Origin of the sequence: Deinococcus arboris (assembly GCF_009755355.1) — a bacterium.
Taxonomy (GTDB): Bacteria; Deinococcota; Deinococci; order Deinococcales; family Deinococcaceae; genus Deinococcus; species Deinococcus betulae.
In genome coordinates this window covers 56,140-152,600 of sequence record NZ_WQLB01000008.1, presented here as the reverse complement: position 1 = coordinate 152,600, position 96,461 = coordinate 56,140, and the positions used below count along the sequence as shown (strand labels likewise).

Genomic DNA, 96,461 nt, shown 5'->3' with positions numbered 1-96,461 from the left:
GAAGTTCGAAGCCAGCGTGTACGTGCTGAGCAAGGACGAAGGCGGGCGTCACAGCGCGTTCTTCGGCGGGTACCGTCCCCAGTTCTACTTCCGCACGACGGACGTGACCGGTGTGGTGGAACTGCCCGAAGGCGTGGAAATGGTGATGCCGGGCGACAACATCACGTTCATCGTGGAACTGATCAAGCCCATCGCCATGGAAGAAGGTCTGCGCTTCGCCATCCGCGAAGGTGGCCGCACCGTCGGCGCCGGCGTCGTTGCCAAGGTTCTGGAGTAATAGACATGGTTGCCCCGAAAATCCGCATTAAACTGCGTGGCTTCGACCACAAGGCGCTGGACCAGTCCGCCAGCAAGATCGTGGACACCGTGCGCCGCACCGGCGCCGATGTGAGCGGCCCCGTGCCCCTTCCCACCCGCATCCGCCGCTTCTGCGTGCTGCGTAGCCCCTTTGTCAACAAAGACAGCCGCGAGCACTTCGAGATCCGCACCCACAACCGTCTGGTGGACATCATGAACCCCACCAAGAAGACGATTGACAGCCTCATGACCCTCGACCTGCCCACCGGTGTGGACATCGAGATCAAGACGGTGGGAGGCCGCGCATGAAGGGCATCCTCGGCACCAAGATCGGCATGACCCAGATCTGGAAGGGCGACCGCGCCATTCCCGTGACGGTGGTGCTGGCGGGTCCCTGCCCTGTGGTGCAGCGCAAGACCTCGGTTGTGGACGGCTACGAAGCTGTGCAGATCGGCTACGCCCCCAAGCGTGAAAAGAGCGTCACCAAGCCCCAGGCCGGCCACTTCAAGAAGTACGGCGTGTCGCCTGTGCGCTTCCTGCGTGAATTCCGCGGCTTTGCCCCCGAAGGCGACACCGTGAGCGTGGAGATTTTCGCTGAAGGCGAGAAGATCGACGCCACCGGCACCAGCAAGGGCAAGGGCTTCCAGGGCGTGATGAAGCGCTGGAACTTTAAGGGTGGTCCCGCGAGCCACGGGTCCAAGAAGTGGCACCGCCGCCCCGGTTCGATCGGCCAGCGCAAGACGCCCGGCCGCGTGTACAAGGGCAAGCGCATGGCTGGCCACATGGGCATGGAGCGCATCACCGTGCAGAACCTCGAAGTGGTCGAGATTCGCGCCGAAGAGAACATCATCCTGGTCAAGGGTGCAATTCCCGGCGCCAACGGTGGCCTCGTCGTGCTGCGTCAGGCTGCCAAGGGAGGCAAGTAAGACATGGCGCAGATCAACGTCATCGGCCAGAACGGGGGGCGCACCATCGACCTCGAACTGCCGGAAGTGAATAAGGGCGTGCTGCACGACGTGGTGACCTGGCAACTGGCCAGCCGCCGCCGCGGCACCGCCAGCACCAAGACCCGCGCGCAGGTCAGCGCCACGGGCAAGAAGATGTTCTCCCAGAAGGGCACGGGCAACGCCCGTCACGGCGACCGCAGCGTCCCCACCTTCGTGGGCGGCGGCGTGGCCTTCGGGCCCAAGCCCCGCAGCTACAGCTACACCCTGCCCCGCAAGGTGCGTCAGCTGGGCCTGGCGATGGCCCTGGCCGCGCGCCAGGAAGACGGCAAGCTGACCGCTGTGGACGGCTTTGGCCTCGACGGCAAGACCAAGGGCTTTGTGAGCTGGGCCAAGGACAACGGCATGGACGGCAGCGAGCGCGTGCTGATCGTGACCGACGATGCACAGGCCCGTCAGGCCGCGCGCAACGTCGCCTGGGCCACCGTGCTGCCCGTGGCTGGCCTGAACGCCTACGACATTCTGCGTCACGACCGCCTGGTCATTGACGCCGTGGTGCTGGAGCCCGCGCAGGAAGAAGGGGAAGAGGCATGAGCCACTACGACATCATTCAGGCGCCGGTGGTCAGCGAGAAGGCTTACGCCGGCATGGAACGCGGCGTCTACAGCTTCTGGGTCAGCCCCAAAGCCACCAAGACGGACATCAAGAGCGCCATTCAGAAGGCGTTCGGCGTTCAGGTCGTTGGCATCAGCACCATGAATGTGCCCGGCAAGCGCAAGCGCGTGGGCAAGTTCATCGGTCAGCGCGCCGACCGCAAGAAGGCCATCGTTCGCCTCGCCGAAGGCCAGACCATTGCCGCCCTTGAGGGCCAGGCCTAAGGAGAGCTGAAGACATGGCCGTCAAGAAATACCGTCCCTATACCCCCAGCCGTCGCCAGATGACGACTGCGGACTTCAGCGGACTGACCAAGAAGCGCCCCGAGAAGGCGCTGACCGAAGCCCTGCCCAAGAGCGGTGGCCGCAACAACCGTGGCCGCATCACCAGCCGCTTTATCGGCGGCGGGCACAAGCGCCTGTACCGCGTCATCGACTTCAAGCGCCGCGGCAAGGCGGGCGTGCCGGCCAAAGTGGCCGCCATCGAGTACGATCCCAACCGCAGCGCGCGCATTGCCCTGCTGCATTACGTGGACGGCGAGAAGCGCTACATCCTGGCCCCTGAAGGCCTGACTGTTGGCCAGATGGTCAACGCTGGCCCCGAGGCCGAGCCCAAGCTGGGCAACGCCCTGCCGCTGCGCTTCGTGCCGGTGGGCGCTGTCGTGCACAGCGTGGAACTGGTCCCCGGCAAGGGCGCCCAGATTGCCCGCAGCGCCGGCACCAGCATTCAGGTGCAGGGCAAGGAAAGCGACTACGTGATCCTGCGCCTGCCCAGCGGCGAACTGCGCCGCATCCACAGCGAGTGCTACGCGACCATCGGCACGGTGGGCAACGCCGAGCACAAGAACATCAACCTGGGTAAGGCCGGGCGCAGCCGCTGGCTGGGCCGCAAGCCACACCAGCGCGGCAGTGCCATGAACCCCGTGGATCACCCCCACGGCGGTGGTGAAGGCCGCACCGGCGCCGGCCGCGTGCCGGTCAGCCCCTGGGGCCAGCCTGCCAAGGGCCTGAAGACCCGCAAGAAGCGCAAGAACAGCGACCGCTTCATCATCACCCGCCGCGGCGGGAAGTAAGGAGGGTAGAGCATGCCCCGCAGCCTCAAGAAAGGCCCGTTCGTGGATGACCACCTCCTGAAAAAGGTGGACGCTCAGAACGACAAGAAAGACAAGCGCGTCATCAAGACGTGGAGCCGCCGCAGCACCATCGTGCCTGAAATGATTGGCCACACCATCGCTGTCCACAACGGCAAGCAGCATGTGCCAGTGTTCGTCAACGAGCAGATGATCGGCCACAAGCTTGGCGAGTTCAGCCCCACCCGCAGCTACCGCGGTCACGGCGCGGACAAGAACGCCAAGGGGAGCAAGAAGAAATGACCGCCCCCGCCTCTGAATTCCGCAACAAGAAGCAGCGCAAGCAGCAAGTCAAGCTGCGCCGCCCCGGCTATGCCGTGGCCAAGTACGTGCGCATCAGCCCCCGCAAGGTGCGCCTGGTCGTGGACGTGATCCGCGGCAAGAGCGTCCGTGACGCCGAAGACCTGCTGCGCTTTATCCCCCGCGCCGCCAGCGAGCCGGTGGCCAAGGTGCTGAACAGCGCCAAGCACAACGCGCTGCACAACGACGAGATGCTGGAAGACCGTCTGGTCATCACGGCGGCCTACGTGGACGCCGGCCCGACCCTCAAGCGCCTGATTCCCCGGGCGCGCGGCAGCGCCAACATCATCAAGAAGCGCACCAGCCACATCACCATCATCGTGGGCGAGAAGGGAGCCAAATAATGGGCAACAAGATCAACCCCAACGGCTTCCGCCTGGGCATCACGCGTGGCTGGAACAGCCGCTGGTACGCCGGCAAGAAGCAGTACGCCGGCCTGCTGAAAGAAGACGAGAAGATCCGCAAGCTCGTCGGCAAGAAGCTCAGCGCCGCTGGCATTGCCCGCGTGGAAATTGAGCGCGCTGGCCAGCAGGTCAACGTGATCATCAGCGCGGCCAAGCCGGGCATCGTGATCGGCAAGGGCGGCGAGAGCATCAAGGAGCTGCGCCAGGACATCGAGCGTCTGGTGTCGGCTGGCACCGTCGCGGTGAACGTGGGTGAAATCCCCAACCCCAACATCAGCGCGCCTCTGGTCGCCCTGCGCATCGCTGAGCAGATCGAGCGCCGCTTTGCCTTCCGCCGCGCCATGAAGCAGGCCGCGCAGCGCGTGATGGAATCGGGCGCCCGTGGCGTCAAGATCATCCTGTCGGGCCGCCTGGGCGGAGCCGAGCAGGCCCGCACCGAGATGGTGCGCGAAGGCCGCGTGCCCCTGCACACCCTGCGCGCCGACATCGACTACGGCACCGCCCGCGCCGAGACCACCTACGGCAGCCTGGGCATCAAGGTCATGGTCTTTACCGGTGAAGTCATCGGTGGCCGCACCGAGACCTTCGCGCGTCCCCAGCGCCGCAACGACGAGCGCCGCCGCGAAGACGGTGACCGTCCCAACCGCCGCCGCCCCGCCGCGCGGCGCCGCCCCGGAGGTGAGTGATGCTTCTTCCCAAGCGCACCAAGTTCCGTAAACAGCACCGCGGCCGGATGACCGGTGACGCCAAGGGCGGCGACTACGTCGCGTTCGGCGACTTCGGCCTGATCGCCCTGGAACCTGCCTGGATCAAGAGCAACCAGATTGAGGCCTGCCGCATCGTCATGAGCCGTCACTTCCGCCGTGGGGGCAAGATCTACATCCGCATCTTCCCCGACAAGCCCGTGACGAAAAAGCCCGCCGAAACCCGAATGGGTAAGGGGAAAGGGGCCGTGGAGTACTGGGTGAGCGTCGTCAAGCCCGGCCGCGTGATGTTCGAAGTGTCCGGCGTGACCGAGGAGCAGGCCAAGGAAGCCTTCCGCCTGGCCGGTCACAAGCTGCCCATCCAGACCAAGATGGTCAAGCGCGAGGTTTACGATGAAGCCCAGTGAGATGCGTAACCTGGGAGCTGACGATTTCGCGCGTGAAATCGAGTCCCGCAAGAAAGAACTGATGGAACTGCGTTTCCAGGCGGCCATGGGCACCCTGGCCCAGCCGCACCGCGTCCAGCAGCTTCGCCGTGAAGTCGCTCAGCTCAACACCATCCGCACCGAGCTGAGCCAGAAGCAGGGAGAGCAGGCATGAAAAAGACCTTTACCGGCGTCGTCGTCAGCGACAAAGCCGACAAGACGGTCAGCGTCAAGGTCGAGCGCAAGTTTGCTCACCCGCTGTACGGCAAGGTCGTGACCCGCAGCCACAAGTACGCGGCCCACGACGAGAACAACGAGTACAAGATTGGTGACCGCGTCGAGATTATCGCGGTGCGTCCCATCAGCAAGACCAAGACCTGGAAAGTCACCAAGCTGGTCGAGCGTCCCCGCGGCATTGAAACCACCGCCGTGGAGACTGAAGGTGGTGCCGCATGATCATGCCCCAGTCCCGCCTGGACGTGGCGGACAACAGCGGCGCACGTGAAATCATGTGCATCCGCGTGCTGAACAGCGGCATTGGCGGTAAGGGTCTGACCACCGGGGGCGGCGGCAACAAGCGCTACGCCCACGTGGGGGACATTATTGTCGCCAGCGTCAAGGACGCCGCGCCCCGCGGCACCGTCAAGGCGGGCGACGTGGTCAAGGCCGTGGTCGTGCGTACGTCACACGCCATCAAGCGTGCCGACGGCAGCACCATCCGCTTTGACAAGAACGCCGCCGTCATCATCAACAACCAGGGCGAGCCCCGCGGCACCCGCGTCTTCGGGCCAGTGGCCCGCGAGCTGCGTGACCGTCGCTTCATGAAGATCGTGTCCCTGGCCCCGGAGGTGCTGTAATGCCCCGTCCCAGCGCTGGTAGCCACCACAACGACAAGCTGCACGTCAAGAAGGGTGACACCGTCATCGTTCTGAGCGGTAAGCACAAAGGCCAGACCGGTAAGGTGCTGCTCGCCCTGCCGCGCGACCAGAAGGTCGTCGTGGAAGGCGTGAACCTCGTCACCAAGAACGTCAAGCCCAGCCCCGCCAGCCCCCAGGGCGGCCAGGAACAGCGCGAGCTGGCCCTGCACGCCAGCAAAGTCGCCATCGTCGACCCTGAAACCGGCAAGGCGACCCGCATCCGCAAGGCGATTGTGGACGGCAAGAAAGTCCGCGTGGCTGTGGCCAGCGGCAAGAACATCGACTGACTTTCAGGGGCACCCGCCTAATGGGTGCCCTGCGCGGCCTTTTTCCGCGCGAAGCGAGGCAACATGCAGACCCTCAAGACCAAATACAACGAGCAGGTGCGCCCCAGCTTGGTGCAGCAGTTCGGTTACACCTCGGTGATGGCGGCGCCACGCATCGAGAAAATCGTGATCAACGAGGGCCTCGGCTCCAGCAAGGAAGACAGCAAGGCCATCGACAAGGCGGCCAAGGAGCTGGGCCTGATCACCCTGCAAAAGCCCATCGTGACCAAGGCGAAGAAGAGCATCAGCAACTTCAAGCTGCGGCAGGGGATGCCGGTCGGCATCAAGGTCACGCTGCGCGGCGAGCGCATGTACGTGTTCCTGGAAAAGCTGATCAACATCGGCCTGCCCCGTATCCGTGACTTCAAGGGCGTCAACCCCAACGCCTTTGACGGCCGTGGCAACTACAACCTGGGCATCAAAGAGCAGCTGATTTTCCCCGAAATCACCTACGACATGGTGGACAAGGTGCGCGGCATGGACATCACGATTGTCACCACCGCCAAGACCGACGAGGAAGCCCGCGCGCTGCTCCAGGCGATGGGCCTCCCGTTCCGGAAATAAGGAAGCGTTATGGCGAACACCTCGAAAGTTGTCAAAGCAGCGCGCGGCCATAAATTTGCCGTGCAGAACTACAACCGTTGCAGCCGCTGTGGCCGCGCGCGCGGTTACTACCGCTTCTTCGGCATGTGCCGCATCTGCATCCGTGAGATGGCGCACAAGGGCGAACTGCCCGGCGTGAAGAAGAGCAGCTGGTAAGCCCCAGCAACACAAAGCCCCCTCCAATGCGAGGGGGCTTTTGAGTTTCTGACCTGGCCTTCTATTTCAATAGGTCTTTAAAATCATCGACGATATAGGGCCGGGCGCTGTAATTGCCACGCTCGTAGTAGGCGGTGATGAGGCCTGCCTTGTCGGTTCTGAAAATATCCCAACCGCAGACCCGCTCCGCTTCAGAGAAGTAGCGGCCTGAATAGTCCTGGGTGGTGATTGTTCGGCCGGTCTGACCACAGTATTCGATGAAGTATTCAGTGTAGCCCAGCGTGTGATCAATGCGCTCTGCGCGGAAACGTGAAGTGACGACTGCGATGTTTTGCCCCACCAACTGCACGAGGGGTTCGTTCTTCCAGGGGTTGCCGAATACGTTTCGGAGCGAGCCGGGAGCACACGCCGTAAGGGCGCTGGCTAAAGCAGCGAAGCAGAGTAGAGAAGTCATTTTTTTCATAGGCCTAATCCTCCAGGGTGCCAGTTCAGCTGAACCACCCTAGGCGCCCGTACGGCCAAAGGCTCCAATTGCTTTTTAAGGACCGCTGCATTACACTCTCCAATTGCCGTGTCTCGACTTCTGTCTTGGCCCGGCGCTGTGCCCCCCGGATACGAACTGGCCCCTTTGGCCTGTCATCGTCTGGTGGAGGAGAAGACCCAACAGGAGAAGGCGCTGCCCAGCAGCCCACATTCGACTTGGGGAGAAGCGTGCCCGTCCGCCAGCCTTGTCTGGGGCCGGGCCACCTGCCGGGAGCAGGCCTGCGTACAGGAACCAGCCCGGATCAACACAAGCCCTGGAGGCTCCATGTTGAGTGACCCTATCGCCGATATGCTCACGCGCATCCGCAACGCGACGCGCACCCACAAGGAGACCGTGGATGTCCCGGCCTCCAAGTTCAAGGAAGAGCTCGCCAAGCTGCTCGTGGCCGAAGGCTACGTGGCGTCCTACGAGCGCACCCTGCCCGAAGGCCAGAAGTTTGACGTGCTGCGCCTGACCCTGAAGTACGGCGCCAAGCGCGAGCAGGTCATCAAGCACATTGAGCGCATCAGCCGCCCAGGCCGCCGCGCCTACGTGAGTGCCGAGAACCTGCCCCGCATCCAGCGCGGCCTGGGCCTGGCCGTGGTGTCCACGAGCAAGGGGCTGCTGCCCGACCGCGAAGCCCGCAAGCAGGGCGTCGGCGGCGAAGTTATCTGCGTTCTCTGGTAATCCCAGCAGGCGCACCTCACCTGACCTCGCGCAAGCGAATTTAAGGCATAAGGAGGACAGCTATGTCCCGTATCGGAAGACAACCCATTGCTGTGCCCAGCGGCGTGACCCTGAGCGCCGAAGGCGGCCTCTTTAAGGTCAAAGGCCCCAAGGGCGAGCTGACCGTTCCCTACAACCAGGAACTGACCATCACGCGCGACGGCGACACCCTGCTCGTGGAGCGGCCCAGTGACCAGCAGCGTCACCGTGCCCTGCACGGCCTGACCCGCACCCTGGTGGCCAACGCCGTCAAGGGCGTCAGCGAGGGCTACACCATCAACCTGGAGCTCAAGGGCGTGGGTTTCCGCGCCAAGCTGAGCGGCAAGGCGCTGGAGATGACCATCGGCTACAGCCACCCCGTCATCATCGAGCCCCCGGCCGGCGTGAGCTTTACCGTGCCCGAGCCCACCAAGATTGACGTGAGCGGCATTGACAAGCAGCTCGTCGGTCAGGTGGCCGCCAACGTGCGTAAAGTCCGTAAGCCTGACGCCTACCACGGCAAGGGCGTGCGCTTCGCTGGCGAGAAGATCAGCCTCAAGGCCGGTAAGGCTGGTGCCACCGGCGGCAAAGGGAAGAAATAATGGCGACCCAGACGACCACGCGCCGCAAGCTGCGCGCCCGCCGCAAGGTGCGGCAGGCCGCCGGCGAGCGCCTGCGCCTCAGCGTGTACCGCTCCAGCAAGCACATTTACGCCCAGATTATCGACGACAGCAAGGGCATCACCCTCGCTGCGGCTTCCTCGGCCGCTGTCAAGACGGGCACCAAGACCGACACCGCCGCCGCCGTGGGCAAGGCCCTGGCCGAAGCAGCCGCCGCCAAAGGCGTCAAGACGGTGGTTTTTGACCGTGGTCAGTTCCGCTACCACGGACGCGTGAAGGCGCTGGCAGACGCGGCGCGGGAGGGTGGCCTTGACTTTTAATCGTCGTAATGACCGCAACGCGGAGCGCGAGAGCAGCGAATTCGAAGAGAAGATGCTGTTTGTCAACCGCACCTCCAAGACCTACCAGGGCGGGCGCCGCTTCCGCTTCGCCGCGCTCGTCATTCTGGGCGACCGCAACGGCCGCGTGGGCATGGGGATTGGCAAGGCCAAGGAAGTGCCCGTGGCCATTGAAAAAGCCAAGAGCATCGCCCGCAAGAACATGATCAGCGTGCCCGTGGAAAACGGCACCATTCCCCACGACATCGTGGGCGAAAACAGCACCAGCCGCGTGCTGCTCAAGCCTGCCGGCCCCGGTACCGGCGTGATTGCGGGCACCGTGCCCCGCAGCATCGCCGAACTGGCCGGCATCACCAACCTGCTGTCCAAGGAACTGGGCAGCCGCAACAAGGTGAACGTGGCCTACGCCGTGTTCGACGGCCTCAAGAACCTCCGCACCGCCAAGCAGGTTCGTGCCCTGCGCGGCGAGGTGCAGCCCACCGGAGGCGCCCAATGAAAGTTACCCTCAAGCGCAGCGTCATCGGTCGCCCTGGCTACCAGGTCAAGACCGTGCAGGCGCTGGGCCTCAAGAAGATCGGCGACAGCCGTGAGCTGCATGACACGCCCGCCGTGCGCGGCATGGTGAACACCGTCAAGCACCTGCTGGAGGTGCAAGAATGAAACTTCACGAACTGACGCCCCACGCGGGCAGCCGCAAGAACCGCAAGCGCGTGGGCCGTGGTCCCGGCGGCACCGACAAGACGGCCGGCCGTGGTCACAAGGGCCAGAAGTCGCGCAGCGGCGCGGGCAAGGGCAGCTTCTTTGAGGGTGGCCGCAGCCGCCTGATCGCCCGCCTGCCCAAGAAGGGCTTTAACAATGTGGGCATCACTTTTGAAGTGGTGAACCTGGCACAACTGGCCAACATTGAAGACGGCACCATTGACCGCAATGTGCTGGAACTCGCGGGCCTGGTGCGCCGCAAGAACCGCGCTGTTAAGCTGCTGGGCGGCGGCGAAATCAGCCGCGCCGTGACCATCCATGTGGACGCGGCCAGCGAAGGCGCCATCAAGGCCGTGGAAGCGGCTGGCGGCAAGGTCATCCTGCCCGAAGCGAACGAAGCCGAGAAGGCAGAGTAAATGCTGCGCGCCTTCCGCGACGCATTCCGGATTCCGGAGCTTCGGCGGAAGATTGTCTTCACCCTGCTGCTCCTCGCCGTGTACCGGCTGGGGAGCAGCATTCCCACACCAGGGGTGAACGGGGCCGCGCTGAGTAACGCAGACTCAGCCGGCCTTTTTGGCCTGATCAGCATGATTTCGGGCGGCAATCTTTCGCAGTTCTCGATCTTCGCGCTGGGCGTGCTGCCGTACATCACGGCCAGCATCGTCATTCAGCTGATGACGACCACCATCCCGGCCCTGGAGAAACTCTCCAAGGAAGGGGAAGAAGGCCGCAAGAAAATCAACCAGTACACCCGCTACGCGGCGGTGGGGCTGGGCGCGGTGCAGGCGCTGTTTTTCGCGCTGTACATCAATGCCAACCCCAGCTTTATCGCCGTGGGCTGGACGCCAGGGCTGTTTACCATCATCGTGATGGTGCTGACCCAGGTGGCGGGCGTGGCCTTTACCATGTGGCTGGGCGAGCGCATGACCGAAGTCGGCGTGGGCAACGGCATCAGCCTGATTATCACCGCCGGGATTATCGCCATGTATCCCGGCGAGATTGCCAACACAGCGGCGCTGGTGCGCGCTGACCCAGATGGCAACTGGCTGCTGCGCCTGCTCGCCTTTGGCGCCGTGGTACTGGTGACCATTGCGGGCATCGTGTACGTGTACCAGGCCGAGCGCCGGGTGCCCGTCACCTACGCCCGCGCCCGTGGCGGTGCGGCCGGGCAGGCGCGCGGCGCCGGTCAGGCCACCTGGTTGCCGATCAAGGTCAACCAGGCGGGCGTGATTCCGGTCATCTTTGCCAGCGCCATGCTGATTATCCCCAACCTGATTGCCAGCGCCACGGCGGAGCGCGCGCCTCAGGTCAATGCGTTTATCCAGACGTACCTGACCTTTGGGCAGCCTGGCTACATCGCGCTGGAAGCCCTGCTGATTTTCGGCTTCACGTACCTGTACAACAGCGTGCAGTTTGACCCCAAACGCATTGCCGAGCAGCTGCGCGAAGCAGGCGGGTTCATTCCGGGCGTTCGTCCGGGGACGCCCACCGCCGAGTTCCTGGGCACCATCAGCAGCCGCCTGAGCCTGTGGGGCGCCATCTTCCTGGTGGTGCTGACGGTGCTGCCGCAGCTGGTGCAGAGTGCCACGAACATCACGACCTTCCAGTTCAGTGGCACGGGCCTGCTGATCATTGTGGGTGTGGCGCTCGAAACCCTGAAGCAGCTTGAAGCCCAGCTGACCGTGCGCCGCTACGACGGCTTTATCTCGAAAGGCCGCATTCGTGGCCGCATGAACCGCGACAACTGAAGGTGCTGCGTGCGGGCCGTCCCTCCCGGTGGGGGACGGCTTTTTCTGGCCTCGTCACCCCTCTGGGAACAGGGGGCAGGCAGATAGGGAGTGGCCCAAACGTGCCCTTTAGACACTATGCTGGAACAGAATGGAGGACGCAGAAGTGACTCAATCCAAACACAACGTCGTTATCTTCCTGGGGCCGCCCGGCGCGGGCAAAGGCACGCAGGCGGAGCGGCTGGCGCAGGACAAGGGCCTGGTAAAAATCAGCACCGGGGACATTCTGCGCGACCATATGGCGCGCGGCACCGATCTGGGCCAGCAGGTCAAGCCTATTTACGACGCTGGGGGCCTGGTGCCCGACGAGATTCTGATTGCCCTGATTCGGGACAAACTCGCCGATATGGAGCCGGTGCGCGTGATTTTTGATGGTTTTCCGCGTACTACCCCCCAGGCGCAGGCCCTGGACATGCTGCTGGAAGAACTGGGCGCGCCGGTCAGTGCGGTGCCCCTGCTGGAGGTGCCCGATGAGGTGCTGGTCGGCCGCATCGTGGAGCGGGGCCGGCAGGCAGCGGCGCGCGGCGAGGCGGTGCGCAGCGACGACACCGAAGAGGTCGCCCGCAGGCGCCAGCAGGTTTACCGCGAGCAGACCCAGCCGCTGATTGACTATTACTCTGGGCGCGGGCACCTGTACCGGGTGGACGGCGTGGGCGGCCTGGATGAGGTGTACAGCCGCATCCAGACAGGCATGAAGTAAAACCAACCGGGCAGAGACTGGCCGCTGTGGGCAGATGCCCAGGCGGCCGGTTTCGTTGTTCCCTGACGGAGAAGCAGAGTCCTTAAAGTAAGAATCCGGTGGGAAAACCCTGCTAGCCTCTTGAGCAGACCTTATGTTTTCTCATTGTGGATGGCTCTTGCGCAGCGCTCTGCTCCTACGTCTGCTGCTCGGTCTGGCGCTGATGCTGAGCCTCTCGGGGCCGGTACAGGCCAAGCCGATGGTGCTTGTGTTTCACCAGGTAGGCGCTGGGGGCGGCGCGTCATTGGGCATTGCTCCAGAGGCGCTACAGCGGCGTGTCGAAACGCTGCGGCGCCTGGGCTACCGCTTTGTGACCTCCAGCGAGGCGGCCCGCGCGCCCGCAGCTGAACGGGTGGCGGTCATCCAGTTTGACGACGGCTTCGAGAGTGTGTACCGTCTGGCCTTTCCGGTGCTGCGCGAATTGGGGGTGCCCGGCACCACCTATGTCATCTGGTCGCGGCTGGGCCAGGCAGGGAGTTTGACTCCTGCTCAGGTCAAAGAGCTGCGCGCGGCCGGCTGGGAAGTCGGCACCCACTCCTAGTCTCACGCGGCGCTGGCTGACCTTAGCCCGCGTGGCCTGCGGCGCGAGCTGGGGCCCGCCAGTGGGGAAGGGCCGGCCCGTGACCCCGCCGCCGCTTCTCCTGAAGCTGGGGTGCGCTGCGTCGCCTATCCGCTTAACCGCCACGACGCGCGGGTGCGCCGTGAAGCCCAGCGGCAAGGGCTGACCTGCGGGGTGGCGGGTGGCCCGGCGCCCCTGACCCGCACCGACCCGATGGCGCTGCCGGCCCCAGCGATTACTCCCTGGGATGACACCCTGCTGCCCATGCGTGCCCGCTGGGGCGTGGACGCGCGCACGCCTTTGCTGGTGGCCTGGGTCCTGGGGCCGGCCCTGGACGGGCTGGGCCGCCCTCATCCGTCGGCGCTGCCCCCACGCACCTGGAATCTGGCCCACCACGAGCTGCTGGGCAACGGTCTGGTCAGTGCGGGCGTGCGGGCTGGCGGAGGCGGTCTGGAACGCGATACCCGCCTGGCCTGGCGGGAAGGCGCCTGGAGTGTCAATCTGGCTGCGCGCCGGGGGGTGGGGCCGGACGGGGGCAGCTACGCAGGCCTGGGCGCGGCCCTGAACCTGGGGGCGCTGAATCTGGCGCCGGTCACGCTGGCCGCTGGGCTGGATTCGGGTGGGCCGCTGCTGGGCGGGGCCGTGGCGCTGGGAGGCTACGGCGAGGTCTGGGGACGGGCCAGCCGCGCGCCGGACGGCTGGACCTGGGCCTGGGGGGCCACGCTGATTCCCGCCGACTACGTGCAGGTATCGGGCGCTCAGGACCGCGCGGGGGCGCAGCTGGGCCTGCGCGCGGCGCTGCCCTGGCAGAGCGGCGAGGGCCGGCCGCTGCGGCTGGGCGGCGGCTACCGCTGGGGCGAGGGCGCCGGTCCCTATGCCGAGCTGGAATACCGGGTGGGCAGTTACAGCGTGACAGCGGAGGTCAGCGGCGCCCGGCGCTTTGGGGTCAAATTCGTCGCGGTCTGGTAAGTGCAGACCTGCTACCGTCAGCAGAGGCGATGAATCAACCGGCCACAGCACAGACCGGGGAGACGGGGCGTGCGGCCCCGGCGCTCCCGCACGCGGCGGGCACCCTCTGGACCACCCTGGGCGGCATTCTGCTGGGTCATACGCTCTCCCTGTGGCAAGGGGCGCTGCTGCCGAATCTGGTGACGCCACTGGACTGGCTACTGGGGGGCGCAACCCTGACGAGCATGCTGGGGCTGGCGCTGCTGGGGGCGCTGGGCCAGGCGGGGCGCCGAACGCTGGTGTCGCTCCTGATCGTGGTCAACGCCGTCTTTCTGCTGGGGCGGCTGAGCGTGGCCCTCTTTGTGGTGGCGACGCCCGAACGGGTGGTACTGGACCTGGCCACGCTGATGGCCTGGACCCTGACGGTGCCCATGCTGGAGGCCAGCATGCGGACCAGTGCCGCTGCGCGCGCGGCCGGCGCTGGCATGCCACTGGCGCTGCTGGTGCTGGCGGTCACGTTTGCCCTGACCCCGCAGGGCGCGCGGGCCGGGCCGGTGGTGTGGTTTGGGCTGGCCCAGCTGTGCCTGGTGTGCGGCACGGTGTACCTATCGGCGCGCGTGACGCTCCGGTTGCGCCGGGCGCTGCGGTCCACACAGGCCAGCAATCAGGAACTGGCGCGCCTGGCCCTGACAGACCCGCTGACGGGCCTGGGCAACCGCGCAGCGCTGGACGCTGCCCTGGAGGCCAGGGTCGAGACAGGCGCGCCGTTCGTGACCCTGTTTCTGGACCTCGACGGATTCAAGGCCGTCAACGACGCGCATGGCCACGCCGCTGGCGACCAGCTACTCGGGCTGGTGGCCGAGCGCCTGCGGCCCCTGGCAGCGGGCGGCGACCTGACGCGCGTCAGTGGGGACGAGTTTGTCCTGCTGCTGCCCCTGTGGCCAGGCGCCGACTCGGTGGCCGAGGCCGCGCAGGCAGCCGCGCGCGTGGTGGCGGCGCTGGGCAGTCCCTTTGTCCTGCGCACGGAGCCGCTGCCCCTGAGTGTCAGTGTGGGGGTCAGCCGCTTTCCCGAGGACGGGGCCGATGGCCGGGCGCTGCTGCTGCGCGCTGACCAGGCCATGTACCGCGTCAAGCGCCGGGGCCGGGGGGGCCTGCATCTGGCGGGCGACACCGAGGAGCAGCCGGGTCTGTTGCCGGGCGCCGCAGCCGTGCTGGAGCGCCCGGTGCTGGAGCGCGACCTGCGGTTGGCCCTGGCGCGGGGCGAACTGCACCTGGCCTTTCAGCCTATCTGTGACCTGCGCAGTGGCCGTCCCCTGGCGGCCGAGGCGCTGGCCCGCTGGGTGCATCCAGCGTCCGGGTCAATTGGGCCGAACGTGTTTGTGCCGCTGGCCGAAGCCTGTGGGCTGTCAGGACCCCTGGGAGACTGGGTCCTGCGCACCGCCCTGGCCGAAGCGGCGCGCTGGCCCGCAGCGGGGCTTGTGGGCCTGACCCTGTGCGTCAATGTGTCGCCAGGCCAGCTGACGCAACCGGGGTGGCCCGAGGCCGTGGGCCGCGCCCTGGCCGAGGAGGGCCTGACGCCAGGCCAGCTTCAGCTGGACCTCACAGGTGACCTGGCTGATTCCGGCCCCGCCCTAAGCGCGCAGGTCATGGCGCTGCGCAGCCTGGGCGTCCGGGTTGGCCTTGACGATTTTGGGGCCGGCCTGGCCGCGCTGGCCCATCTGGGCGAGGTGGCCCTGAGTGACCTCAAGATTGACCGGGCCTACGTACGGGGGCTGGGGGCGCCGGGTGGACGGCCCCCGCTCGGGCAAACGGTGCTGCAAGCGGTCGTGGCACTGGCCGCCGAGCATGGCCTGACCCTGACCGCCGAGGGCGTCGAGACCCCAGCGCAGCGCGCCGCTCTTCTGGCGCTGGGCTGCCAGCGCGGCCAGGGGTTTCTGTTCTCGCCGCCGGTGGATGCCACGCAGCTGGCGGCGACCCTCAGGCGCTTGCAGCAAACGGCGGCCGGGCCACCCTGAACCCCAGGGAAGTGTATGGCGGGTCATTAACACAGAGGTGCCCTTTCAATCCAGTCGGCCCCTCTGAAGCGTGATCTCATGGAGAGCTGACTTCCCTTAGAGAAGCTGAAGGCGTGAAGACTCTGATTGGACTGAGCGCTCTTCTGGGCAGCGTGGCACTCGCGGCCGCCGCTTACACGCAGGTGGACATCACCATCAAGACCGAGATGTCAGATGGCCAGCTGGGCGCGTCGGCCACCGCGTCGCCTGTGCTGGGGGTGCGCAATCCCACCGTCAAAAATGGGGTGGCCTACGTCGGCATGACGCGTCAGATGGGGGAATACAGCGCAGTGCTGGGCACCAAACTGCCGGTGAACCTCCACCTGAATCTGACGCAGGGCAGCCTGAAAGGGCAACTGACCGGGGTGCCGCTGCGGGGCCTCACCCTGACTACCCAGCAAACGGACGTCGCCCTGACCTTGCCCGCCGGCACCTACAGCGGCACCCTGAAGACCCAGCAGGGCGAGGTTCAGCTGCGTGTTCCGGCCGGCACGGGCGTGCAGTTCACCCTGCAAAAATTCAGCATGGGCAGCCTCAGCATCAACAACAAGACCGTGGTGGACACGATGGAAGCTTCCGGCACCTACGCCACGCCCAACTTTGAGGCGGCCAAGAACAAGATTCGTCTGACGGTCACCAGCGATCAAACCGACCTCAGTGTCGTGAATCAGTAAAGCCACTGACGCTCAAAGGCGCCGGGTGAATCTGAAAGGCCGGCGTATCAACAAAAGTGCCCCAGGCTCTTGAAAGATAAGTCAGCAGTCGTCCGAACTTGGACGCTGGGCGCCTGGCCAGGCCCTTCGCTGCCCTCAGGTCTTGCCGATTCCTTGAGCTGCGTGATACCTTTACGTTTGGCTTGTATCAGGCCTGGAGGTTGCGTGGCGAGACGAAAGATGCCGGAACAGCGGGAAAAGCGTAAGAAAGAAGAGTCCGATACCGTGCGGGCTGAGGGCGTGGTGGAAGAGGCGCTGCCGAACACCACGTTCCGCGTGAAGCTGGATACGGGACACGACATTCTGGCTTACATTAGCGGCAAGATGAGGATTCACTACATCCGCATTCTGCCGGGCGACCGTGTGGTTCTGGAAATCAGTCCCTACGACACGACGCGTGGGCGCATCGTCTACCGCAAGTAAGCCCAGGGCCGAAGTACCCAACAGATTCCCTGCCCGCAGACGGCAGGCCGGGGGTCGAGCGCTGCCAGCAGTTCCTCATGATGGAGGAGCGGCGCGGCGGCGCGAGGAGGACGCAATGAAAGTTCGCAGCAGTGTCAAAAAGATGTGCGACAACTGCAAAGTGATCCGCCGCCATGGGCGCGTGCTGGTCATTTGCTCTAACGTCAAGCACAAGCAGAGGCAGGGTTAATCATGGCGCGTATTGCTGGCGTTGACCTGCCGCGCGAAAAGCGCATTGAAATTGGCCTGACCTACATCTACGGCATCGGCCTGACCCGCAGCAAGGAAATTCTCGCCCGGACCGGTATCAACCCCGACACCCGCGTGAAGGCCCTGACTGAAGCCGAGCAGAGCACCCTGCGCGAGGCCGTCGAGAAGACCTACAAGGTCGAAGGCGACCTGCGCAGCGAAGTCGGCCAGAACATCAAGCGCCTGATGGACATTGGCGCTTACCGTGGCCTGCGTCACCGCCGCGGCCTGCCCGTGCGCGGCCAGCGCACCAAGACGAACGCCCGCACCCGTAAGGGCCCGCGCAAGACCGTCGCCGGCAAGAAAAAGGCCACGAGGAAGTAAGCCATGGCGAAGAGCACCAAAGGCAAGACCCCGCGCCGCGCCCGGCGCAACATCAGCGCTGGCCGCGCGTACGTGCACGCCAGCTACAACAACACCATCGTGACCATCACGGATCTGGACGGCAACTCTGTCGCCTGGTCCAGTGGCGGCACGATTGGGTACAAGGGCAGCAAGAAGGGTACACCCTACGCCGCCCAGCTGGCCGCAGCCGACGCCGTGAAAAAGGCGCAGCAGACGTTCGGCATGAACATCGTGGACGTGATTGTGCGCGGCTCGGGTTCCGGCCGCGAGCAGGCCATCCGCGCCATTCAGGCCTCGGGCATTGAAGTGAAGTCCATCATGGACGACACCCCCGTGCCCCACAACGGCTGCCGCCCCAAGAAGAAGTTCCGCGCCTAAAGCGCCAAGCCGCTGCCCACCTGCCCCGCTTCCGCTGCCCCCTTACGGGCATAAGCCTCACCACAGGCGAGGAAGCGGGCTCCAGAGGGCCGTAGACCCGGTGGGCTGCCCCAGGGCTGACACCGTAAGGAGAGTTTGAACATGGGTCGTTTCCGTGGTTCCATTACCAAGCAGAGCCGCCGCGAAGGCATCAACCTCGCGGAGACTGAAAAAGTCCAGAAGTACCTGGACAAGCGTCCCTACGCGCCCGGCCAGCACGGCCAGCGCCGTGGCCGCACCCGTCCCAGCGACTACTCGGTGCGCCTGCGTGAAAAGCAGAAGCTCGCCCGCCTCTACGGCATTGGCGAAAAGCAGTTCCGCAACCTCTTTGAGGAAGCCAGCAACGTCCCCGGCGTGACCGGCACCGTGTTCCTGCAGCTGCTGGAACGCCGCCTGGACAACGTCGTGTTCCGCATGGGCTTTGCCAGCACCCGCCGTCAGGCCCGCCAATTCGTGGGCCACGGCCACATTTTTGTCAACGGCAAGAAAGTGGACATTGCCAGCTACCGCGTCAAGATTGGCGACGAGATCAGCGTCTCGGAAGTCAGCCGCAAAATCGGCTTTATTCAGGAAAACATGGAAGCGCAAAAGCGCCGCCGCGTGTCCCCCTGGGTAGAACTGGACGCCGAGAACTTCAAGGGCACCTTCTCCCGCCTGCCCGCGCGTGAAGACCTCGCCCTGCCCATCAACGAGAACTTCATCATCGAGTACTACTCGCGCTAAATCAGGAGGCCCCAGTGGATCAAAAGCGCCCTCAACTCAAGGCCCGCGTGGACGGCGACTACGGCGAATTCGTCCTGGAGCCGCTCACGCGCGGTTACGGCGTCACCATCGGGAACCCCATCCGGCGCATCCTGATGTCCTCGATCCCCGGTACGGCTGTTACCAGCGTGTACATCGAGGATGTCTTGCACGAGTTCTCCACCATTCCTGGCGTTAAGGAAGATGTCATTCAGATCATCCTGAACCTCAAGGAACTGGTTGTGAAGTTTCACGCCTCTGGTCCCAAAACCCTGACGCTGCGCGCGCAGGGTGAAGGGGCGGTGCGTGCCAGCGCCTTTGAAGTGCCCAGCGACGCTGAGATTGTCAACCCCGATCTCGTGATTGCCAACCTCGCCGAGGACGGCAAGCTGGTCATGGAAGTGCGCGTGGAAGAAGGCGAAGGCTACGTGCCTGCCGACAAGCACGCCACCAAGGACCGCATCAACTCCATTCCGGTGGACGCGGTGTTCTCGCCGGTGCGCCGCGTGGCCTACCACGTGGAAAACACCCGCGTGGGCCAGCAGACCGACCTGGACCGCCTGATTCTGCGCGTCTGGACCGACGGCAGCACCGGGCCCCAGGACGCGGTGGACAAAGCGGTCGAGATTCTGCGTGACGAACTGACCGTGTTCGGCAACGTCGAAACCCTGCCGCCAGTTGTGCCCGAGTACCAGCAGCCGGTCTACACCCCTGCGCCCAGTGCGCCCAGCGTGTATGACCTGCCGCCGGCGACCAGCAGCGTGAACCTGAATCCCGGTGATTACCCCGCCGAGCTGGACACGCCCCGCGTGACCCTCGAAGGGCTGGGCCTGACCACCCGCGTGCTGCACTCTCTGAAGGAAGAAGGCATCGACAGCGTGGACGCCCTGTGCGCGCTGAGTGACCGCGACCTGAAGAAAGTGCCGGGCATTGGTGAGCGCAGCCTGGACGAAATCAAACAGCAACTTGCCCAGTTCGGCCTCGCTCTGCGCGATTAAGCCGCTGCTGGATCTTTAAGGAGATTTCCTATGCGTCACGGTAAAGCCGGTCGCAAGCTCAACCGCAACAGCAGTGCCCGCACCGCCCTGGCCCGTGCCCAGGCGACGGCGTTGCTGCGCGAGGGCCGCATTCAGACGACCCTGACCAAGGCCAAAGAGCTGCGCCCCTACGTTGAGAAACTCATCACTACTGCCAAGGGCGGCGACCTGCACGCCCGCCGTCTGGTGGCCCGCGACATCCAAGACAACGCCGTGGTGCGCAAAGTCATGGATGAAGTGGCCCCTAAGTACGCTGACCGTCCCGGTGGCTACACCCGCATCCTGCGCGTGGGCACCCGCCGCGGCGACGGCGTGACGATGGCCCTGATCGAACTCGTCTAAAGCCTGTTAAGGCGTGTGGCTCTGCCCTCGTGGCGGGGCCATATTTTTTTGGTTTGAGGGATTGTTTTGAATCCTCTGCCGTTGCTCTTGTGTGTCCTGGCAGAAGGGTTCCGTTTAACGGGGAGAACTGCGCATCTCTCAAGTCCATGTGGGGTCGCAGTCTGTGACGGGCAGGCGCTCTGTTCGCCTCAGCGTGATGAAGGGTTGCCTCACTCGGCTTGAGGACCACTCTCAAAACTGACAGGCGCTCTGATGAGTCAGGATGACTTGCGCTCAGCTCGAAACTCTGGAGAGGACACCTGCGGCTCTGACCCACTGTCGGCCCAGTGGCACGGCAGCCCAGGAAAAGTGGCGCGAGGGTGGGCTGAACTTCGTATGATGAGGCCATGCACGTGCCCCGGCTGCCGCGTGGCCCCTTTGACCCGGCAGAGCTGTCTCTCAGAGAGCGCCGACTGTTTACCCGCCTGATTTTGCCGGGTGGCGCCTTGGCTTTGGCCGTGCCCCTCTGGCTGCATGCCCAGACCCCTTACCTGTGTATCTACGATCAGCAGCTGCTGCCAGTCATGATGGTCGCGCTGCTCCTACTGGGCCTGCTGAGCTGGACGCGGCTGCCCCTGTTTTGGATAGAAATTGCAATGGTGGCGGTACTGAACAGCTTTATCGTGTCGCGTCTGGGCTACATGCTGGCGGTGCCGACGCTGCATGACCGCGCCGCGCTGCTGTCCCCCACCTTGCCCTGGACCCTGGTAACGCTGCTGCTGAATGCCTGGGTGTTTCCGGGTTCATTGGCGGTGCGCCTGAACTTTGCGCTGCTGTGCAGCCTGGTGCTCTGCATGCTGGCGTGGTGGCCCGCCGAGGCCACCTCAGAGCAGCCGTATCTGATCAGCGCCCTGGTGCAACTGGTGCTGGCGGTGCTGGCGGTGCTGGCGGCGCAGGTGGTGGTGAACCGTCACACCTCGCTGGTCAGCCGCCTGACCCGGCAGGCCCTTCAGGAGGCCCACACTGACGCCCTGACTGGCCTGCCCAACCGCCGCGCACTGCTGCATGCCCTGGACGGGCTGACCCGTCCCATGACGATGGTGGGGCCTCGGCTGGCGGCGGCGCTGGTGGATGTGGACCATTTCAAGCGTGTCAACGACGAACACGGCCACCCACGAGGCGACGAGGTGCTGCGCGCCCTGGCCGTGCATCTGCGTGCCCAGCAGCCGGCCGGCGGCGTGGTGGGGCGCTACGGCGGCGAGGAGTTTCTGTGTCTGCTGATGGTGCCCGACGAGGCGGCGGCCCTGGAATTCTGCGAGCGCCTGCGCAGCCGCATGACCCGTGAGCCGCTGGCCGGCCTGCCCATTACGGTCAGCGTGGGCCTGGCGGTGGTGGGTGCGCCGGTGCACGTGCCGACGCTGCTGGACGCGGCCGACGAGGCGCTGTATCAGGCCAAGCATGCTGGGCGTAATCGCGTGCATCTGGCCGGGTCTGTGCAGAGCCGCGCGGCCGATCTGCCTTTTTTGACCAGCAGCTAAGGCAGATACAGGTGGCAGGTCAAGCGAATGTGGAGGGTGGTGGCTCCGAATACGGCGTGAGTCAACGGCTGCTCTGGCGTTTTCTTCACGCTCCAGATGGCACTTCAGCTTCAGGAGAAGGCAGGTCGAGCGGTCCTCAGCTGGGAGGGGCCTACTCCAGTTGCCAGAAGTCCAAAAGGGGCGCAGATAGTAAGCTCTGCGCCCCCTTTCTTCTCTTGGCCCTGCTACGGCCCTTCGGTGTAGATGCGGCTGGGAAAGTAGTAGCGGTGGAGGGCCAATTTGCCCAGGGCCACTGTGGGTACCGCCAGCAGCGCCCCGGCAAAGCCCAGCAGAGAGGCGCCGATTAGAATGGCTACCAGGACGGTGATGGGGTGCAGGTCGGTGGTCTTGCTGAGGATGTACGGGCTCAGGAAATTGCCCTCAATCTGGTTGGCAGCCACGAAGACCACAATCACAAAGACAATTTTGAGTAGGGCGCCGGGCATGGTCAGGGCCAGCAAGATGGCTGGGGTGGCCCCAATGACCGGTCCCAGGTACGGCACGATGTTAAACACGCCCGCCAGAAAGCCAATCGCTGCCGCGCTGGGAATGCCCACCAGCGTCAGACCCAGCCATACGAACACGCCGATAAACAGGGCAATCAGCAGCTGTCCGCGCACGTAGCCGCCTACTGCCGTGCCGGTCAGCTCGCTGAATTCCAGGACGCGCGGCTGCCAGGGGCGCGGGAAGATGCCCAGCAGCGCGGCGTTAACGCGGCTGTAGTCCAGCATCAGGTAGATGCTCATCAGCAGAATCAGCAGCAGCTGGCCCACCACGCCGCCGATGGACAGCAGGCTGTTCAGGACCGTGCCTGTCGAGTTCAGCGCCCGCTGCAAGATGGGCACGATGTTCTGGCCGATGTTTTGCACGTAAGCCTGCGCGGCGGTGATTAGCCGCTCACGGGCATCGTCCAGGCCCGGTACGCCCCGGTCAGTCAGCCAAGAGGTCAGGCGGTCCAGCGAGTCGCCTAGCGTCCCGATCTGTTCGGGCAGCCGCTGAATCAGCGTAATCAGCTGGGCCGAAATGGTCGCCAGCAGCACCCCGGCCAGGCTGAGCAGAGCCACGAAGATAAGAATCACGAAAAAGACGCCCAGACCCCGCTTGACCCGGCCTCTTTCCAGCCAGTTGAGGAGCGGATTGGCCAGGTAGGCGATTAAAAAGGCCACTGCGAAGTCCACCAGGATGCTGCGGACCTGACCTGCAAATCGGTAGAGCAGGTAGAGGGCCAGCCCGAACATCACCAGCCGGACCCAGGGGTTACGCCAGGCGTATTGAAAGGCGTTGAGAGGCGGCGAGGAGGTCAGGGGAGGGGGGCGCCGGGTCACAGTGTGTTCACTGTACGGCAGCTGAGGCCCTGAAGCCGGCTGCGTCTGAGGCCGCCGGCATTAGGGTGATCTTGATGAGTCAACTACTTCATCGGCCGCCCTATAGCAGTCTTCCATTGCGTTGATGGGAGGACAGCGTCACCATCTATTGCATGAGGAGCGCTGTGTGGGCGCACAGACTCGTTCCGCTCCTATAGCTTTCTCAGCCTACCTACCCTAGCGACTCTGAGGGTTGGCGCTGAGTTCTGATGACGCCTGCCAGTCCTCCCCTGGGGTCAACAGCCGGTGGCACCGCTGCCTCCTGCGGTCACCCCTTCGTTTACCCCAGAGCCGCGGAGGGGACCGCTCTACTCCACGGCTCTGATTCCCACTCTCAGAACCTGCGGGTCACAACCTGTCCGGTCTGTCCCATCGGGGCTGCTTTGGCGCCTGCCACACTTACCTGCACCGCCGCCGCATTTCCGGTGCGAATGGTCACGCCAGAAGCAAAGCCCTTGACCGTGCCGGCCGCCGGAATGCCCTCAAACACTACGCGCCCCTGCGCATCGGTCACGCGGGTCCATGACGCGCCGGAAAAGGTCACGGTCACGGCAGCGGTGGGGGTCGGTGTGGACGACTCGCCAGCCTCTGCAGTAGGGGGAGCCGCCTGAGCTGTGGCCTGAGGTTTCGGGACGCTCAGGTCAGTCAGCGTGCTGCGGCCAGTGCTGTCTGAGGCCAGGGTGGCCCGCAGGTTGCGGCTGCGGGTGAGCGTTACTGCCTCTTTGAGAGGGGCGCGGCCGGTGTACTCGACCCGGAGCTGCGCCCGCTCGCGCGCCTGCACCGGGAAGGAGCGCACCGGGGTTGGTCCCAGGTCCCGGTTGTCCAGGTAGACGCGCGCGCCGCTAGGCACACTGCTGACCGTCAGGCGCACCAGAACGGAGGTTTGAACGGCGGGTTGAGGGGGAGCCGTCACGGTCACCGTGGGGGCCGGCCGCAAGGCCAGATAGGCGGTCACCCCGCCAGCCAGTAGAGCCGCCCCGGCCAGCCCGATCAGCGCCCAGCGCCTCGCGGGGGACGGGCGGCGCTGGGCCAGCAGCGGGGGCCGCTCCGGCCGGTTGATCGCGGGGGCCTGCCGGTCAAAGTCGGCCAGCAGCGGGGCAGCATCCAGACCCAGCTCGCGGGCGTAGCGTTGCAGGTAGGAGCGCACAAACGGCCGCTCGGGCAGCAGGTGAAACTGGCCGTCTTCCAGAGCGCGCAGGTAATCGCCGCGAATCTTGGTGGCCAGCGCCAACTCCGGTACGGTGCGGCCCTGGGCCTCTCTGGCCTGTTTCAGTGCGCTGCCAAACCCCATGCGCCTACCCTACACGCTGCGCGCAGGGCGTGTCTGTGCCCGATTCTGCGTAAAGCACGAGCCCCCGCCCTGTGAAGGCGGGGGCTGAAGCGTAGGGGTGAACCTTAGCCGTCGTAGGGGCGGCCCAGCGCCTTGGGCGCGCGGCTGCGGCCTGTAAAGATGAGGGCCAGAATCGTAATCAGGTAGGGCAGGGCGCTGACCAGCGTAGGGGGGAGCAGGTCGGTGCCGCCCAGCGCGATAGACAGCGCCTGCAAGAAGCCGAACAGGAGGGTGGCGGCCAGCACGCCCAGCGGTTTCCACTGCCCGAAAATCAAGGCGGCCAGGGCGATGAAGCCCGCCCCCGCGCTGATGTTGCGCACATACGAATCCAGGTTGCCGATGCTGAGGAAGGCGCCGGCCGTGCCTGCCAGCATCCCCGAAAGAATGACGGCGCTATAGCGCATGCGGGCCACGTTGACGCCCATGCTGGCGGCGGCGCCTGGCTGCTCACCCGTGGCGCGCAGGCGCAGGCCGTAAGGCGTGCGGTAGACGACGTACCACGTCAACGCGACCGCCAGGAAGGCGAAGTACACAGGCGGCGAAAAACGCAGCTCACCAAAGCCCCAGAGCGGCAGGGCGCTGGCAACTTTGGGACTCTCGTTAGACACGCCGTACAGCGCGGTCAGCAGCACGGCGGGCACGCCCGTCGCCAGCAGGTTAATGGCCGTGCCGCTGATGACCTGGTCGGCGCGGTAGCGGATGCTCAGGACCGCGTGAATCCAGGCAATCAGGCCGCCGGTCAGGAGGCCAGCCACCCAGCCCAGCCACGGCGCGGCGGCGCCCACACTGCCTTCCAACAGTTGCGTGGTGACGGCCGCCGCCAGGGCACCAAAGATAATCAGACCTTCCAGAGCAATATTGACCACGCCGGCGCGTTCGCTGAACAGGCCGCCCAGCGCCGTCAGCAGCAGCGGCACCACGCTGCGGATAAAGGTGGCCAGAAAGGCCGTCGTCAGAAGCTGTGCGAACAGGCCGTCCATTACTTGCCCCCTTCACGGGTGTTGTCTTCGCTGGCCTGCCCTACGTTGGGCAGCGGGGTGCCGCGCTCCAGGTGGGCGGCCGAGGGAGAAAGGGCGGCGGCAGCGGGCGCCGCGCCCGTCTCGGCGGCGACCACCAGGGCCGGCGGGGGTGGGTCGGTCACCCGGCGACTCAGGAAGCCGCCCGCCGCAATAAACAGCACGATCAGGGCCTTGAGGACCGTCACGATGTCGCTGTTGACCTTTTCCAGTTTGGTGGTGACGTTCACGCCGCCGGTGTCGATGGTGCCGAACAGCACGCTGGCGGCGACCACGCCAGCCGGGGTGCTCTGGCCCATGAGGGCCACGGCAATGCCGTCAAAGCCCACGTTGACGGGCATGTTGCCGCGCAGGCGGTACTGGTCCAGGGCCCCGCCGTTGACGTAGTGGGTGCCCGCCAGGCCAGCAAACATGCCGGCAATCGTCATGGCCAGGATGGTGTTGCGGGCCACGCTGATGCCACCGTATTCAGCGGCTTTGGGCGACAGGCCCACCGCGCGCAGGGCGTAACCCGCCGAGGTGCGCCACATCAGGGTGCCGAACAGGGCCACACACACCAGCGCAATCAGGAAGGCGCCGTTAAGCTGACTGCCCACAATGTTCACCGGAATGCCGATGCGCCAGGTCACGGCTCCCAGCAGCAGCGCGGCGCCGGCCGCAATCAGGCTGCGGTTCTTGTTGCGCCGCAGGGCCAGGCGCGCGCCCACAAAGGCGGCCAGCGCGACCAGCAGGCCGATGCTCAGGGCCACCGTGCCGTTCTGGCCCACATTCAGCACCTCCAGCAGAGGGCGCAGTTGGGCCTGCGACTGAATCAGTTCGCTTTCAGGGTTGGAGCCCTCGGCCTTGAAGGGCAGCGAGTAGGTCTTGCCCAGGAACGGAAAGGAGTCGTTGCCGATCATGAAGATGAAAATCGCCGAGGCGATGTAATTCAGCATGATGGTGTTGATGACTTCGCTGGAGCCGAAGCGCGCCTTGAGCAGGCCTGGAATGGCCCCCCACAGCGCCCCGCCGACAGCGGCGGCCAGCACGCTCAGGGCCAGCAGGAAAAAGCCCAGCTCGGCCGGGCCATACACGCCCACCAGCATGGCGGCGATGGCGCCCATCGTCAGCTGCCCTGGCGCGCCGATGTTAAAGAGGCCGGTGCGGAAGGCAAAGGCCACCGAGAGGCCCGTGAAGATGAGCGGGGTGGCCAGCTTCAGGCTGTCCAGCAGAGGGTTGAGGGCCGTTACCGGCGCAAACAGCGAGGAGTACACGAAGTAGATCAAGTCGCTCTTGGCCAGCCAGCCGCCCCACAGGCTCAGGGGCGCGCCGCTGGTGTTGACCGCTGGCTGCACCCCCAGCACCACCAGGGCGCCCACCACGATGGCCAGGCCAATGGCGGTCAGGGGCACCAGCAGGCTGCGCAGGCGGTTAAAGGTTTCCCACCACCAGCGCTGGGCGCTCAGGCCGGCGCCCGCCGCAATCAGGCCGGCCAGGGCCGGCAGAAACAGCCCCAGGTTCATGCCGCCGCTGGCGTAGAAGTTGCGCAGCTGCCGCTTGGCCCCGGCGCGCAGGGTGGTGTCGTTCAGGACGCGCGCGGTTTCGTTGTCCAGGGCGCCGCCCAGCGTCACCACCGCCGCCACGACAGTCACCACGCTGAGCAGCGCGGTGATCCAGAACCAGCGGGCGCGGCGCCACGCGCCGAACAGGGTGGCGGCCAGCAGAACCAGTGTGGCCCAGGCCAGGGGAAGGACGGTGCCGGTGGGGGGCAAAGGGGCCTGCTGGTTTCCCGTCAGGTTCAGGACCGAGCCGCTCAGGTGAAGCAGGATGGCGTCGGCGTTAAAGCCCCGGCCCAGCGTGGCCAGTGGGGTCAGCAGCAGCCCCAGAATGGCGGCCGTGCAGGCGACCAGGGCAATGCGGGCCGCCACGCCGGACGGGTGAGAAGGAGAATCGTGCGTCACTTTCTTAGTGTACCGGGTGCTGGCATGCTTCCGGTCACGGCCAGCGGGGGCGTCTGGGGGAGAGAAGGGGCGCGGGCGTTTGCTATGCTGCGCGGTGCTATGGAACGAACTTTTGCCATGATTAAGCCCGACGGCGTGCGCCGTGGCCTGACCCCCGAGATTCTGAAGCGCCTTCAGCACAAGGGTTACCGCATCGTGGGCCTCAAGCAGATGACCATCGCCCGCGAAACCGCCGAGTCCCACTACGGCGAACACAAGGAGCGCCCCTTCTTCGGGGAACTCGTGGACTTCATCACGGGTGGCCCTGTGGTCGCCATCGCCCTGGAAGGCGAGAATGCCATTGCCGGCTGGCGCGCCATGATGGGCGCCACCAACCCCGCCAACGCCGCGCCCGGCACCATCCGCGCCGACTTTGCCACCACGACCGGCGAGAACGTGACCCACGGCAGCGACAGCAGTGACAGCGCCGCGCGCGAACTGGCCCTGTTCTTCAAAGACGGCGAACTGCTCGCCTAAGGCTCCCATTGTCTGCCGCCGCGCCGGGCCTGTGTGCCGGGCGCGGCGGTCTTGTGTCTGGCCGCCCCCCATCAGGGGCAGAGGTGTGGGCGGTTCTGGCGGCTGGCCAGATGCACTACTATGCAGGGCACAGACATTAAGGATTGGAAAGGGCGCGGAGCAGGACACCACTCGGAGCGTGATGGGCAGAGAAGAGCAACAGCCTCAGGCAGACGGTGCGCGGCCGGTGTGGCCTGGCGTGGGCGCGTGACGGCCGATTCACTGCCCCAGCGCCTGCACCGCAGCCGGCTTTTTGCGGTCACGACCGTCAGCCTGGCGTATATGGCCTACGCGCTGCTGACGGCGGTGATTGACCCGCCCGGCGCCTTTCCAGCGGCGTTCGACGTGCCCAAATACTGGGCCGCGCTGCTGGCGCTGGCCACCCTGGTGGGCGTGCTGCTGTTCCCAGCGTACCTGCGGCGCATCTACATGGTGACTTCGCTGGGTTACCTGCTGGTGGCGCTGGTCGAGATTCCGCGTGCCGTGGCCTGGGGCGAGATGCCCATGCACCTGACCCTGTGGCTGATGATGAATGTGCTGGTGTCGTATGTGGTGTTCGGCTCTCGCTACGGCACCTGGCTCAACGGCATGTCCATTGCGGTCATGCTGGTCAGTGTGGTGGTCAACGGCCCGATTGCGGCGCCCAACCTGGTGGACTGGGTGACCGCCAGCATCGTCATGGCGTCCACGGGCCTGATCGGCTTCGTGCTGGTCTCATTTATCGAGAACAACCTGGTGCGTCACCGGGAAGACAACGAGCGGCTGCGCGCTGCTCGGATGGACGCCGTCACTGAGGTGCTGGGCCGGGGCGCCATTGAGGAAGAGCTGGAACGCGCCGCCCAGCACGCCGCGCAGGCCCGCACGCCCCTGAGCATCATCATGACCGACATAGACCACTTCAAGCGGGTCAATGACGACCATGGACATGCCACAGGCGACGATGTGCTGCGCGCCACGGCCAAACGCCTGCGCCGCAGCGTCAGCGGGTCGGGCGGCCTGGTGGGCCGCTGGGGCGGCGAGGAATTTATTGTCCTGCTGCCGGGCGTGGCCAGAACTGACGCCCTGAAGGTCGCCGAGCGGCTGCGCAGTGAGGTCAGCGCCGAGGCGGTGGCCGGGCTGCACATCACCGCCAGCTTTGGTGTGGCGGCCATGCGCGGAGCGCACGACTCGATCGACGAGCTGTTCAGCCGCGCCGACAGCGCCCTGTATCACGCCAAACGCGCGGGCCGGAACGTGGTGCGCTGAGAGGCCAGAGGCCTTTATCTGCTTGGCCCACTTCTTTTAGCGCCGCTGAAAGGCCGGCAGCAGCGCGGGTTCGTTCTGGGTAACGTAGCCGCGGGTCAGGACGCGCATTCCCCCCTTGGCCGGAAGAATGAGGGCGTCGGCCAGGCGAGAGGTCGCGGCTGGGCGTAGCGCTGCACCGCTGGGGGTCTGGACACGCCCGGCGCCCTCACCAGCCAGCGCCTGCGCGGTAAACCGGGGCGCGCGAATCTCCAGCATCCAGCTCAGGGGGCGGGCGTCGCTGTCGTAAATCACCACCACCTGTTCGGCGTCCAGCGGGGGCCGCTCGGTCCAGGTGGTGCGCCGCTGACCCGCCGGAATCCGCTCGCGCTGGTCGGCCTGGGCGTCGTAAGCCCCGGTGGCGGTAAACAATGTGCGCGACACCAGGTCGCGGCCGCCGGCCGTGTCCGGGCGACAGGCGCTGAGGCTCAGCAGCGCGGCCAGGGCGCAGGTCAGGCGGGCAGAGGCGGGGTGCATGGGGTTCAAGGTACAGCGGCGCCCTGAGGGCATCTGTCATGGCTTACCCTGGGGCCATGACCCTGGGGCTTAGGCGCGGCTTGGTGCAATTACGGCCCTCCTCACCTGAATACCCAACGCTGTTTGCGGCCGAGCGGGAGCGGGTGGCGCAGGCCCTGGGCCCTCTGGCGCTGGAGATTGAGCATGTGGGCAGTACCAGCGTGCCGGGTCTGGTGGCCAAGCCGGTGCTGGACCTCGCGGTGGCCGTTTCTGGGGCAGGCCAGATGCCGCAGTGCCGAGGCCCTCTGACCCGACTGGGCTCCACCTTCCGGGGCGACCCAGCCGGCCAGGGGGAAGCCTTCTACGCCCTGGGGCCAGACGACGCGCGCACCCACTATCTGCACCTTCTGCCCATCACGCACCCGCACTGGCGGGCGTATCTGGTCTTCCGGGGCGCCCTGCGTGCCGACCCCGAGCTACGGGGCGCCTACGCCGACCTCAGATTGGCGCTGGCCAGGGCGCACCCAGAGGCGCGCACCGAGTACACCGCGCGCAAAGGGGCATTTATTGAAGGGGTGTTGCGGCAGGCGGAGACAACTGCGGCCCCCTAACGTGCCACCATGACCGCCATGCCGCCCCACCACCTGGCCCTGCTGCTGACCGGCGCGCTGCTGCTCACGCTGCTGGCTCTGGGGGTACAGCTGCAACGGGGTCGCCGCCTGGGCCGGGCGCGCTGGCTGCACCACGCGCTGTTTTTTGCGGTGTGCGTGGGCACGGCTCTGAGTGGGACGCTGGCGGTCCTCTCTGGGGCCTTTGGCTGGGCCCTGCTGCCGGCGCTGGCCCTGCTGCTGACCATGCCGCGTACCCGGCCAGGGCGCGCCGACCACTGGCAGCGGGCGCTGGCCTGTGCTGCCGCGTTTGCTGCGGGCGCCTGGGGGGCGTGGGGCTAGACGGGTCTTTTCTATGTTGCCCGTCCGAGCAAGTATTAGTTGGCTTCCTCGGGATCGGGATGCCGCTTGGCCCACGTTGCTGCGCATCCAGGGCAGTTTCGGGAAGGAGGGAGACCCGGTAAGTCCCCTAGGCGCGATGTCTGGCAGCGGTCAAAAAGCCGCCTCCCCAACGGCCTCAGCCATCGTTTGCGGCCTCATCCTGAAGGGCTGCCTTGGCCTTCAGTGGCCGAACCGGACCCAGGACTTCCTGACCGGCCACCCCGTAGGCCTCTGTCAGCGGCTGGCCGATGCTGTGGGCAAACCAGATGCGCATGGCTGCCTTGGCTTCGGCCAGGTCCCGCTCGCCTCTCTCTGCCTGATCAAGCAGAGGCATCAGCGGCTGGGTGGTCTGCAAAAAGCGGGCCAGCTGAATTTCCACGAAGGCGCTCATATTCATTTCCATCGCGGTGAACACGCGCCGGGCTTCCCGGTACAGGTCGGGGTCAATCGTCAGGTTCAGGCGGGCCTTGGTGGTTTTTCCCATCTGTACAGTATACAGATAGCATCTGTATGCTTGGCTGTGAGTGATGGGTTTTGGCTGGCCGGTAGAGCAGAGGGGTGGCTGCTAGCCTGACCCGCATGAACCTGATAGACGGCATGCTGGCCCGGCGCACCACCAACGGCCCTTTTCGGCCGGACCCGGTGAGCCGCGACCACCAGCACCTGCTGATGCGCGTGGCGCAGGCCGCACCCAGTCACTTCAACAGCCAGCCCTGGCGCTTTGTTCTGATTGAAGACCCCCAGACCATCGCCCAGGTGGCGGCATTGGCGGGCCAGAGCATGACCGAACTGATCGAGGCCGGGGTGTTCTTTGAGCGCTACCGCCGCTACTTCCGCTTTTCCGAGGCCGAGATGCAGACGCGGCGCGACGGCATTCATATTGACCACCTGCCCGGCCCCCTGCGGCCTTTTACCCGTCAGGTGTTCAGCGACGCGGGCCTGAAGCTGATGCGGCAGCTGGGCGTGCCCAAAAAGCTGGGCGAGGACAACCGCAAATTGGTGGCCGGGAGCCCGCTGCTGCTGGCCGCCCTGCTGGACCGCAGCGAGTACCGCCCCGGCGAACTGAGTGGGTTTTACTCGGTGTTTGGCCTGGGGGCCGCGATAGAAAATGTCTGGAACGCGGTGGGCGAACTGGGCATGGGGATTCAGTTTGTCAGCACCCCCATGGAGATTCCGCGCCACTGGCAGGCGCTGGGCGACCTGCTGCGCGTGCCGGACGACCTGGAGTTGATGGCGGTCTACCGCCTGGGCTACCTGCCCCAGGAGCAGGCGCGCCCCACCATTGACTGGAGCAGCCGCCACCGCAAGCGCCTGGACCAGTTCGTGTACCGGGACACCTGTGCCCAGCCAGAGCAGGAAACTGCGGCTCCTTAAAACAGACCCCCGCGACGTTCAGAGGGGTCACGCCGAGGCAAATGACTGGTCTCCAGGCTCAGGTCGCAGGCGACGTGGCCTTGATGGTTGTGCGCTCCGGTCATCCGTGCAGTGAAGGACCGCTCTCAAAGCCCATCCGCAGGGGCCGGCGCCAAGCTCTGCCTTGTCCAAAGCTCAATGAAGGTCGGCGACCCGGCCTTTTAGTGAGGTGTCATCTGGCGCTCTGAACTGGTGGTCATCATCGGAGATGTCAACGTAAGCCAGCGGCCGCCCGGTCCGCCAGATGGAATCCCCCACGGGGACCTGGACTGCTGCGTTTCTTCCACACCGGAGGAGAGCTATGACCCGTTTCCGTGATGACCGTTTTGATGACCGCCGTGACGACCGTCAGCCGATGTACCGGACAGATGGAGGCCGGGACCAACAAGACTCTGGCGACAACTTCCGCTCGGAGCGTTCCCGCCAGGACACCTACGCCGACCAGTCGGGGCGCGCCTACGAGGGCCGCCTGAGCAGCGGGGCGCAGGGTTACCGCGACCAGGGCACACAGGGGTACATAGACCGTGGTCAGGATGACCGCTACGGCAGCCAGGGCCAGTACGGCGCGCAGAGCGGTTACGGCGGCCAGGGCCAAGGCGCACAGGGCTACGGCCAGCAGGGGCAGTACGGTATGGCCCGCTCGGGCGACCTGTACGGCCAGCAGAGTGGCGGCCAGTTTGGGCAGTACGGCTCTCAGGGCAACTGGCGCGGCGCCAGTGACATGGGGCAGAGCGGCGGGGGCCACCTCCAGTATGGGCGTGACCCGTCTCGCCAGGACCTCTACCGTCAGGATCAGGGCTTCATGGGTGGCCGTGACAGTTATCAATCCGGCATGGCCTACGGCGGCCGTGATGGGGGCTTAGGGCAGCAGGGCCGGGGCGGCTGGAGTAACGATCAGGGCCAGATGGGCAGCGACCGCCTGGGCAATGACCGGAGCAGTGGTCAGCTGTGGGGGCAGGGCGCCGATTATGGCGGCGCAGGCATGAGTGGTGGGTCTGGAGGCCAGCAGAGCTACCGTGGCCGTGGCCCCAAAGGCTACACCCGCAGCGATGACCGCATCAGGGAAGCCGTGAATGACGCCCTTGAAGACCATCACGGGCTGGACGCCAGTGAGATTGAAGTGCAGGTCAAAGACGGTGAGGTGACCCTCACGGGCACGGTGTCTGACCGCATGCAAAAGCGGATTGCCGAGGACTGTCTGGATGGCCTGCGCGGCGTGAAGGATATTCACAACCAGCTGCGCGTGCAGGCGCCAACGGGTCAGGGCCACCAGCGTGATCAGACCCAGAGTGCTCAGACGCAAGGCACGAATGCGACTTCGGGCACCACCGCCATCAGCGCCCAGACCAAGCCGGGCACCGACACCACGTCTGGAACGCACCGCAGCTGAAACGGAACTAGAGTTGGGCTGAGTCAATAAGGTTATGCGCAGAACCCGGAGAGCTTTTGCCTCCGGGTTCTCGCTCTGGATTGAATTGAGGCTGCTTGAAAGGCCGCCTTCATGCCCTTGCGGTGCCGCCAGCAACTCCCACATAACGGAGTAGGGCCATCTGGCACCTGAAGGCTTTACTGCCGCTCAGGCGCGCTTTCCGTCTGTGCAGCGCTGTGGCCGCGGTACTGCTCGCGCAGTTCCCGTTTCAGGAATTTACCAGTGGCCCCAATGGGCAGGCTCTCGGCCATCACGGTGGCGTCGGGAAGCCACCAGCGGGCAAACTTCGGGGCGATAAAGTCCACCAGTTCGGCGTGCGTCACGCTCTGGCCTTCTCTGGGGACCACCACGGCCAGGGGGCGCTCATCCCATTTGGGGTGGTCCATAGCGATGACGGCGCACTGCGCCACGGCGGGGTGGGCCATGATGGCGTTTTCCAGGTCCACCGAGCTAATCCACTCGCCGCCCGACTTGATCAGGTCCTTGGCGCGGTCCTGAATGTGCATGTAGCCGCGGTCATCCAGGGTGGCAATGTCGCCCGTGTCAAACCACAGCTGTCCGTCTATCTCGAAGAAATTGCTCTGTCCCTCGCCCTTGAAGTAGGCGTTGGCCACCCAGGGGCCACGAATAATCAGGCGGCCCATCGTCTGGCCGTCGTGGGGCAGCGGCTGACCGGCCTCGTCAATCAGGCCCAGTTCGATCAGGGGCACGGGGCGGCCCTGCTTGGCGCGTAGGGCAAAGCCCTCGTCGCTGGTGGGGTCTACCCCCACGGGCACGCCGCTGGCCGTGCCCAGCGGGTGTGTTTCGGTCATGCCCCAGGCCTGAAGCATATCCAGCTTGTGCCGCTGGAAAGCGCGAATCATGCTCTCGGGCGCGGCGCTGCCGCCTACGACCAGGCGCTCCAGCCCCGACAGCTGGTACGGCTCGCCGGCGGCGGCGGCGCGGTCCAGTTCGGCCAGCAGACCCATCCAGATGGTCGGCACGCCCGCCGTGATGGTCACGGCCTCGTCCTGCAGCAGCGTGGCCACCGTGCGGCCGTCGCTAAAGACCCCGGCGTAGACCTGCTTGGCGCCGTACAGCGCGCAGGTGTAGGGCAGGCCCCAGGCGTTCACATGGAACATCGGCACAATCGGCAGGACGCTGTCGCGCTCGCCGACGTTCAGGGCGTCTTTGGGCGCGCTGACAATCGAGTGCAGCACCGTCGAGCGGTGGGTGTAGATCACGCCTTTGGGGTTCCCGGTGGTGCCACTGGTGTAACACATGGCCGCCGCGTCGTGTTCGTTCAGGTCGGGGTAGCGCGTCAGCGGCTCGCTGCCCATCACAAAGGTGTCGTAGTCGTGAACGCCGGGCAAGGGAATGGGCTGCGGCGTCGGCCCCAGAATCAGGATGTGTTCCAGGCGGGGACAGGCGGCCTTGATGGTCGGAATCATGGCCGCAAAGACGTTCTCAATGAGCAGCACCCGGTCCTCGGCGTGGTTCAGAATCCAGCCAATCTGCTCGGGGTGCAGGCGGATATTGACGGTGTGCAGCACCAGTCCGGCGCTGGGCACGCCCAGGTAGGCTTCCAGGTGCCGAAACGAGTTCACGGCCAGCGTGGCCACCCGGTCGCCCTTCTGGAGCCCCAGACCCAGCAGGCCGCCCGCCAGGCGCCGCGCGCGGTCGGCGACCTGGCCGTAGGTGGTGCGGTGCTTGTGGGCAATGGGGTTACCAGCTTCGTCGCGGCCCGCCACCAGCAGGCTCACGACCTCGCGCGGGGCGTACTGGGTGCGAATGCGCTCCAGAATGGTGGGAACGGTCAGCTGCGTGTCCATCATGGTGCCGTGCATGGGTCTCCTTTGGGGGCGGGCGGCGGCGCCAGCCGGGGTGGCTGGGCCGGTGGACCGCTCGACTGTGAATGCGGGAAGTATAGGCAATAGAGGCCCTGCGCTGGGGCCAAAGAGGCCAGGGGCTGCGCAGAGCGGCGGGCGGCTGTGACGGGAAGGGCTGCCCGGCGACAGGCGAGCCAGCATAGGTCAAATCCGTCCTGGCAGTGACCCAGGCGCCGGAACTCAGGCCAACGGAGAGGCGTAAAGTGGATTCCCTGGCCACCTGCTGGGGCGCGGTCGCTTCAATAGGTCGTGGCGGCCATGCTGGCATCAGCCTGGAAGCGAGAGCCGCCAGCGCTTCAGGCTCCTCCTGCCCTAGACTCCGGGCATGACCTCCCGAAGTCTGGCCGCGCTGGCCCTGGTGCTGGTCCCTGCCTTAAGCGGCTGCGCGGACCTGGCGTATCTGACCCAGGCGGCGGGCGGGCAGCTGGACCTGCTGCGCCGCGCCCGCCCGCTGGAGACAGCGCTGGCCGACCCCAGCCTCAGTGCGGCCACCCGGCGCAAGTTGCAACTGGCGGCCGACGCGCGCGCCTTTGCCGTGCGCCCTGAAGACCAGGGTGGGCTGGGCCTCCCTGACCACGGCAGTTTCCGCAAGTACGTGGATGTGGGGCGGCCTGCTGTCGTCTGGAATGTCTTTTCGGCCTCGGAGTTCAGCGTGGCGCTCGACACCGCCTGCTTTCCGGTGGCGGGCTGCGTGGCTTACCGGGGGTACTTCCGCGAGGCCGATGCGCAGGCCGACGCCAGCAGGCGGCGCGCGGCCGGCCGCGACGTGAGTGTGGGAGGTGTCAGCGCCTATTCCACCCTGGGTTACCTGAAAGACCCGCTGCTCTCCACCATGCTGGTTTACCCCGACCACACCCTGATTCGCACGGTGATCCATGAACTGTCGCATCCCAGTGTGTACGTGCCGGGCGACACAGTGTTTAACGAGTCGTATGCCACGGCCGTCGAAGAAGAAGGCATGCGGCGCTGGCTGGCGGCCCACGGCACCCCCGAACTGCGGGAGGCCGACCGCCTGGCCGGGCAGCGGCAGGAGGGCTTCGAGACCCTGCTGCTGGCTGCCCGCGCCGACCTGGAGCAGCTGTATGCTGCGAGTGACCTGACCGACGAGCAGCGGCGTGCCCGCAAAGCCGAGGTGCTGCGCGGCCTGAATGAACGGTACGCGGCCCTGAAAACCGAGTGGGGCGGCTACGCCGGTTACGACGCCTACTTTGCGCGGGGAGTCAACAACGCTTCTCTGGGGGCTGTGGCCGCCTACGCGACTCTGGTGCCGGATTTTCAGGCGCTGCTGGCTAGGGTCGGGGGACATCTTCCGGCCTTCGTGGAAGCGGCGCGGGCCTGCGGGAAGCGCCCTCAGCCCGAGCGGGCGCCCTGCCTGCGCGGCGAGACAACGGCCCCGTGATTGAACAGAGGTCATGCCTGCTCAGGCGTGGTTCAGACGACAGCCAAGGCTAAAGCTGAAGAGGCTGATAGACACTGCATTCTTTCTCGCTGGTGGCAGGCTGCACGGTGATAACGGCAGGCTTCTCGCGTTGTATAGGTGCTCCTATTGATCACGACAGAAGTTGGAGCTGGTCCTGCAGAGCTGGAATCCTCACCAGACGAGTTGACCTCTGTCTTGGAAGGCTCGTAGGCCACCCAGCGGACGCCGGTCGAAAGGATGTCTCCCTACACTCGCCCCGTGACCCTCAAACCTGAATACACGCCCTCGGAGGCTGCCGCCATCCTGCAGACAACCTGTGGGTTGACCGTGACTGACGTCCAGCCACTTGCTGGCGGTCACTTCTCACAAGCCTTCGGGTTCAAGGCAGACGGCCAACGCCTGGTGGCCCGCTTCGGCACTCAGGACGCCGCCTACCGGAAAGATGCGTACGCTGGGGCAACGTTCGCCAGGGTTCTCCCCGTTCCCCGCGTGCTTCAGATCAGCGCATTCCAGGGCGGGACCGTCGCCGTCAGCGAGCGGGCCCCAGGGCGGGTGATGTCCGAATATTCGAATGACTTTCTCGCGCAGCTCCAGCCAGCCCGGCTGGAACTGCTGGCCACTCTCGCACAGGTTGACGTGTCCACCACGACCGGCTACGGCTGGTTTGACCACCAGGGCCAGGGCGGATTTTCCTCCTGGCACGCCTTTCTCGCCGCCATCATGGACCCCTGCGAGGACGGCTTCTACGCCGACTGGCACAGCCTGTTCGGTGGACCACTGCTCGACCGCATCTTCTTTGAGCAGGTGTACGCCCAGGTCATGCGCATGGCCCGCGATCTGCCCGAGGTGCGCGGTCTCGTTCACAACGACCTCAGCCGGGAGAACGTTCTCACGGACGGCACGCGCATCACGGGCGTGATTGACTGGGCCAATGCCCTCTACGGCGATCCGGTCTACGAGGCGGCCAAAGCCAACTGGCGATCCGGCGGCGAATGGGCCGGGGCCCTCCAGCTCCGGTTCAGCGCTTGGCCCGACTACAAGTGGCGCTTACTGACGTATACCTTGCATGTTGGGCTGGATGACCTGCGCTTCTACGCTCGGATCGGCGAGGTTGGTGGCGCAGCACGAACGGCAGACTACCTGCGCCACTTCTCGGCCCTCGCGACCCAATTGGAGGAAGAGCGGGCCTCCTGGTCCCGGGACACCGTCTCGACGGGAGGCGAGCGCGCCGATGCGGACCACGACGCACCGCTGGGAGAACCAGTGTTCATACGTACCGCCCTTGCTGTACGGTGCGCCGAGGTGGCTCTGGCGGCCCCTGTGTCCGGACACGCCGTGTTGGTCAACCGGAGCGACCGCACGGTGGTCCGAGTGGAGTCTGCCCGAGGCCCTTTCGTGGTCAAACTGGACACGGTCGGTGACGGCCTCACCCGGGAGGCGGAGGCGCGCGAGTACTTGCGGACCTATGGCGTCCTCATAAATCCCCCTACGGCCGGGCCGTCCGGTGAACCGGCTTGGGTGATGCTGCCCTGGGTGGAGGGTGAGGCGCTGAGCTCGTCCACGCCCGTGCAGGCCCAGCGGAAGGTCGGCGCCCTGCTGGCCCGGATCCATGCCCTGCCTGGAGGCCGCCCCCCACCGCAAAACCAGACCTGGGCCGAGTGGATGCTGGGGTGGGTGCGACACGCGCTGGCGTACTGGCAGGCCTCGGGTGCGGCGCCCGAGAACGTGGGGGGCCGCTTGAGTCGCTGGTGGCAGGGGATCGAGCCTCTGCTGCGCGCTCGCGGTCACCACCTGATCCTGTTCGACGGCAAACCGGAGCACCTGATCGTCACGCCGGCGGGAGAGGTGGCGCTGATCGATGTCGAAGACCTGCGTGCGGGAGACGGGCTGATGGACCTCGCGGTCATTGCCCTTCACGAACCGGAGGTGCTCCAGGGTGTCCTGGAGGGCTACGCGTCCCTCTCTACGGATGAGAAGGCCGTATTGGCGTTCTACCAGGTACTTCGGGCGCTCGCCGCCGCCGAGTGGGATGAATCGAGGCTTACGGGCGAACGTCGCGATCACTTTCTACAGCTGGCGTCACGGTACCTGCCCACCTGAGGGAGAAGCACCGAGGGCAGCGACAGCTCATATGTAGGGTCATGCCGTGGTCACCAGGGCCCATTGTGGTTAAGGAAGCAGGTGCGATTGGTTACTGCGGCCTGTGGTTTGCACTGGTCAAGCCATTCTGTTTCGTACATCAGGCCGGACTTATGTCGTTATCAATAAATCGTAGTGCCACCGGGTCTGACCCAGTGCAGCCTCTTAGAGCAGGCCCAAACCCTACAGGCCTAGAGCTGGCTTCTTCCAAGGTCTCTCTGACGCTGCACTGCTTTTCCGCCAAAGATAAATAATTTCTAAGATCGCTTGATGGACCCCGTTCAACGGCACGGCTTTAGATTGTGAGGGCGTCACAAAGAAGAGCTCCAGGTGTGGTCAGAAGGAACTCTGCCCGCTGCACTTGCCATTGTTCAGACCAGTAGAACAGGTCTATCAGCCTGGGTCGTCATCTTGAAAGGAGTCACTATGGTTCGTCTCAATGTGGGCTGCGGCCGCACCATTTTACCCGGCTGGCTGAATCTGGATATTCAACACCTCCCTGGCGTGGACGTGGTTGCTGACCTTGAGGCCTGCCGCACCACGCCCCTGCCCCTCGAAGACGAGTCCGTGGATGAATTTCTGCTCTCGCACGTCATCGAACACATCCGCGATTCGCTGGCCATGATGCAGGAACTGTACCGGGTGGCCACGCCAGAGGCGCGGATGGTCATTCGCGTTCCCCACGGGGCCAGCGATGACGCCTTCGAAGACCCGACCCACGTGCGCCAGTTCTTCCAGCAGAGCTTTGGGTATTTTTCTCAGCCGTATTACTGGCGGGCGGATTACGGCTACCGTGGAGACTGGGAAGTCGAGCAAATCCAGCTGTTTGTCAGGCAAGCAGACTGGCCAGATACCACGCGGGTGTCGCCCACCGACATGCTCCACAGAATCAACCGGGAACGGAATCTGGTGACCGAGATGGTGGTCACCCTGTACCCTGTCAAGCCCATGCGGGAACCGCTGCGCGACTTACAGCAGGTGCCCACCATCATCATCCAGCACGCAGAATGATGCCTGACTGGGGTCTGCATGTGATTGACCCTCTGCTCTGGCCAGTGCGTGTGCCCTCTGCCAGGCGACTTGCCCTTTTAGCCTGAGCTGCTCAGCACTAGAAGCATAGAGGCTTGCACCTTTAAGAGGATTCAGCCAGGAAGGGCCATAGTTCTTGGAGGCAGAAGGCGTTCATAAAGCACCATGAATGTCTTCACTGCCGCTGCTTGCTGGTGCCATAGGCGTTAGTAGTTCCACTGATTGACACGGCAGACCAACCTCTTTGGAGGCCGGTTCCAATGCCCGCAGCCATCACATCGCTCCCTTTGAGTGGAGTGTTTGCCGGTAGGGACAGGGCCTCTGTCTTTCTCCACAGCTCGACACATCTGCTGTGGTGTGCCTCTGAAGAACTTGGCCATTTGCGGTACAGCTCCAAATCGGCAAATCCCTTCATTCACCCCATGAGGTCCGTGAGAACCTTCTTGACCGTCACTTGGCTTTGTGCCGATGTTCTGGAGTCGCCCGCACACCATCTGGTAGCGTTTCCAGCATCCAGAGCGGTGCAAGTGGCCCCGTTGAACTTGGCCCACCGCTTTACCCTGCCCTCACCTCACGCCGCCCCCTGACAAGGAGTCTGTCTTTTCATGACCACCCTGATTGCGCCGCCCACCCCTGTGCCCATGCGCCCTGGCCGCCCCTACCCGCTGGGCGCCACCTGGGACGGCAAGGGCACCAACTTTGCCCTGTATTCCGAGAACGCTTCTGGCGTGGAACTCTGCCTGTTTGATGCGGAGGGCACGGAAACCCGCGTGCCTCTGCGGGAGCAGACTGCTTTTGTATGGCACGCCTACCTGCCCGCCGTGGGCCCAGGCCAGCACTACGGGTACCGCGTTCACGGCGAGTACGCCCCAGAGCGCGGCCTGCGCTTTAACCCCAACGTGGTGCTGCTGGACCCTTACGCCCGCGCGCTGGACGGCACTGAGCAGTTTGACCGGGGCGTCTTTGGGTATGTCATGGGCGGCGACGACAGTGTGCAAGAAGAGCAGGAGCAGCGCGGCGCGCCCCTGGGCATCGTGACAAATGACAGAGCCTTTGACTGGCAGGGCGACGAGCGGCCTGGCGTCCCCTTTCACCAGTCGGTGATTTACGAGGCGCATGTCAAGGGCCTGACCATGACCCATCCCGGCGTTCCCGAGGAACTGCGCGGCACCTACGCAGGCGTGGCCACCGAGCCGGTGCTGACCTACCTGAAAGACCTGGGCATCACGGCCATCGAGTTCATGCCGGTGCATCAGCATGTAGACGACCCTTTCTTACTGGACAAGGGCCTGACGAACTACTGGGGCTACTCCACACTGTCCTTTTTCGCGCCGGACGTGCGCTACTCCGCCGAGGCCCGCAAAGGCAATCCGGCTGGCGCCGTGGACGAATTCAAGGCCATGGTGCGGGCGCTGCATGCCGCCGGTATCGAGGTCATTTTAGACGTGGTCTACAACCACACCGCTGAGGGCAATCACCTGGGGCCCACCATGTCCTTTAAGGGCATTGACAACCCCACTTATTACCGCCTGGTGGCCGAAGACCCCCGCTTTTATTTTGACTACACCGGCACGGGCAACAGTCTGAACGTGCGGCACCCCCAGACGCTGCAGCTCATCATGGATTCGCTGCGCTACTGGGTCACCGACATGCACGTGGACGGCTTCCGCTTTGACCTGGCCTCCACGCTGGCGCGCGGCCTGCACGAGGTAGACCAGCTCTCGGGGTTCTTCACGATCATTCACCAGGACCCGGTCATCGGTCAGGTCAAGCTGATTGCCGAACCCTGGGACGTGGGTGAGGGCGGCTATCAGGTGGGCAACTTCCCGGTGAACTGGGCCGAGTGGAACGGCATTTACCGCGACGACATGCGCGCCTTCTGGAAAGGGGAGGGCGGCCTGGCCAGCGAAATCGGTTACCGCCTGACCGGCTCGTCGGATCTCTACCAGAGTGACGGGCGCAAGCCCTCCGCCAGCATCAACTTTGTCACCGCCCACGACGGCTTTACCCTGCGTGACACCGTGACCTACGAGGGCAAGCACAACGAGGCCAACGGCGAGGGCAACAACGACGGTCACAACCACAACATCACCTGGAACTGCGGCGTTGAGGGCGAAACCGACGACGAGGCCATCAACAAGCTGCGCCAGCAACAGATGCGCAATTTCCTGGCCACGCTGCTGCTGGGTCAGGGCACGCCTATGCTGCTGGGCGGCGACGAATTTGGGCGCACCCAGGGCGGCAACAACAACGCGTACTGTCAGGACAACGACATCAGCTGGTACGACTGGACCGCCATTGACGAAGACCTGCTGGCGTTCACCAAAAAGGCGATTGCGCTGCGCAAGGCGCACCCGGCCTTGCACCGCCGCAAGTTCTTTGCTGGGCGCAACATTCGTGGCGAGGACATCCGCGACATCGTGTGGCTGCGCTTTGACGGCCAGGAGATGACCGATGAGGACTGGGGCAACCCTCAGACCCAGAGCATGGGCATCTTTCTGGACGGCGGCGGCCTGGACGACACCGACGAGAAGGGGCGGCCCCTGGTGGACGACCACCTGCTGCTGCTGCTCAGCGCCTCGCACGTTGATCTGGACTTCCGCCTGCCAGAGCTGGCCGGCTGCGAGCAGTGGGAACTGCTGCTGGACACCACCGACGACCACGCAGGCGGCACCGAAGCGGCCGGCACGGCGACCACCCTCGCGGCCCGCAGCGTCAAGCTGTACCGCTGTCAGAAGGTCGAAGAGTAGGGGAGAGTGGGTCGTGGGAAGTGGAGATCACCTGATGGGGTGAGGTGGGCCGTACGCGGAGCCCCTCTGGAAAGGTTCTGTTCAAAGCGCCTAACCCCCTTCTGACACTCGAAAAGAGCGGCGCCTGAGGTCCTGTCCCCTCGGCGCCGCATTATGCTGCCGGGCATGGACATCGCAGAGCGGTATATCCGGCTGGCCCACGCCATTGACGCGCATTCGGACGGCTTTATTGACGGGTATGCGGGGCCCGCCGAGTGGGCCGTGCGGGAAGCGCGGGAACCGCACGCCCTGCAAGACGCCGCCGCCGCCCTGCTGGATGAGGTGGCGGGCGTGGCCGACGAGGCTCGCCGCGCCTGGCTGACCGTTCAGGGGCGCGCCATGCACACCATGACGCGTCTGCTGGCTGGCGAGGCGCTGCCCTACGCCGATGAAGTGCGTGGTCTGTACGACATCGAGCCGCGCCGCGCTGACGAGGGCGAGTTACGCGCTGCCCTGGCCGAACTGGACGCGGCGCTGCCGGGCAGCGGCACCCTGCTGGAACGTGACGAGGCGCTGCGGGCCCGCGTGGCCGTCCCCAGAGACGACATTCTGCGTGTGGCCGACCCCATTCTGAACGAGCTGCGCACCCGCGTTCAGGCGCAGTTTGGGTTGCCTGCTGGCGAGAATTTCCAGATCGGCCTGGTGCAGGACAAACCCTGGAGCGGCTACAACTGGCCACTGGGTAACCTGCAAAGCCGCATCGACATCAACACCGACCTGCCGGTGCTGCTGCCGGCCCTGCCTGACCTGATGGCCCATGAGGGCTATCCCGGCCACCACACCGAACACGCCACCAAAGAGCAGCGGCTGGTGAGGGAGCGCGGCTGGCACGAGCACGCCATTCAGCTCATCAATGCGCCCGAATGCGTGGTGTCGGAAGGCATTGCGGTGAACGCCCTGCGCGCAGTCATGCCGCGTGAGGAGGTCGAGGCGTGGCTGACCGGCGACCTGGCGGCGGTGGCTGGCCTGGACCCAGACGACGTGCGCGCCTTTCTGGCCGCCAGCCGTGCCCGCGAGGGTCTGCGTGGGGTGAGCGGTGAGGCCGCCATGCGCCTGCACGCCGACGGGCAAAGCGAAGCCGAAGTGCTGGCGTTCTTGCAGGCCCACGTGCCGGCGAGCGAGGCCCGCGCCCGCCAGAGCCTGCGCTTTATCTCGCAGCCCAACTTCCGGGCTTACATTTTCACCTACAGCGTGGGCGGCGACCTGGTGCGCGGAGCCCTGAAGCGGGGCGGCGCCGAGGAGTACGCCCGCCTGCTGAGAGAACCCGTGACACCGGGGCAGCTGCGCGCGGCCGGGACCGCCGAGGGCTAAACTGCCCGCAGATGCCGCTGGACACCGGGTCACAGCTTGCTGGGCGCTACGACCTCCTGACCCTGCTGGGTGAGGGGGGCAGCGCCCGCGTGTTCCGCGCCAGCGACACCCTGCTTTCGCGCGACGTGGCCGTCAAGGTGCAGCACGCGCATGTGCCGCCCTCTGACCGCGAGCGCTTTTTGCGTGAGGTCCGCACCCTGGCCCGCCTGACCCACCCCGGCGTGGTGCCGGTGCTGGACCTGGGTATAGAGCCCGAGGGGGGCCGGCCTTTTTTCACCATGCCGCTGATGACGGGCGGTCCCGTGACCGCACTGGGGCCTCTGGAAGACGCCCCGGCGCCGCTGGCCCGCTTCCTGACAGCGGCCGCCTTCGCCTCGCGGGCGCTGCACTTTGTCCACGAGCAGGGCATCACCCACCGCGACCTGACGCCGGGCAACATCCTGCTGGACGACGCGGGGCTGCCGCGCATCATGGATTTCGGGCTGGTGGCCCTGTCAGAGCAGACTCGGCACCTCACGCGCAGCGGCGTGACCCTGGGCACCCCGGCGTACATGGCCCCGGAACAGGCGCGCGGCATCGGGGTGGGGCCGCAAAGTGACCTGTACGCGCTGGGCGCCGTGCTGTACCGCGTCGCCTGCGGCAGTCCGCCCTTCATGGGTGACAGCGACCAGAGCGTGCTGTACCAGCATGTCTACGAGGCCCCCACCGACCCGCGTGACCTGAACCCGGCGGTGCCGGACGCGGTGGCGCGCGTGTTGCTGGCGCTGCTGGCCAAACGTGCGGAAGACCGCCCCGAAAGCGGCGAGGCCCTGGCCCACCTGTGGGCGCTGGCCCGGCGCGACGTGTGGACGGCCCACGCGCGCGGTCAGTACCGGGGCGGCCGGGCCCGCAGCGGCGAACACCCGGACGGCCCGGCCCAGGTCTCGCGCCTGCGCGAAGCCTGGAGTGTACCCCTGCCCGGCGAGGTGACCTGGCCCGCCGCCGTGATGGGCGAGGGCGACCTGGTCGCCGTGGGAACGCGCGGCGGCCAGCTGGTGTTGACCCACGCTTCTGGGCGGCCATTTGCCACCTACGCGGCGCGCGACGAGGTCACGGCCCCGCCCACCTTCCAGGGCGGGCATGTGCTGTTTGGGGCCTGGGACGGCACCTTACGGCGGGTCAACCTGCACACGGGCGCCCAGGTGTGGCAGCACCAGGCCCGCGCCGAATTTACGGGCGCCCCGACCCTGTGGGGGGGGCAGGTGCTGGCCAGCAGCCGCGACGGTCACCTGTACGCCCTGGGGGCCCACAGCGGCGAACTGCGCTGGGCCTACCGCGCCGGCGGTCCAGTGGCCGCCAGTCCGGTGCTGTGGGCCGGCGCGGCCCTCATTTGCGATGAAAACGGCTGGCTGCACGCCCTGGACGCCCGCAGCGGCCACGCGCTCTGGAAGGTCGAGGTCGGCACGGTTCACGGCACCCCGGCCCTCTACCCCACCGCCCCCGGCGAGGCCACGCTGGTCGTGGCGACCTGGGAAGGTGAGGTCCACGCCCTGGCCCTCAGCGCTGCGTCGGGCCGCGTGGCGCTGCAGCCCGAGCCGACCCTCTGGTCCTACGACCTGGAAGACGAGGTCTGGGCTTCCCCGGCGCTCTCGGGTGGGGTGGCGGTGCTGGCCGGCTGGGGCGGCGAGGTGCGCGCGCTGCGCCTGGCGGATGGGGAAGACCTGTGGTCGCACCGGCTGGCGGGCCGCGTGACCGCCAGCCCGGTCATCAGCGCGGGCCTGGTCTTCCTGGCCTCCGAGGAAGGGCAGCTGTGCGCGCTGGACCTCCGCAGCGGCGCCGCGCGCTGGCAGCACCGCGAGGCGACGGGCGTGCAGGCCACCCCGCTGGCCGCCGACGGCACGCTGTACGTGGCCTTTATGAATGGGACTCTCCGGGCCTACCGAGCTGGGCCGGAAAGCACAGAAAGGGTCTGAAGGAAGGCGCAGCGGGACACGCGGTCTCCTATGGTCAAGGAAGAGGGCCGTCACCCCCACCGTTGCCACAAATGATTTGAGCAGACTTGGCCAGCAGCGCACCGAAGTCAATGGCAGAAAAAGAGGATTTGCTCCTAGAGGCAGCCTCCCGGCCCTCCCGCTGTGGGTCTGGCCTCCCTGCCGTCGGTGCGATCTGGGGTGCCTGTCCCAACCCGCCTTTGCCCCCTCACTGACATTTCGTTTAACCCACGCGCCTACACTGGGGGCGTCCGGCTCCGTGCCCTGCGGTGCCCCACCCAAGGAGGAAGTCTCATGCCAAATATTGGCCCCGCTGAACTGATTGTGATTTTGCTGGTCGCCCTGGTGGTCTTCGGGCCGCGCAAACTGCCCGAACTGGGCAAGAGCCTGGGCGCGGGCCTGCGCGAATTTCGCCGCAGCACCCAGAACCTGAAAGAGGACTTTGAAGGCAGCGTGCGCGACACGCCCCCTGCCCCGGTGCAGACCATTGCGCCGGCCCCAGCCGCCAGTCAGGCCGCGCAACCTGCCGCTCAGGCTGCCGTGCCTGCCGACGCGGTGGCGGTGCCCACCAGCAGCGACCCCCGCTAAGGGCTCTCCCGCTTCGCCGCTCCTGCCTACCGCACTTGCGGCGGCAGGGGCGGCGATCAGCTGTTAGCCTGCCAGCTGTGAAGTGTCTGACGATCTTGGGGCGCCCCTGATGCTGGCCCGCGCCCGCAGCGTGGCCCTGATTGGCGTGGACGCCGTGCCTGTCGAGGTTGAGGTCGATGTGTCGCCGGGCCTGCCAGCTTTTGCCATCGTGGGGTTGCCGGACCAGGCCGTCAGTGAGGCCAGAGAGCGGGTGCGGGCGGCCATTCGCAATGCTGGACTGCCTTTTCCGGCGGCCCGCATCACCGTTAATCTGGCGCCCGCTGATCTGAGGAAAGAGGGGCCGCTGTACGATCTGCCCATCGCCCTAGGGCTGCTGGCGGCTCAGGAGCTGTTACCGGCGGCCGCGCTGGACCGCACCCTGATGGCCGGCGAACTCGCCCTGGACGGCAGCCTGCGCCCCATCGCCGGAGCGGTCAATCTCGCCTTACTGGCAAGCGACCTGAACCTGAGTGCCCTGCTGCCAGCAGGCAATGCCCAGGAAGCCGCGCTCATTGAGGGCGTACCGATTTTTGGCGCCGGTCACCTCATGGACGCGGTGCGGCACCTCAGCGGCGAGGCCGTCCTGACGCCAGCCGATCCCCCAGCCCCGGACGCCCCCGAGACAGCCCACCTGGACCTAGCGGACCTCAAAGGCCAGGCGGGCGCCCGCCGCGCGCTGGAGATTGCGCTGGCTGGGGGCCATAACCTCCTGCTGGTAGGCTCGCCAGGCAGCGGCAAGACCATGCTGGCGCGGCGGGCGCCGGGACTCCTGCCGCCCATGACGCGCGCCGAGGCGCTGGAAGTCACGCGCATTCATTCGGCAGCGGGCCTGCTGACGGCGCGGGGCCGCCTGAATCTGGCTGCGCCGTACCGCTCGCCCCACCACACCGTTTCGGACGCGGGCCTGATTGGCGGAGGCAGCGTGCCGCGCCCCGGTGAGGTCAGCCTGGCCCACCGCGGCCTCCTCTTTCTCGACGAATTCCCAGAATTCTCGCGCAAGGCGCTGGAAAGTCTCCGCCAGCCCCTTGAGGACGGCACGGTCTCTATCAGCCGGGCGCGGGCCAGCGTGCAGTATCCGGCGCGGTTTCAGCTGATCGGGGCCATGAACCCGTGCCCCTGCGGCTTTCAGTCTGACCCCGAAAAGCCGTGTGTCTGTACGCCCGCCCAGCGGACCCGCTACGCCGCGCGCCTGAGTGGGCCGCTGCTGGACCGCCTGGACCTGCTGGTGAGGGTGCCTCGGCTGACGGTGGATGAACTGACCCGCGCCCCGGAGCCCGAGCCTTCGGCGCCAGTGCGGGCGCGCATTCTGGCGGCCCGGGACCGGATGCAGGGCCGTCAGGGCGGGCGCAACGCCGACTTGACCGGGCAGGCACTGCGCCAGGCGGCGCCACTGGCACCCGGTCCTCAGGCGTTTGCCCAGGCCGCCGCGCGGCAACTGGGCCTGACCGGACGCGGCTTTGACCGGGTGCTGCGTGTGGCGCGCACCGTGGCCGATCTGGCCGGCAGTGACGACATCCGGGAGGCCCACCTGGCCGAAGCCGTGACCTACCGCCCCCGCGACCTGGTGGCTGGATAGGGGTCTGCTGACGGGCAACGTTGACAGCTCAGAGCGGCGGCCGATTCCTCCCTGAAGCCAGAAACATCTCTCAAGGCTGCCTACGCCCCTGTCTCTTACTGGCCCTCAGTTCGTTGCCTTTGAGGGTCGTCACCATCGGCTGCTCTGGGTTCCGCAGTGAGCTGGTGCATCTGGGCATTCGCCTGAGCAGTCAGTGCGTAGGCCACCCGACAGATTCGCAGCGCCCAGCGCCCCTCTAGGCTGCTGCTCATGCCGAGCAAGCGACGAACAGCACAGCGCCAGACCAATCTCGTGAGGTCGTGGCGAGAAGCCTGGGCGAAAGTTGGGCGGGGGCTGGGGAATGTTGGCGTCGCTCTGAATGGCTTATACGGTCAGGGCACACCGCCGCCACCGCTTACGCCACCTGTCCACCGCTGGAGTGCGCCGCCCCTGCCTGAAAACGAGCTGAGCAGCGCTTTCCGCCGCGTTCAGCAGGGAGATCGGCGCAGAGCGGAACAGGCTGCGGCTCCGGAAGAATGAGATCTATCGTCTGACCACTATCAGACCACGCCTCAATCAGGCCACTAGAGCGAGGGGTTATCGGTCATTTACTGGCAGCAAGTCAGATGGGCCACCCTCAAGCCCAGAGCGTCTCAGGGAAGTGGCCGACACGGTGATCGGGGCTGGGCAGCACCATGAGACAGCTATAGATATAGAACACGGAGGCGTCAGAGGCTCTCTCGCCTGACGCCTCCGTGTCCTGGACATAAAAAGGACCGGGCAGTTCAAGGCCCAGTCCTGCGTTTACCTGTGCCTACACTTCTTCGCTGCTGTCGCGGTTGGTGACAGTGCGGCCGTCGTCGGCGCCGCCACTCTGGTCAATCAGAACGTCGGGGCGAATCACGGCGGGCACCCCCGAGGTCGTGCCGTTGACCACGGCCGGCACCACCGCTGCCTCGGCCCGGCGCACCGCTTCGCCCTCGCGGGGATCGTTGGTCAGGTTGCCGCTTTCCTGCTCGATTTCCTCCACGCTTTTGCCAAGGGGCGCAGCGCCGTACCGGGCGTCGTCTGTCATGAGGGCAGTGTGCGTCCCCCTGGGGCGCAGCGGGGTGAGAGGGCCGGCGAATTCTCTTCATGCCGCCCATGAGACGCGCCTCCAGCCGCTGTTCATGCGGGTGCCCAGCGTGGGCACGCGGGGGCCGGGGGCAGGTATGCTGTGCGGGTTAAACGGCGTGTGGCGGCCCGCTTCCGGCATCCAGCTGAGAAAGAGGCCGCGCCGCGCCGGGGAGGACTTCATGACCCAGCGTGTCCCGAGTGAGCGCGCCCTGCAAGCCGTGCAGGCCGCCGGAATGACCGAGCCGCCCCTGTCGGCCCTAGAACGCGACGACGCGCTGTTTGCCCTGACGGCCGCCACGCTGCTGTATCAGGACGGCGCCGGCACCCGCCGCGTGACCCTACGCGACCTGACCCGCATTCACAGCGACCAGGAAGGCCTGCTGCGGGTCGAAACCCCGGCTGGGACTGCCCTGACGGCCAGTCTGCTTGGCTTTGATCCGGCGGGCGTGCAGGCGTTTTTCGGGCAGGTGCGCGACGCCACCGCCCGCGCCAAGGAGCAGCCGACCACGCCGCTGCCCCAGGCGGGCGGCGCCAAAACCTTTGCGCCCAAATCGGTGACATCGGCGGCTCAGGTGGCGCCCACGCCTGCGCCGGTCCGGCCCGCTCCCCCTGAGCCGGCGCCCACCCTATCTAAAGCGCCTCAGCTTGAACCTGCCGCGTCTCCCAAGACAGCGCCGGTGCCAGCGGTGGCCTCCGCAGACCCTGCACCGGCCGAGCGCCCAGCCACGCCGGTCGTGATTTCCTCGTCGGGGTTCAGTCCCAGCCGCACCGAGCCGCGTCCGGCCACTACCGCCGCTCCAATCACCGAGCCGGTCCCGTCGCCGGGGCTGCTCCTGCGCGGGTCAGCGGGGGCGGCGGCCGCCCTGTTCCGGCAGGCCGAGGTGGTGGCCGGCCTGACCGGGCGCTTGCGCGTGCTGGGCGCCGTGCTGTTTCTGGGCGCGGTCGCGCTGGCGTTTTTTCAATTTCAGGCGGGCGAGCGGCTGGGCGGGTTGTGGACCTTGCTGGCCGGCGGCGTGGGCACCATCGCCCTGATGGCCCTGGCGGACCTGGCGCGGCTGCTGGCCCTGCTGGCGCGCGCCTCGAGTGAAGGGGCCGGCGTGATGGACGTTGAGTGACCCGCTGACCGCCGCCGCCCGCGAGTTGGTCACGCAGGCGGTGGCCATTCCCTCGCTGTCCGGGCAGGAAAGCGAGCTGGCCGAGTACCTGCGCGACTGGATGACGGCGCGCGGCTTTACCGCCCACATTGATGAGGCCGGCAACGCCGTGGGTGAACGGGGGCAGGGGCCGCTGACCGTGGCGCTTTTAGGCCACATGGACACGGTGCCGGGCGACATTCCGGTGCGGGTCGAAGGGAACGTGCTGCACGGGCGCGGCAGTGTGGATGCCAAGGGGTCGCTGTGCGCCTTTCTGGCGGCGGTGGCGGCCCTGCCCGCCGAGGCCCTGGCGGCGGCGCGTTTCGTGGTGGTGGGCGCCACCGAGGAAGAGGCCCCGAGCAGCCGGGGCGCCCATCACATCGCTCGCCGCCTGACGCCAGACGTGGTCCTTATTGGTGAACCCAGCGGCTGGGAAGGGCTGACCCTGGGTTACAAGGGGCGGCTGGTGGTCCGGGCGTTGGCGGAATGCGGCAACTTCCATACGGCGGGCGAGGGCCACAGCGCCGGGGATGACCTGGCCGAAGCGTGGTTCCGGGTGCGGGGCTGGGCGGCGCAGGCCGGCGAGCCGGGCAGCATTTACGGCAGCGTGCAGGCCACGGTGCAGGCGCTGCACTCTGACAGCGATGGGCTGACCCAGCGCGCCGAGGGCACCTTCGGTCTGCGGTTGCCGCCTGCTGTGCCGCCGGCCCAGGCCGAGGCGGATCTGCGCACGCTGCTGGCCGACCTCAGCAGGGTGTCGCTGACATTTGTGGGCCACGAGAGCGCCGTGCGTTACCCCAAGGACAATGCCCTGACCCGTGCCCTGCGGGTGGCGATCCGGGCGCAGGGCGGTTCACCCGTCTTCAAGGTCAAGACCGGCACCAGCGACATGAACGTGGTGGCCCCGCACTGGCCAGTGCCCACCCTGGCGTATGGCCCCGGCGACAGCGCCCTGGACCATACGCCCGACGAACAGCTGGACCTGACTGAATATGACCGCGCTGTGGCGGTACTGACCAGCGCCCTGACCCGGCTGGCCTTGGGGGCGGCGCCGCTGCCCAGCTGACCCTCGAAGTGGGGAGAAAACTTCGGTGGGCGCTTTCCTGCGTTCGCCTCAGGCCGGACCAGAGCTGCAAAAGAGAATGATGCTGGCTCTGATGCAGCTGAGAGGGGCGCCTGTTCTCTGGCCTCAGGCAGAGTTCGTCTCGCCCGTTCACACTGAGAAAACGCCGTTTTGAGGAATTTGCTCTGCTGCTGTTCGCTCTCCGACGAAGCTCTGCCAGGTTACGGCGCCGCTTTCTGGGTCTGTTCGGATTGAACTGGTAAGCCAAACACCGGGGTGCATAACTCTCACCTGCCTGCTCAACAACACGCCGCCGCTGAAGTCCAATTCTTCAGCGGCGGCGTGGGCCGGTGGGGAAGACCCCTGGCTCAGATAAACAGGGGTGCGTCGGGGTCGTCGGGCAGGGGGCGGTCTTTGCGGGCCAGCAGCGCGGCGGTCGTACCAATCCCGATGATCGCGCCCAGGGCAATCACGAAGAGCGCCCAGGTGATGCGGGCGTGCGAATCAGGGCGGCGGTCTGAAACCATAACGGCAGAATATCAGCCTCCCTTGTCACGCGGCCTTTGCACCCTGTTCAGACTGCCGGGCGTCCCTGAGGGGCGTCTGTGCCGGTCAGACGGCGTGGCAGGCGTCCCCACAGCGCCAGCAAGGCAAGCAGCCCCAGCCCGGTCAGTACCAGGAGACCCCAGCGCGGCCCCAGGAGGCCTTCCCGGCTAATCAGGGTGCTGGCGATCAGGGCGCCGGGCGGGCCCATGCCCACCAGCACAAAGGAATACAGGCTCATAACGCGCCCGCGCAGGGCGTCGGGGATGGTCAGCTGCACGGTGCTGTTGGCGCTGACCAGCAGGCTCAGCATGCCAAAGCCGCAGGCGGCCAGCACTGGAAAGGCCAGCACCGGTCCCGGTGTCAGGGCCAGCAGCGCGGCGCTGACCAGCAAGATGGCGGCCCCCACCCGCAGGTTGCGCAGGGGATTGGGCCGGCTGGCCTGCCACAGCGCCCCGGCCATCGCGCCGATCCCGAAGGCGGCGGACAGCGCCCCGAAGGTGGCTTCCCGCGCGTTAAACACCACACGGGCGTAATAGGGAATGATGACATTGAAGTTGATGATGGTCAGGCTCAGTGCCCCCACCAGCAGCATCACGTCGCGCACGGCGGGGGTGCCCCGCACGTAGCGCAGCCCCTCTTTGATGTCGTCGGTCATGCGGCCACGCACGCCCTGTTCGCGCTCTGGAAAGGGCAGGGTTGCGATGACATACAGCACCACGAAAAACGAAGCCACATTCAGGTAAAAGGGCAGCGCCAGCCGGGCCACATTGTCGGTGTTGCCCCCAGCCAGCAGACTGACGCCCAGCGCCGCCACCACCCCAAACAGCGCCTGGCCCAGGGTGCGGCTCACGTTAAACGACAGGCTGTTCAGCGCCACCGCGTTGGGCACGTCGCTGCGCGGCACAAAGTCCACGACCATGCTCTGGCGGGCCGGCATGTCAAAGGCGTTGGCCACGCCGCCCACAAAGGCAATCAGCATGACCAGCGGTAAGGACACGGCGCCCAGGTGCGTGGTGACCGCCAGCGCCGTGGCCGTCAGCAGCAGGGTGATCTGTGTGGCCAGCAGCACCTGCCGCCGGGGCACCCGGTCAATTACGGCCCCAGCAAACAGCGACAGCAGCAGGCTGGGGGTAAACTGCGCCACCGTCACCCAGCCCAGCGCCGCGCTGGACCCGCCCGACAGTTCCAGCACCAGATACTGCTGCGCGGTGGCCTGCATCCACGACCCTACCAGCGACAGCAGCTGCGAAAACCAGTAGCGCCGGTAGTTCGGGTGCTGCAAGGCACTGAAGGTCCGGGAGCGCCAGGCCTGAAAGCCAGCCGTCACGCGCCCAGGTCCAGCAGGGGCCAGGCGCGTGCCACCGGGGCCACCTTGACGCCTGGCCCTGCCGCCTCCCCTCGCAGGACCACACGCGGCCCCTCGGCCGACCTCTGTTTCAGACGTTCACTGCCTGCCCGGCGCCTTTTTCTCACGCGCCCACCATACGCCTGCGGCTGGCGGTAACCGTGTGCGGGGTTCCACCCGCTGGCCTGGTGTCCGGGAGGCTTGCACCGGTCAGGGGCGCGTGTTACGGTGCTCTGGTTACGTTCCTGTGGTTGTCTTGATGCGCCTCTCATGGGCGCCCTGTGCTTCTGTGCCCTGACCTGATGAGCCTGCCTTCCTGTCCCTTGCCTGCCCTGCGCGCCGCCCTGCTGGCGGGCCTGCTGCTGGGTGCTGGGGCCCAGGCCCAGGGCACTGGCAGCGCCGACCTGCGCGGTCAGGCCAGCGTCACGGTGCAGGCAGGAGACACGGCGTATGGCCTGGCGCGCCGTGCGGGCCTGACCCTGGACGCCCTACTAACCCTGAACAACCTGAGCAGTTCCGCCCTGAAGGTGGGACAGGTGCTGCGCCTGCGGTCCCCCGAGGCGCCTGCGCTGACCCCGCCGCCCCTGCTGTCAGCGCAGGCGCTGCCCACCCAGATCAGCGCCGCGCCGGCCCTGGCCAGTCAGGCCCATCTGGTGCAACCCGGCGACACCCTGTATGCCCTGGCCCGCCGCTATGGGGTCACCGTGGACAGCCTGCTGGCGGCAAACGCCCTACCCATCGGCGCCACGCTGAAGGCTGGGCAGGTGCTGAAATTACCGCTGGCGTCAGCCGGTCCTGGGCCCGCTCCGGCGGCGGGCCCAGGCGCCTCTGGCATCGGCGGCTCGCCGTTCCTGCCGGGCGCCCCTATCCCTGCCGCGCCGACGGTGCAGCCCGGCGCACCCATGCCGCGCGCTGGCCTGCCCGGCGAGCCGGGACATGACGTGGTGGCGGCCCCGGCGCTGGTGGACCCGTCAACTCTGTCATCTCCTTTCCCTCTCCCCGAGTGGCGCCGCGCCGCGCTGGCCCTGCTGGACACCCCCTATGCGTACGGCGGCACGACCCGCACCGGCACCGATTGCAGCGGCTTTGTGCTGCAGGTCTTTACGCCTCTGGGTTTTGCCCTGCCGCGCACCAGCGCCGAGCAGGCGCGCGTGGGGACTGCCGTGGCCTCCAGCGACCTGCAACCCGGCGACCTGGTGTTTTTCGACACCGAAGGTGGCGGCCGCGTGTCGCATGTGGGCATCTACCTGGGAGATGATCAGTTTGTCAGCGCCAACAGCTATCAGGGCCGCGTCACGGTGGACAGCTTGCTGACTGACCGGTACTGGGCCCCGCGTTTTCTGCAAGGTCGCCGGATTCTGGACGCCCCACTGGCGGCGGCCCGTCCCTGACCAGACGAAGCTAGCCCTACCAATGGAGAAGGCGGCCCGCTCTGGCCTGGCCGCCCTGTCAATCCTTGTGTTTTGCCGTTCACCGAATGGGCTTAGACGAACTTGGGTCAATCTGCCTGGGTCTACTGGGTGTAAAGAAGCCTTTTGCTAGCTTTTCTTAAGGCTCGTCACTCAGGTCTTCGGTTTCCAGAATGGCCCGGTATTCCTCGATGTTCTCGCCCTCACCCAGTTCGCGGGCAATTTTCTCGATGGCCAGGCGCACCACTTCACTTTTGCTAATCAGTCGTTCGGGGCTGGACAGTTCGTAAGCGGTGCGGGTCAGCAGAGCGTCCTGCTCGTCGCTAATCACCACCTGCAACCGTTTGCGTTCCTTCTTGGGCATGACTCTCCTGAAGAGTGGGACGCGGACACCTGCTCACCGGCAGAAAGTGGAGTGCTGGGGCGGGCTTCGCAGCGGCAGCGTATCACGCACGGTGAGGCGCCTCAACATGAGCCTCATGGTCAGCGCTGGCGTATGGCCCGCCTCATCCGCCGGGCAGGCCCAGCCTGTATGGTCGCTCTGGACACACGTTGAGGTAGATGTGTAACATGCACCAGTACTGCGCATGCCTCTCGGCGCTGGTCCGCGACTTCTCCCACCCAAGGATGACCCCACCCATGCAATTGACCCCACTGCACCTTCAGGGAGGCCGCGAACTGCGCGGCGAAATCGCCGTTCAGGGCAGCAAGAATGCCGCGCTGCCTATTATTGTTGCCAGCCTCCTGAGCCGCGAAAAGGTCACGCTGCACGGCGTGCCGCGCCTGAGCGATGTTCACACCATTCTGGAACTGCTGGCGCACCTGGGCACCCAGCACGTCTGGGCCGGCGACAACACCCTGGAACTGCACACCCCCGAGATTCTGAACACCGACGCGCCCTACGCCCTGGTGAGCAAGATGCGCGCCAGTTTTATCGTGCTGGGCGCCATTCTGGCGCGTGCTGGACAGGCCACGGTGTCCATGCCAGGTGGCTGCGCCTGGGGCCCACGTCCAGTGGACCAGCACGTCAAGGCGCTGCGGGCGCTGGGCGCCGAGATCACCGAAGATGCAGGCAACTTTGATGCCCGGCGCAGCGGCAGCCTCAGCGGCCACTTCATTTTCGAGCTGCTGACGGTGGGCGGCACCCACAACGCCATCCTGGCGAGTGTGCTGGGCGACGGCGTGGTCACGCTGGAAAACGCCTCAATTGACACCGATGTCGTGGAACTGGTGGGCTTCCTGAACAGCATGGGCGCCGATATTCAGGGCGCAGGCACCAATATCCTGACCATCCGGGGCGTGCCCAGCCTGCGCGGCGGCGAATACACCGTGATTCCCGACCGCATTGAGGCCGGCACGTTCATGATGCTGGCAGCGGCCACCCGCAGCCGCCTGACCGTGACCAACGTGCGCCCAGAGCACCTGCGCGCCGTCACCGGCAAGTTGCAGGAAATGGGCGTGGAGATTCTGGAAAGCGGCACCAGCCTGGTGGTGGACGCGCGTGGCCGCGACCTGAAGCCGGTCAATATCACCACCCAGAGCTACCCCGGCTTTCCCACCGACCTTCAGCCGCAGATGAGCGCCCTGCTGGCGACCGTCGCCGGCACCAGCGTGGTGCAGGACCCGGTGTATCCCGACCGCCTGACGCATGTGGCCGAACTGCACCGGATGGGGGCGAACATCACCGTCAGCGGCTACACCCAGGTGATTCAGGGTGGACCGCTGCGCGCCGCGCCGGTCAAGGCCGCCGACCTGCGTGCTGGTGCCGCCCTGTTCATCGCCGGCCTGACCTGCGAGGGCGAGACCGTCATTGACGGCGTGCAGTACCTTAACCGGGGGTACGAGCGCCTGGCGGACCGTCTGCGAGGCGTTGGAGCCAACGTGGCCCAGAACGACCTCGCGCTGGCGATGGACTAAAGCCCAACGAGCAAGGGCGCCCCTGGCTGATTTGCCGGGGGCGCCTTCGTTTGGTGCTGATACGGACCCCGACCCTTCTCAAGCAGAATGCCGGGTGGAATCCGAGCGGACTTGGAAAGCCGCGTAGCAGGGCCAACAGGAGAGGGTACGGATTGCCGCGAGATGGATGCTCAGACAGTGCCTTTCTTTGCTGCGCTTCAACTCAGCGGAAGGCGGACTACGCGCTGATGCCCTTGCTGCCGTGCAGGGTCCGTTCCACGGCGTCCGTGACCTCGCGCTCAAAGCGGCGCAGATGTTCGCGCAGGCGGTCCAGTTCGGGGGCGCCCAGGTCGGGCAGCCACAGCACGCTCCGGCCCAGCACAGCAAAGGTCAGCGGCGCGCCTTCATCCAGGTCGTCTTCATCCACGGGGTCCAGGTTCAGGGCGCCGTAATCCAGGCCCTGGTTGAGCAGATTCATGCCCATCAGGATATCCGGGAGGCTGTCTTCCTCGACGTACAGGTCGAGGTCAAGGTGCAGGCGCACCACCACGCCGCCCTGCGGGTCGGCCTCGGCAAACAGGGCCACGCGCGTCTCACCGTCCTGCACCAGAGCGCCGTCCTCGACCGCTTCGACGGTCAGACCACTCTGTTGCAGCGCCGTCATGATGCGCCGCAGTTCCGTTGAAGCTGTCATGCGCCGGAGTATAGAGCGCCCCTGCGCTGGCCTATGGTCAGGTGCGCACGGTCAGCCGGAGCGGTCAGAAGCATCTGGGGCACGCGCCAGTTGTGCGTCAGGCGGTGTTGTGGCCCACGCCGCTGTTCAGCCCTACAGCAATCGAATGAAGGCGACCAGGGCTGAAGGTGATGCCGTGCTCAGCGCAGCAACGCGGCTCAGGGACAACACCAATGAGCCGAAGAGACTCCTCAAGCGGCAAATGGGCCAGCCAAGGTCATGCTTCTGCACTGGCCCAGAAGGGCGTATGTTCCTTTAAGCGTGGTAGACCCAGGCGCCCTGGTCTTCCTGCCAGGTGCGGTAGAGCTGCCCCAGCAGCCGCAGATGTTCGAGGTGCGCCAGGGTTTCAGCCAGGGCAAAGCGGCGCCCACTGATGTTCAGGTCACGTGGAAACATGGCCAGCGACAGGTCATACGCGGTGCGCGGCGCACTGGCGGCCTGGGCCGCCATGAAGTCCAGGCGCTCGTGGTGATGGGCGCGCAGTTCGCGGGCGCGGGCCTGCACGCCGGTCATCAGCGGGCCGTGGTGACCCACCACCGCGCGGGCCGGGTTCAGGGCTTCCAGTTTGCCTAGCGTTTGCAGGTAGTCGCCCAGGGGGTCAGGGCGGGTGTAGGCGTACAGGCCCACATTCGGGCTGATACGCGGCAGGATGGCGTCTCCGGCAATCAGGACGCTGTCCTGTTCGCTCCAGAGCCCCAAGTGCCCGTCAGCGTGGCCGGGCAGCCACAGCACCTCCCAGGGGCGGCCAGAGAGCGTGACCTCCTGGCCCTCGCGCAGCGGCTGCACGCGCCCGGCGGGTTGCACCCGCTCACGTGTGCGGCGGCTGTCGGCTTCTAGGGTGGCCAGAGTTTCAGGCGGCAGGCCGTGGTCGCGCAGGTGTTTGATGTGCCCCGGCAGCCACTCTTCCCACAGGTGCCAGTAGCGCTCTCCGCGCCCAATCTCGACATCCAGCATAAAGACAGCCGCGCCGCTGCGTTCCTCGACCACCCCGGCCAGACCGTAGTGATCCGGGTGGTGGTGCGTGATGACGACGCGGTCTATATCCGGCCAGTGGAGCCCCAGGGCGGCCAGTCCGGCCTCAATGGCGGCCTGCGCCTCGGGGGTATCCAGGGCGGTGTCAATCATGGTGACGGGGCCGCCTCGCGGGGCGTCCAGCAGCACTGTCACAAAGCCCATGGGGTAGGGAATGGGCACCTGGAGGGCGTACAGGTCGCCCAGCACTGGCGTGAGGAGGGAAGGGGCGCTCATGCCCGGCAGGCTAGCACCGCGCCTGGGGCACCTGAGGAGATCGCCGCTCAGCCCTGGGTGAACGGAGCTGAGCGGGCCGCGCCGTCCTTAGCGCACGGTGCAGGTGTAGGTCCCCGCCGTCAGCGCGCACTCGACCAGACTGACCTGCGCGTCGCTGACCCGCACCAGCAGGGCCTGGGCACTCAGGGCGCGGTCGCGCGGCGTCACGTTGACCGCCAGCACGCCAGGGCGCACGCTCAGGTCCAGGGGTTGCCCTGGCAGTGCGGCGCCCACCACTTGCCGCTCCACACTCACCTCGGCGGCAACGGCGCTCTGCACGCGCAGGGTTCCGGCCAGCGGGCGCAGGGTCAGGTCAACCTGGGTGGTGCGGTCGCCAGTTATAATGACGCGCTGCGTGACTGGACGGTAACCCTCGCGCGCCGCACTGACCTCCAGGGAACCGGGCGGCAGGTCGTTCAGGTCCAGCGGCGCGGTGCCGGCCAGGCGGCCCCCCACCCGGAGCTGAGTGCCGGGCACATTGGTGGTCACGCGCAGGCTGCCCAGGCGTTCGGCCCGGTAAACGGTGGTGGCGACGGTGTAGGCGCTGCGGGGCGCCGCGCTGGTGGCCTGCTCGACCGCCCGCGCCACCTCGTTCACGCTGCGCGCGCCCCTGGCGCCCTGCAAGTCCAGCGGCACCAGACTGGCCACCGTGAACACCTGGGTAAACCCCTGGGCGGGGGGCAACGGCAGGCGGGTGGCCTGGCCCGGCACAGTTCTAACCGTCTCACTGAGCGCCGCGCCGCCGCTGGGCGGCACCACAATCGCCGTCACCTGGGCGGCGCGGTCGGTCTGAACGGTCAGGCCGCCGGGCCCCGGCACCCGGTAGAGGTTGGGTTCGCCCGTGATGGGGCGCAGAGGCGGGGTGTCCAGCGCGGCGCTCAGGCGCAGCCCGGCGTCGGGGTTGGCGCGCAGGGGGGCGGGCACACAACTGCTCAGCAGACCGCCAAGGGCGAGAAAGACCGCAAGCCGTTTCATGGTTTCAGGGTACGGCGGCCCTGACCCGGCGCGGAAGAGACCGTCTGACGGGACCTTGAACTTCTGGCCGGCACAGCACACCCGCCCGGTACACTGGGCACCGGGCGGGCAGGGTTGAAGAAGTTCTTTACTGCAAGCGCTGCATGATGGCCTGGAGGCTGGCGCTGTCGGCCCAGCTCATGCCCTTGTCCACGTACATGCGGGCCATGGTGGTGTCGCCGCGCTGCAGGGCCAGGTACGCCAGTTTGGCTGCGCTGAGGGAAGCCCACTGCTTTTCCTGGTCCGTCAGGTCGCCCAGACGGGTCCAGGCGTTATAGGCGTTGATCCACCACTGGGTCTTGGTGTACAGCTGGGCCAGATAGGCGCTGTAGTCACGGTTGCCCGCTTCCATGCTGGCGGCGTAGTACGCCGAATCCACAGAGGCCTTCCAGAGCGTACGGTCATAGAAGGGCACGGGGTACGCCACGTCGGCCTGCACCGCATATTCCTGAGCCTTGGCGAAGTTATCACTGGCGCTCATGGTCATCGGGCCCGACATTTCCATGGTGTCGGTGGTCGTCGTGGTGGTCTCCATGGTCGTGTCCGTGGTGGTTTCGGTGGTGGTCTCCGTGGTGGCCGGTGCCGTGTCAGTCGTCGTGGTGTCCTGAGCGGCGGCCAGGCCTGCCAGGGCGAACGCGGTCAGCATGAGAATCTTCTTCATAACAGTTCGCATCTTAGGCCGTACCCTGGGCAGCGTCCATACGCCGCCTCGCGCCAATCCCTGACCGTAAAGGGTCCGTAAAGGAGTACACGTTTAGATGAGGAACAGCCACGTTTTGCCCCTGCTCTCCCTGATGACACTGGCGGTTTTCTCGGGCGCCGCTGCCCAGGGAACCCCCACGTTCGCCGCACCAAAAATTGATGTTTTCAAAGAGCTGCGCGTGATTTCTGGCGTGTCAGTGGGCGCCAGCGGCGACCTGACCTTCGTGGGGTCAGACGCCCGCGTGCACCGCACCGACGCCAAGGGCAGCGAGAAGTGGTCCTTTTTGATGGGGGACCTGGGGCGCGCTTACCCGGTCGTGACGCCGCAGGGCACCACCATCGCCGCTTCTTACGATGATACGGTCTACGCCATTGACGCGGCTGGCAAGCTGCTGTGGAAACTGAAGCTGGACGGCGACATCTTTGCCACGCCCGCCCTGCGGGCCGACGGCAGCGTCGTGGTGGCCACCGCCGGGGGCACCGTTCACGCCATTGACAGCGTGGGCAAGGCGCTCTGGAGTTATAAGGTGGGGGCGCCTGTGTTCAGCAGCCCCGCCGTGGGCGCGGACGGCACCATCTACTTTGGCGCCCAGAACAACCGCATGCATGCCCTGACGCCGGACGGCCGCCTGAAATGGACCTACCTGGCCGGCTCGCTGGTGTTCAGCAGCCCGGCCATCGGCCTGGACGGCAGCGTGTACTTCGGCTCCAGTGACCGCCGCATCTACGCCCTGACCCCCGGTGGCCAGTTGAAATGGCGCGTGCAGACGGGCCTCTTTGTCAACGCCAGTCCCATCATCACCAGTGGCGGTGTGGTCGTCGTGGGCAGTTACGACGGTTCGCTGTACGCCCTGAATCCCGGCGGCGAAACCGAGTGGACCTACAAGGCGGGGGCGGCCATCGCGGCCTCGGCGGTGGAGCTGAGTGACGGCACAGTGGTCGTGCCGGACCTGAGCGGCACCGTGCATGCTGTGGGCAAGGCGGGCCAGGCGCTGTGGCAGATCAAGACCGGCAAGAAGATCGACACCGGCCTGAGCGTCAGCGATCAGGGCAGTCTGTATTTCACGACAGACGGCGGCGGCCTGAACATCATTCAGAAACAGCGCCCGCTGGCTGTGGGCCCGTGGACGACTTTTCACGCCAGCCCCTCGGCCTGGGGCCGCGTGCCCACGCCCATTGACTTGCAGGCCCAGACCCAGGCCCGGCGCGCGGCGGCCACAGCGGTGCTGGCAGCGCTGCCGCCCGGCACGCCCACGGCGCCGGCCCAGCCCGCGCAGCCGCCGGCGCCCACCCAGGGCACCAAACCGCCTCAGCCGGCTCAGCCTGGGCAACCCACTGTGCAGCCTGGACCGGCGACCCCCACCCAACCGGCGCAGCCCACCCAGCCTGCCGCGCCCGTGCTGACCCCAGCCCAGCAGGCCCAGGCCGCCGCACGTAAGGCCCGCAGTGAGGCCGGCCAGGTGTGGCTGCCCCTGACCGAAGCGGCCGCCGCGCTGCGCCTGCCCGTGTTGAACGTCACGGCCCGCACCGCCACGCTGCGGGTGGGGACGGCGCGGGTGCCGGTCACCGTGCGGCGCTTTGCCCGCGAGGTGTATGTGCCGCTGGCCGCCCTGAGTGAACTTCCCGGTGTTCAGGTGCGGCTGGGCCGGGCGCCCGCCGCTGTTGTCCTAAGTGTAGGCGGGCAGCAGATCAGCTTCCCCGTCAATCTGTCTCAGCTCGTTCCGCTGACTGGTCAGGTGGAATACAGCCGCGTGCTGCGGTAGGTTCGCAGGTCAAAGACAGTCCCGCCGGCTCTAAACCGGCGGGACTGTCTGTTGGTGGAGTCGAGGGGGATCGAACCCCTGACCTCGTCATTGCGAACGACGCGCTCTCCCAGCTGAGCTACGACCCCAAGAGGCGACCAGGACTGTAGCATGCGCCCGGAAGCCAGCGCAAGCAAATCTGGACACCGCTCTGGCCGCTGCCGAGTGCCAGGGCGTACACTCGCGCCATGAGTGCGCCCGCCACGCCCGCCCCTGCCGCGACCGGCAGCACAGAGGACCGCTTCGCCTACAAATTTGGCCAGGAAGGCATCACCTTCGATGACGTGCTGCTGCAGCCCCGGCACTCTCAGGTGCTGCCGCACGAGGTCAGCTTAGAGGCGCAGTTGACGCGCCGGGTGCGGCTGAATATTCCCTTCGTGTCGGCGGCCATGGACACTGTCACCGAAACCAGTATGGCGGTGGCCCTGGCGCGCGAAGGCGGCATAGGTGTGCTGCACAAGAACATGCCCATTGACGCGCAGGCCGAGATGGTGCGCAAGGTCAAACGCAGTGAGAGCGGCATGATCGTTGATCCCATCACGCTGCCGCCCCATGCCACGGTGGGTGAGGCAGACCGCCTGATGGGCGAGTACCGCATCAGCGGGGTGCCGGTCACAGACCCGGCGGGCCGGCTGCTGGGCATCATCACCAACCGCGACATGCGCTTTATTGACGACCTCAGCACGCCCATTCGCGACGTGATGACCAGCGAAAACCTGGTCACGGTGCCGGTGGGCACCACCCTGGAAGAAGCCCAGGAGATTTTCAAGCGCCACCGCATCGAAAAACTGCTGGTGGTGGACGGCGAGCAGCTGCGCGGCCTGATTACCATCAAAGACCTGACCAAGCGCGTCAAGTATCCCCGCGCCGCCAAGGATGCGCTGGGCCGCCTGCGCGTGGCCGCCGCCATCGGCGTGGGCGCCGACCTGATGGACCGGGCGGGCGCACTGGTGCAGGCGGGGGCCGACGTGCTGGTGCTGGACAGCGCCCACGGCCACAGCCAGGGCATTCTGACCGCCCTGGAGCGCGTGAAGAACACCTTTGATGTGGACGTCATTGCCGGGAACGTGGCCACCCGCGCCGGAGCGCGCGACCTGATCCTAGCCGGCGCCGACGCGGTCAAGGTGGGCATCGGGCCTGGGTCCATCTGCACCACCCGCGTCGTGACGGGCGTGGGCGTACCCCAGATCACGGCCATCTTCGAGGCGGCCTCGGCGGCGCTGGAAGCCGGCATTCCCGTGATTGCCGACGGCGGCATCAAGCAGACCGGCGACGTGCCCAAGGCCATTGCGGCCGGCGCCAGCGTGGTGATGATGGGCAGCATGCTGGCCGGCACCGACGAGTCCCCCGGCGAGACGATTCTGCGGGACGGCCGCCGCTACAAGAGCTACCGGGGCATGGGCAGCCTGGGCGCGATGGACCAGGGCAGCGCCGACCGTTATTTCCAGAGCGGCAGCCGCAAGTTTGTGCCCGAGGGTATTGAGGGCATCGTGGCCTACAAGGGCACGGCCGGCGAGGTGATTTATCAGTTCGTGGGCGGCCTGCGCAGTTCCATGGGCTACTGCGGCGCACCCGACCTCCAGACCCTGCGGGACACGGCGCAGTTCGTGCGGATTACGGGGGCCAGCCTGGTGGAAAGCCACCCCCACAGCGTCACCATTACCAAAGAGGCGCCCAACTACGGGGGGCGTTAACCCCCCGGTAGACGCATAAAGAGGCGGCCCTTCCATGGTGCAGCGGGCGCTGTGTGGGGTTGAGGCCGCCTTCAGTGATTCCCTAGATGCTCGGCGGGTCAGTTCGCATTATGCTGTAGAGCATGACCGTCTTGTGTGGCGCCAGCCGGCTGCCGCGCCGGAGCCGCCGGCCGATTCAACTGGGCCGGGCCGGTGTCTGATGCTGCCCTGGCGGGGTCAGCGGGATCCCTTGACCGGGCTGTGGCAGCGCGCCGCCCTAGAAACCCTGCCCCAGCCGGGCCCCGGCGCCCTGGCCCTGGTGGCGGTCAATAGCCTGCAGCACATCAACGAGGAGCGGAGCTGGAAGGCCGGCAACCGGCTGATTCGCGCCGCCGCCCTGCACCTGCGCCGGGCGCTGCCGTCCACTGCCCTGCTGGCGCGCTGGAACGGAGACACGCTGCTGGCCGTCGTGCCGGGGCTGTCTCTGGTGGGCCTGGACCTGCGCCTGTGCGAGCTGCCCCGGCGCGTGCCCACGCCGCTGCCGGACCAGCCCGCCGTGGTGTACGGCCTGAGTGAATGGCGGGGCGGGGCCGACCTCAGCCGCGCGGTGACGGTGGCCGACCACGACCTGTACCTGGCCAAAGGAGCAGGTGAGGTCTCAACCCAGGCGCTGGGTGAGGAGCGGGGGCTGTTTGATTTCTCGGTGGAGCTGGCCCACCTCACCGACCCCGAGGACATCATCCGGCGTGGTTTGCGCCTGACCCGGCAGCTGCTTCAGTTTGAGGGCGCCATCTACACGATTCTGGAAGGCGAGAGCTTCCGGTCGGTCTATCAGGAGACGGACCCGGCGCTCGCGTTCACCACCTTTGAGGTGGGCCGGCTGTATCCGCTGACGGGTCTGGGTCTTCAGGCGGTGCGTGAACGGCGCACGGTGGTCAGCGTGGACCTGCACAACGATCCCCGCACGGCTGGGCGTGCCCGGACCAGCCAGATGCGCAGCCTGATGGTGACCCCGGTGGAATGTGGCGGCCGGGTGGTGGGGATGCTGGGCCTGTTTCAGATCAGCACCTGGCGGGCCATGCCGCCGCGCGTGCAGCGGGTGCTGGAGCTGGCGGCGCTGCGGCTGGGGCATGCGCTGGAACTGAAAGGGGCCGTCTCGGCGGTGCGCCGCACCCTGGAAGGGGGGCTGCTGGGGCTGGGGGTGGCCCTGGAAGCCCGCGACCTGGAAACCCACGGCCACACGCGGCGGGTGGTCGAGGCCAGCGTGCGGCTGGGGCAGGCGCTGGGCCTGGAGGGCGAGACGCTGGATCAGCTGCGTCAGGGGGCCTACCTGCATGACATCGGCAAGCTGTCCATTCCGGACCGCATCCTGCTCAAGCCGGGCCGCCTGACGCCAGAGGAGTGGCGGGCCATGCAGAGCCACGCCCTGACCGGGGCCTCCATTGCCGCCCACATTCCCTCCCTGTCGGCCGGCGCCCTGCGGGTCATCTGTTCCCACCACGAGCGCTGGGACGGTCAGGGCTATCCCGAGGGGCTGGCCGGCGAGCAGATTCCGCTGCTGGCCCGTATTTTTGCCATCTGCGATGTCTACGACGCCCTGACCAGCGAGCGCCCCTACAAGCACGCCTGGACCACCCAGGCCGCCTGCGCTGAAATTGCTGCCCAGGCGGGCCGCCAGTTTGACCCCCAGGTGACGGAAGTTTTTCTGCGTCTGAGTGCTTCCTTGTCTACCTTCTGGGACCTGCACGCGGAAGCCGCTGACCTCGCGCGTCCGGGTCAAACTGACTGACGTTAGGCCGGTGTGGAAGAGAGGGGGGGCGCCGTTCTGCTGGCAGTTCCTGTGGGCCCTGGTGCCTGCGGCGCAGCTTCATCAGGCCACTGGTGCGCGCTCTGACCTTTCCCTGGTTTGCACCGTGTTCCCGGAACAGACCCCCGTCAGCGGCGGGGCGTAGCCTGTGGGGGTGAACCGCCTGCTCCGTGCCCCCCGTGAACCTGTCAACGCCCTGACCCACTGGGGCGGCGCGCTGGCCGCGCTGCTGGTGCTGGGGCCGCTGCTGGCCTGGGCGCATTCGCGTGGGCTGGCGCTGTGGCCGTTCGTGGTCTTTAGCGTCAGCATGGTGGCGCTGTACGCGGCCAGTGCCAGTTACCATTCCTTCCGGCCAGGCGAACGCGGGCTGGTGTGGCTGCGCAAACTGGACCATGCGGGCATCTTTCTGCTGATTGCTGGGAGCTACACCCCTGTCGCCTACTACGGCCTGGACGGGGTGTGGCAGGGCGCGGTGCTGTGGCTGATCTGGGGCATTGCCCTGAGTGGCGTCGTGCTGAAGCTGGTCACCATGCGGCTGCCGCGCTGGGTCAGTACGGCGCTGTATCTGGGGATGGGATGGCTGGCGGTGCTGTTCCTGCCGCAACTGGCGCGCGGCCTCAGTGCCGGCGCGCTGGCCTGGCTGGCGGTGGGCGGGGTAATGTATTCCGTGGGCGCCGTTATTTACGGCACCAAGCGCTGGAACCCGCGCCCCGGCGTGTTCGGCTTTCATGAAATCTGGCACCTGTTTGTTCTGGCTGGCACCGCCGCCCACGTCGCCATGATGTTTCAGCTGGGGTAGGCAGCAACAAAAGAGAGGAGGCCAGGGGCAACCCCTCTGGCCTCCTCTGCTGTTCAGTTCAGCTAAATGCCAATCAGGCCCACGACCCAGCCCTGCACCGTGCGGATAATGCCGCCAATCTGCCCGCTAAACAGAAAGATAAAGACCATGACCAGCACGAAGCTGAACGGCTGGGCTTCAAACTGCGCCAGGCTGCGGCCCAGCGACGGCACCAGCGCGCCCAGAATGCGGCTGCCGTCCAGCAGCGGAATAGGAATCAGGTTGAAGACGGCCAGCACGATATTGATGCTCAGGACGGTCATCAGAATCAGAAGGGTGAGCGAGGTCAGGGGCAGCAGTTTGAGGAGCACGGCGCACACCACCGCAATCAGGACGTTGCTCAGGGGGCCGGCCGCCGACACCCACAGCGTGCCCCAGCGCCCCAGGTTGTTGGGGTTGATGGGCACTGGCCGGGCGAAGCCAAAGCCCACGAACAGCAGCAGCAGCGTGCCAAAGGGGTCCAGGTGCTTGATGGGATTCAGGGTCACGCGCCCGTAGCGCCGGGGCGTGGGGTCGCCCAGCCGGTCGGCGGCCCAGGCGTGGGCAAATTCGTGAAAGGCCAGAGACAGCACCAGCGCCAGCGCCACCACCACAAACGCCAGCGGATTTTCGCTCAGCAAAGACAGAAGACCCATAGGCCCTCAGTGTAGGGGGTTGGTCTGGGCCTGCTGCGCCACAAAGGCCCGGAGGGCGGCGCGTTCATCCTCGGCGCTGCGCAGCTGCCCGGCGCGGCGCCCGGCGGCCAGGTGTGCCAGCGCCTCGCCCACCGCCCGGCCTGGCGGCACGCCCAGCGCCAGCACATCCTTGCCGGTCAGGCCCTCGTAGGCGTCCGGGCGCAGCAGCGCGCGCAGCCGGCGTTCGGGGGTGCCCGCCGGGTAAAAGGTGTCGCCCAGCGCGCGGGCCAGCAGCAGGCCAGGTCGGTCGCCCAGGCCCAGCCGGGTTGCCAGCGCCGCCGGGTCGGGGGCGGCGTGGAGGAGGGCCGCCGCGTAGACCTGCGGAGAGACTATGGCCCCCTCATCCTGCTGGGCGTCCAGCGCCAGCAGCAGGGCTGGGTCGGGCAGCAGGGCGCCTGCGCCCCACTCCTGCAGCAGGGCCGCCGCCCGACCCGGCCGGGGCTCATGCAGCAGCAGGTTCAGTTCAGCCCACAGGCGCGGGGTCTGCCCGGCCACCGCCAGGGCAGCGGGCACCTGCAAGAGCAGCTCGGGGTGGGCGCTCAGCCTCAGGCGGGCGCCCAGCCGCGCCCCACGCACCAGGCGGCTGGCGTCTTCATGGAAGGAGTGGGCGTGCAGGGGCCGCAGCACCTCGGCGTCCAGATCTGCCAGGCCCCCGGTCACGTCCAGCAGGGTGGGCGCTGCGTCCGCCCGCACCCGCAGGGCCAGGGCATTCACGCTGAAGTCGCGCCGCCGCAGGTCGTCCTCCAGAGAGCCGGGCTGCGGCACCGGATTGCCGCCCGGCACCGGGTAGGTCTCGCGCCGCGCGCGCACGAGGTCGGCGGCGCGGCCACCCGGCAGGGTCAGGGTGGCGTTGTCAAAGGCCGGATGGTGAACGAAGGGCAGGCCCGAGGCCTGGGCCAGCGCCGCCACCTCGCCGTCCGGCACAACCACATCCAGGTCCAGCGGCGAGCGGCCCAGCAGGGCGTCGCGCACCGCCCCGCCGACCAGGGCCACGCCCGCTGAGCTCGCCTGAGCGGCCAGCGTGGACAGCCAGGCGCGGTCCTCGGGTTTCAGCTGTGCCCAGACTCTTTGGGCCGCCCCGGTCACGGCTCCTGCGTCTGAAACGACGAGGCGTCCAGGGTCAGCCCGACCTCGCGCTTCTCCTCGCCGCGCACCACCGTCAGGGTCACGGTGTCGCCCTGCGCCTTGTCAATCAGGGCTGCCTGCAGGTCCTCGATGGCGTCCACCGTCTGACCGTCTACCGCTGTGATGACGTCGCCGCCCAGTACCACGGCGCCGCCTGGAAAGCGCTGCGGCTGGGTGCCCGCCCGCAGGCCTGCGCGGGCAGCGGGGCTATCCGGTTCGACCTCGCCCACCACCAGGCCGCGCTCGGGGAGCTTCAGCTGCCGCTTGCCCGACGAGGACAGGACGCTCAGGCCTACGGGCAGTTCGCCCTGGCGACTTTGCACCAGCAGGCCCGCCCTGACCCCGATGACCGGCGCGTACACCGTGCCGCCGCTGGCGGCTTGCAGGCGCGGCAGCAGGCTCCTGGCGGTGTTGATGGGAATGGCGAAGCCCACGCCAGCGCTCTGGCCCACCCCTGTACTTTGTCCGCTGGGCGAATAGATCTGGGTGTTGATGCCAATGACGCGCCCGCCGCTGTCCAGCAGTGGCCCGCCGCTGTTGCCAGGGTTGATGGCGGCGTCGGTCTGAATGGCCTTTTGCGTGATGCCCTGGCCGCCGCTGGCTGAAAAGCCGATGGGAATCTGGCGCTCGGTGCTGCTCACGATGCCCTCGGTCACGCTGAAATCCAGCCCGAAGGGTGCGCCCATGGCAATGGCCTTCTGGCCGGGGCGCAGCGCGGCGCTGTCCCCCAGCGGAATAGGGCGGACAAGACTCCTGGCCAGCTTCGGCGCCCGAATCAGGGCCAGGTCGTACTGCGGGGCCAGCCCAATCACCTCGGCTTCCACGCTGGTGTCCTGGTCCATGACCCGCACGGTGATGCGGTCGGCGGCGCCCTGCCCCGATCCATCGGCCACGACGTGGTAGTTGGTCAGGATGTCACCGGCCTGATTGACAAAGAAGCCGCTGCCCAGGCCCTGCCGCACCTCGTCCTGTTCGCCGCCCATCATCATCATGAAGGGGTCCTGCGCCACCACGTCCTCGGTGCTGATAAATACCAGGCCCGGCTCGAAACGGGCCACCACGTCGATGGTGTTCTGCTCGTTCTGTAACTTTGCGGCCGCTTCCTGGGCCGGGGTGGGGGCGCTCTGGGGCTGCGGGGCCGTCTGCGCGCCTCCGAGCGGCACCTGGTCGCGCAAGAAGGTCGCGCCCAGGCCCAGCCCAATCAGTACCAGCATGATGCCAACGCCTCTGCCCTTCATGGGGGCCATTATCCGTCAGATGGCGCAGGCGACCTGAAGCCCCGGTGTGGTCTGCTTTAGGGATGGCTGATCTGAAAGAAGCGGCCCGCACCCTGCGCGCCGCGCTGGGGGATTTTCTGGAGCGCGGCCGGACCGAGGGGGTCTTTCATCTGGCCCAGGGTGGTCCCGGCGCGGTCCCTGCCCTGGCGGACCTGGACATGCCCGAGCTGCATCTGGACCTGCTGCCGGAGGTACCCACAGCGGCCCAGGTCCAGGTGCTGACCACACTGGGCTTTGGGCGGGCGGGTCCGGACGTCTGGACCCATCCGGGGGGCTGGCGCCTGGTGGTGTGTGGCCACAGCACCAGCTGGCGCGCCGAGCAGGCGGCACTGCTGGCCCTGCTGCGGGCCGACCCGTCGGCCGCCCAGACGTACCGCGAAGTCTTTGGGCGTGCGGGTCGCGTGGCCGCTGACCAGGCGCTCGCTCCTGAGGCCCTGACCCTGTATGCCCGCACCACAGGGCAGCGCGCGGTGCAGCAGGTGGCGGCGCTGCTGGCGCCTCTGAACACACCGTGGATGTTCGCGGCAGGCGTGGCGCTGGACCTGCATCTGGGCGAGGTGACCCGGCCCCATGACGACGTGGATGTGGTGGTGGGCACCGGGGCGCAGCGCGAACTCCTGCCGCTGCTAGAAGGCTGGCGGCTGGATGTGCCGGTGGACGGCATGTACCAGCCGCAGACCGGTCCCCTGCAGCTGCCCCAGCATCAGTTTCATGCCCGGCACCCCCGCCTGAGCGGCGTGTTGATGCTGGACGTGCTGCTAACGGACCTGAGTGACGGCCTGTGGCACTACCGCCGCGACCCCCGCATCACGCTGCCGCTGGGCCAGGCCCGCCGCCTGACTCCAGCTGGCCTGCCGTACCTGGCCCCTGAGGCCGCGCTGCTGTTCAAGGCGGGGGCGCCGGGCCGTGAAGTGCGGGCGAAAGACCAGGCGGATTTTGAGCGTGTGTGGCCTACCCTGAGTGCAGAAGGGCGGTCGTGGTTGCGTGCAACCTTGGAGGAGACGCAGCCAGGGCACCAGTGGCTGAGGGGGTTGTCATAAAAAAACCGCCCCCAGGGGAGGGGGCGGTTGAGAGCATCAGGGCTCAGTTCAGGGTCTGGTTCGTGTTCACAGCGCCCTTGGTATTGGTCGCTGGCGCGTTCCAGGTGAAATCGCTGTACTTGTTGCCAGTTCCGGAAAGCTGAAGAGAGTTACCCGGTGCCGTGGAGTTGGGCTGGCCGACGGGAATGGCCGTGCTGGTAACGCCCGCAGCGCAGCCGCCAACGCCAACAAACGAGCCGTCGTAGCTCAGAAACTGCACGAGCTGAGTGCCGTTGCAAATAGCCAGGCCGTCGGGATCGCCATTCTGGATAATGTTGCCAGGGCTGGGGTAGTTGAAAACATAAGCGGTGTAGCCGCCAGCCAGCGCTGTGGTGGTTACGATGGCATTGTTCGTGAAGGCATCCGTGCGGTACGATGCGCCCCCATTGCCGTTATAGAGAACCAACGAGAGATTGCTCACATTGTAGCCAGTTGGTACAACCACTTCGACGTATTCGTCTCCCAGGTCATTGGTTGCTGAAGAGTCGTAGCTCAGTTCGTTAATCCAAGGTGCGCCCACCACCACAGGTGTGCCGACGGACACCGTAAATGTCGCCGTCGTGTCGCTTACGCCTGTGCCCGTGCCCCGCACCGTCACCGTGTAGGTGCCGGCCGTCGCGCCTGTAGCATTAACGCTCAGGGTGCCGCTGTTGCCTGCGTCAGGCTGGGTGGTCACAGTCACCACAGGGGCCGTCCCGGTGCCCGTCACGCTGTCCACACCCAGGGTGACGCTGCCCGTAAAGTTGGTGCGGCTGACATTGACGGTGTTCGTGGTGCTGGCCCCGGCGTTCACGCTGACCGTGCTGCTAACAGGGGTGAGGCTGATGCTGGCCGTCTGCCCAGGTGGGTTAATGGGCGTCTGTGCGTTCAGGTTCAGGCCCACCAGGATGGGGTCGTGGTCACTGCTCCGGAAGGGGTCGGGGCTGTAGAAGCTGTTGACCTGCCCAGGCGTCTTGAATTCCTTGTTGTAGTCCAGAACGATGGGCTCGTCGGCGTTGATGTGCCACTTGGTCTTGCCAACCACCTGCGACGTCATGCTGGCTGAAGCAGTGGCCTGGTCCAGGCTGCCCCACTGGCCGTCAAACTGATACGAGTAGACGTTGTTCTCAAAGAGGTTGGCGTACCCGCCGCTGGCCAGGATGGTGAGTGGTTCTTCCTGCGCGTAGGCGTTGTAGTCGCCCAGCAGGATGCGGTCGTCTTCAGTTACGCCCGTGGGATTGGTGCCCAGCCAGCTAACAATGGCGGTGGCTGCGTTGCGGCGGGCAATATAGCCGTTGCCCTGGCCATCGCCAGTGTCGGCGTCGCTGGTGGCGGCGCAGGCGCTGCCCTTACTCTTCAGGTGCATCATGACGGCGGTAAAGCGCCCGCCGTTGGCCTTACTCTGGAAAGTTTGGGCCCAGGTAGGACGGTTGCAGGTATCGGCGTAAGTGGCACTGAACGTGTTGTCCAGAATAGCCAGTGTGCCCACAGCCTCCACGGCCGCCGCCTTATAAATCATGGCGACGCTGATGGCGTCGGTGCCGATATTGCGGCCGGGGTTGATGTAAGCGTAGGTGCCTGCGCCTGCTTCAGCATTGAGAGCATTGACCAGCAAGGCCACCGAGCTGTTGGCGCCCTTATCAAAGTCGTTCTGCGCTTCCAGAATGCCCAGCACATCGGTATTCAGCCCCAGAATCGCCTTGACAATCTTGGTCTGTTGACGCGTAAATTCGTCGCAGTCGTTGGCCCCGCGCGAGATGCTGCCGGTGCCGTTGGGGGTGCAACCGCTGTTGCTGGTCAGCAGGGTCGTGAAGTAGTTCAGCACGTTCATGCTGCCCACGCGCAGGCCGACCTGGCCGTTCGTTGGCGCAGTGGTCAGCACGTTGTCCGGCGCGTTTTGACGGGGGTTGGTGTCCGTGATCTGCACGCCCGCCTGCGTCGCGTGAATGCGGTAGGTGTCGAGGCTGCCGCCTGAGCCAGCGTTCGCGCCGTCGTTGCTGAATGTCAAGACGCCAGTGGCCGTGACGGTGTCGCCGCCGCGCAGGGTGTTGGCTGCACTCAGGGGCTGCCCGCCACGCGCGAAGATTTCAGGATCAGGGTTCTGGGCACGGGTGCCGTCGTCAATGCGGATGTAGCGGTCCTTAGCGGCGACCTGATAGGCCGCGTTGGCCGCTGCGTTGGGCGCATTCAGCTGCGTGAAATTGGTAATTCGGGCGTCAGCGATATCAAAGCTGCCAAAACGGCCCAGAGGGAAGTTGTTGGTGACCTTTCCCGAAACCGTGACGCGCATCCCTTCGTATTGCTCACGCTGGGCAAAGGGCAGAGGCAGCGTGAGCGCTTGGGTGTCGGGCAGGGGCGCGCCAGTGCCCAAACGGGTGACGGTCAGGGTGCCGCCAATCTGAGTGGCTGTAGAGAATTCGCTGGCGGTGCCAGTCACCCGCACCCGCTCACCTACGGCCAGATCGGCGGGGCAGGTGGTCGCGCAGTAGACGAACACGCCGTCACTGGTGGTGTTGATCCCGTCGCTATCCACCACTTCTTCCTGAATGAAGAAGCCTTGCAAGGACCCCGTGCCGCTCGCTGTGTTGACCGACGTGACCACGCCTTCCACCGTCACAGCCTGCCCTGACAGCGGCGTGGCCACGTTCCCACTGGGCGTGCTGCCCTGCACCTCGTAGATGCCGCGCAGGCCTGCCACGGTGCCGGGGTTATCGGCCACCGCAAAGACGAGGTTGAAGCTGAAGGGGTCAGCGTCGCTGATCTGGGTGCCCTGCAGCGGCACGCGCGCAGCAAAGGTAACCAGCTGGGAGGCCCCGGCCGCCAGGCTGGCGCTCTGCCAGCCCCGGTGGCTGATGTTGGGGGCGGTGGTGCCGGTAGGCAGGTTCAGGGTCACGCCAGCGCTGTCCAGGTTGGTCAGGAACGGCGTGGCACTGGGGTCGGGCGCAATGGTGCCGCCCGAGTTGGTGTGCGCGACTTCCACGGCCATGCCGGCGGCGCTTACGGGCGCGCCGGTGCGGGTCTTGACCATGCGGAACGCGCTGCTGCCGTCGGTGGCGTAGCTGCCGTCCGTATCCACCGGAATAAAAGTGGGCAGGGTAATGGCGCTGCCGGTGTTGTTGGTCACGCTAAAGGTGGCGGTCATGTGAACGACCTTGTTCACCTCGTCCACCAGATTCACCATGTTGGTGCGGGTAAAACTGAGCTGCTCGAAAGGAATCTCGGCGGCCTGGGTGTCCAGGGCGGAGCCGGCGCGGTGCACGCTGGCCTGGCCCTGGCCGCTGAGGCCATTGACGCGCAGTTCGTACAGGCCAAAGCTCCTGGCGGGATTGGGCTTGGCGGGTGTGGTCGTGATGGGCGCGGGGGCGGTGGGCGGCGTCACGGCAGTCGGCGCGCTACAGGCGCTCAGGGCCAGCAGGCCAGCCAGCAGCAGGGCGTTAGCGGTTTTCATACTCGCCTCCGGGCAGCGGCAAACCAGGCATGCCGTTAAAGGGAACAGACCCCACCAGGGTCACAGCTTCCCAGGCGCCCAGGGCGGTGACCTGCGGCGGAGTGTAAGCGGGGGCAGAGGCGACAGGCGAAACTTCAGGGGCACGTTGCTGCACGAAACTCCTTGACCTACAGGGGTGAAATCTGTCTGGTGACATTGATATGAAAATGAGACGAGCGCAAATATAGGCGAAAGATGTCAGCTTTTGTTAAGCAGGCAGAACTGGCGCAGGGAACAGCAGTTGTGCGCTCAGGTGCTGCCCTGCCGGTCAGGTACACGCGCCTCATGTGGCGTCTTCAGTCGCCTCAGGCCTTACCCTGAACGTCATGTGGCAGGTGACCGATGGCGTACTGGTAACGGATTTAGAGGATGAACTGGTGCTGATGCACGCGGGACAGGGCGAGATGTTCAGCCTGAACGCGTCGGGCCGCCTGCTGTGGCAGGCCCTGCCCGCTACCGAGGCCGAGTTGGCCGAGCTGCTGACGCGCACCTTTGCGCTGGATGCTGGCCAGGCCCACGCCGACGTGCAGGCGGTGCTGGTTGCCTTGCAGGCGCGCGACCTGATCCGGCAGGGCTGAAGTGCAGCCGTCTTCGGCTCCGCCTCTGCGGATATGGGCCTCGCTGGGCGCGCAGGTTCACTGCTCGCCCACTGTCCCCGAGGGCTGGGTCAGTGCGCTGCGTTACGACTGGGCCAGTGGGCCGCAGTCGCTGGCCAGCGCCACGCGGCGGATTCAGATAGAGGTGGGGCCGCTGCCGCCCGTACCAGCAGGAGCCCGCGTGCAGCCCGTCGTGTTGCCCGACTGGACAGTGCAGGCCCAGGTGGCCGGCGCTGAGGTCTGGCTGGAGGACCGTCTTCATGTGCGCGTGGGCACAGATACCCAGATCACTGTGACCGAAGACGGGGCGGGGCAGGACCTGTGGGCCGTGGCCCTGACCGAAGCGCACCGCGCGGCTGGCTGGCTGCCGCTGCACGCCGCGGTGGTGGCCGGGCCCGCCGGGGCAGTGGCCATCAGTGGCCCCAGTGGGGCTGGCAAAAGCACCGCCTGTCTGCGCCTGCTGGCTGCCGGGCGCCCCGTGATGGCCGAGGACCGGGCGTGGTGGGGGCCAGCGGGCGAGGTTACTGGGCTGGACCGGGTGCTGCGTGCCTTTGACGACAGCCTGGTCCAGTTTGCCCCGCATCTGCTGGGCGGGCCGCTAACGCGTGACATCAAAGGCAAGCGCGTGCTGCCCTTGCCGACGACTGGAGAAGGCGGGCCGCTGCTTGCCCTGTTGCTGCTGGGCCATACCGGCGACCTGGGTCCCGCTGCGCGGGCGCGCCTGGCCTGGGAGGCGACAGGCGTGCCGCTGACCTCGGCCGCACAGCAGGCGGCGGCAGCGGCGGTCCAGCGGCTCTTGCGCTTGCCCCTGCGTGCTGTCACGCGGGAAGAGGTGCTGGACGTGGTGGCCGAACTGGTGGACGAGCGTGAGGGTGGTTAGGGCCGTCGCCGGGAGAAGTCTGCTGCCGACCTTCATGCCCTACTGCCGACGTTGAGAGAGTGGGCGCAGAACGGGCTCTAGATCGGCGGAAGAACGCCTCTGACTCATCTCTTGGGCAAAGCGTCCTCTTTAACGTTCAGAGGTGCGCTCTGGAGAGGCCGGGGTCTCGAACAGCACCTGAAAATGCTGGCGGTTAAACGGTTCACCGTAAAGTTCCAGGGTGCCCCGGTCGTCCTCAATCCAGGCGTGGCCCGTCACGCCTGCGCCGCTGCGGGCCACGCCACTGACAAACACTGCCGGGTGCCCCAGGCGCCGCAGCGCCTGATAGGTAGCGTAAGCGCGGGGCACGCAGACCCCGTCCCGCCGCTGCCGGGGGTGCAGCCAGTGGGTCAGCAGCCGAGCCGCGCTGACTGGGCCGTCCAACTGAGGCCCATGCAGCCGCGTCTGCACCGTAACGGGTGGGGTCCACCCGGCCAGGTGGGTGCGGGGGTCGCCGCCGCGCCGCACGGCGGCAGCAGCCCGCAGCACATCCGGCAGAGCGGCGGCCAGGTGAGGTGCCAGAGTCCAGGCCCGGCGAACCTTGCGCCACGGGTGGGGCCGGGACTGCACGCCGTCATGCGCGGCGGCGGGCACCACTTCGGCGCGGGTCTGGGCAGGCCGCAGCTCCAAGGTGCGGCGGGCCGGGTCGCACAGGCGGCGAAAGGCGGCCCAGGTGTGCGCCGCGCCCAACTGGGCCGCGTGCGCTGTCAGCGTCTCTTCGCTGGGACCATGCGGCAGCAGGCACGCCAGGTCCAGGTAATCCGCCGGTTTGAGTCCGCCGAGGTCGCCGCCCCAGCAGCGGCCCAGGGCCAGCGTCAGGACTAGTTCGTCGGCTGGCGACGGGCGCAGCACCGGCACGCCTTCCCAGTCCACCGCCCGTGCCCGCTGCCACAGTCCCGTGGTCAGCTGAACGCTGCGGCTGACCGGCACATACGCGGTGGACAGCACGAAGCGGTGAATGTCCAGCCGCACCTGGCCGTCTGGGCTGTACAGGTGTGCGCTTTCGTGGGTCCAGTTCTCTGGCCAGGCGTGCTGACCGTCGCTGCGCCAGCCGCGCGCCAGGGCCAGGTGAACAGCGCGCGTCACCGTCGCCTCGTCGGAGGGCAGCAGCACATCTACATCGCCGTAAAAGCGCTCGCCGGGCGTGGCATACTCAAACTCGCTCAGAGCAAAGCCCTTGAACAGCAGAGCCGGAATGCCGGCTGCCGCCCACACCGCCACCAGGCCGCGCACCGCCGCACGAATCCGGGCGTGGCGAACACCCAGGGCCAGCGCGTCGGGCCGCAGCGCCCCACGCCAAGGGTGTTCCTGCGGCAGCCGCGCGCGCAGGGCGCCGCCCAGGCCCGCTGCTCGCACCGGGAAGAGCCACGCGGCCTGCAGGTCGTCAGGGTCAGAGGTCAGGGCGCGCTGCACTGCCAGGGGATCGGGGGCCATCTGGCGCATAGCCTAGAGCAGAAGCCAGGTACTAACTAAAAGGTCTAGCAGAGAGGCAGAGGAGCCAGAGTTCCGGGAAGTGGCCTTCCGAAGCGCCACAGGCGCAGAACATCCAAGGAATGACCAGATGTTTCAGAAATGGATGGAATCTGAATAAGACTGCCTGCCAGAGCCGCCCTCAGGCGCGGGCATGAACGCCGCCCTGATCGAGCGCCTCGATTTCCTCCGGGGTCAGCTGATAATGCTCGCCGCACCAGTGGCACACGATTTCCTGGCCGCCCGCCTCGATCATCTCCTGGCGCTCGGCGGCGCTGAAGAATTTCAGGCTGTCGGCGGCCTTCTGGCGTGAGCAGCGGCACTCAAAACGGGCCGGCTGGGCTTCGGGGGCCAACTGCACGTCCAGTCCATCGGTGACGCGCTGGATGGTGTCCAGCAGACCTCCCCGGCGCAGGCTATCGGTGATCTGGCCCAGGGCGCGGATGTTCGCTTCCAGGCGGGCCAGCGTTTCGTCGGTCACGCCGGGCATAGCCTGCACGAGTAGCCCGCCGGCAAACGCCACCTGCTCGCCCTGCTCGTAGACCCCCAGCAGCACCGCGTTGGGAATCTGTTCGGACACGCCCAGATAGGTGCTGACATCCTCAGCAATCTCGCCGCTGACCAGCTGCGCGCTGCCGGTGTACGGTTCGCCGTTGTCCAGCAGGCGGGTCACGGCCAGTTCGCCGTCCATGCCCACAATGCCGCGCACGTCCAGCTTGCCGTCGCTTTCCCGCAGCGGCAGGTCGGCCCCTGGCTGGCGCACGTAGCCGCGCACGCGCCCGTCCACGCTGCCCTCGGCCACAATCCAGCCCACCGGGCCGCCGCCCTCCACACGCACCGTCACGCGGCTGTCGGTCTTTTTGCCCAGCACCACGGCCAGCAGGGCGCTGGCGGTCAGGGTGCGGCCCAGGGCGGCGGTGGCGGTTTTGCTCAGGCCGTGGCGCAGCCGGGCGTCTTCGACGATGCGCGCCGAGTCCATGCCGACCAGGCGCAGGGTGCCGCCGGCCGCCGTGCCGCGCAGCAGGTAAGAGGGGGGCAGAGGTGCAGTCATCCCGCCACCTTACCCGGCGGCTGAGGGGGGGGCTGTGGGTCGCCCCCCATTTTCGGGCAGGTGCTTACGGCCAGGAGGCCCTGCTCAACACTGCCCAGCCGCCTTTCAAGTTGCAGGTGTCAAGCCCCCATTCCCCCGTGAACCCTCTTCAGTGTTCAGGACAAAAGTTCTCACTTGAGCGCCCTAGCATAAACAGTCATGCTCTGCTGCCTCATTTCTGCAGAGCAGCACCCAGATGCACTTGCCTTAAACACGCCGCCGGCCCAAACGGCCACGCGGTGAAGGAGTTTTCATGAAGTACACCCGTCCCCTGGGCGCCGCAGCGCTCGCCACCCTGGCCCTGACCCTGGCCGCCTGCAACAACCGCAGCGGCAACGCTGGAAACGGCACGGCCGATACGCTGGTCGTGCAGGAATCGGCCGACATCCCCACCCTGGACCCCGGCACCACCTATGACACCGCCAGCGGCCAGATTGTCGAGAACCTGTACGAAACGCTGCTGACCTACGACGGCAGCAGCATCAGCGAACTGGCGCCCCAGCTCGCCACCGAATGGAAAGAGGAGAACGGCGGGCGCGAATACCGCTTTACGCTGCGTGAAGGCGTGAAGTTCCACAGCGGCAACGACATGACCTGCGCCGACGCGGAATACAGCTTCCGCCGCAACCTCGTGACCAACACCGCCGACAGCGGCAACTGGTTTATCTCTGAGTCGCTGCTGGGCACCGGCGCCAACGCCAACGACGACAAGAGCATCACCTGGCAGCGCATCACGGACGCCGTGCGCTGCGACGACCAGACCCTGGTCTTCACGCTGCCCAAGACCGACCCCGCCTTCCTGGCCAAGCTGGCCTACGTGGGCCAGAGCATCGTGGACAGCAAACATGCCATTGAGGTTGGCGAGTGGGACGGCACCGAGGCCACCTGGAAAGACGCGGTCGGCAAGGACCTGGCCGGCAGTCCCCTCTCGCAGAAGCCCAGCGGCACGGGCGCCTACAAACTGGTCGAGCGCTCGGCCACCGCCGTGACCGCCACCGCCTTTGAAGACTACTGGGGCGAGGCGCCGAAGCTGAAAAACGTGCTGATTCAGAAGGTGCCCGAATCGGCCCCGCGTATTCAGGCCTTCCTGGCTGGAGACGCTGACCTAATTGAAACGGGCGGGCGCGCGATCATCGAAGAGCAGCTGCGTGATCAGGACGGCGTGGTCGTCGTGGATGACCTGGCGGACACCACTGCTGCGGGCATCAGCCTGAACCAGAACATCAAGAAGGGCGGGTCGCTGGGCAGCGGCAAGCTGGACGGCCAGGGCATCCCCGCCAACTTCTTCAGTGACGCCGACGTGCGCCGGGGTTTTGTGGCCGCGTTCGACGTGCCCAAATACATCGAGCAGGTGCAGACCGGTAAGGGCGAGGCCCGCAACTTCCTGCTGCCCGAAACCTTCCCTGGCTACGACGGCTCGGTGGAAACGGCCAGCTTTGACCCCGAAATCGCCCGCGCGGCCTTCCAGCGCGCCTGGGGCGGCCAGGTGTGGGAAAACGGCTTTATCCTCAATGCGTCCTACCGCGCCGGCAGCGCCGCCAACCAGACGGCGATGGAACTGCTGAAAACCAACATTGAAGCCCTGAACCCCAAGTTCAAGGTCAATCTCACGGCCAAAGAGTGGAGCGAGATGATCAAGTCGGGCACCGCCGGCACCGAGGCCATGATGCCCACCGCCTGGGCGCCTGACTACGCCGACCCTGACAACTTCGTGCATACCTTCTATGCCTCAGAGGGCTACTACAACCCCCGCATCGGGGCGGGCGACGCCCAGATTGACGGCTGGATCAACGAGGCCCGCGCCACCACCGACACGGACCGCCGCAACGACCTGTACTCGCAGATTGCGGCCCGTGCCCAGGAGCAGGCGCTGTACATCATCATGCCCAGCAACCCCACGGTCTTCGTGCACCGGGACAACCTGCAAGGAGCGGGCGAGGCCACCTTCAACCCATTGAGCGCCTTCATCACCGGCACCCTCTGGAAGAACCTCAGCAAGAGCTGAGGGCTGGACCTCACCGCGCCGCGCGTCAACCTCCTGGGTGGGGGTTGGCGCGTTTGTGTTGGCGCCGGGCTATGCTGCGGCCATGCTGGACGAACACACCCTGGAGGCTTCTGCCCGCCCCATCACGCTGCTGCTGGTGGATGATCACCCGGTTGTGCGCAAGGGCACGCGCGAGCTGCTGGAAAGCGAAAGCGACCTGCGGGTGGTGGGCGAGGCCGGCAGCGGCGAGGAAGCCATCGCCAAGGCGCGCGACCTGACCCCCGACGTGATTCTGATGGACGTGTCCATGCCTGGCATGAACGGGATTGACGCCACCAAGGCCATCAAGGCCATTCAGCCGGGCGTGGGCGTGCTGGTGCTGACCAGCTATGACGACGACGCTTACGTCTTTGCCCTGCTTGAAGCGGGGGCCGCAGGCTACCTGCTGAAAAACGCCAGCGAGGACGACCTGCTGGGCGCCGTGCGCGCCGTGGCGGCCGGCGAAAGCGCTCTACACCCCAGCGTGGCCCGCAAGGTGCTGGAACGCTTTTCGACCCACACCACCCCCACGCCCCCCGAGGACGACCTCTCGCCGCGCGAGCTGGAAGTGCTGCGCGTGGCGGCCACCGGGCGCACCAACAAGGAGATTGCCCGCGACCTGGACATCAGCCCCCGGACCGTGCAGGTCCACCTGGCCAATATTTTTTCTAAGCTGGGTGTGGGCAGCCGCACAGAAGCTGTGCTGTACGGCATCAAGCGCGGCTGGATTGATCCCAAGAATCTGTAAGGGACAGTGGGAAAAGAGAGGAAGCAGTTGGCGGGGCGCTGTTGAGAAGTCTCTTGAGTGGGTGATGGGACAGAGGGTGTCGGAATACACATGACGGACTGGCGGGGCAACGCAGCAGAGGCGGGGGAGGGCGCAGCAACTGGCCCGACTGCTCGCCTGGCAACTGCCCCCGCCCTGCCCCCTTTTCCGCCGACGCTGTCGGCCGCTGCCAGCACCGCCCAGTTTGGCGAGGGGCTGGCTACCTACGCCTGCCGGGTCACCCATGCCCACGGGGTGCGGGTCTGGGTAGTGACGGGCGGCGCCCTGACCCCGGTGGCCGAGGAAGGGCGTGGCCTGGGTCTCAGTGACGGCGAACTGGCCCAGGCCGCCCTGACGGTGGGCGCCCTGCAGGAAGAAGGCATGCTGTGCGCCCTCCCGTTTGGCTGCGGGGTGCTGGAATTTGTGGGGGCGGCGCCAGAGGGGGTGCAGGCGCTGCTGGGGGCCTCGCCTCTGCTGGCCCTGGCGGTGGAGGGGGTGCAGGCGCGGGAAGCCCGGCGCGGTCACGGCCGCATCGCCGAGACTGTGGAGGGCCTGGTGCGCCGCCTGGGCGGCAGTCTGAACCTGGCCGAGGTGCTGACCGTGACCGCCCAGAGTGCCGCGCTGGCGCTGGGCTTCCGCCGCGCTTTCGTGGCGCTGTTCAGCGAACTGCGCGACAGCGGCGCGCGAACTGGCGAGGTCTTTACCTACGGCTTTGCCGAGCCGTTTAGCGGCGGGATCGGCGTGGGGCCAGTGACTTTTGAGGCGCTGGTGGGCCGGGGCGAGGCCATCCGTTTTGAACGCAGCCGCGACGCGCATACGCCACTGGCGCGTGGCCTGGCCGAACTGAACCCAGGGGCAGCTGTGATTGCGCCCCTGTCGGCGAGGGGGCAGGCGCTGGGACTGCTGTATGTGGACACCAGCGCCCCAGGGGCCAGCGCCAGCGAGGACGACGCCCGGCTGGTGCTGGCGCTGGCTGAACAGGCGTCCCTGGCCATTGACAACGCCCGCCTGTACGGCATTGAAACCCGCAAGCGGGAAGCTGCCGAGGCGCTGCGGGAGGCCGGGGCCGCGCTGGCGGGCAGCCTCCACCTGACCGAGACCCTGGAGCGGGTGCTGGAACGCGCCGTGACCCTGTTCCGGGCCGACGCCGCCGCCGTCTACGAGCGCCAGCCGGACGGCCGCACCGTGAACATCCGCAGCGCGCTGGGGCTGCCCAGCGAGTACATGTTGCGGGTGCGCGCCAAGGTCGGCGTGGGCGTCACGGGCCGCGCGATTGCTGAGTGTGCGCCGGTGGCCGCCCGCGACCTGAACACCGAACACCTGGGGGGCAGCAGCCGCTATACCCGACAACTGCTGGCCAGCGGCCGATACCCCTACCGGGGCGTGCTGAGCCTGCCCCTGACCACCCGCGCAGGCGTGTTCGGCGCCCTGACCCTGTACTGGGAAGCGGCCTTACCGCTGGACGGCGACGACCTCGCGCTGGCCGCCGTGTTTGCCTCACAGGCGGGCCTGGCCATTGAAAACGCCCGCCTGTACGAGGAAGAACTGCGCCGCGAGAACGAGGCGGCGGCCCTGCTGAGCGTGGCGCGGGTGCTGGGCGAGAACCAGAGTGACGCCGCGCTGGGCGACACGGCCCGCCTGGCCACCCACGCCCTGAACGCCACGCGCGGGCTGATTGCCCTGACCGATGAGGGGGGCGAGTTCACGCGCTGCGCGACCTACAACCTGCATGTGCCTACGCCCGCCGATCTGGTGGCGCTGGCCGCGCAGCTGGGCCGGGGGCCACGCGCCCTGACCCGCCGCCATACCCTGCCGGTGGCGGGCAGCGCGCTGGTGGTGCCGCTGCTGGGGCCGCTGCCGCCGGGGAGCGCGGGTTCCGCCGGGCCGCCCCTTCTGGGGTTTCTGTATCTGGATGACCCCGGCACCGACCCGCCTGGTGAACACCTGCTGCTGCTGGCGCGCAGCATTGCCGAACAGATTGCCCAAACCCTGACCAGAGAGCGGCTGCTCTCCGCCCTGGCGCGTGAGGAAGCCCGTTACCGCCAGCTGGCCGAGGGCGCCCACGACCTGATCGTCTCGACGGATGACCGGGGCGTGATGACCTATGCCAACCCGGCGGCGCGCGCGCTGTTAGAGCCGCTGACCGGGCCGCTGGACGGCGCCAGTTTCCTGACCCTGCCCACCCCCGACACCCGCCCCGCCCTGGAGGGGGCCTGGCGCGCGGCCCGCACCCAGCCGGGGGGCAGCCGCGCCGACATTCAGGTGGGGCCGTACCGCCTGGAGGTGCGCCTGAGTTCGGTGGACGGCGGGCGCGGGGTGCTGACTGTCAGCCGCGACCTCTCGGAGCTGCAGACGCTGGCCGACGAGATTGCCTGGCGCGGGCAGGCCCTCGAAGCCGCCGCCAGCCGCACCGTCGAGATGCGCGCCTTCCTGACCCTGTTTACCCAGGCGCAGGAAGAAGAGCGGCGCCGCATTAGCCGCGAACTGCACGACGACACGGCGCAGGTGCTGACCGCCACCACCCGCCGCGTGGCCCGGCTGGCCCGCGACCTGAGCGGCGAGCAGCGCGCCCGCGCCGATGACATTCAGCAGGACCTCAACGCCGCCATTGACGGGGTGCGCCGCTTTGCCCGCAACCTGCGGCCCAGCGTGCTGGACGACCTGGGGCTGCTGCCTGCGCTGGAATGGCTGGCTTCGGCGGCCGCCACGCCGACCCGCCTGGAAGTCAGCGGCCCCGAGCGCCGCCTGACCCCCGCCACCGAACTGACGCTGTTCCGGCTGGCGCAGGAGGCCCTGAACAACGTGGACAAGCACGCCCGCGCCCACACCGCCGCCATCCGGGTGCTGTTTGAGGGCGCGCTGGTGCGTCTGGCCATCACCGACGACGGCCAGGGATTCACGGCGGGCCAGGCCCAGGCCCGCGCCGAGGCCGGGCATCTGGGCCTGATCGGCCTGCGTGAGCGCGTGACCCTCACGGGCGGGACCCTGGACGTGGACAGCAGGCCGGGCGAGGGCACGACGCTTACCTTTACCCTGCCGGGGTAAGGGGGCTGTGGGTCGTGGGTTGTAGGGAAAAGAAGAGGGCTTGACGGAGCGCTGTAGTCAGGCTAGGCCGGTTCACAGCCCACAGCCCACAGCCCACAGCCCACAGCCCACAGCCCACAGCCCACAGCCCACAGCCCACAGCCCACAGCCCACAGCCCACAGCCCACAGCCCACAGCCCACAGCCCACAGCCCACAGCCCTTCTACCCGTGCAGCTTCAGGAACGCCTCTCTGGAGAGCCAGGCCATCTTGGGCTCACCCTCGCTGGGGGCGCGGCGGGTGCCGTAGGCTGCGCGCAGCAGCCGGAAGCCCAGGCCGTACCAGCGGGCACGCAGGGGCGGCAGGTCCAGCAGCTCAAAGCCCGCCTGCGCCAGCGGGCCGTGAAACAGCGTCACCGCAAAGACCGCCTGCGCGTCCGCCAGCTCGGGGCGGGTCTGTAGGGCGTGGGCCACATCCTTCAGGCTGCGGCGGTAGGCGCGGTAGGCCACCAGGGCGCTGCGGGCCGCCAGTCCCACGATGCGCGGCGAGTGCAGGTGCAGTTCGGCGGTGGGGGTTTGGGGCGGCAGGGGCAGCGGCGGTGGGGCGTGGTTCAGGGCCGCCACTCGCATCACGGCGTCGGCGCGCAGGGCCAGGTCAATGACCGCGTGCTGGCGTGCAAAACGGTCCTCGACCAGCCGGGTGTAGACCCGCTGAAGCAGGTCGCGCGGTTGCCCAGGGCGCAGGTCCGGCACGTCGCGCACCGGGACAGGCTGGTAGCCCAGGGCCTTCAGGTGAGTGAGGGCCGCCGCCAACTCTGCTGGGGCCACCTGAAGCAGGGCTCCGGGGGCAGCCCGCAGGGCAGAGACGGGGAGGGCGTGCAGGTGCTGTCGGCTCAGCGCGCTCAGGCCGCGCAGCCGCTCGGGTGTGGCCCACAGCGTGACCGGGCGGCCAGCTGTCACCTCCAGCCCACTCAGGCCCGCCGGATCGCCCAGGCCGCCAATCTCGTGCTGGTCTGCGGCGGCCTGTACCGCGTCAGGCGCCCGGAGGGCCAGGGCCGGCGAGAGCAGCAGGGTGGCGTGGACCCCCGCCTGGGCCAGGGTGGTCAGGGCCAGTGTCAGGTCGGCGCCCGAGGCCACCGGCACCGCCAGCCCCACGCGGGGGTCGCCGGGGTGCCCGCCGTGCTGCGCGCCGCCCAGGCCCGCGTGCAGCGCCGCGCGCAGGAGAAGAGAACGCGGAGGGGCAGCAGACATAGCCGCGACTGTAGAGCATGGCCAGGGCTGGGGTGGCAGATCGCTGGCTCTCTGAGTGGCGCGGTGAATGCAGAGCGGGCAGGCACCGTAACGGAGGTGCAGCGATGTTCCGTCGAAGCAGAGCCGTCCCGTATCCGGCGTTGTGGCGCAGCTCTCACCAGCGCCACAGGTGACCCTCTGCCTTCGGTGGGGGCAGACACCTTAAGTCTGATGTACCTCTCATCCCGAACGTCGTATGCTCCTGGGCAGTGATGCTTCAGGAACCCTTAAACTTTCTCGGAAGCAGTGCCCTGGGCCAGCGCGCATGAAACCGCTGCGGATTGGTCTGTTCACCGATACCTTTCTGCCTGACCAGAACGGCATCGTGACCAGCGTGGGCCTCCTGAGCGACGAACTGCGCGCCCAGGGGCACCACGTGGAGGTGGTGGCCCCGGACTTTCCGGAGCATGTGGACACCCGCCCGGACGTGGTGCGCGTGGACAGCGTGCGCTACATGTTCCTGCCCACCTACCGCCTGGCGTGGCCCACCCGTAAGGACTTCACGCACAAGTACGACGTGGTGCACACCCACACCCCGCTGACGCTGGGCATGGCCGGCGCGCGGCTGGCCCGCAAGTGGAACGTGCCGCATGTGGCGACCTACCACACGCACATTGAGGCCTACACGCATTACGTGCCCGGCGTGACCGCCTTGCAGCGCCATACAGGCGTGGTCACCAAGGCCATGAGCCTGCTGTACGGGCGCGCCGACGCCGTGATTACCCCCACCGCCGGCATGCTGGACGTGCTGCGCGCCATGCGGGTGCGCCGCCCGGTGGTCATTCCCACCAGCATTGACCCGCGCGTGCTGCGCGCCGCGCCGCCCATTCAGAACCCCTGGCCCGAGGGCAAGCGGCGCCTGCTCAGCGTGGGCCGCCTGGCGCGCGAAAAGCGCTTTGACCATGTGCTGGACACCCTGCCGGGCCTGCCTGACGCCCACCTGGTCGTGCTGGGCGAGGGCCCGGAGCGTGACCACCTGGAAGCGCACGCGGCGCGCCTGGGGGTGGCCGACCGGGTGACCTTCCTGGGCGTGCGCCCCTGGACCGAGGTGGGCGCCTACTACCGCCTGGCCGAACTGTTCGTGTTTGCCAGCGACACCGAAACCCAGGGCCTCGTCTTGCAGGAAGCCCAGCTGATGGGTGTGCCCGTGGTGGCGGTGGGGGCGCGCGGCACGCTCAGCGGCGTGGCCCATGAGCGCAGCGGCTATCTGGTGCGCCCGGCGGACGTGAACGCCCTGACCCACCACAGCCGGCAGATTCTGGCTGACCCTGGGCTGTGGGCGCGGCTCTCGGCCGGCGCGCGCGCGTTTGGGGCCTCCACCACCCCGGCGGGTGTGGCCTCACAGGTGCTGGATGTCTACAGCCAGGTGCTGGGCATGCCGCGCGAGGTTGCCTTCCCGGAAGGCACTACCGGTCATCCCCGAAGTAGCCTCGTGTATGACCGGTAATGTTTTTCAGGTGCTGCCACAGAAACGGCCCCAGGCCCCGGTCCAGGCGCCGGGCACTCGTTTCGACCAGCGCGCCGCGCACGTAGGCCACGCGGCCCAGCCGCGCCAGCGCTTGCCCCAGAATCACGTCCTCGTAGGCCTCAACGGCTGGATACCCGCCCGCCAGCAGCGCGGCCTCACGCGAGAAGGCCATGTTGGCGGCGGCCAGGTTGGGGCGGCCCACCACGCGCGCCAGATGCAGAAAGCCGCTGTAACTGACGCCCGACAGCCGCGCCCAGTGCGGCGGCACCCCCGAAAAGCGCATGGGGCCGTACAGGGCCACCCGGCCCGGCGCAGCCTCATGCAGGCAGTCCAGCCACCCCGGCACCGGCAGAGAGTCGGCGTCAGTGGTGGCCACCCAGTCGGTCTGGGCGGCGTCCAGCCCCATCTGCCGGGCCAGCGCCACCCCACGCGGCTCGCAGCGCAGCACCTGGGCGCCCCAGGCCTGGGCAATCAGGACGGTGTCGTCGCGGCTGCCGTTGTCCACCACAATCACGGCCTCAGGGGCGCGCGTTTGCCGTTCCAGGGCCCGCAGGGTGTGGGGCAGATACCTCGCCTCGTTGCGGGCTGGAATCACGACAGTAAACGCGGGCACGGGCACAGGCTAGCAGGACTTCAGGTTTCTTCTGCCGCAGGAGGCCGCCCGTGACCCGCCGGCCCCTGCGGGACCGCCTGCCCCTGCGCGCCGACATGCTGCCGCCCGTGGGCGCGGCGGCCCTGGCCCTGGCGTGCGCCGAATTTGTGCGAAGCGGGTTTTACGGCGCCTACCTGACGCAGGTCGTGGACACCCAGTTTGGCCTGCCTGTGACTGCGGCGGCGGGAGCCTGGACCGCGCATTTCGTGGCCGACACCCTGATGCGTGGCCCAGCCGGCGCGCTGGTGCTGCGCCTGGGGCTGCGCCCCGCCATGGTGGGCGGCGCCCTCCTGAGCGCCGGGGCCCTGGCGCTGCTGCTGCTGCCCATCAGCGTGTGGGTGCTGATTGCGGCGGCGGTACTGCACGGCCTGGGCTTTGCCGCGCTGTGGCCCGGCACCCTGAGCCTGGTGACCGAAGCCGCCCGCGAGGGCTACCAGGGCCGCGCCCTGACCCTGGTGACCACCAGCGTGATGGGGCTGTCGGGCCTGGGCTTTTTCGTGTTTGGGGCGCTGGCTGCGCGCGGCGACAGCTTTGCCCTGGGGCTGGCGCAGGGGCTGCTGCTGCTGTCGCTGGTGCTGACCCTGGCGGTGCCCCGCCGCCTGGCCCTGGCCACGCCCGCCGGGGCCGAGGCGGCCAGCGCTGCCCGCCCCCGCTCGTTTGTGGCGGGCCTTCTGCCGCTGCTGCCGGCCGCCTTCATGCAGACCCTGACCCTGACCCTGCTGGGGCCGTGGCTGTTCCGTATCGCGCCGCAGATGGGCCTGTCTTACTGGGGGCTGGTGGGCCTGCTGGTCGTGGGCGGCGGCGTGGCCTACGGCCTGATGCCGCTGACCGGCCGCTTTGCCGACCGGGGCCGCGCCCGCACCGGGGTCATGCTGGGCTACGCCCTGGTGAGTGCCGGCTTCGTGGGCTTTGCCCTGACCCCGGCGCCCTGGCTGCTGTACGGCCTGGCGCTGGTGGCGGGCCTGGGCTACGCCTTCCTGACGCCAGGCTGGGCCGCGCTGGTCTCGCAGGTGCTGCCGCCCGCGCAGCGCCCCGCCGCCTGGGGCATCTTGATGACGGCCGAGAACGCCGGCCTGACCCTGGGCCCACTGGTGGGCGCCCTGGCATTGAAACAGGCGGGCGTGCCTGGTCCCTTTATGGTTGGGGCAGTGCTGGCGGCCCTGACGGCGAGCGGTTACGTGGTGTTTCGCCGGGCCTTTCATGCCGCGTCCACTTAGGCGGCTGGTTGGCCTGCTGGCCGCATGGGGCGCCGCGGCCCTGCTGGCCGAAGTCGTGGGCCGCGCCGCTGGTCTGGGCGCCCTAGGGGGCGGCGACTCTGCCCGGCGGCGCGTCGCCTTGACCTTTGACGACGGCCCCAGCGAGAGGACGCCGCAGCTGCTGGCGGTGCTGGCCCGGCATGGGGTGCGCGCCACCTTTTTCGTGACGGCGCCGGCCTGTGCGGCCTTTCCTCAGTACCTGGCAGTCCTGGAGGCCGCCGGACACCGCCTGGAAGCCCACGGCCGCTGGCACCGCCACGCGCTGCTGCTGCCCCCCTGGCAGGAGTGGGCGCAGGTGCGCTGGCACCCCCGGCCCCGGCAACCCGGCCCGCTGCTCTACCGCCCCCCCTACGGCGGCCACAGCCCCCTGACCCGCCTGCTGGCCTGGCTGGCGGGGCGCCGGGTAGCCCTGTGGGACACCGAAGGCCGCGACTGGACCGGAGCAGAGGCCTCCACCCTGGCCCGGCAGACCCTGGCCCGCGCCGGGGGCGGCAGCGTGGTTCTGCTGCACGACGGCCCTGCCGTGACCCCGGCGCTGCTGGACGAGTTGCTGGCTGGCCTGCGTGAGCGCGGGCTGGAGGTGGTGCCCCTACACGAACTGCCCCCCCACCGCATTGGCTGGCGCGAGGGGCTCCGACGGCTGCAGGGAAGTTACGGGAAATAACTACGGCTTCCGTTTGGTGGAGGAGTGGTGGGGCTTCGGCGGCCGACTGCCTCAGTCTCCAAGGGAGCTTAAACAGCAGTGAAACAAGACCAGCGGCGACAGGTGTATGGTCATGGGAGGACACCAATGTTTCTCGGAATGAGGGCAAGACCGCTGGGAACGCCCATAACCAGAAAATTGCCAGGCGTCACGCTGCATTCGGCGAGTCGCTGTCATGAAAAAGGCCGCCTCTTCAATCTGGAGGCGGCCATTGAGTTCAGCGCTCAGTTCGGCTTGGTGACCCGCGTTCGGCCCGCCAGGGCGCGGCCCAACGTGACCTCATCGGCGTATTCCAGCGCGCCGCCCACCGGCAGGCCGTAGGCGATGCGACTGACCACCGCGCCCAGTGGCTCCAGTAGGCGCTGCAGATACAGCGCGGTGGCGTCGCCCTCCACGGTCGTGCCGGTTGCCAGAATGATCTCCAGGCCCTCCTGTACGCGCGGCAGCAGCGGCTTGATGTGCAGGCGGTCAGGGCCGACGCCGTTCATGGGGCTCAGGACGCCGTGCAGCACGTGATACAGCCCTCGGTATTCGCCGCTCCGCTCAATGGCAATCACGTCGCCAGGTTCTTCCACGACGCAGATCACGGCCTGGTCGCGGCTGGGGTCGCTGCACACGTCGCACTTCTCGGCGTCGGTGATGTTAAAGCAGATAGGGCAGGTGTGCAGGTCGCGCTTGGCGTCCAGCAGGGCGCGCGACAGGCGGTCAATGTCCTCGCGCGGCTGCTCGAACAGGTAAAAGGCCAGCCGCTGGGCGCTTTTGGGGCCGATGCCCGGCAGGCGCGACAGCTCGCGGATCAGGGCCACCAGAGAGGGCGGGTATTTCACCGGCGACCCCTCATGAGCGCAGAAGGCCTCACCCAGGCACGCGGCCGGGTGACAGGTGCGGGGCCGCGCATCAGAAGCCGGGGATGCCCAGGCCGCGTGTGGCGTCTTGTTGCAGGGCGTCGGCCTTGGCGCTGGCGTCCTGCAGGGCGACGAGCAGCAGGTCTTCCAGCGCTTCCACGTCGTCTGCGTCCACTGCTTCAGGCTTGATCTTCAGGGCCGTGACCTTGCCGTGGCCGTTCATGGTGACCGTGACCAGACCGCTGGCGGTGCCTTCGACGCTCTTGGCGGCCAGGTCCTCCTGAATCTTGGCGGCGGCCACCTGCGCCTGCTGCATCTGCTTCATCAGTTTCTTCATGTCCATAGCCCCCGCAGTCTACCGGGCCAGGGCCGGGGAGAAGGTGCCGAACAAGGGCACAACCAGAACTACTCTTTGCCTCACGGCGCAGGAAACTGCGTCACGTATCGCTGTGCCCGATGCCAAACGTCGCCAGGAAAATCTTCGGGCGCACAGTGATTGTTGAGTGCGCAGAACTCGGCGAGTGAGAGGCCAAGTTCAAACACGTCGGCTTGCCAGCCAGGCTGAGTAGCGGTCAACGCTGCGTAATGTTGCTGCACGAGATTGTCGGCAAGAACGTAACCCTGCGCGTCGAAAGCTCTTTCACCATTTGATACATAGAGATGACTGCCGCGAAATCCAGGGGCTGGTCGGATAAACCAGGGCTGAAAACCCGCCTGAGGATAGGTCGCTAGAAAAACGAACGCCAGGATGTGACACGCACCTGAGGAGAAAAACCGGATATCTGGTCTCGCCCAACTGAGCTGGATGTCCTGCACCTCTTCTGCCGTTCTCATGAAGGTGGTGATGGGCTGCCGCATCTCTACAAAATAATCTCCTTACTGATCCAGTCTGCGGCTGGGCGGTCGGCCTGACGGCCCCAGCGCCAGAGCAGCCAGCCCAGGCCCTGGGCCAGCGCGGCGAGGCCAAACCACAGCCCCAGGGGCAGGCGGTCCAGCAGGGGCGACACCAGCAGCAGACTCAGGGGCATGCCCAGGCGGGACACCATGCCCAGCACGCCAAACACGCGCCCCAGATACGCCTGCGGCACCTGGCCCTGAAGCAGCGTCTGAAAGGCGATGTTGCTCAGCCCAAAGCCAAAGCCCAGCGCGGCGGCGCCCGGCAGCAGCACCCCGGTCACGGGCCACAGCCACAGGGCGGCGTAGGTCACGGCCGTCAGCAGCAGGCCGGCGCTGATCAGGCGGCTGGGGGCGGCGCGCTCACTCAGCTGAACCACCAGGAGGCCAGCGGCCAGCAGCCCCGCGCTTTCCAGGGCCAGAAACAGGCTGTAGCCGGTGGCCGACGCCCCCAGGGTGCCAAACAGTTTGGGCAGGATGGCCGTCACGGGGGCCAGGCTGGCATTGAGCAGCAGCGCGATGACCGGCGCCAGCACCAGCAGCCGGGACTGCCCCATAACCCGCAGCCCAGCGCCCAGGTCGGCCCAGAGGCTGGGGCGGGGACCGGCTGGCGTGGGCCGGCCAGGCAGCGTCACCCAGGCCAGCAGCGCGGCCATCACCAGAAAACTGGCACCGTCAGCCAGAATGGCCACAGGCGGCGACCACGCCGTGACCAGCCAGCCCCCAGTCAGCGTGCCCAGCAGCCAGGCGCCCCGGCCCACACTGCCCAGCAGGCCATTGGCGCGGGCCAGTTGCGCCGGAGCCACCAGGGCCGGCACCGCCGCGCTGCTGGCCGGTTCGGCCAACAGGCCCGCCAGGCCGGTGAGCAGCGCCGCCGTGTTTACCAGCCACAGCGGCACCTCGCCCAGCACCAGCGCCGCGCCGCCCATCCCCAGTTGCAGTGCGCCGCGCAGCAGGTTGGCAGCCAGAAGAGACACTTTCAGCGGCCACCGGTCTACCAGCGTGCCGGCCAGTGGCATCAGGAGGTTGGGCAGCAGGGTACAGGCCAGGGTCACGGCCATCAGGCCCGCCGAGCCAGTCTGGTGCAGCACCAAAAAGCCCAGCGCGATGCCCGCCAGGGCGCTGCCAAACTGTGACTGCGCCGTGCCCAGTAGCCAGAGACCAAAACTGCGCGTCCAGAGAGAAGGTGACATGGCCTCAGTGTCTGGACAGCACTACCGGAAAAAATACCCCGATCTTCAGGTAGAAAGCGGCTACAGTCGGCGGGTGCCCCCTCACCATGTCGCCACAGCCGCGCAGGCCGCCCTGCTGATCCGCCCGGACCTGCGGCCTCTGCTGCAACTGCTGATGCAAGGGGCCCGCAGCGCGGCCGAGGTGGCCCGTGAACTGGGGGTGCCCCTGGCCCGCGCCTCGTACCTGCTGGGCCAGTTGCAGCGGGCCGGGGTGGCGGGCATTGAGCGGGTAGACGCCCGCGCGGGGCGGCCCATCAAGCGGTACCGCGTGGCCCCGCGCTGGTTCATTCCTTACGGCGTGACGGCGGCCGCCACCCTGGACGACCTGTGGCTGGGGCAACTCGCGCCGCGCATGGCTCAGCTGGCCACCTTGGCCGCCCGGCAGACCCAGAGCTACGCTCCCGTGTGGGGCCTGTGGCTGTCTCAGGGCGACACCGACAGCAACCTGGAACTGGGCGACGAGACTGGCCCGGCTCACGCCCTCTTTGCTGGCGATGAGCCGCTGATGCTGACCATCGCCACCCTCAGGCTGGGCGCCGAGCAGGCGCGGCGCCTCAAGCGGCGGATGCTGGCCTTGCTGAAGGAAGCGGCCGAGTGGGAAACGCCCGGCGCCGCGCCCCATACCCTGAGTCTCCTGCTGGTGCGCGGCGCCGTGGACTGATACGGACTCCGATTAAATCGTTTGCAAAAACGATGAAATCCGAGCGGACTTGCAAAGCTGCGCAGCAGAGCGAGAAGGAGAAAAACGGGTTCCGGACGTGGAGTTGGCAAATCGGCGTTTTCCCGATTTGTCAACGAAACAAACGGAATCCGTATGAGAGAGCAATGCCGCGGCGGCAGACCACCTTGGTCTCTGAGCGGGCATTTGCAGCGGCGGGAGTGCGGCTCCGGACGGGCCTCAGCGTGCCCTGGCATCAGAGCAATAAGCCTGATTCAGCCGTTGTTGCCCATGGTTCTACTGGCATGGATTTACAGAGTAGCCGTACAGGTTGAGACAGCTCCGCTTTGTAGGTGTGACAGACGCTGTCGGCACCGGAGGCAACCGCGATCTAGCGGAGCTATCTGGGCTTCATTACAGCGCAGGCGTCCGTGTGCCCTTGGCGCGGCGGTAGAGCTGCGCAGGCCTGCCCACACCGCTGCGCCGCTCGCCGCTGGGGGTCAGGGTGCCCTGTGACAGCAGCCGCTTGCGGAAATTTCGCTTGTCCAGCTTGCGGTTCAAGATGGCCTCGTATACGCCCTGAAGTTCCGGCAGTGTAAAGGTATCGGGCAGAAATTCCAGCGCCAGATTGGCGTATTCCAGTCGCAACTGCAGGCGGCCCAGCGCCCGGTCCAGAATTGCCCGGTGGTCAAAGGCCAGGGGCGGTGGCTGGTGGGCACTCTGCCACGCCGCGCCCAGGGTGTGGCCGCCGCCGCTGACCTCCACGGTGCCGTGCGGCAGCACCGCCAGATGCGCCACGCTGACGATGCGCCCGCGCGGATCGCGGTTGACCTCACCGAAGGTAAAAAACTGTTCGAGGTGGCGGGGTTCCAGTTCCACGGTGGTCTCGGTTCTCAGTTCGCGCAGCGCGGCCTCGTGCAACTCCTCGCCGGGGTGGACAAAGCCGCCGGGCAGCGCCCAGTCGCGCGCGTGGGGCAAAGCACCCCGCTGCACCAGCAGCACCCGCAGTTCGCCGGCGTGCATGGCAAAGGCCGCCACGTCCACCGCCAGCCCCACCTGCGTGGCCTGGGGGGGCAGCGTCAGGTCGCTCACAGCCTGACCCCGGCGCAGGTCAGGAAGGGGCGGGGGGCGTGCATAGCCCGAATCCTAGATTTTGTGTCCTGGGAACGTCAAGTCAAAACGTCTGTGGCCGGGCCTGGGTGTCAACTGGGCTGGCCGGCTGCGGCCACCTGCGCCTCGGCTTGCGAGACCAGCACGTGTGCCCGCAGCAGCTCGGCCACGCTCCAGGCCTGAAAGGGGCAGCCGCCGGGCCGCAACTCGTCGCCGCTAAATACTTCCGAGACGTGGCCCAGCCCCGCTTCCCAGACATGCCCCATCAGGCCAGTGAGGGCCGCGCGCGCCCGGCGCACCTCGCCCTGCGAGAGCAGCAACTCCACAAACGCCGTCAGCGGCCACGGCCAGACCGTGCCCTGGTGATAGGCCGCGTCGCGCAGCACCTGCGGCCCGCCGTAATTGCCCCGGTAGCGCGCGTCCAGCGGCGAGAGGGTGTGCAGGCCCACGGGGGTCAGCAGCTCGGCCTCGGTGACCGCGACTGTGGCCGCCACCTGCGCCGGGGTGGTGGGGGTGTCGGGCAGGGCGAGTGCCAGCGGCACATTGGGGCGCAGGCTGCGGTCGGGTTGACCCTGGGCGTCCAGCGCGTCGGCGTAGGCGCCGCTCTGCCAAAAGGCCGGGAAGGTGGCCTGGGCGCGGGCCAGTGGGCCGGCGAACTGCGGGGCCTCACCCAGCGCCGCCGAGAGACGCCCTTCGGCCCCCAGCGCGGCCAGCCACAGCCCCTGAATTTCAATGGGCTTGCCGTGCCGGGGAGTGACCACCCAGTCCTCGATCTTCACGTCCATCCAGGTGAGCTGCACGCCAGCTTCTCCGGCCAGCAGCAGGCTGTCTCGCTCGTCCATGCGGACGCCGTGGTCGGTGCCGCGCACATGCCAGCCCAGCAGGTCGCGCAGGTGGGGCAATGCCTCTCTGGCAAAGGCCAAGTCACCCGTGGCACCCACATACCGCTCCAGGGCCACCGCCAGCCACAGGGCGCCGTCCACCGTGTTGTAGCCGGCCCCGGCGCCGTCGTCCCGGAAGTTGTTGGGAATCAGGCCCCGGCGCGCTGAGTGAAGAAAGGTGGCCAGTAACTCGCGTGCCTCGGCGTGGCGGCCGGTCAGCAGGGTCAGGCCAGTGAGGGCAATCATGGCGTCGCGGCCCCAGTCGGCAAACCAGGGATAGCCGGCAATGACGCTGCCGCCCTGGGGCTGGGCGCGGCGCACCAGGTAGGCGTCGGCAGCCACGGCCAGGGTGGCCACCAGGTCGTCGCGCACGCCCGTCACGAGCATGGCGCGTTCAGCCAGTTCGCGGCGCCGGGCGGCCTCCTGGGTGTAGGCGGCCCAGGGGTCGGTGACCTCGGCGGCGCTGGCGGCGGGGGACAGGCCCTGCACCACCAGCGCCGCGCGCCCGCCGCCGGCTGGAAAATTCAGCTCCCACAGGGCGGCGCCCAGGGTAAATTCATGGTCGGGCTCGCCGCGCGCCGCGTCGTGGCGGTAGTAGACCCGCTGCGGCGTGGGCTGGGGCGTCAGGGCATCAATGACGGCGCCCGGCGCACGAACGGTCACGCGGGTCAGGCGCTCACCCTGCACACTGACCACACGCCCGGTCTGGGTAAAGGTCAGGTCCGGTGCGCGGCGGTGAACGGCGTGCATGTCGCGGTCCACGAAGTAGCCGCCCAGGCTCAGGTTCACCGGGTCGCGGCTGATGATGTCGTACAGAAACACCACGGCCCCGGACCCGCGCGGCGAAAAGCTGCGGCGCCGCACCCGCACGCCCGCCACCACCTGCTCACGTTCGGGCAGCAGGTCAAAGAGGCTCGCGCCGCTCAGGGTTTCTAGCCCCTGGCCCTCAAAGACCCCTGGCGCCAGTTCCAGGGCGTGCAGGGCGACCTCGCGCACGCCGCTGCGCGTGGCCACGCGCAGCACTTCTCGCGGCGAGACAAAGTGCGTGTGCCGCTGCACCGGCGGCAGCGCGCTGACTACTAGCCCCGAGTAACAGCGGGTGGGCACCCCGGCCAGGCTGCTCAGGGCAAAGCCGCCCAGGCCGTCGGTCAGCAGCACTTCCAGGTCGGGGTTGCGGGCCGTCAGGGGGCCAAAAGTGGCGGCGGCAGGCCAGCTGGGCGCGGTCATGCCGGTCAGCATGGCAGAAGCCGGCGGCGGGTCAGCCTCGCCGTGGTAGACTGGGGGGTCTCGCGCCCTGCCTTTCTTTTCGTATGGGCGCAGCCGCCCGGTGAGCCAGCGTGCCCCGGAGCGCGGCGGAGGTGATGAACATAGCGAAAGAACACAAGGTCAACGAGCAGATTCGCGTGCGCCAGATTCGACTGATTGGC

The 96,461-nt window shown here is 67.1% G+C and carries 102 protein-coding genes and 1 tRNA gene (1 of these 103 running past the window's edge); 69 read left to right on the top strand and 34 right to left on the bottom strand.

Annotated elements, in window-relative coordinates:
- The 16 genes from GO986_RS08330 to GO986_RS08255 form a co-directional block, all read left to right on the top strand.
- A partial coding sequence (locus GO986_RS08330; protein ID WP_500778869.1) for an EF-Tu C-terminal domain-related protein occupies positions 1 to 277 on the top strand: 277 nt, incomplete at its 5' end.
- Positions 278 to 282: 5 nt separating this feature from the next.
- On the top strand, positions 283 to 606 hold the full coding sequence (gene rpsJ, locus GO986_RS08325) for a 30S ribosomal protein S10 (protein WP_014685998.1): 324 nt from the start codon (positions 283 to 285) through the stop codon (positions 604 to 606).
- Positions 603 to 1,223: a 50S ribosomal protein L3 gene (gene rplC / locus GO986_RS08320; RefSeq protein WP_157458808.1), complete on the top strand. Its 621-nt coding sequence runs from the start codon at positions 603 to 605 to the stop codon at positions 1,221 to 1,223. The genes rpsJ and rplC overlap by 4 nt, the downstream gene beginning before the upstream one ends.
- Before the next feature lie 3 nt (positions 1,224 to 1,226).
- Complete coding sequence (gene rplD / locus GO986_RS08315; protein WP_157458807.1) at positions 1,227 to 1,835, top strand: 50S ribosomal protein L4; 609 nt, start codon at positions 1,227 to 1,229, stop codon at positions 1,833 to 1,835.
- A complete protein-coding gene (locus GO986_RS08310) occupies positions 1,832 to 2,119 on the top strand; it encodes a 50S ribosomal protein L23 (RefSeq protein WP_157458806.1) in 288 nt (95 codons plus the stop codon). Before rplD ends, GO986_RS08310 begins: the two co-directional genes overlap by 4 nt.
- A 14-nt stretch (positions 2,120 to 2,133) precedes the next feature.
- The gene (gene rplB, locus GO986_RS08305; RefSeq protein WP_157458805.1) at positions 2,134 to 2,967 is read left to right on the top strand and encodes a 50S ribosomal protein L2; all 834 of its coding nucleotides are present in this window, start codon (positions 2,134 to 2,136) and stop codon (positions 2,965 to 2,967) included.
- Between the two features lie 12 nt (positions 2,968 to 2,979).
- The gene (gene rpsS / locus GO986_RS08300) at positions 2,980 to 3,267 is read left to right on the top strand and encodes a 30S ribosomal protein S19 (protein WP_157458804.1); all 288 of its coding nucleotides are present in this window, start codon (positions 2,980 to 2,982) and stop codon (positions 3,265 to 3,267) included.
- Entirely contained in the window at positions 3,264 to 3,668 is a 405-nt protein-coding gene (gene rplV, locus GO986_RS08295) for a 50S ribosomal protein L22 (RefSeq protein WP_157458803.1), read from the top strand. The genes rpsS and rplV overlap by 4 nt, the downstream gene beginning before the upstream one ends.
- Positions 3,668 to 4,414 carry a 30S ribosomal protein S3 gene (rpsC, locus tag GO986_RS08290; protein ID WP_157458802.1) on the top strand — a complete coding sequence of 249 codons (747 nt, stop codon included), beginning with the start codon at positions 3,668 to 3,670 and terminating at the stop codon, positions 4,412 to 4,414. The genes rplV and rpsC overlap by 1 nt, the downstream gene beginning before the upstream one ends.
- Complete coding sequence (rplP, locus tag GO986_RS08285) at positions 4,414 to 4,839, top strand: 50S ribosomal protein L16 (RefSeq protein ID WP_046843208.1); 426 nt, start codon at positions 4,414 to 4,416, stop codon at positions 4,837 to 4,839. Before rpsC ends, rplP begins: the two co-directional genes overlap by 1 nt.
- Positions 4,826 to 5,032, top strand: a complete 207-nt coding sequence (rpmC, locus tag GO986_RS08280; RefSeq protein WP_157458801.1) for a 50S ribosomal protein L29 — start codon at positions 4,826 to 4,828, stop codon at positions 5,030 to 5,032. Before rplP ends, rpmC begins: the two co-directional genes overlap by 14 nt.
- Entirely contained in the window at positions 5,029 to 5,313 is a 285-nt protein-coding gene (gene rpsQ, locus GO986_RS08275) for a 30S ribosomal protein S17 (protein ID WP_157458800.1), read from the top strand. Before rpmC ends, rpsQ begins: the two co-directional genes overlap by 4 nt.
- Positions 5,310 to 5,714, top strand: a complete 405-nt coding sequence (gene rplN, locus GO986_RS08270; protein WP_022800312.1) for a 50S ribosomal protein L14 — start codon at positions 5,310 to 5,312, stop codon at positions 5,712 to 5,714. The genes rpsQ and rplN overlap by 4 nt, the downstream gene beginning before the upstream one ends.
- The gene (gene rplX / locus GO986_RS08265; RefSeq protein WP_157458799.1) at positions 5,714 to 6,061 is read left to right on the top strand and encodes a 50S ribosomal protein L24; all 348 of its coding nucleotides are present in this window, start codon (positions 5,714 to 5,716) and stop codon (positions 6,059 to 6,061) included. The genes rplN and rplX overlap by 1 nt, the downstream gene beginning before the upstream one ends.
- A gap of 63 nt (positions 6,062 to 6,124) precedes the next feature.
- The gene (gene rplE / locus GO986_RS08260; RefSeq protein ID WP_157458798.1) at positions 6,125 to 6,664 is read left to right on the top strand and encodes a 50S ribosomal protein L5; all 540 of its coding nucleotides are present in this window, start codon (positions 6,125 to 6,127) and stop codon (positions 6,662 to 6,664) included.
- Positions 6,665 to 6,673: 9 nt separating this feature from the next.
- Positions 6,674 to 6,859 carry a type Z 30S ribosomal protein S14 gene (locus GO986_RS08255; protein ID WP_157458797.1) on the top strand — a complete coding sequence of 62 codons (186 nt, stop codon included), beginning with the start codon at positions 6,674 to 6,676 and terminating at the stop codon, positions 6,857 to 6,859.
- Between the two features lie 61 nt (positions 6,860 to 6,920).
- On the opposite strand, the gene GO986_RS08250 is transcribed toward GO986_RS08255, so the two are convergent.
- A complete protein-coding gene (locus tag GO986_RS08250) occupies positions 6,921 to 7,322 on the bottom strand; it encodes a hypothetical protein (protein ID WP_157458796.1) in 402 nt (133 codons plus the stop codon).
- 345 nt (positions 7,323 to 7,667) lie between these two features.
- Here GO986_RS08250 and rpsH point away from each other — a divergent pair, with 345 nt between their 5' ends.
- From rpsH to GO986_RS08150, 20 genes are all read left to right on the top strand, one after another.
- The gene (gene rpsH / locus GO986_RS08245; RefSeq protein WP_157458795.1) at positions 7,668 to 8,069 is read left to right on the top strand and encodes a 30S ribosomal protein S8; all 402 of its coding nucleotides are present in this window, start codon (positions 7,668 to 7,670) and stop codon (positions 8,067 to 8,069) included.
- Between the two features lie 62 nt (positions 8,070 to 8,131).
- Entirely contained in the window at positions 8,132 to 8,689 is a 558-nt protein-coding gene (gene rplF / locus GO986_RS08240) for a 50S ribosomal protein L6 (protein WP_157458794.1), read from the top strand.
- Positions 8,689 to 9,027: a 50S ribosomal protein L18 gene (gene rplR, locus GO986_RS08235; protein ID WP_157458793.1), complete on the top strand. Its 339-nt coding sequence runs from the start codon at positions 8,689 to 8,691 to the stop codon at positions 9,025 to 9,027. Before rplF ends, rplR begins: the two co-directional genes overlap by 1 nt.
- Positions 9,017 to 9,541: a 30S ribosomal protein S5 gene (gene rpsE / locus GO986_RS08230; RefSeq protein ID WP_157458792.1), complete on the top strand. Its 525-nt coding sequence runs from the start codon at positions 9,017 to 9,019 to the stop codon at positions 9,539 to 9,541. Before rplR ends, rpsE begins: the two co-directional genes overlap by 11 nt.
- Positions 9,538 to 9,705 carry a 50S ribosomal protein L30 gene (rpmD, locus tag GO986_RS08225; protein ID WP_157458791.1) on the top strand — a complete coding sequence of 56 codons (168 nt, stop codon included), beginning with the start codon at positions 9,538 to 9,540 and terminating at the stop codon, positions 9,703 to 9,705. The genes rpsE and rpmD overlap by 4 nt, the downstream gene beginning before the upstream one ends.
- Entirely contained in the window at positions 9,702 to 10,160 is a 459-nt protein-coding gene (rplO, locus tag GO986_RS08220) for a 50S ribosomal protein L15 (RefSeq protein WP_157458790.1), read from the top strand. The genes rpmD and rplO overlap by 4 nt, the downstream gene beginning before the upstream one ends.
- Positions 10,161 to 11,492 (top strand): preprotein translocase subunit SecY, encoded by a 1,332-nt coding sequence (gene secY / locus GO986_RS08215; protein WP_157458789.1) that lies wholly within the window; start codon positions 10,161 to 10,163, stop codon positions 11,490 to 11,492. It abuts the gene before it with no gap.
- Between the two features lie 145 nt (positions 11,493 to 11,637).
- Positions 11,638 to 12,231, top strand: coding sequence for an adenylate kinase (locus GO986_RS08210; RefSeq protein WP_369409248.1), 594 nt, complete (start codon positions 11,638 to 11,640; stop codon positions 12,229 to 12,231).
- A 157-nt stretch (positions 12,232 to 12,388) separates the two neighbouring features.
- Positions 12,389 to 12,811: a polysaccharide deacetylase family protein gene (locus GO986_RS08205; RefSeq protein WP_198170533.1), complete on the top strand. Its 423-nt coding sequence runs from the start codon at positions 12,389 to 12,391 to the stop codon at positions 12,809 to 12,811.
- A 111-nt stretch (positions 12,812 to 12,922) separates the two neighbouring features.
- Positions 12,923 to 13,798: a hypothetical protein gene (locus GO986_RS08200; protein WP_157458786.1), complete on the top strand. Its 876-nt coding sequence runs from the start codon at positions 12,923 to 12,925 to the stop codon at positions 13,796 to 13,798.
- Between the two features lie 29 nt (positions 13,799 to 13,827).
- A complete protein-coding gene (locus GO986_RS08195; protein ID WP_157458785.1) occupies positions 13,828 to 15,792 on the top strand; it encodes a putative bifunctional diguanylate cyclase/phosphodiesterase in 1,965 nt (654 codons plus the stop codon).
- Positions 15,793 to 15,905: 113 nt separating this feature from the next.
- The gene (locus GO986_RS08190) at positions 15,906 to 16,505 is read left to right on the top strand and encodes a hypothetical protein (protein ID WP_157458784.1); all 600 of its coding nucleotides are present in this window, start codon (positions 15,906 to 15,908) and stop codon (positions 16,503 to 16,505) included.
- 219 nt (positions 16,506 to 16,724) lie between these two features.
- Positions 16,725 to 16,967 carry a translation initiation factor IF-1 gene (infA, locus tag GO986_RS08185; protein WP_012693978.1) on the top strand — a complete coding sequence of 81 codons (243 nt, stop codon included), beginning with the start codon at positions 16,725 to 16,727 and terminating at the stop codon, positions 16,965 to 16,967.
- Positions 16,968 to 17,082: 115 nt separating this feature from the next.
- Positions 17,083 to 17,196, top strand: coding sequence for a 50S ribosomal protein L36 (gene rpmJ / locus GO986_RS08180; protein WP_012693977.1), 114 nt, complete (start codon positions 17,083 to 17,085; stop codon positions 17,194 to 17,196).
- 2 nt (positions 17,197 to 17,198) lie between these two features.
- Positions 17,199 to 17,579, top strand: a complete 381-nt coding sequence (gene rpsM, locus GO986_RS08175; protein WP_157458783.1) for a 30S ribosomal protein S13 — start codon at positions 17,199 to 17,201, stop codon at positions 17,577 to 17,579.
- 3 nt (positions 17,580 to 17,582) lie between these two features.
- On the top strand, positions 17,583 to 17,978 hold the full coding sequence (gene rpsK, locus GO986_RS08170; RefSeq protein ID WP_046843186.1) for a 30S ribosomal protein S11: 396 nt from the start codon (positions 17,583 to 17,585) through the stop codon (positions 17,976 to 17,978).
- 141 nt (positions 17,979 to 18,119) lie between these two features.
- A complete protein-coding gene (gene rpsD, locus GO986_RS08165) occupies positions 18,120 to 18,740 on the top strand; it encodes a 30S ribosomal protein S4 (protein WP_157458782.1) in 621 nt (206 codons plus the stop codon).
- A 14-nt stretch (positions 18,741 to 18,754) separates the two neighbouring features.
- Positions 18,755 to 19,756, top strand: a complete 1,002-nt coding sequence (locus tag GO986_RS08160) for a DNA-directed RNA polymerase subunit alpha (protein ID WP_369409247.1) — start codon at positions 18,755 to 18,757, stop codon at positions 19,754 to 19,756.
- A gap of 30 nt (positions 19,757 to 19,786) precedes the next feature.
- Positions 19,787 to 20,137, top strand: a complete 351-nt coding sequence (rplQ, locus tag GO986_RS08155; RefSeq protein WP_157458781.1) for a 50S ribosomal protein L17 — start codon at positions 19,787 to 19,789, stop codon at positions 20,135 to 20,137.
- 386 nt (positions 20,138 to 20,523) lie between these two features.
- Positions 20,524 to 21,654: a GGDEF domain-containing protein gene (locus GO986_RS08150; RefSeq protein ID WP_157458780.1), complete on the top strand. Its 1,131-nt coding sequence runs from the start codon at positions 20,524 to 20,526 to the stop codon at positions 21,652 to 21,654.
- A gap of 224 nt (positions 21,655 to 21,878) precedes the next feature.
- Here the strand turns inward: GO986_RS08150 and GO986_RS08145 are convergent, their stop codons facing one another.
- The 4 genes from GO986_RS08145 to GO986_RS08130 all read right to left on the bottom strand — a co-directional run bounded on the left by GO986_RS08145 (position 21,879) and on the right by GO986_RS08130 (position 27,343).
- Positions 21,879 to 23,018: an AI-2E family transporter gene (locus GO986_RS08145; protein ID WP_369409246.1), complete on the bottom strand. Its 1,140-nt coding sequence runs from the start codon at positions 23,016 to 23,018 to the stop codon at positions 21,879 to 21,881.
- A 373-nt stretch (positions 23,019 to 23,391) separates the two neighbouring features.
- Entirely contained in the window at positions 23,392 to 24,348 is a 957-nt protein-coding gene (locus tag GO986_RS08140; RefSeq protein ID WP_157458779.1) for a RodZ domain-containing protein, read from the bottom strand.
- Positions 24,349 to 24,452: 104 nt separating this feature from the next.
- The gene (locus GO986_RS08135) at positions 24,453 to 25,367 is read right to left on the bottom strand and encodes an ABC transporter permease (RefSeq protein WP_157458778.1); all 915 of its coding nucleotides are present in this window, start codon (positions 25,365 to 25,367) and stop codon (positions 24,453 to 24,455) included.
- Entirely contained in the window at positions 25,367 to 27,343 is a 1,977-nt protein-coding gene (locus GO986_RS08130) for an ABC transporter permease (protein ID WP_369409245.1), read from the bottom strand. Before GO986_RS08130 ends, GO986_RS08135 begins: the two co-directional genes overlap by 1 nt.
- Positions 27,344 to 27,442: 99 nt before the next feature.
- On the opposite strand from GO986_RS08130, the gene ndk reads away from it, so the two are divergent.
- Together ndk and GO986_RS23390 are read left to right on the top strand one after the other, a co-directional pair.
- Positions 27,443 to 27,859 carry a nucleoside-diphosphate kinase gene (gene ndk, locus GO986_RS08125; protein WP_157458777.1) on the top strand — a complete coding sequence of 139 codons (417 nt, stop codon included), beginning with the start codon at positions 27,443 to 27,445 and terminating at the stop codon, positions 27,857 to 27,859.
- A gap of 246 nt (positions 27,860 to 28,105) precedes the next feature.
- Complete coding sequence (locus tag GO986_RS23390) at positions 28,106 to 29,143, top strand: GGDEF domain-containing protein (RefSeq protein WP_198170531.1); 1,038 nt, start codon at positions 28,106 to 28,108, stop codon at positions 29,141 to 29,143.
- Positions 29,144 to 29,179: 36 nt separating this feature from the next.
- Here the strand turns inward: GO986_RS23390 and GO986_RS08115 are convergent, their stop codons facing one another.
- Positions 29,180 to 29,656 (bottom strand): hypothetical protein, encoded by a 477-nt coding sequence (locus GO986_RS08115; protein WP_157458775.1) that lies wholly within the window; start codon positions 29,654 to 29,656, stop codon positions 29,180 to 29,182.
- A 56-nt stretch (positions 29,657 to 29,712) separates the two neighbouring features.
- Between GO986_RS08115 and GO986_RS08110 the strand changes: the two genes are divergently transcribed.
- Positions 29,713 to 30,246: a GrpB family protein gene (locus tag GO986_RS08110; RefSeq protein ID WP_198170529.1), complete on the top strand. Its 534-nt coding sequence runs from the start codon at positions 29,713 to 29,715 to the stop codon at positions 30,244 to 30,246.
- A gap of 9 nt (positions 30,247 to 30,255) precedes the next feature.
- Positions 30,256 to 30,585, top strand: a complete 330-nt coding sequence (locus GO986_RS08105; RefSeq protein ID WP_439648705.1) for a hypothetical protein — start codon at positions 30,256 to 30,258, stop codon at positions 30,583 to 30,585.
- A 175-nt stretch (positions 30,586 to 30,760) separates the two neighbouring features.
- Here GO986_RS08105 and GO986_RS08100 read toward each other — a convergent pair whose 3' ends face one another.
- On the bottom strand, positions 30,761 to 31,108 hold the full coding sequence (locus GO986_RS08100; RefSeq protein WP_157458773.1) for a type II toxin-antitoxin system CcdA family antitoxin: 348 nt from the start codon (positions 31,106 to 31,108) through the stop codon (positions 30,761 to 30,763).
- 95 nt (positions 31,109 to 31,203) lie between these two features.
- On the opposite strand from GO986_RS08100, the gene GO986_RS08095 reads away from it, so the two are divergent.
- Positions 31,204 to 31,998 (top strand): nitroreductase family protein, encoded by a 795-nt coding sequence (locus GO986_RS08095; RefSeq protein WP_157458772.1) that lies wholly within the window; start codon positions 31,204 to 31,206, stop codon positions 31,996 to 31,998.
- Between the two features lie 340 nt (positions 31,999 to 32,338).
- Positions 32,339 to 33,427 carry a BON domain-containing protein gene (locus GO986_RS08090; protein WP_232337567.1) on the top strand — a complete coding sequence of 363 codons (1,089 nt, stop codon included), beginning with the start codon at positions 32,339 to 32,341 and terminating at the stop codon, positions 33,425 to 33,427.
- Between the two features lie 176 nt (positions 33,428 to 33,603).
- Here the strand turns inward: GO986_RS08090 and GO986_RS08085 are convergent, their stop codons facing one another.
- The gene (locus tag GO986_RS08085) at positions 33,604 to 35,292 is read right to left on the bottom strand and encodes a long-chain fatty acid--CoA ligase (protein WP_157458771.1); all 1,689 of its coding nucleotides are present in this window, start codon (positions 35,290 to 35,292) and stop codon (positions 33,604 to 33,606) included.
- A 367-nt stretch (positions 35,293 to 35,659) separates the two neighbouring features.
- Between GO986_RS08085 and GO986_RS08080 the strand changes: the two genes are divergently transcribed.
- From GO986_RS08080 to GO986_RS08045, 8 genes are all read left to right on the top strand, one after another.
- Positions 35,660 to 36,733: an aminopeptidase gene (locus GO986_RS08080; protein ID WP_157458770.1), complete on the top strand. Its 1,074-nt coding sequence runs from the start codon at positions 35,660 to 35,662 to the stop codon at positions 36,731 to 36,733.
- A 279-nt stretch (positions 36,734 to 37,012) separates the two neighbouring features.
- The gene (locus tag GO986_RS08075) at positions 37,013 to 38,854 is read left to right on the top strand and encodes a phosphotransferase (RefSeq protein WP_198170527.1); all 1,842 of its coding nucleotides are present in this window, start codon (positions 37,013 to 37,015) and stop codon (positions 38,852 to 38,854) included.
- Positions 38,855 to 39,319: 465 nt separating this feature from the next.
- Positions 39,320 to 39,904, top strand: a complete 585-nt coding sequence (locus GO986_RS08070; RefSeq protein WP_157458768.1) for a class I SAM-dependent methyltransferase — start codon at positions 39,320 to 39,322, stop codon at positions 39,902 to 39,904.
- A gap of 623 nt (positions 39,905 to 40,527) precedes the next feature.
- The gene (glgX, locus tag GO986_RS08065) at positions 40,528 to 42,672 is read left to right on the top strand and encodes a glycogen debranching protein GlgX (RefSeq protein WP_232337559.1); all 2,145 of its coding nucleotides are present in this window, start codon (positions 40,528 to 40,530) and stop codon (positions 42,670 to 42,672) included.
- Positions 42,673 to 42,837: 165 nt separating this feature from the next.
- The gene (locus tag GO986_RS08060) at positions 42,838 to 44,022 is read left to right on the top strand and encodes a DUF885 domain-containing protein (RefSeq protein WP_232337557.1); all 1,185 of its coding nucleotides are present in this window, start codon (positions 42,838 to 42,840) and stop codon (positions 44,020 to 44,022) included.
- Positions 44,023 to 44,033: 11 nt separating this feature from the next.
- A complete protein-coding gene (locus tag GO986_RS08055) occupies positions 44,034 to 45,974 on the top strand; it encodes a serine/threonine-protein kinase (protein WP_157458766.1) in 1,941 nt (646 codons plus the stop codon).
- A 312-nt stretch (positions 45,975 to 46,286) separates the two neighbouring features.
- Positions 46,287 to 46,580, top strand: a complete 294-nt coding sequence (locus tag GO986_RS08050; protein WP_157458765.1) for a Sec-independent protein translocase subunit TatA/TatB — start codon at positions 46,287 to 46,289, stop codon at positions 46,578 to 46,580.
- 82 nt (positions 46,581 to 46,662) lie between these two features.
- The gene (locus GO986_RS08045; protein WP_439648704.1) at positions 46,663 to 48,195 is read left to right on the top strand and encodes a YifB family Mg chelatase-like AAA ATPase; all 1,533 of its coding nucleotides are present in this window, start codon (positions 46,663 to 46,665) and stop codon (positions 48,193 to 48,195) included.
- 793 nt (positions 48,196 to 48,988) lie between these two features.
- On the opposite strand, the gene GO986_RS08040 is transcribed toward GO986_RS08045, so the two are convergent.
- Together GO986_RS08040 and GO986_RS08035 are read right to left on the bottom strand one after the other, a co-directional pair.
- Positions 48,989 to 49,249, bottom strand: a complete 261-nt coding sequence (locus tag GO986_RS08040) for a hypothetical protein (protein ID WP_157458764.1) — start codon at positions 49,247 to 49,249, stop codon at positions 48,989 to 48,991.
- Positions 49,250 to 49,306: 57 nt separating this feature from the next.
- On the bottom strand, positions 49,307 to 49,471 hold the full coding sequence (locus tag GO986_RS08035; protein WP_157458763.1) for a hypothetical protein: 165 nt from the start codon (positions 49,469 to 49,471) through the stop codon (positions 49,307 to 49,309).
- Here GO986_RS08035 and GO986_RS08030 point away from each other — a divergent pair.
- Both GO986_RS08030 and GO986_RS08025 read left to right on the top strand, forming a co-directional pair.
- The gene (locus tag GO986_RS08030) at positions 49,470 to 50,405 is read left to right on the top strand and encodes a hypothetical protein (protein WP_157458762.1); all 936 of its coding nucleotides are present in this window, start codon (positions 49,470 to 49,472) and stop codon (positions 50,403 to 50,405) included. The two genes, GO986_RS08035 and GO986_RS08030, sit on opposite strands and share 2 nt — an antisense overlap.
- The gene (locus tag GO986_RS08025; protein ID WP_157458761.1) at positions 50,398 to 51,489 is read left to right on the top strand and encodes a [LysW]-lysine hydrolase; all 1,092 of its coding nucleotides are present in this window, start codon (positions 50,398 to 50,400) and stop codon (positions 51,487 to 51,489) included. The genes GO986_RS08030 and GO986_RS08025 overlap by 8 nt, the downstream gene beginning before the upstream one ends.
- A gap of 365 nt (positions 51,490 to 51,854) precedes the next feature.
- Here the strand turns inward: GO986_RS08025 and GO986_RS22570 are convergent, their stop codons facing one another.
- From GO986_RS22570 to GO986_RS08015, 3 genes are read right to left on the bottom strand one after another with little or no spacing between them, the layout of a single operon-like run.
- A complete protein-coding gene (locus tag GO986_RS22570; protein WP_198170525.1) occupies positions 51,855 to 52,013 on the bottom strand; it encodes a hypothetical protein in 159 nt (52 codons plus the stop codon).
- A 47-nt stretch (positions 52,014 to 52,060) separates the two neighbouring features.
- Positions 52,061 to 53,359 (bottom strand): MFS transporter, encoded by a 1,299-nt coding sequence (locus GO986_RS08020; protein WP_369409243.1) that lies wholly within the window; start codon positions 53,357 to 53,359, stop codon positions 52,061 to 52,063.
- Positions 53,356 to 53,505, bottom strand: a complete 150-nt coding sequence (locus tag GO986_RS08015; protein WP_157458759.1) for a hypothetical protein — start codon at positions 53,503 to 53,505, stop codon at positions 53,356 to 53,358. The genes GO986_RS08020 and GO986_RS08015 overlap by 4 nt, the downstream gene beginning before the upstream one ends.
- A gap of 174 nt (positions 53,506 to 53,679) precedes the next feature.
- On the opposite strand from GO986_RS08015, the gene GO986_RS08010 reads away from it, so the two are divergent.
- Positions 53,680 to 54,768, top strand: coding sequence for a C40 family peptidase (locus GO986_RS08010; RefSeq protein ID WP_157458758.1), 1,089 nt, complete (start codon positions 53,680 to 53,682; stop codon positions 54,766 to 54,768).
- A gap of 157 nt (positions 54,769 to 54,925) precedes the next feature.
- Here GO986_RS08010 and GO986_RS08005 read toward each other — a convergent pair whose 3' ends face one another.
- Positions 54,926 to 55,150 carry a transcriptional regulator gene (locus tag GO986_RS08005; RefSeq protein WP_157458757.1) on the bottom strand — a complete coding sequence of 75 codons (225 nt, stop codon included), beginning with the start codon at positions 55,148 to 55,150 and terminating at the stop codon, positions 54,926 to 54,928.
- Positions 55,151 to 55,425: 275 nt separating this feature from the next.
- Between GO986_RS08005 and murA the strand changes: the two genes are divergently transcribed.
- Positions 55,426 to 56,703 (top strand): UDP-N-acetylglucosamine 1-carboxyvinyltransferase, encoded by a 1,278-nt coding sequence (gene murA, locus GO986_RS08000; RefSeq protein WP_157458756.1) that lies wholly within the window; start codon positions 55,426 to 55,428, stop codon positions 56,701 to 56,703.
- Between the two features lie 217 nt (positions 56,704 to 56,920).
- On the opposite strand, the gene GO986_RS07995 is transcribed toward murA, so the two are convergent.
- The 4 genes from GO986_RS07995 to GO986_RS07980 form a co-directional block, all read right to left on the bottom strand.
- The gene (locus GO986_RS07995) at positions 56,921 to 57,376 is read right to left on the bottom strand and encodes a hypothetical protein (protein ID WP_157458755.1); all 456 of its coding nucleotides are present in this window, start codon (positions 57,374 to 57,376) and stop codon (positions 56,921 to 56,923) included.
- 294 nt (positions 57,377 to 57,670) lie between these two features.
- On the bottom strand, positions 57,671 to 58,663 hold the full coding sequence (locus GO986_RS07990) for an MBL fold metallo-hydrolase (RefSeq protein ID WP_157458754.1): 993 nt from the start codon (positions 58,661 to 58,663) through the stop codon (positions 57,671 to 57,673).
- Positions 58,664 to 58,750: 87 nt separating this feature from the next.
- A complete protein-coding gene (locus tag GO986_RS07985) occupies positions 58,751 to 59,677 on the bottom strand; it encodes a PEGA domain-containing protein (RefSeq protein WP_157458753.1) in 927 nt (308 codons plus the stop codon).
- A gap of 127 nt (positions 59,678 to 59,804) precedes the next feature.
- Positions 59,805 to 60,377: a hypothetical protein gene (locus GO986_RS07980; RefSeq protein WP_224574544.1), complete on the bottom strand. Its 573-nt coding sequence runs from the start codon at positions 60,375 to 60,377 to the stop codon at positions 59,805 to 59,807.
- Positions 60,378 to 60,510: 133 nt separating this feature from the next.
- Here GO986_RS07980 and GO986_RS07975 point away from each other — a divergent pair, with 133 nt between their 5' ends.
- Complete coding sequence (locus tag GO986_RS07975) at positions 60,511 to 62,181, top strand: outer membrane protein assembly factor BamB family protein (protein ID WP_157458752.1); 1,671 nt, start codon at positions 60,511 to 60,513, stop codon at positions 62,179 to 62,181.
- Between the two features lie 52 nt (positions 62,182 to 62,233).
- On the opposite strand, the gene GO986_RS07970 is transcribed toward GO986_RS07975, so the two are convergent.
- A tRNA-Ala gene (locus tag GO986_RS07970) sits at positions 62,234 to 62,309 on the bottom strand.
- Between the two features lie 99 nt (positions 62,310 to 62,408).
- On the opposite strand from GO986_RS07970, the gene guaB reads away from it, so the two are divergent.
- The 3 genes from guaB (at position 62,409) to trhA (ending at position 66,499) form a co-directional block, all read left to right on the top strand.
- The gene (guaB, locus tag GO986_RS07965; protein WP_157458751.1) at positions 62,409 to 63,914 is read left to right on the top strand and encodes an IMP dehydrogenase; all 1,506 of its coding nucleotides are present in this window, start codon (positions 62,409 to 62,411) and stop codon (positions 63,912 to 63,914) included.
- Positions 63,915 to 64,143: 229 nt separating this feature from the next.
- Positions 64,144 to 65,682, top strand: coding sequence for an HD domain-containing phosphohydrolase (locus GO986_RS07960; protein WP_198170521.1), 1,539 nt, complete (start codon positions 64,144 to 64,146; stop codon positions 65,680 to 65,682).
- Between the two features lie 172 nt (positions 65,683 to 65,854).
- Entirely contained in the window at positions 65,855 to 66,499 is a 645-nt protein-coding gene (gene trhA / locus GO986_RS07955) for a PAQR family membrane homeostasis protein TrhA (RefSeq protein ID WP_369409242.1), read from the top strand.
- A gap of 62 nt (positions 66,500 to 66,561) precedes the next feature.
- On the opposite strand, the gene GO986_RS07950 is transcribed toward trhA, so the two are convergent.
- From GO986_RS07950 to GO986_RS07940, 3 genes are read right to left on the bottom strand one after another with little or no spacing between them, the layout of a single operon-like run.
- On the bottom strand, positions 66,562 to 67,173 hold the full coding sequence (locus tag GO986_RS07950; RefSeq protein ID WP_157458749.1) for a site-2 protease family protein: 612 nt from the start codon (positions 67,171 to 67,173) through the stop codon (positions 66,562 to 66,564).
- A gap of 6 nt (positions 67,174 to 67,179) precedes the next feature.
- Positions 67,180 to 68,298, bottom strand: a complete 1,119-nt coding sequence (locus GO986_RS07945; RefSeq protein ID WP_369409241.1) for a tRNA nucleotidyltransferase/poly(A) polymerase family protein — start codon at positions 68,296 to 68,298, stop codon at positions 67,180 to 67,182.
- Positions 68,295 to 69,551, bottom strand: coding sequence for a S1C family serine protease (locus GO986_RS07940; protein WP_232337555.1), 1,257 nt, complete (start codon positions 69,549 to 69,551; stop codon positions 68,295 to 68,297). The genes GO986_RS07945 and GO986_RS07940 overlap by 4 nt, the downstream gene beginning before the upstream one ends.
- Positions 69,552 to 69,637: 86 nt before the next feature.
- Here GO986_RS07940 and GO986_RS07935 point away from each other — a divergent pair, with 86 nt between their 5' ends.
- On the top strand, positions 69,638 to 70,654 hold the full coding sequence (locus GO986_RS07935; RefSeq protein WP_157458747.1) for a nucleotidyltransferase domain-containing protein: 1,017 nt from the start codon (positions 69,638 to 69,640) through the stop codon (positions 70,652 to 70,654).
- Between the two features lie 43 nt (positions 70,655 to 70,697).
- On the opposite strand, the gene GO986_RS07930 is transcribed toward GO986_RS07935, so the two are convergent.
- Complete coding sequence (locus GO986_RS07930; RefSeq protein WP_232337554.1) at positions 70,698 to 74,120, bottom strand: ExeM/NucH family extracellular endonuclease; 3,423 nt, start codon at positions 74,118 to 74,120, stop codon at positions 70,698 to 70,700.
- On the bottom strand, positions 74,107 to 74,274 hold the full coding sequence (locus GO986_RS07925; protein ID WP_157458746.1) for a hypothetical protein: 168 nt from the start codon (positions 74,272 to 74,274) through the stop codon (positions 74,107 to 74,109). Before GO986_RS07925 ends, GO986_RS07930 begins: the two co-directional genes overlap by 14 nt.
- A gap of 211 nt (positions 74,275 to 74,485) precedes the next feature.
- Between GO986_RS07925 and GO986_RS07920 the strand changes: the two genes are divergently transcribed.
- A complete protein-coding gene (locus GO986_RS07920; protein WP_157458745.1) occupies positions 74,486 to 74,737 on the top strand; it encodes a PqqD family protein in 252 nt (83 codons plus the stop codon).
- 1 nt (position 74,738) lies between these two features.
- Positions 74,739 to 75,635, top strand: coding sequence for a hypothetical protein (locus tag GO986_RS07915; RefSeq protein WP_157458744.1), 897 nt, complete (start codon positions 74,739 to 74,741; stop codon positions 75,633 to 75,635).
- A gap of 129 nt (positions 75,636 to 75,764) precedes the next feature.
- On the opposite strand, the gene GO986_RS07910 is transcribed toward GO986_RS07915, so the two are convergent.
- Both GO986_RS07910 and hslO read right to left on the bottom strand, forming a co-directional pair.
- A complete protein-coding gene (locus GO986_RS07910) occupies positions 75,765 to 77,117 on the bottom strand; it encodes a lasso peptide biosynthesis B2 protein (protein ID WP_232337553.1) in 1,353 nt (450 codons plus the stop codon).
- A gap of 169 nt (positions 77,118 to 77,286) precedes the next feature.
- Entirely contained in the window at positions 77,287 to 78,195 is a 909-nt protein-coding gene (gene hslO, locus GO986_RS07905; protein ID WP_157458743.1) for an Hsp33 family molecular chaperone HslO, read from the bottom strand.
- Between the two features lie 292 nt (positions 78,196 to 78,487).
- Between hslO and GO986_RS07900 the strand changes: the two genes are divergently transcribed.
- The 3 genes from GO986_RS07900 (at position 78,488) to GO986_RS07890 (ending at position 84,068) form a co-directional block, all read left to right on the top strand.
- Positions 78,488 to 80,239 (top strand): ABC transporter substrate-binding protein, encoded by a 1,752-nt coding sequence (locus GO986_RS07900; RefSeq protein ID WP_157458742.1) that lies wholly within the window; start codon positions 78,488 to 78,490, stop codon positions 80,237 to 80,239.
- An 82-nt stretch (positions 80,240 to 80,321) separates the two neighbouring features.
- Complete coding sequence (locus GO986_RS07895) at positions 80,322 to 81,005, top strand: response regulator (RefSeq protein ID WP_157458741.1); 684 nt, start codon at positions 80,322 to 80,324, stop codon at positions 81,003 to 81,005.
- A gap of 90 nt (positions 81,006 to 81,095) precedes the next feature.
- Positions 81,096 to 84,068 (top strand): GAF domain-containing sensor histidine kinase, encoded by a 2,973-nt coding sequence (locus GO986_RS07890; RefSeq protein WP_157458740.1) that lies wholly within the window; start codon positions 81,096 to 81,098, stop codon positions 84,066 to 84,068.
- 202 nt (positions 84,069 to 84,270) lie between these two features.
- Here GO986_RS07890 and GO986_RS07885 read toward each other — a convergent pair whose 3' ends face one another.
- Positions 84,271 to 85,296 (bottom strand): YkoP family protein, encoded by a 1,026-nt coding sequence (locus tag GO986_RS07885; RefSeq protein ID WP_157458739.1) that lies wholly within the window; start codon positions 85,294 to 85,296, stop codon positions 84,271 to 84,273.
- Between the two features lie 304 nt (positions 85,297 to 85,600).
- Between GO986_RS07885 and GO986_RS07880 the strand changes: the two genes are divergently transcribed.
- Positions 85,601 to 86,782 (top strand): glycosyltransferase family 4 protein, encoded by a 1,182-nt coding sequence (locus GO986_RS07880; protein WP_157458738.1) that lies wholly within the window; start codon positions 85,601 to 85,603, stop codon positions 86,780 to 86,782.
- Here the strand turns inward: GO986_RS07880 and GO986_RS07875 are convergent.
- A complete protein-coding gene (locus GO986_RS07875) occupies positions 86,742 to 87,416 on the bottom strand; it encodes a glycosyltransferase family 2 protein (RefSeq protein WP_369409240.1) in 675 nt (224 codons plus the stop codon). The two genes, GO986_RS07880 and GO986_RS07875, sit on opposite strands and share 41 nt — an antisense overlap.
- Before the next feature lie 50 nt (positions 87,417 to 87,466).
- Between GO986_RS07875 and GO986_RS07870 the strand changes: the two genes are divergently transcribed.
- Both GO986_RS07870 and GO986_RS07865 read left to right on the top strand, forming a co-directional pair.
- Positions 87,467 to 88,672, top strand: coding sequence for an MFS transporter (locus GO986_RS07870; protein ID WP_224574583.1), 1,206 nt, complete (start codon positions 87,467 to 87,469; stop codon positions 88,670 to 88,672).
- A complete protein-coding gene (locus tag GO986_RS07865; protein ID WP_157458737.1) occupies positions 88,656 to 89,375 on the top strand; it encodes a polysaccharide deacetylase family protein in 720 nt (239 codons plus the stop codon). Before GO986_RS07870 ends, GO986_RS07865 begins: the two co-directional genes overlap by 17 nt.
- A 263-nt stretch (positions 89,376 to 89,638) precedes the next feature.
- Here GO986_RS07865 and recR read toward each other — a convergent pair whose 3' ends face one another.
- From recR to GO986_RS07845, 4 genes are all read right to left on the bottom strand, one after another.
- Positions 89,639 to 90,241, bottom strand: a complete 603-nt coding sequence (recR, locus tag GO986_RS07860; protein ID WP_369409239.1) for a recombination mediator RecR — start codon at positions 90,239 to 90,241, stop codon at positions 89,639 to 89,641.
- Between the two features lie 70 nt (positions 90,242 to 90,311).
- Positions 90,312 to 90,602, bottom strand: coding sequence for a YbaB/EbfC family nucleoid-associated protein (locus tag GO986_RS07855; RefSeq protein WP_157458735.1), 291 nt, complete (start codon positions 90,600 to 90,602; stop codon positions 90,312 to 90,314).
- A gap of 74 nt (positions 90,603 to 90,676) precedes the next feature.
- Positions 90,677 to 91,117: a hypothetical protein gene (locus GO986_RS07850; RefSeq protein WP_157458734.1), complete on the bottom strand. Its 441-nt coding sequence runs from the start codon at positions 91,115 to 91,117 to the stop codon at positions 90,677 to 90,679.
- A 2-nt stretch (positions 91,118 to 91,119) separates the two neighbouring features.
- A complete protein-coding gene (locus GO986_RS07845) occupies positions 91,120 to 92,346 on the bottom strand; it encodes an MFS transporter (RefSeq protein ID WP_157458733.1) in 1,227 nt (408 codons plus the stop codon).
- Between GO986_RS07845 and GO986_RS07840 the strand changes: the two genes are divergently transcribed.
- Positions 92,345 to 93,046 (top strand): winged helix-turn-helix domain-containing protein, encoded by a 702-nt coding sequence (locus GO986_RS07840; RefSeq protein WP_232337550.1) that lies wholly within the window; start codon positions 92,345 to 92,347, stop codon positions 93,044 to 93,046. The two genes, GO986_RS07845 and GO986_RS07840, sit on opposite strands and share 2 nt — an antisense overlap.
- 411 nt (positions 93,047 to 93,457) lie before the next feature.
- On the opposite strand, the gene GO986_RS07835 is transcribed toward GO986_RS07840, so the two are convergent.
- Together GO986_RS07835 and GO986_RS07830 are read right to left on the bottom strand one after the other, a co-directional pair.
- Positions 93,458 to 94,135 carry an NUDIX hydrolase gene (locus GO986_RS07835; RefSeq protein ID WP_224574595.1) on the bottom strand — a complete coding sequence of 226 codons (678 nt, stop codon included), beginning with the start codon at positions 94,133 to 94,135 and terminating at the stop codon, positions 93,458 to 93,460.
- A 110-nt stretch (positions 94,136 to 94,245) separates the two neighbouring features.
- On the bottom strand, positions 94,246 to 96,261 hold the full coding sequence (locus tag GO986_RS07830; protein WP_157458731.1) for an amylo-alpha-1,6-glucosidase: 2,016 nt from the start codon (positions 96,259 to 96,261) through the stop codon (positions 94,246 to 94,248).
- A gap of 131 nt (positions 96,262 to 96,392) precedes the next feature.
- Here GO986_RS07830 and infC point away from each other — a divergent pair, with 131 nt between their 5' ends.
- Positions 96,393 to 96,461, top strand: the start of a protein-coding gene (infC, locus tag GO986_RS07825) for a translation initiation factor IF-3 (protein ID WP_224574653.1). 540 nt of this gene lie beyond the right edge of the window; only the first 69 of its 609 coding nucleotides appear in the window; its start codon is at positions 96,393 to 96,395; its stop codon lies off the right edge, out of view.

Coding starts and splice junctions, on each gene's coding strand:
- rpsJ (WP_014685998.1), top strand. CDS start 283: ATGGTTGCCCCGAAAATCCGCATTAAACTGCGTGGCTTCGACCACAAG.
- rplC (WP_157458808.1), top strand. CDS start 603: ATGAAGGGCATCCTCGGCACCAAGATCGGCATGACCCAGATCTGGAAG.
- rplD (WP_157458807.1), top strand. CDS start 1,227: ATGGCGCAGATCAACGTCATCGGCCAGAACGGGGGGCGCACCATCGAC.
- GO986_RS08310 (WP_157458806.1), top strand. CDS start 1,832: ATGAGCCACTACGACATCATTCAGGCGCCGGTGGTCAGCGAGAAGGCT.
- rplB (WP_157458805.1), top strand. CDS start 2,134: ATGGCCGTCAAGAAATACCGTCCCTATACCCCCAGCCGTCGCCAGATG.
- rpsS (WP_157458804.1), top strand. CDS start 2,980: ATGCCCCGCAGCCTCAAGAAAGGCCCGTTCGTGGATGACCACCTCCTG.
- rplV (WP_157458803.1), top strand. CDS start 3,264: ATGACCGCCCCCGCCTCTGAATTCCGCAACAAGAAGCAGCGCAAGCAG.
- rpsC (WP_157458802.1), top strand. CDS start 3,668: ATGGGCAACAAGATCAACCCCAACGGCTTCCGCCTGGGCATCACGCGT.
- rplP (WP_046843208.1), top strand. CDS start 4,414: ATGCTTCTTCCCAAGCGCACCAAGTTCCGTAAACAGCACCGCGGCCGG.
- rpmC (WP_157458801.1), top strand. CDS start 4,826: ATGAAGCCCAGTGAGATGCGTAACCTGGGAGCTGACGATTTCGCGCGT.
- rpsQ (WP_157458800.1), top strand. CDS start 5,029: ATGAAAAAGACCTTTACCGGCGTCGTCGTCAGCGACAAAGCCGACAAG.
- rplN (WP_022800312.1), top strand. CDS start 5,310: ATGATCATGCCCCAGTCCCGCCTGGACGTGGCGGACAACAGCGGCGCA.
- rplX (WP_157458799.1), top strand. CDS start 5,714: ATGCCCCGTCCCAGCGCTGGTAGCCACCACAACGACAAGCTGCACGTC.
- rplE (WP_157458798.1), top strand. CDS start 6,125: ATGCAGACCCTCAAGACCAAATACAACGAGCAGGTGCGCCCCAGCTTG.
- GO986_RS08255 (WP_157458797.1), top strand. CDS start 6,674: ATGGCGAACACCTCGAAAGTTGTCAAAGCAGCGCGCGGCCATAAATTT.
- GO986_RS08250 (WP_157458796.1), bottom strand. CDS start 7,322: ATGAAAAAAATGACTTCTCTACTCTGCTTCGCTGCTTTAGCCAGCGCC.
- rpsH (WP_157458795.1), top strand. CDS start 7,668: ATGTTGAGTGACCCTATCGCCGATATGCTCACGCGCATCCGCAACGCG.
- rplF (WP_157458794.1), top strand. CDS start 8,132: ATGTCCCGTATCGGAAGACAACCCATTGCTGTGCCCAGCGGCGTGACC.
- rplR (WP_157458793.1), top strand. CDS start 8,689: ATGGCGACCCAGACGACCACGCGCCGCAAGCTGCGCGCCCGCCGCAAG.
- rpmD (WP_157458791.1), top strand. CDS start 9,538: ATGAAAGTTACCCTCAAGCGCAGCGTCATCGGTCGCCCTGGCTACCAG.
- rplO (WP_157458790.1), top strand. CDS start 9,702: ATGAAACTTCACGAACTGACGCCCCACGCGGGCAGCCGCAAGAACCGC.
- secY (WP_157458789.1), top strand. CDS start 10,161: ATGCTGCGCGCCTTCCGCGACGCATTCCGGATTCCGGAGCTTCGGCGG.
- GO986_RS08195 (WP_157458785.1), top strand. CDS start 13,828: ATGAATCAACCGGCCACAGCACAGACCGGGGAGACGGGGCGTGCGGCC.
- infA (WP_012693978.1), top strand. CDS start 16,725: ATGCCGGAACAGCGGGAAAAGCGTAAGAAAGAAGAGTCCGATACCGTG.
- rpmJ (WP_012693977.1), top strand. CDS start 17,083: ATGAAAGTTCGCAGCAGTGTCAAAAAGATGTGCGACAACTGCAAAGTG.
- rpsM (WP_157458783.1), top strand. CDS start 17,199: ATGGCGCGTATTGCTGGCGTTGACCTGCCGCGCGAAAAGCGCATTGAA.
- rpsK (WP_046843186.1), top strand. CDS start 17,583: ATGGCGAAGAGCACCAAAGGCAAGACCCCGCGCCGCGCCCGGCGCAAC.
- rpsD (WP_157458782.1), top strand. CDS start 18,120: ATGGGTCGTTTCCGTGGTTCCATTACCAAGCAGAGCCGCCGCGAAGGC.
- rplQ (WP_157458781.1), top strand. CDS start 19,787: ATGCGTCACGGTAAAGCCGGTCGCAAGCTCAACCGCAACAGCAGTGCC.
- GO986_RS08150 (WP_157458780.1), top strand. CDS start 20,524: ATGCACGTGCCCCGGCTGCCGCGTGGCCCCTTTGACCCGGCAGAGCTG.
- GO986_RS08140 (WP_157458779.1), bottom strand. CDS start 24,348: ATGGGGTTTGGCAGCGCACTGAAACAGGCCAGAGAGGCCCAGGGCCGC.
- GO986_RS08135 (WP_157458778.1), bottom strand. CDS start 25,367: ATGGACGGCCTGTTCGCACAGCTTCTGACGACGGCCTTTCTGGCCACC.
- ndk (WP_157458777.1), top strand. CDS start 27,443: ATGGAACGAACTTTTGCCATGATTAAGCCCGACGGCGTGCGCCGTGGC.
- GO986_RS08115 (WP_157458775.1), bottom strand. CDS start 29,656: ATGCACCCCGCCTCTGCCCGCCTGACCTGCGCCCTGGCCGCGCTGCTG.
- GO986_RS08110 (WP_198170529.1), top strand. CDS start 29,713: ATGACCCTGGGGCTTAGGCGCGGCTTGGTGCAATTACGGCCCTCCTCA.
- GO986_RS08105 (WP_439648705.1), top strand. CDS start 30,256: ATGACCGCCATGCCGCCCCACCACCTGGCCCTGCTGCTGACCGGCGCG.
- GO986_RS08100 (WP_157458773.1), bottom strand. CDS start 31,108: ATGGGAAAAACCACCAAGGCCCGCCTGAACCTGACGATTGACCCCGAC.
- GO986_RS08095 (WP_157458772.1), top strand. CDS start 31,204: ATGAACCTGATAGACGGCATGCTGGCCCGGCGCACCACCAACGGCCCT.
- GO986_RS08090 (WP_232337567.1), top strand. CDS start 32,339: ATGACCCGTTTCCGTGATGACCGTTTTGATGACCGCCGTGACGACCGT.
- GO986_RS08085 (WP_157458771.1), bottom strand. CDS start 35,292: ATGCACGGCACCATGATGGACACGCAGCTGACCGTTCCCACCATTCTG.
- GO986_RS08080 (WP_157458770.1), top strand. CDS start 35,660: ATGACCTCCCGAAGTCTGGCCGCGCTGGCCCTGGTGCTGGTCCCTGCC.
- GO986_RS08070 (WP_157458768.1), top strand. CDS start 39,320: ATGGTTCGTCTCAATGTGGGCTGCGGCCGCACCATTTTACCCGGCTGG.
- glgX (WP_232337559.1), top strand. CDS start 40,528: ATGACCACCCTGATTGCGCCGCCCACCCCTGTGCCCATGCGCCCTGGC.
- GO986_RS08060 (WP_232337557.1), top strand. CDS start 42,838: ATGGACATCGCAGAGCGGTATATCCGGCTGGCCCACGCCATTGACGCG.
- GO986_RS08055 (WP_157458766.1), top strand. CDS start 44,034: ATGCCGCTGGACACCGGGTCACAGCTTGCTGGGCGCTACGACCTCCTG.
- GO986_RS08050 (WP_157458765.1), top strand. CDS start 46,287: ATGCCAAATATTGGCCCCGCTGAACTGATTGTGATTTTGCTGGTCGCC.
- GO986_RS08040 (WP_157458764.1), bottom strand. CDS start 49,249: ATGACAGACGACGCCCGGTACGGCGCTGCGCCCCTTGGCAAAAGCGTG.
- GO986_RS08030 (WP_157458762.1), top strand. CDS start 49,470: ATGACCCAGCGTGTCCCGAGTGAGCGCGCCCTGCAAGCCGTGCAGGCC.
- GO986_RS08035 (WP_157458763.1), bottom strand. CDS start 49,471: ATGAAGTCCTCCCCGGCGCGGCGCGGCCTCTTTCTCAGCTGGATGCCG.
- GO986_RS22570 (WP_198170525.1), bottom strand. CDS start 52,013: ATGGTTTCAGACCGCCGCCCTGATTCGCACGCCCGCATCACCTGGGCG.
- GO986_RS08010 (WP_157458758.1), top strand. CDS start 53,680: ATGAGCCTGCCTTCCTGTCCCTTGCCTGCCCTGCGCGCCGCCCTGCTG.
- GO986_RS08005 (WP_157458757.1), bottom strand. CDS start 55,150: ATGCCCAAGAAGGAACGCAAACGGTTGCAGGTGGTGATTAGCGACGAG.
- murA (WP_157458756.1), top strand. CDS start 55,426: ATGCAATTGACCCCACTGCACCTTCAGGGAGGCCGCGAACTGCGCGGC.
- GO986_RS07995 (WP_157458755.1), bottom strand. CDS start 57,376: ATGACAGCTTCAACGGAACTGCGGCGCATCATGACGGCGCTGCAACAG.
- GO986_RS07990 (WP_157458754.1), bottom strand. CDS start 58,663: ATGAGCGCCCCTTCCCTCCTCACGCCAGTGCTGGGCGACCTGTACGCC.
- GO986_RS07985 (WP_157458753.1), bottom strand. CDS start 59,677: ATGAAACGGCTTGCGGTCTTTCTCGCCCTTGGCGGTCTGCTGAGCAGT.
- GO986_RS07980 (WP_224574544.1), bottom strand. CDS start 60,377: ATGAAGAAGATTCTCATGCTGACCGCGTTCGCCCTGGCAGGCCTGGCC.
- GO986_RS07975 (WP_157458752.1), top strand. CDS start 60,511: ATGACACTGGCGGTTTTCTCGGGCGCCGCTGCCCAGGGAACCCCCACG.
- guaB (WP_157458751.1), top strand. CDS start 62,409: ATGAGTGCGCCCGCCACGCCCGCCCCTGCCGCGACCGGCAGCACAGAG.
- GO986_RS07950 (WP_157458749.1), bottom strand. CDS start 67,173: ATGGGTCTTCTGTCTTTGCTGAGCGAAAATCCGCTGGCGTTTGTGGTG.
- GO986_RS07940 (WP_232337555.1), bottom strand. CDS start 69,551: ATGCTGGTACTGATTGGGCTGGGCCTGGGCGCGACCTTCTTGCGCGAC.
- GO986_RS07935 (WP_157458747.1), top strand. CDS start 69,638: ATGGCTGATCTGAAAGAAGCGGCCCGCACCCTGCGCGCCGCGCTGGGG.
- GO986_RS07930 (WP_232337554.1), bottom strand. CDS start 74,120: ATGAAAACCGCTAACGCCCTGCTGCTGGCTGGCCTGCTGGCCCTGAGC.
- GO986_RS07920 (WP_157458745.1), top strand. CDS start 74,486: ATGTGGCAGGTGACCGATGGCGTACTGGTAACGGATTTAGAGGATGAA.
- GO986_RS07910 (WP_232337553.1), bottom strand. CDS start 77,117: ATGCGCCAGATGGCCCCCGATCCCCTGGCAGTGCAGCGCGCCCTGACC.
- hslO (WP_157458743.1), bottom strand. CDS start 78,195: ATGACTGCACCTCTGCCCCCCTCTTACCTGCTGCGCGGCACGGCGGCC.
- GO986_RS07900 (WP_157458742.1), top strand. CDS start 78,488: ATGAAGTACACCCGTCCCCTGGGCGCCGCAGCGCTCGCCACCCTGGCC.
- GO986_RS07895 (WP_157458741.1), top strand. CDS start 80,322: ATGCTGGACGAACACACCCTGGAGGCTTCTGCCCGCCCCATCACGCTG.
- GO986_RS07890 (WP_157458740.1), top strand. CDS start 81,096: ATGACGGACTGGCGGGGCAACGCAGCAGAGGCGGGGGAGGGCGCAGCA.
- GO986_RS07885 (WP_157458739.1), bottom strand. CDS start 85,296: ATGTCTGCTGCCCCTCCGCGTTCTCTTCTCCTGCGCGCGGCGCTGCAC.
- GO986_RS07880 (WP_157458738.1), top strand. CDS start 85,601: ATGAAACCGCTGCGGATTGGTCTGTTCACCGATACCTTTCTGCCTGAC.
- GO986_RS07865 (WP_157458737.1), top strand. CDS start 88,656: ATGCCGCGTCCACTTAGGCGGCTGGTTGGCCTGCTGGCCGCATGGGGC.
- GO986_RS07855 (WP_157458735.1), bottom strand. CDS start 90,602: ATGGACATGAAGAAACTGATGAAGCAGATGCAGCAGGCGCAGGTGGCC.
- GO986_RS07850 (WP_157458734.1), bottom strand. CDS start 91,117: ATGCGGCAGCCCATCACCACCTTCATGAGAACGGCAGAAGAGGTGCAG.
- GO986_RS07840 (WP_232337550.1), top strand. CDS start 92,345: ATGGCCTCAGTGTCTGGACAGCACTACCGGAAAAAATACCCCGATCTT.
- GO986_RS07845 (WP_157458733.1), bottom strand. CDS start 92,346: ATGTCACCTTCTCTCTGGACGCGCAGTTTTGGTCTCTGGCTACTGGGC.
- GO986_RS07830 (WP_157458731.1), bottom strand. CDS start 96,261: ATGACCGCGCCCAGCTGGCCTGCCGCCGCCACTTTTGGCCCCCTGACG.